111 protein-coding genes (1 of these 111 running past the window's edge) are annotated in these 114,317 nt (G+C 51.3%); 57 read left to right on the plus strand and 54 right to left on the minus strand.

Features of this window, described 5'->3' with window-relative positions:
• From ACO0LH_RS13440 to ACO0LH_RS13480, 9 genes are all read left to right on the plus strand, one after another.
• Positions 1–1,583: beta strand repeat-containing protein (locus ACO0LH_RS13440; protein ID WP_422941609.1), on the plus strand; the 1,583-nt coding region annotated here is incomplete at its 5' end.
• A 195-nt stretch (positions 1,584–1,778) separates the two neighbouring features.
• Complete coding sequence (locus ACO0LH_RS13445; RefSeq protein ID WP_422941610.1) at positions 1,779–3,230, plus strand: tetratricopeptide repeat protein; 1,452 nt, start codon at positions 1,779–1,781, stop codon at positions 3,228–3,230.
• Positions 3,231–3,445: 215 nt separating this feature from the next.
• On the plus strand, positions 3,446–4,150 hold the full coding sequence (locus ACO0LH_RS13450; RefSeq protein WP_422941611.1) for a SapC family protein: 705 nt from the start codon (positions 3,446–3,448) through the stop codon (positions 4,148–4,150).
• 90 nt (positions 4,151–4,240) lie between these two features.
• On the plus strand, positions 4,241–4,834 hold the full coding sequence (locus ACO0LH_RS13455; protein ID WP_422941612.1) for a class I SAM-dependent methyltransferase: 594 nt from the start codon (positions 4,241–4,243) through the stop codon (positions 4,832–4,834).
• 20 nt (positions 4,835–4,854) lie between these two features.
• Positions 4,855–6,477: a tetratricopeptide repeat protein gene (locus ACO0LH_RS13460; RefSeq protein ID WP_422941613.1), complete on the plus strand. Its 1,623-nt coding sequence runs from the start codon at positions 4,855–4,857 to the stop codon at positions 6,475–6,477.
• Positions 6,478–6,609: 132 nt separating this feature from the next.
• Positions 6,610–7,917: a glycosyltransferase family 4 protein gene (locus ACO0LH_RS13465; RefSeq protein ID WP_422941614.1), complete on the plus strand. Its 1,308-nt coding sequence runs from the start codon at positions 6,610–6,612 to the stop codon at positions 7,915–7,917.
• A gap of 534 nt (positions 7,918–8,451) precedes the next feature.
• Complete coding sequence (locus tag ACO0LH_RS13470; protein ID WP_422941615.1) at positions 8,452–10,317, plus strand: type I secretion system permease/ATPase; 1,866 nt, start codon at positions 8,452–8,454, stop codon at positions 10,315–10,317.
• A 2-nt stretch (positions 10,318–10,319) separates the two neighbouring features.
• Positions 10,320–11,675, plus strand: coding sequence for an HlyD family type I secretion periplasmic adaptor subunit (locus tag ACO0LH_RS13475; RefSeq protein WP_422941616.1), 1,356 nt, complete (start codon positions 10,320–10,322; stop codon positions 11,673–11,675).
• 2 nt (positions 11,676–11,677) lie between these two features.
• Positions 11,678–13,048, plus strand: coding sequence for a TolC family outer membrane protein (locus tag ACO0LH_RS13480; RefSeq protein WP_422941617.1), 1,371 nt, complete (start codon positions 11,678–11,680; stop codon positions 13,046–13,048).
• A 108-nt stretch (positions 13,049–13,156) separates the two neighbouring features.
• Here ACO0LH_RS13480 and gatB read toward each other — a convergent pair whose 3' ends face one another.
• From gatB to gatC, 4 genes are read right to left on the minus strand one after another with little or no spacing between them, the layout of a single operon-like run.
• Positions 13,157–14,617 carry an Asp-tRNA(Asn)/Glu-tRNA(Gln) amidotransferase subunit GatB gene (gene gatB / locus ACO0LH_RS13485; protein WP_422941618.1) on the minus strand — a complete coding sequence of 487 codons (1,461 nt, stop codon included), beginning with the start codon at positions 14,615–14,617 and terminating at the stop codon, positions 13,157–13,159.
• Between the two features lie 56 nt (positions 14,618–14,673).
• Positions 14,674–15,153 carry a hypothetical protein gene (locus ACO0LH_RS13490; protein WP_422941619.1) on the minus strand — a complete coding sequence of 160 codons (480 nt, stop codon included), beginning with the start codon at positions 15,151–15,153 and terminating at the stop codon, positions 14,674–14,676.
• Complete coding sequence (gene gatA, locus ACO0LH_RS13495) at positions 15,150–16,604, minus strand: Asp-tRNA(Asn)/Glu-tRNA(Gln) amidotransferase subunit GatA (RefSeq protein ID WP_422941620.1); 1,455 nt, start codon at positions 16,602–16,604, stop codon at positions 15,150–15,152. Before gatA ends, ACO0LH_RS13490 begins: the two co-directional genes overlap by 4 nt.
• A 15-nt stretch (positions 16,605–16,619) precedes the next feature.
• The gene (gene gatC, locus ACO0LH_RS13500) at positions 16,620–16,922 is read right to left on the minus strand and encodes an Asp-tRNA(Asn)/Glu-tRNA(Gln) amidotransferase subunit GatC (protein WP_422941621.1); all 303 of its coding nucleotides are present in this window, start codon (positions 16,920–16,922) and stop codon (positions 16,620–16,622) included.
• 299 nt (positions 16,923–17,221) lie between these two features.
• Between gatC and ACO0LH_RS13505 the strand changes: the two genes are divergently transcribed.
• The 6 genes from ACO0LH_RS13505 (at position 17,222) to ACO0LH_RS13530 (ending at position 24,266) form a co-directional block, all read left to right on the plus strand.
• Positions 17,222–18,265 carry a rod shape-determining protein gene (locus ACO0LH_RS13505; protein WP_110256286.1) on the plus strand — a complete coding sequence of 348 codons (1,044 nt, stop codon included), beginning with the start codon at positions 17,222–17,224 and terminating at the stop codon, positions 18,263–18,265.
• Positions 18,266–18,412: 147 nt separating this feature from the next.
• Positions 18,413–19,462 (plus strand): rod shape-determining protein MreC, encoded by a 1,050-nt coding sequence (gene mreC / locus ACO0LH_RS13510; RefSeq protein WP_422941622.1) that lies wholly within the window; start codon positions 18,413–18,415, stop codon positions 19,460–19,462.
• Positions 19,459–19,977, plus strand: coding sequence for a rod shape-determining protein MreD (mreD, locus tag ACO0LH_RS13515; RefSeq protein WP_422941623.1), 519 nt, complete (start codon positions 19,459–19,461; stop codon positions 19,975–19,977). The genes mreC and mreD overlap by 4 nt, the downstream gene beginning before the upstream one ends.
• Positions 19,978–20,030: 53 nt before the next feature.
• Positions 20,031–22,028, plus strand: a complete 1,998-nt coding sequence (gene mrdA, locus ACO0LH_RS13520; RefSeq protein WP_422941624.1) for a penicillin-binding protein 2 — start codon at positions 20,031–20,033, stop codon at positions 22,026–22,028.
• A 1-nt stretch (position 22,029) separates the two neighbouring features.
• Entirely contained in the window at positions 22,030–23,139 is a 1,110-nt protein-coding gene (gene rodA / locus ACO0LH_RS13525; protein WP_422941625.1) for a rod shape-determining protein RodA, read from the plus strand.
• Positions 23,140–23,189: 50 nt separating this feature from the next.
• On the plus strand, positions 23,190–24,266 hold the full coding sequence (locus ACO0LH_RS13530) for a septal ring lytic transglycosylase RlpA family protein (protein ID WP_422941626.1): 1,077 nt from the start codon (positions 23,190–23,192) through the stop codon (positions 24,264–24,266).
• On the opposite strand, the gene rsmI is transcribed toward ACO0LH_RS13530, so the two are convergent.
• Positions 24,263–25,180 (minus strand): 16S rRNA (cytidine(1402)-2'-O)-methyltransferase, encoded by a 918-nt coding sequence (gene rsmI, locus ACO0LH_RS13535; RefSeq protein ID WP_422941627.1) that lies wholly within the window; start codon positions 25,178–25,180, stop codon positions 24,263–24,265. The genes ACO0LH_RS13530 and rsmI overlap by 4 nt on opposite strands.
• Positions 25,181–25,225: 45 nt before the next feature.
• On the opposite strand from rsmI, the gene ACO0LH_RS13540 reads away from it, so the two are divergent.
• The 5 genes from ACO0LH_RS13540 to ACO0LH_RS13560 all read left to right on the plus strand — a co-directional run bounded on the left by ACO0LH_RS13540 (position 25,226) and on the right by ACO0LH_RS13560 (position 29,734).
• Positions 25,226–25,621, plus strand: a complete 396-nt coding sequence (locus tag ACO0LH_RS13540; protein WP_422941628.1) for a YraN family protein — start codon at positions 25,226–25,228, stop codon at positions 25,619–25,621.
• 113 nt (positions 25,622–25,734) lie between these two features.
• Entirely contained in the window at positions 25,735–26,331 is a 597-nt protein-coding gene (locus ACO0LH_RS13545; protein ID WP_422941629.1) for a phosphoheptose isomerase, read from the plus strand.
• A complete protein-coding gene (locus ACO0LH_RS13550; RefSeq protein ID WP_422941630.1) occupies positions 26,324–26,983 on the plus strand; it encodes a BON domain-containing protein in 660 nt (219 codons plus the stop codon). Before ACO0LH_RS13545 ends, ACO0LH_RS13550 begins: the two co-directional genes overlap by 8 nt.
• Before the next feature lie 115 nt (positions 26,984–27,098).
• Positions 27,099–27,689 (plus strand): LemA family protein, encoded by a 591-nt coding sequence (locus ACO0LH_RS13555; protein ID WP_422941631.1) that lies wholly within the window; start codon positions 27,099–27,101, stop codon positions 27,687–27,689.
• A 38-nt stretch (positions 27,690–27,727) separates the two neighbouring features.
• Positions 27,728–29,734: a M48 family metalloprotease gene (locus ACO0LH_RS13560; RefSeq protein ID WP_422941632.1), complete on the plus strand. Its 2,007-nt coding sequence runs from the start codon at positions 27,728–27,730 to the stop codon at positions 29,732–29,734.
• 14 nt (positions 29,735–29,748) lie between these two features.
• Here ACO0LH_RS13560 and ACO0LH_RS13565 read toward each other — a convergent pair whose 3' ends face one another.
• The 5 genes from ACO0LH_RS13565 to ACO0LH_RS13585 are packed head-to-tail and all read right to left on the minus strand — an operon-like array spanning position 29,749 to position 31,991.
• A complete protein-coding gene (locus ACO0LH_RS13565) occupies positions 29,749–30,174 on the minus strand; it encodes a BLUF domain-containing protein (protein ID WP_422941633.1) in 426 nt (141 codons plus the stop codon).
• Between the two features lie 33 nt (positions 30,175–30,207).
• Positions 30,208–30,915, minus strand: a complete 708-nt coding sequence (gene folE, locus ACO0LH_RS13570) for a GTP cyclohydrolase I (protein WP_422941634.1) — start codon at positions 30,913–30,915, stop codon at positions 30,208–30,210.
• A gap of 24 nt (positions 30,916–30,939) precedes the next feature.
• The gene (locus ACO0LH_RS13575) at positions 30,940–31,161 is read right to left on the minus strand and encodes a cysteine-rich CWC family protein (RefSeq protein ID WP_422941635.1); all 222 of its coding nucleotides are present in this window, start codon (positions 31,159–31,161) and stop codon (positions 30,940–30,942) included.
• Positions 31,158–31,409: a zf-HC2 domain-containing protein gene (locus ACO0LH_RS13580; RefSeq protein ID WP_422941637.1), complete on the minus strand. Its 252-nt coding sequence runs from the start codon at positions 31,407–31,409 to the stop codon at positions 31,158–31,160. Before ACO0LH_RS13580 ends, ACO0LH_RS13575 begins: the two co-directional genes overlap by 4 nt.
• Before the next feature lie 15 nt (positions 31,410–31,424).
• Positions 31,425–31,991, minus strand: a complete 567-nt coding sequence (locus tag ACO0LH_RS13585) for a sigma-70 family RNA polymerase sigma factor (protein WP_422941638.1) — start codon at positions 31,989–31,991, stop codon at positions 31,425–31,427.
• A 220-nt stretch (positions 31,992–32,211) separates the two neighbouring features.
• Here ACO0LH_RS13585 and argB point away from each other — a divergent pair, with 220 nt between their 5' ends.
• From argB to ACO0LH_RS13610, 5 genes are all read left to right on the plus strand, one after another.
• The gene (gene argB / locus ACO0LH_RS13590; RefSeq protein WP_422941639.1) at positions 32,212–33,144 is read left to right on the plus strand and encodes an acetylglutamate kinase; all 933 of its coding nucleotides are present in this window, start codon (positions 32,212–32,214) and stop codon (positions 33,142–33,144) included.
• Between the two features lie 34 nt (positions 33,145–33,178).
• Positions 33,179–33,877 (plus strand): pyrimidine 5'-nucleotidase, encoded by a 699-nt coding sequence (locus ACO0LH_RS13595; RefSeq protein ID WP_422941640.1) that lies wholly within the window; start codon positions 33,179–33,181, stop codon positions 33,875–33,877.
• Positions 33,878–34,014: 137 nt separating this feature from the next.
• Positions 34,015–34,590 (plus strand): nucleoid occlusion factor SlmA, encoded by a 576-nt coding sequence (gene slmA / locus ACO0LH_RS13600; protein ID WP_422941641.1) that lies wholly within the window; start codon positions 34,015–34,017, stop codon positions 34,588–34,590.
• A gap of 39 nt (positions 34,591–34,629) precedes the next feature.
• On the plus strand, positions 34,630–35,406 hold the full coding sequence (locus ACO0LH_RS13605) for a helix-turn-helix transcriptional regulator (protein ID WP_422941642.1): 777 nt from the start codon (positions 34,630–34,632) through the stop codon (positions 35,404–35,406).
• A 40-nt stretch (positions 35,407–35,446) separates the two neighbouring features.
• Positions 35,447–35,899 carry a DUF962 domain-containing protein gene (locus tag ACO0LH_RS13610; RefSeq protein ID WP_422941643.1) on the plus strand — a complete coding sequence of 151 codons (453 nt, stop codon included), beginning with the start codon at positions 35,447–35,449 and terminating at the stop codon, positions 35,897–35,899.
• 63 nt (positions 35,900–35,962) lie between these two features.
• Here the strand turns inward: ACO0LH_RS13610 and ACO0LH_RS13615 are convergent, their stop codons facing one another.
• Positions 35,963–37,240, minus strand: a complete 1,278-nt coding sequence (locus ACO0LH_RS13615; protein WP_422941644.1) for a diguanylate cyclase domain-containing protein — start codon at positions 37,238–37,240, stop codon at positions 35,963–35,965.
• A gap of 244 nt (positions 37,241–37,484) precedes the next feature.
• On the opposite strand from ACO0LH_RS13615, the gene pabB reads away from it, so the two are divergent.
• The 8 genes from pabB (at position 37,485) to ACO0LH_RS13655 (ending at position 45,975) form a co-directional block, all read left to right on the plus strand.
• The gene (pabB, locus tag ACO0LH_RS13620) at positions 37,485–39,368 is read left to right on the plus strand and encodes an aminodeoxychorismate synthase component I (protein ID WP_422941645.1); all 1,884 of its coding nucleotides are present in this window, start codon (positions 37,485–37,487) and stop codon (positions 39,366–39,368) included.
• Between the two features lie 236 nt (positions 39,369–39,604).
• The gene (locus tag ACO0LH_RS13625) at positions 39,605–40,768 is read left to right on the plus strand and encodes an ABC transporter substrate-binding protein (RefSeq protein ID WP_422941646.1); all 1,164 of its coding nucleotides are present in this window, start codon (positions 39,605–39,607) and stop codon (positions 40,766–40,768) included.
• A gap of 88 nt (positions 40,769–40,856) precedes the next feature.
• Entirely contained in the window at positions 40,857–41,918 is a 1,062-nt protein-coding gene (locus ACO0LH_RS13630; RefSeq protein WP_422941647.1) for a branched-chain amino acid ABC transporter permease, read from the plus strand.
• Positions 41,918–43,735, plus strand: coding sequence for an ABC transporter permease subunit (locus ACO0LH_RS13635; RefSeq protein ID WP_422941648.1), 1,818 nt, complete (start codon positions 41,918–41,920; stop codon positions 43,733–43,735). The genes ACO0LH_RS13630 and ACO0LH_RS13635 overlap by 1 nt, the downstream gene beginning before the upstream one ends.
• Complete coding sequence (locus ACO0LH_RS13640) at positions 43,735–44,529, plus strand: ABC transporter ATP-binding protein (protein WP_422941649.1); 795 nt, start codon at positions 43,735–43,737, stop codon at positions 44,527–44,529. The genes ACO0LH_RS13635 and ACO0LH_RS13640 overlap by 1 nt, the downstream gene beginning before the upstream one ends.
• Before the next feature lie 36 nt (positions 44,530–44,565).
• Complete coding sequence (locus ACO0LH_RS13645; protein WP_422941650.1) at positions 44,566–44,919, plus strand: hypothetical protein; 354 nt, start codon at positions 44,566–44,568, stop codon at positions 44,917–44,919.
• A gap of 38 nt (positions 44,920–44,957) precedes the next feature.
• Complete coding sequence (locus ACO0LH_RS13650; protein ID WP_422941651.1) at positions 44,958–45,377, plus strand: VOC family protein; 420 nt, start codon at positions 44,958–44,960, stop codon at positions 45,375–45,377.
• 13 nt (positions 45,378–45,390) lie between these two features.
• On the plus strand, positions 45,391–45,975 hold the full coding sequence (locus ACO0LH_RS13655; RefSeq protein ID WP_422941652.1) for an SHOCT domain-containing protein: 585 nt from the start codon (positions 45,391–45,393) through the stop codon (positions 45,973–45,975).
• A gap of 140 nt (positions 45,976–46,115) precedes the next feature.
• Here the strand turns inward: ACO0LH_RS13655 and ACO0LH_RS13660 are convergent, their stop codons facing one another.
• The 7 genes from ACO0LH_RS13660 to gpmA all read right to left on the minus strand — a co-directional run bounded on the left by ACO0LH_RS13660 (position 46,116) and on the right by gpmA (position 54,407).
• Complete coding sequence (locus ACO0LH_RS13660) at positions 46,116–48,302, minus strand: S41 family peptidase (RefSeq protein WP_422941653.1); 2,187 nt, start codon at positions 48,300–48,302, stop codon at positions 46,116–46,118.
• Positions 48,303–48,493: 191 nt separating this feature from the next.
• Positions 48,494–49,315 carry a spermidine synthase gene (locus ACO0LH_RS13665; protein WP_422941654.1) on the minus strand — a complete coding sequence of 274 codons (822 nt, stop codon included), beginning with the start codon at positions 49,313–49,315 and terminating at the stop codon, positions 48,494–48,496.
• On the minus strand, positions 49,312–49,959 hold the full coding sequence (locus tag ACO0LH_RS13670) for a glutathione S-transferase family protein (protein ID WP_422941655.1): 648 nt from the start codon (positions 49,957–49,959) through the stop codon (positions 49,312–49,314). The genes ACO0LH_RS13665 and ACO0LH_RS13670 overlap by 4 nt, the downstream gene beginning before the upstream one ends.
• Positions 49,960–49,982: 23 nt before the next feature.
• Positions 49,983–50,750, minus strand: coding sequence for a HesA/MoeB/ThiF family protein (locus tag ACO0LH_RS13675; protein WP_422941656.1), 768 nt, complete (start codon positions 50,748–50,750; stop codon positions 49,983–49,985).
• 42 nt (positions 50,751–50,792) lie between these two features.
• A complete protein-coding gene (locus ACO0LH_RS13680) occupies positions 50,793–52,301 on the minus strand; it encodes a S41 family peptidase (protein WP_422941657.1) in 1,509 nt (502 codons plus the stop codon).
• Positions 52,302–52,315: 14 nt separating this feature from the next.
• A complete protein-coding gene (locus ACO0LH_RS13685; RefSeq protein WP_422941658.1) occupies positions 52,316–53,653 on the minus strand; it encodes a murein hydrolase activator EnvC family protein in 1,338 nt (445 codons plus the stop codon).
• A 7-nt stretch (positions 53,654–53,660) separates the two neighbouring features.
• Entirely contained in the window at positions 53,661–54,407 is a 747-nt protein-coding gene (gene gpmA / locus ACO0LH_RS13690; RefSeq protein WP_422941659.1) for a 2,3-diphosphoglycerate-dependent phosphoglycerate mutase, read from the minus strand.
• Between the two features lie 98 nt (positions 54,408–54,505).
• Here gpmA and ACO0LH_RS13695 point away from each other — a divergent pair, with 98 nt between their 5' ends.
• The 5 genes from ACO0LH_RS13695 (at position 54,506) to ACO0LH_RS13715 (ending at position 57,496) form a co-directional block, all read left to right on the plus strand.
• Positions 54,506–54,907, plus strand: a complete 402-nt coding sequence (locus tag ACO0LH_RS13695; protein WP_422941660.1) for a rhodanese-like domain-containing protein — start codon at positions 54,506–54,508, stop codon at positions 54,905–54,907.
• 13 nt (positions 54,908–54,920) lie between these two features.
• Positions 54,921–55,187, plus strand: a complete 267-nt coding sequence (gene grxC / locus ACO0LH_RS13700; RefSeq protein ID WP_422941661.1) for a glutaredoxin 3 — start codon at positions 54,921–54,923, stop codon at positions 55,185–55,187.
• Positions 55,188–55,350: 163 nt separating this feature from the next.
• A complete protein-coding gene (gene secB / locus ACO0LH_RS13705) occupies positions 55,351–55,839 on the plus strand; it encodes a protein-export chaperone SecB (protein WP_422941662.1) in 489 nt (162 codons plus the stop codon).
• Between the two features lie 51 nt (positions 55,840–55,890).
• On the plus strand, positions 55,891–56,334 hold the full coding sequence (locus tag ACO0LH_RS13710) for an SH3 domain-containing protein (RefSeq protein WP_422941663.1): 444 nt from the start codon (positions 55,891–55,893) through the stop codon (positions 56,332–56,334).
• Positions 56,335–56,497: 163 nt separating this feature from the next.
• Positions 56,498–57,496 carry an NAD(P)H-dependent glycerol-3-phosphate dehydrogenase gene (locus ACO0LH_RS13715; protein WP_422941664.1) on the plus strand — a complete coding sequence of 333 codons (999 nt, stop codon included), beginning with the start codon at positions 56,498–56,500 and terminating at the stop codon, positions 57,494–57,496.
• 44 nt (positions 57,497–57,540) lie between these two features.
• On the opposite strand, the gene ACO0LH_RS13720 is transcribed toward ACO0LH_RS13715, so the two are convergent.
• The 10 genes from ACO0LH_RS13720 to ACO0LH_RS13765 form a co-directional block, all read right to left on the minus strand.
• Complete coding sequence (locus tag ACO0LH_RS13720; RefSeq protein WP_422941665.1) at positions 57,541–57,822, minus strand: hypothetical protein; 282 nt, start codon at positions 57,820–57,822, stop codon at positions 57,541–57,543.
• 70 nt (positions 57,823–57,892) lie between these two features.
• The gene (locus tag ACO0LH_RS13725) at positions 57,893–58,081 is read right to left on the minus strand and encodes a hypothetical protein (protein ID WP_422941666.1); all 189 of its coding nucleotides are present in this window, start codon (positions 58,079–58,081) and stop codon (positions 57,893–57,895) included.
• Between the two features lie 30 nt (positions 58,082–58,111).
• Positions 58,112–59,449 carry an ATP-dependent protease ATPase subunit HslU gene (hslU, locus tag ACO0LH_RS13730; protein ID WP_422941667.1) on the minus strand — a complete coding sequence of 446 codons (1,338 nt, stop codon included), beginning with the start codon at positions 59,447–59,449 and terminating at the stop codon, positions 58,112–58,114.
• A gap of 13 nt (positions 59,450–59,462) precedes the next feature.
• The gene (gene hslV / locus ACO0LH_RS13735) at positions 59,463–59,999 is read right to left on the minus strand and encodes an ATP-dependent protease subunit HslV (protein ID WP_422941668.1); all 537 of its coding nucleotides are present in this window, start codon (positions 59,997–59,999) and stop codon (positions 59,463–59,465) included.
• A 146-nt stretch (positions 60,000–60,145) separates the two neighbouring features.
• On the minus strand, positions 60,146–61,537 hold the full coding sequence (locus ACO0LH_RS13740) for a hypothetical protein (protein ID WP_422941669.1): 1,392 nt from the start codon (positions 61,535–61,537) through the stop codon (positions 60,146–60,148).
• Between the two features lie 417 nt (positions 61,538–61,954).
• Positions 61,955–63,964, minus strand: coding sequence for a TonB-dependent receptor (locus ACO0LH_RS13745; RefSeq protein ID WP_422941670.1), 2,010 nt, complete (start codon positions 63,962–63,964; stop codon positions 61,955–61,957).
• Positions 63,965–64,067: 103 nt separating this feature from the next.
• Positions 64,068–64,478, minus strand: coding sequence for a hypothetical protein (locus ACO0LH_RS13750; protein ID WP_422941671.1), 411 nt, complete (start codon positions 64,476–64,478; stop codon positions 64,068–64,070).
• A 297-nt stretch (positions 64,479–64,775) separates the two neighbouring features.
• Positions 64,776–65,180, minus strand: a complete 405-nt coding sequence (gene dksA / locus ACO0LH_RS13755; protein WP_110256573.1) for an RNA polymerase-binding protein DksA — start codon at positions 65,178–65,180, stop codon at positions 64,776–64,778.
• Positions 65,181–65,385: 205 nt separating this feature from the next.
• Complete coding sequence (locus tag ACO0LH_RS13760) at positions 65,386–66,456, minus strand: CobW family GTP-binding protein (protein WP_422941672.1); 1,071 nt, start codon at positions 66,454–66,456, stop codon at positions 65,386–65,388.
• A 28-nt stretch (positions 66,457–66,484) separates the two neighbouring features.
• Positions 66,485–66,988: a Fur family transcriptional regulator gene (locus ACO0LH_RS13765; protein ID WP_422941673.1), complete on the minus strand. Its 504-nt coding sequence runs from the start codon at positions 66,986–66,988 to the stop codon at positions 66,485–66,487.
• Positions 66,989–67,302: 314 nt separating this feature from the next.
• Between ACO0LH_RS13765 and ACO0LH_RS13770 the strand changes: the two genes are divergently transcribed.
• Together ACO0LH_RS13770 and ACO0LH_RS13775 are read left to right on the plus strand one after the other, a co-directional pair.
• Positions 67,303–69,303, plus strand: a complete 2,001-nt coding sequence (locus ACO0LH_RS13770; RefSeq protein WP_422941674.1) for a PhoX family protein — start codon at positions 67,303–67,305, stop codon at positions 69,301–69,303.
• 157 nt (positions 69,304–69,460) lie between these two features.
• Entirely contained in the window at positions 69,461–70,522 is a 1,062-nt protein-coding gene (locus ACO0LH_RS13775; protein WP_422941675.1) for an OmpA family protein, read from the plus strand.
• A gap of 31 nt (positions 70,523–70,553) precedes the next feature.
• Here ACO0LH_RS13775 and xerC read toward each other — a convergent pair whose 3' ends face one another.
• The 4 genes from xerC to ACO0LH_RS13795 are packed head-to-tail and all read right to left on the minus strand — an operon-like array spanning position 70,554 to position 75,451.
• Positions 70,554–71,513: a tyrosine recombinase XerC gene (xerC, locus tag ACO0LH_RS13780; protein WP_422941952.1), complete on the minus strand. Its 960-nt coding sequence runs from the start codon at positions 71,511–71,513 to the stop codon at positions 70,554–70,556.
• A gap of 44 nt (positions 71,514–71,557) precedes the next feature.
• Entirely contained in the window at positions 71,558–72,217 is a 660-nt protein-coding gene (locus ACO0LH_RS13785) for a DUF484 family protein (RefSeq protein ID WP_422941676.1), read from the minus strand.
• The gene (dapF, locus tag ACO0LH_RS13790; protein WP_422941677.1) at positions 72,217–73,077 is read right to left on the minus strand and encodes a diaminopimelate epimerase; all 861 of its coding nucleotides are present in this window, start codon (positions 73,075–73,077) and stop codon (positions 72,217–72,219) included. The genes ACO0LH_RS13785 and dapF overlap by 1 nt, the downstream gene beginning before the upstream one ends.
• A 43-nt stretch (positions 73,078–73,120) precedes the next feature.
• Complete coding sequence (locus ACO0LH_RS13795) at positions 73,121–75,451, minus strand: methyl-accepting chemotaxis protein (RefSeq protein ID WP_422941678.1); 2,331 nt, start codon at positions 75,449–75,451, stop codon at positions 73,121–73,123.
• Between the two features lie 331 nt (positions 75,452–75,782).
• On the opposite strand from ACO0LH_RS13795, the gene ACO0LH_RS13800 reads away from it, so the two are divergent.
• Together ACO0LH_RS13800 and ACO0LH_RS13805 are read left to right on the plus strand one after the other, a co-directional pair.
• Positions 75,783–79,367 carry an indolepyruvate ferredoxin oxidoreductase family protein gene (locus ACO0LH_RS13800; RefSeq protein ID WP_422941679.1) on the plus strand — a complete coding sequence of 1,195 codons (3,585 nt, stop codon included), beginning with the start codon at positions 75,783–75,785 and terminating at the stop codon, positions 79,365–79,367.
• A 135-nt stretch (positions 79,368–79,502) separates the two neighbouring features.
• Positions 79,503–79,874 (plus strand): DUF423 domain-containing protein, encoded by a 372-nt coding sequence (locus tag ACO0LH_RS13805; protein WP_422941680.1) that lies wholly within the window; start codon positions 79,503–79,505, stop codon positions 79,872–79,874.
• Here the strand turns inward: ACO0LH_RS13805 and ACO0LH_RS13810 are convergent.
• Together ACO0LH_RS13810 and ACO0LH_RS13815 are read right to left on the minus strand one after the other, a co-directional pair.
• Positions 79,871–81,214, minus strand: coding sequence for a reverse transcriptase family protein (locus ACO0LH_RS13810; RefSeq protein ID WP_422941681.1), 1,344 nt, complete (start codon positions 81,212–81,214; stop codon positions 79,871–79,873). The two genes, ACO0LH_RS13805 and ACO0LH_RS13810, sit on opposite strands and share 4 nt — an antisense overlap.
• 256 nt (positions 81,215–81,470) lie before the next feature.
• Positions 81,471–82,082: a glutathione S-transferase family protein gene (locus ACO0LH_RS13815; RefSeq protein WP_422941682.1), complete on the minus strand. Its 612-nt coding sequence runs from the start codon at positions 82,080–82,082 to the stop codon at positions 81,471–81,473.
• A 181-nt stretch (positions 82,083–82,263) separates the two neighbouring features.
• On the opposite strand from ACO0LH_RS13815, the gene ACO0LH_RS13820 reads away from it, so the two are divergent.
• Positions 82,264–83,979 carry an alkaline phosphatase D family protein gene (locus tag ACO0LH_RS13820; protein ID WP_422941683.1) on the plus strand — a complete coding sequence of 572 codons (1,716 nt, stop codon included), beginning with the start codon at positions 82,264–82,266 and terminating at the stop codon, positions 83,977–83,979.
• 22 nt (positions 83,980–84,001) lie between these two features.
• Here ACO0LH_RS13820 and ACO0LH_RS13825 read toward each other — a convergent pair whose 3' ends face one another.
• Complete coding sequence (locus ACO0LH_RS13825; RefSeq protein ID WP_422941684.1) at positions 84,002–84,895, minus strand: LysR family transcriptional regulator; 894 nt, start codon at positions 84,893–84,895, stop codon at positions 84,002–84,004.
• A gap of 66 nt (positions 84,896–84,961) precedes the next feature.
• Between ACO0LH_RS13825 and ACO0LH_RS13830 the strand changes: the two genes are divergently transcribed.
• Complete coding sequence (locus ACO0LH_RS13830; RefSeq protein ID WP_422941685.1) at positions 84,962–85,837, plus strand: DMT family transporter; 876 nt, start codon at positions 84,962–84,964, stop codon at positions 85,835–85,837.
• On the opposite strand, the gene ACO0LH_RS13835 is transcribed toward ACO0LH_RS13830, so the two are convergent.
• Positions 85,838–86,302 carry a GNAT family N-acetyltransferase gene (locus tag ACO0LH_RS13835; RefSeq protein WP_422941686.1) on the minus strand — a complete coding sequence of 155 codons (465 nt, stop codon included), beginning with the start codon at positions 86,300–86,302 and terminating at the stop codon, positions 85,838–85,840. It lies immediately after the preceding gene.
• A 183-nt stretch (positions 86,303–86,485) separates the two neighbouring features.
• On the opposite strand from ACO0LH_RS13835, the gene ACO0LH_RS13840 reads away from it, so the two are divergent.
• The gene (locus tag ACO0LH_RS13840; RefSeq protein ID WP_422941687.1) at positions 86,486–87,946 is read left to right on the plus strand and encodes a hypothetical protein; all 1,461 of its coding nucleotides are present in this window, start codon (positions 86,486–86,488) and stop codon (positions 87,944–87,946) included.
• A 32-nt stretch (positions 87,947–87,978) separates the two neighbouring features.
• Complete coding sequence (locus ACO0LH_RS13845; RefSeq protein WP_422941688.1) at positions 87,979–88,830, plus strand: EamA family transporter; 852 nt, start codon at positions 87,979–87,981, stop codon at positions 88,828–88,830.
• A 25-nt stretch (positions 88,831–88,855) separates the two neighbouring features.
• Here ACO0LH_RS13845 and ACO0LH_RS13850 read toward each other — a convergent pair whose 3' ends face one another.
• The 4 genes from ACO0LH_RS13850 to ACO0LH_RS13865 form a co-directional block, all read right to left on the minus strand.
• Complete coding sequence (locus tag ACO0LH_RS13850) at positions 88,856–89,419, minus strand: YceI family protein (protein WP_422941689.1); 564 nt, start codon at positions 89,417–89,419, stop codon at positions 88,856–88,858.
• 88 nt (positions 89,420–89,507) lie between these two features.
• Positions 89,508–90,296 carry a class I SAM-dependent methyltransferase gene (locus ACO0LH_RS13855; protein ID WP_422941690.1) on the minus strand — a complete coding sequence of 263 codons (789 nt, stop codon included), beginning with the start codon at positions 90,294–90,296 and terminating at the stop codon, positions 89,508–89,510.
• A gap of 136 nt (positions 90,297–90,432) precedes the next feature.
• Complete coding sequence (locus ACO0LH_RS13860; protein WP_422941691.1) at positions 90,433–90,672, minus strand: helix-turn-helix domain-containing protein; 240 nt, start codon at positions 90,670–90,672, stop codon at positions 90,433–90,435.
• Positions 90,672–91,208: a DUF2975 domain-containing protein gene (locus tag ACO0LH_RS13865; protein ID WP_422941692.1), complete on the minus strand. Its 537-nt coding sequence runs from the start codon at positions 91,206–91,208 to the stop codon at positions 90,672–90,674. Before ACO0LH_RS13865 ends, ACO0LH_RS13860 begins: the two co-directional genes overlap by 1 nt.
• Positions 91,209–91,344: 136 nt before the next feature.
• Between ACO0LH_RS13865 and ACO0LH_RS13870 the strand changes: the two genes are divergently transcribed.
• Positions 91,345–92,178, plus strand: a complete 834-nt coding sequence (locus ACO0LH_RS13870; protein ID WP_422941693.1) for an alpha/beta hydrolase — start codon at positions 91,345–91,347, stop codon at positions 92,176–92,178.
• A gap of 96 nt (positions 92,179–92,274) precedes the next feature.
• Positions 92,275–92,550 carry a hypothetical protein gene (locus ACO0LH_RS13875; protein WP_422941694.1) on the plus strand — a complete coding sequence of 92 codons (276 nt, stop codon included), beginning with the start codon at positions 92,275–92,277 and terminating at the stop codon, positions 92,548–92,550.
• 15 nt (positions 92,551–92,565) lie between these two features.
• On the opposite strand, the gene ACO0LH_RS13880 is transcribed toward ACO0LH_RS13875, so the two are convergent.
• The 4 genes from ACO0LH_RS13880 to ACO0LH_RS13895 form a co-directional block, all read right to left on the minus strand.
• Positions 92,566–93,276: a YoaK family protein gene (locus ACO0LH_RS13880; protein ID WP_422941695.1), complete on the minus strand. Its 711-nt coding sequence runs from the start codon at positions 93,274–93,276 to the stop codon at positions 92,566–92,568.
• Between the two features lie 49 nt (positions 93,277–93,325).
• A complete protein-coding gene (locus ACO0LH_RS13885) occupies positions 93,326–93,736 on the minus strand; it encodes a hypothetical protein (protein WP_422941696.1) in 411 nt (136 codons plus the stop codon).
• Positions 93,733–95,613: an amidohydrolase gene (locus tag ACO0LH_RS13890; RefSeq protein WP_422941697.1), complete on the minus strand. Its 1,881-nt coding sequence runs from the start codon at positions 95,611–95,613 to the stop codon at positions 93,733–93,735. The genes ACO0LH_RS13885 and ACO0LH_RS13890 overlap by 4 nt, the downstream gene beginning before the upstream one ends.
• Positions 95,614–95,692: 79 nt before the next feature.
• Positions 95,693–96,358 carry a hydrolase gene (locus ACO0LH_RS13895; protein ID WP_422941698.1) on the minus strand — a complete coding sequence of 222 codons (666 nt, stop codon included), beginning with the start codon at positions 96,356–96,358 and terminating at the stop codon, positions 95,693–95,695.
• 140 nt (positions 96,359–96,498) lie between these two features.
• Between ACO0LH_RS13895 and ACO0LH_RS13900 the strand changes: the two genes are divergently transcribed.
• A complete protein-coding gene (locus ACO0LH_RS13900) occupies positions 96,499–97,392 on the plus strand; it encodes a LysR substrate-binding domain-containing protein (protein WP_422941699.1) in 894 nt (297 codons plus the stop codon).
• Between the two features lie 38 nt (positions 97,393–97,430).
• Here the strand turns inward: ACO0LH_RS13900 and ACO0LH_RS13905 are convergent, their stop codons facing one another.
• Positions 97,431–97,862 carry an arginine deiminase-related protein gene (locus ACO0LH_RS13905; RefSeq protein ID WP_422941700.1) on the minus strand — a complete coding sequence of 144 codons (432 nt, stop codon included), beginning with the start codon at positions 97,860–97,862 and terminating at the stop codon, positions 97,431–97,433.
• 230 nt (positions 97,863–98,092) lie between these two features.
• Here ACO0LH_RS13905 and ACO0LH_RS13910 point away from each other — a divergent pair, with 230 nt between their 5' ends.
• A complete protein-coding gene (locus tag ACO0LH_RS13910; protein WP_422941701.1) occupies positions 98,093–98,854 on the plus strand; it encodes a head GIN domain-containing protein in 762 nt (253 codons plus the stop codon).
• 549 nt (positions 98,855–99,403) lie between these two features.
• Here the strand turns inward: ACO0LH_RS13910 and ACO0LH_RS13915 are convergent.
• Positions 99,404–100,267: an AraC family transcriptional regulator gene (locus ACO0LH_RS13915; RefSeq protein ID WP_422941702.1), complete on the minus strand. Its 864-nt coding sequence runs from the start codon at positions 100,265–100,267 to the stop codon at positions 99,404–99,406.
• Between the two features lie 31 nt (positions 100,268–100,298).
• Positions 100,299–100,769: a GyrI-like domain-containing protein gene (locus tag ACO0LH_RS13920; RefSeq protein ID WP_422941703.1), complete on the minus strand. Its 471-nt coding sequence runs from the start codon at positions 100,767–100,769 to the stop codon at positions 100,299–100,301.
• Positions 100,770–100,970: 201 nt separating this feature from the next.
• On the opposite strand from ACO0LH_RS13920, the gene ACO0LH_RS13925 reads away from it, so the two are divergent.
• Together ACO0LH_RS13925 and ACO0LH_RS13930 are read left to right on the plus strand one after the other, a co-directional pair.
• Positions 100,971–101,510, plus strand: a complete 540-nt coding sequence (locus ACO0LH_RS13925) for a GNAT family N-acetyltransferase (RefSeq protein ID WP_422941704.1) — start codon at positions 100,971–100,973, stop codon at positions 101,508–101,510.
• Positions 101,511–101,571: 61 nt separating this feature from the next.
• Positions 101,572–102,537: an alpha/beta fold hydrolase gene (locus ACO0LH_RS13930; protein WP_422941705.1), complete on the plus strand. Its 966-nt coding sequence runs from the start codon at positions 101,572–101,574 to the stop codon at positions 102,535–102,537.
• A gap of 636 nt (positions 102,538–103,173) precedes the next feature.
• Here the strand turns inward: ACO0LH_RS13930 and ACO0LH_RS13935 are convergent.
• A complete protein-coding gene (locus ACO0LH_RS13935; RefSeq protein ID WP_162043691.1) occupies positions 103,174–103,386 on the minus strand; it encodes a cold-shock protein in 213 nt (70 codons plus the stop codon).
• A gap of 344 nt (positions 103,387–103,730) precedes the next feature.
• Between ACO0LH_RS13935 and ACO0LH_RS13940 the strand changes: the two genes are divergently transcribed.
• The 3 genes from ACO0LH_RS13940 to ACO0LH_RS13950 all read left to right on the plus strand — a co-directional run bounded on the left by ACO0LH_RS13940 (position 103,731) and on the right by ACO0LH_RS13950 (position 107,121).
• On the plus strand, positions 103,731–106,121 hold the full coding sequence (locus tag ACO0LH_RS13940) for a TonB-dependent receptor plug domain-containing protein (RefSeq protein WP_422941706.1): 2,391 nt from the start codon (positions 103,731–103,733) through the stop codon (positions 106,119–106,121).
• Between the two features lie 185 nt (positions 106,122–106,306).
• The gene (locus ACO0LH_RS13945) at positions 106,307–106,894 is read left to right on the plus strand and encodes a hypothetical protein (RefSeq protein WP_422941707.1); all 588 of its coding nucleotides are present in this window, start codon (positions 106,307–106,309) and stop codon (positions 106,892–106,894) included.
• 8 nt (positions 106,895–106,902) lie between these two features.
• On the plus strand, positions 106,903–107,121 hold the full coding sequence (locus tag ACO0LH_RS13950) for a helix-turn-helix domain-containing protein (RefSeq protein WP_422941708.1): 219 nt from the start codon (positions 106,903–106,905) through the stop codon (positions 107,119–107,121).
• Positions 107,122–107,145: 24 nt separating this feature from the next.
• Here ACO0LH_RS13950 and ACO0LH_RS13955 read toward each other — a convergent pair whose 3' ends face one another.
• Complete coding sequence (locus ACO0LH_RS13955; protein ID WP_422941709.1) at positions 107,146–108,369, minus strand: citrate/2-methylcitrate synthase; 1,224 nt, start codon at positions 108,367–108,369, stop codon at positions 107,146–107,148.
• A gap of 174 nt (positions 108,370–108,543) precedes the next feature.
• On the opposite strand from ACO0LH_RS13955, the gene ACO0LH_RS13960 reads away from it, so the two are divergent.
• Positions 108,544–109,935, plus strand: a complete 1,392-nt coding sequence (locus ACO0LH_RS13960) for a CoA transferase (protein WP_422941953.1) — start codon at positions 108,544–108,546, stop codon at positions 109,933–109,935.
• A gap of 57 nt (positions 109,936–109,992) precedes the next feature.
• Here the strand turns inward: ACO0LH_RS13960 and ACO0LH_RS13965 are convergent, their stop codons facing one another.
• The 4 genes from ACO0LH_RS13965 to ACO0LH_RS13980 all read right to left on the minus strand — a co-directional run bounded on the left by ACO0LH_RS13965 (position 109,993) and on the right by ACO0LH_RS13980 (position 113,048).
• Positions 109,993–110,712, minus strand: a complete 720-nt coding sequence (locus tag ACO0LH_RS13965) for an alpha/beta fold hydrolase (RefSeq protein ID WP_422941710.1) — start codon at positions 110,710–110,712, stop codon at positions 109,993–109,995.
• A 22-nt stretch (positions 110,713–110,734) separates the two neighbouring features.
• On the minus strand, positions 110,735–111,040 hold the full coding sequence (locus ACO0LH_RS13970; RefSeq protein ID WP_422941711.1) for a hypothetical protein: 306 nt from the start codon (positions 111,038–111,040) through the stop codon (positions 110,735–110,737).
• 87 nt (positions 111,041–111,127) lie between these two features.
• Positions 111,128–112,339 carry an MFS transporter gene (locus tag ACO0LH_RS13975; protein WP_422941712.1) on the minus strand — a complete coding sequence of 404 codons (1,212 nt, stop codon included), beginning with the start codon at positions 112,337–112,339 and terminating at the stop codon, positions 111,128–111,130.
• A 64-nt stretch (positions 112,340–112,403) separates the two neighbouring features.
• Positions 112,404–113,048 (minus strand): NAD(P)-dependent oxidoreductase, encoded by a 645-nt coding sequence (locus ACO0LH_RS13980; protein WP_422941713.1) that lies wholly within the window; start codon positions 113,046–113,048, stop codon positions 112,404–112,406.
• A gap of 112 nt (positions 113,049–113,160) precedes the next feature.
• Between ACO0LH_RS13980 and ACO0LH_RS13985 the strand changes: the two genes are divergently transcribed.
• Complete coding sequence (locus tag ACO0LH_RS13985; RefSeq protein WP_422941714.1) at positions 113,161–114,054, plus strand: LysR family transcriptional regulator; 894 nt, start codon at positions 113,161–113,163, stop codon at positions 114,052–114,054.
• Between the two features lie 54 nt (positions 114,055–114,108).
• On the opposite strand, the gene ACO0LH_RS13990 is transcribed toward ACO0LH_RS13985, so the two are convergent.
• On the minus strand, positions 114,109–114,317 hold the end of the coding sequence (locus tag ACO0LH_RS13990; protein ID WP_422941715.1) for a DUF1045 domain-containing protein. It continues 475 nt past the right edge of the window; the window shows 209 of its 684 coding nt (coding positions 476–684); its start codon lies beyond the right edge, outside the window — the gene reads right to left on this strand; the stop codon is at positions 114,109–114,111.

Consider the following 114,317-nt stretch of genomic DNA (forward strand, 5'->3'; position numbering starts at 1 on the left):
TGATCTCTGTTACAAGCGGTACTTTGGTGATTGACACAGCGTCTTCTTCCAATGCAACTGGTGGCGGCGTGAACAACACAACGACATCCAATGCAGTGACTGTATCTGGTGGCGCAACAGTAACAACTGGTGTTGTTGGTACATCTCCAATCAACGGTGGTGGTTCAGCATTGAGCCCAACAGCCTTCACAGCTGGTGGTACATTCACTAGTGCAGTAGGTGTGAACGACAACTTCACAGGTACTGTTGCTAATCTGAGCGGCACAACGATCAACGGTAATCTTGGCGATCAAGACAGCATCTCTTTGACAGGTTCTTCTACTGTAGCACTGAATAACGGTACTACTGGCGGTACGATCACCAACATCAAATCCCTGATCACTGATAACACTGGTGGCAGCATCACATTCGCCAATGCAACTACAGGTATCACAACCATCACTGGTGGTACAGGTGTTGATAACGTTGATCTGACAAATACAGGCTCTACATTCCTGAATGGTAATGTCAACCTGGGTGCTGGTGCTGGTCAGACTTTGAAATTTGAAGCCAACAAGACTTATGTCGGTACTTACACTGCTGGTGCTGGTACAACAGACACATTGTGGCTGGATGCTGGTGACAACATCGCTGGTGCAAACATTACAGGCTTCGAAAACCTGCAATTGAATGCAACAGGCGTGTACACCATGACTGCAGCGCAATACAATTCCTTCACAGGTACTTTCACTGCTGGTAATACAGAAACTATCGCTTTGACCACAGCCGGTACTATCGTTGCTAACGCAGCGATCGAGCGCTTCTCACTGGCTGCTGGTACTAACACATTCACTGCTGGTACTAACACAGTGAGCGTTGTTGGCGGCACAGGCAACGATACATTCAACTACACAGCGACACAAATCGCCGGCGCAACAGTGCTGGACGGCGGCTTAGGTGCAGATACACTGAACATCGGTGCTATCGGTGCTAACTTGAATATCTCTACTCTTGTAACAGCTGTAGAAACAATCAACGTAACTGGCTCTGCTGCAACTGGCTGGACCTTCACTAACGAAAACGGTGCTGGTGTAGCTCTGAACTATAGTCGCGGCGCAACAGGTGACGTAGTTGTTCTGGGTACAGGCGGCCAAACAGTTACAGTGTTGGGTAACACTGCTACCGCAGTAACAGTAACCGGCGGCACTGGTGCTGATACGATCAACCTGTCTACAACTGGTCTTGGTGCTGAAACTATCACTACTGGTTCTGTGATCTCTTCCATTGACACAGTAGCCAACTTCAAAGTTTCTGGCGCTGACGTGTTCAAAACTGGTACAGCAGCAACAACACTGAACCTGTTGTCTATCGCTACAGCTGATACATCCACGCTGGCAGCAGCAATCGCTACAGCAGCAACTGCAGCTGGCGCGGCTTTGGCAGCCAATACCCAGGCTTACGTGATCACTGTAGCCGCAGGTACAGCAGCTGGTACTTATGCCTTCCAAAACATCGGTGGCACGGTAGGTACTGTTGATGCAACTGACTTTATCGTTAAAATCACTGGCGCAGGTTCTATCGTTGCCGGCGACTTCATCGCTTAATTCAGTAGCAAGTAATGCAAAAATGGGTACCCCGGTACCCATGCAGCAGGGAGAGAACATCCTCCCTGTTGTGCAAAACAAAAACCACCACTGCAAAGCGGTGGTTTTTTTATGGGTGAAAATTTAGGTATGATGAGCATTTTGCCAAACGCTTGATACTTATGCAGCTGGCTTCAGCTTGCCAGTTAAAAATCTATGAAAAAAATCAGTCGTAACGATCCCTGTCCATGCGGCAGTGGCAAGAAGTATAAACAGTGCTGCATGACCAAAGATGAAGCTGCTCACGCGCTCGAAGATGCTAACAAAGCACAAAATCAGGCGCTGGCAAGTCAATATATGGAGCAGGGTCTGGTTTTTCATCGCAACGGTCAGTTGTTGGAAGCGCAGCAAAGCTACCAGCAGGTACTGGCATTGATTCCCGGTCATGCTGACGCCATGCATTTGACAGGTGTGATTGCGCATCAGCAGGGACACTATGCATTGGCGATAGAACGAATTCAGCAATCTTTGCAACACAATGCCAGCAATGCCTATGCCCACAATAATTTAGGTGCGGTACTGCGCGACGCCAGGCAATTTGATGAAGCTTTGCATAGTTTTATGCGTGCGACAGCCTTAAAGCCTGATCATGCAGAGGCACATAATAATATTGCCAATGTTTATAAAGACCTTGGCCGAAATAACGAAGCAATACGCTCATATGAACGGGCGTTAGCGATTAACCCAAGCCTGGCAGAACCCTGGAATAATCTCGCCCTGATACACCAGAAGCAAAAAAATATTTCAGTAGCACTTCAGTGTGCACGACAGGCGGCTGCCTTGCAGCCCGACTCTGCTGAAATCCACAATGCACTTGGCAATATTTATAAAGACGCAGGGCAAATCAAGGAGGCGATTGCCAGCTATCAACGAGCAGTGGAACTTGATCCACACCAAGGCAATGCGCGACATTTCATTGATGTCTTGTCAGGCAATGTCAGTGTGCAAGCACCTCAAGCCTATGTGGCAAAAATTTTTGACGATTATGCTGAGCGCTTTGATGAACATTTACAACAGGTATTGGAATACAACATTCCCGCGGTCATAGGGCGCGAATTAAAGAGTTATCACGCAGGCCGGGATACTGGTTGGCATATCCTGGATCTGGGTTGCGGAACCGGTCTGGTAGCAAAAGAACTGGCACCTATTGCAGCCCATATGGTGGGTGTCGACTTGTCGGAAAAAATGCTGCTTAAGGCACAGGCAAGACAGATCTATCAGCGTCTGGTGCAGTCCGACCTGATTAATATGACACGGCAGGAAGCCAATGCCAGTTACCACGTGGTAACGGCGGCTGACGTCTTTGTTTATCTGGGGCAACTCGACGAAATCGTTACGGATGTTGCGCGCTTGCTGCCGGTTGGCGGCTTGTTCGTCTTTTCTGTAGAGACAGCGGAAGAAACGTATGACCTGTCAGGAAAAGAGAGCGAAGCCCAAAAGGCTTATTCCCTGCGCACAAGTGGCAGGTATGCTCACCGGCCATCGTATTTGCAGCAACTGGCCAGCCAGGTCGGTTTTCATTGTTTGCAGCAATTACCACAAACCATCAGAATGGAAAATCACACGGCTATCCCAGGCTATTTGTATATTTGGCGCAAGGTACGATAGTTGTCGTCTTGTGCAGCCAAAAGTGGAAAAAACTGTCACCTGCCTGGTGTGCTGATACAATATAGGGCTTGATTTTCGCCAGATTGCCTACATTTGTGTTTGACCAATAGGCTTGTTATCAAAAACAATTACTCGCCATTTTGAATATTTTTTAATTGGCGCATCACCCATGCCATCAATGGAAATGGGCTTTTTCTAGTTATCGGAGTTTTACTATGTTTCAAAATGCTCAATCCTTAGATAAGAACAAGCATGGTGCTTTGCGCTTTCAGCCAGCATCCGACTTTGCATTTGCACGTGGCTTGACGACAGCGCCGCTGGCACCAATAGAAATCGCAGAAGCAGCGGAGTTTTATCCTGTTCTTTTTACGCCAAATGGCCTGCTGAATGCAGTAGCAGTTCTTGGTTTGAGAGAGCGTAATGTATTCCTGAATGAAAAAAATCAATGGCTTGATACGTACGTGCCAGTGCATGTACGCCGTTACCCTTTCATTTTGGGGCGTGTAGGCAATACCGACGAGTATCTGCTGGCGGCTGATATGGATGCGCCGCAATTCAATGCAACTGAAGGCGAACAGGTATTTTCAGATAATTCTGAATTGAATCCTTATTTCGATAAAGTAGTTGAGCTGCTAAACACCTATGAAAAAAACCTGCGCGAAGGCCGCGTAGTATTGAACGAACTGGAAACAAGCGGTGTTCTGGTTTCCAAAGACCTGAGTTTCCGCGAAGGCCATGACGTACATCTGATTGGTGGTTTCCGCGTTGTTGAGCGTGAAAAAGTCATGGCATTGGATGATGCAACCCTGGCACGCTGGGTGCGCAATGGTCTGATGGCCCTGCTGGAACTGCACTGGGCTTCTTTCCGTCACCTGGCGAAAGTCGCTTTGGCATCTTCGCGTCCAGACCAGGTTCAATAATAAGCTGTCTGGATTCGTGAATTGGTATGGCAAAATGGGGCAAGTGATTGCCCCATTTTTATTGCCTAAACTCTTTTTCAGGTGAGTATTTTGAAATTATTACACGTAGGCTGCGGCCCGCAAAACAAAGCAGGCACAACACCATTTTTTCAGTCCGATGATTGGCAGGAAATTCGCTTTGATATTGATGCGTCAGTAAAGCCCGATATACAAGGCACACTGACAGATATGAGCGCCGTAGAAAGCGGTTCAATTGATGCCGTCTATTCTTCCCATAATATCGAACATCTGTATCCTCATGAGGTACCGTTTGCGCTGGCAGAGATCATGCGTGTGTTGAAAGACGACGGCATTTTTGTCGTGACTTGCCCTGACCTGCTGTCAGTCTGCAAATTAGTTGCTGAAGACAAGTTGCTGGAGCCGGCCTATATCTCGCCAGCAGGACCGATTTCCCCGCTCGACATCTTGTACGGCCATCGCGCAGCCATGGAGAAAGGCAATCTCTACATGGCCCATCGCTGCGGCTTTACTCAAAAAGTATTGATGAATACCCTGGCTGGAGCAGGTTTCAAGACAGTGGTGGCAGCCTCGCGCCCGTCGGCCTTTGATTTGTGGGCAGTGGGAAGTAAAAGCGCACGCCCGATTCCCGAAGTTGAAACTCTGTTACGTGCGCAACTTCAGTAATCATTCGCATTACGCCAGCCATGCAAAAAAAACAGTTCAAGCCGGGTAATTCGACGGTTCTACTTAAAAAGAACAAAACGGCTACGCTTGCTGAAATAGCGAAATTACTGCAACAGGCAATTGCCCTTCATCAAAATGGGCAATTGGCTGAAGCCGTCCAGCTTTATCAACAGATATTGACGCTGGATACACAGCATTTTGATGCTTTGCATCTGTTCGGGATTGCCTTGAACAAAATGGGCGATTCGCTAAAAGCGCTGGAATTGATTGAGCGTGCCGTTAAGCTCAACCCGGCAAATGCTTCAGTGCATGCAGTGCATGGAAATATTCTGTTAGAACTGATGCGTCATGAAGAAGCGCTGGTCTGCTATGAGCAATTTTTGTTGTTGATGCCTGATTTTCCGGAAGTGCTTAATAATCGTGGCAATGCCTTGGCGGTACTTGGGCGACATCAGGATGCTTTGCTCAGTTACGAGAAAGCATTGGCTTTACAAGCTGATTATATTGATGCGCACTTTAATCGTGGCAACCTCTACATGACAATGCGACATTATGCAGACGCCCTGCGTGACTATGACAAGGTACTCAGTATCAATGGCAGACATCTGCAGGCACTGAATAATCGTGGCAATGTCTTACAAAAACTGGAGCGTATAGAGGATGCTGCGCAAAGCTATCTGACGGGCTTGGCCATTGCGCCCGATAATGCCGATCTACATGCAAGTATCGCCAGCGTGTATAAAAAACAGGTGAGGCTTTCAGAAGCCATTGCGCATTATTCAAAGTCGCTTGAGCTGAACCAGCAAGGGTTTACCGCGCAAAATGCGGCATTACAAATGGCGATACTGCATTTTCTTTATGGAAATGAAAGCAATATTGATCCCCTGCTCAATATTGCCAGGGGCATGCTTGGTGCAGCTTTGCTTACCGACGTTGGCTCACAGATTTATTGTGTGTTCGTGTCGAAAATCCATTACTGGTGGAGCCAGCAACTCGCAGCAAATCGATCAGCGTCGGCGCTCGAAAATCTATATGTGATCGGTGAAAGCCATAGTTTCTCTGCTCATAAAATGAGACTGGAATATCAGGGCCGTCCCTATCAGGGTAAAAGTTTGTGGATAGAAGGCTGCAAGCAATGGCATATCGGGAATACCCAGCAAAATCACTATAAGCAATTATTGTCGACGTTTATAAATGCCATTCCGGCTGGCAGCAAAGTCATGTTGACGATAGGTGAAATTGATTGCCGTATTGATGGTGGCGTCATGAAGGCTTGGAAAAAGTCCCCAACCACAGATATGCAGGCAGTCATCAATTCAACCATTGATTCTTATTTGAATGCCCTTGTCAATTTGACGCAACAAAAAGCATGCAAACTGATTATCAGTGGCGTCCCGGCGCACAATCTTGCCGAAGAGGCTGCAAAGTCTGAGGACATGCCCGTATTTACCAAAGTATTGCGTATGTTTAACGAGTACCTGAAGCAGGCCGCATTGCAAAGAGGAATGGATTTTCTGGATGTGTTTGCGATGACAGATAGCGGCAATTCAAAATCCAACCAGCAATGGCATATTGATGAACACCATTTGCGACCGGATGGCGTCGCACGGGCTTTTTCTCATCATTTGATTTCTGCCACTTAGGACATCACAGGCGTCAATCTGAACGGCTGGCCTGGTTTGTGTTATTTCCAGCCGTATTCTGTAAGCTGTCAGGGTAAATTAACGTTTATACTGTGATAATCAAGTTTATTGGAATTTTTGACTCGCCTCTTTATGAAAATCCTGTTCGTCCACCAAAATTTTCCTGGTCAGTTCACCCATCTGGCACCTGCACTGGCCGCAGACGCATCCAACCAAGTCATTGCTTTGACGATGCAACAAAATGCGCCGGAAAGCTGGAATGGTGTCAGGGTAATTTCTTATCAGGTAGCGCGTGGCGTAACCAAAGATATTCATCCCTGGCTGGCTGATGCTGAACCCAAGGTGATACGTGGTGAAGCCGCCATGCGCATAGCGCTCAAGTTACGTGATGAAGGTTTTGTGCCTGACGCCATCATTGCACACCCTGGCTGGGGTGAAAGTTTATTCCTTAAAGATGTCTGGCCCACGGCGAAGCTCGGCATATATGGCGAGTTTTATTATCACTCCCAAGGCGCCGATGTAGGTTTTGATCCTGAGTTTCCTACCAGCGGCATTGATCAGGCTTGCCGGGTTCAGCTCAAGAACATCAATAATCTCTTGCATATGCAACTTGCTGACGCGGCGATTTCGCCTACGCATTGGCAGGCAAGTACTTTTCCGGGTTCGTTCCGCGAGCGCATTAGCGTTATTCATGATGGTATCAATACGGACTTGATTGCACCAAACCATGCGGTATCACTGACCATAGGTGACGGGTTGGTATTAACGCGTGACGATGAAGTGATTACCTTCGTGAACCGTAATCTGGAGCCTTATCGCGGCTACCATATTTTCATGCGGGCATTGCCGCAGATATTGGCAAACCGTCCAAATGCCCATGTACTGTTGGTCGGTGGTGATGACGTCAGTTATGGCGCCAAATCTGCCAGTGGCCAGTCATGGAAAGATATTTTCTTTAATGAAGTAAGGCCGCATTTGCCTGAAACCGCCTTGCGACGCATACATTTTCTCGGCAATATCCCTTATCAATATTTTATTCCCCTGCTACAGCTGTCGCGTGTTCACGTTTATCTGACTTATCCCTTCGTACTGTCGTGGAGTTTGCTGGAAGCCATGAGTGCTGGTTGCGCTATTGTTGCATCCGATACCCAGCCTCTGCGTGAAGCCATACGTCACAATGAAACAGGCCGCCTGGTCAATTTTTTCGATGTAGATGCCCTTGCCAATGAGGTCAGTCAATTACTGGAACAGCCGGACGAAAGGCAAAGACTGGGTGAAAATGCGCGGCGGTTTGCCTGTGAATTTTATGATTTGCAGCGCGTTTGCTTGCCAGCGCAGCTGGAATGGGTGCAATCACTGGCAACAGTAACGGAAAACCACAAGGAATGTGATATATCGTCACAAGCGCTTGTAAACACTGTCCTGATTGAGTTAAAATAATTCTACGGCTAGCAGTACCATTAAGAACTCGGCGCCCCACAACGGATATTGTGGGGCGTTTTTTTTCATCCTTTATCCGCTTCTCTGCTCAAAATTTGTGCATTTTCACAAGAAAATACCTGATTTCTGTGACTGACATCACAAAAAAATAGTAATTTTCGTTCGAAATTACCTAAAATAATTATTTATTTGATAATTTTTTCTAACTTTCCCCAAAAATTTTTAAATCGGAAATGCAGGGAGTATAGGCAAGATAATTTCCATTTCAGGAAGAAAATAATTTCAGGAATTTATATACACAGGGGGGGTATGCATAAAGAAGCGCGCAGTTAACACAAAACTCGTTTTAAATGTAATTTACTTGTGTTACGCTTTCGAAAAATGTGATGTAGGTCACATTTAATTGAGTTATGAACGGGGATAATGCCGCCTTGGTTTGGAATTGAGATTAAAGCTGTCTCATTTCATCACCTTGCTGGCGGTGCCCTCATTAAATTGCGCTGTTTTTAGCACTTGAATGTGCAAAGAATACAAATGATCTCGAAACTTAAACAACCACAAACTGAAATTGCACAAGTCTTGATGACATTCAGAAGTGCATTCAGAACCGTTGGCATTTTCAGTGCCATCATTAACCTGCTGATGCTGGCACCGTCTCTGTACATGCTACAGGTATATGACCGCGTTTTGCAAAGCCGCAATGAAATTACCTTGCTGATGCTGACCATGCTGATGCTGGGTGCCTACGCCTTGATGAGCGCGTTGGAATACATTCGTAGCTTTGTCGTCATACGTCTGGGTGCCAAGCTCGATATGCAAATGAACAAGCGTATCTACACTGCGGCATTTGAACAAAATCTGAAACGTGGCGGCGGTAATGCTGGCCAGGCACTGCAAGATCTGACGCAAATCCGCCAGTTCCTGACAGGCAGTGGTTTGTTTGCCTTCTTTGATGCGCCATGGTTTCCATTCTATCTGGCCGTGATTTTCATGTTTGACGTCTATCTGGGCTTGTTTGCGTTGGGTGCGGTCATCATCATGGTTATTCTGGCGTATGCCAATGAAGTGGTATCGAAAAAACCACTGGCTGAAGCAAACGCCATGGCGATTGCTTCCAGCAACCTGGCAACCAATAATCTGCGTAATGCAGAAGTCATTGAAGCCATGGGCATGTTGCCAAACCTGATGTCACGCTGGTTCAAATTGCATGGCCGTTTCCTGCAATTGCAGGCAGAAGCCAGTGAAAAGTCAGGAATTATCACTGCTGCCAGTAAATTCGTACGCGTCTCTGTACAGTCATTGGTACTGGGCTTTGGTGCTTTGCTGGTTATTGAAGGCAAAATGTCGCCAGGTATGATGATTGCCGGTTCCATTCTGCTGGGTAAGGCAACGGGTCCTATCGATCAATTGATCGGCGTATGGAAACAATGGAGCAGTGTCAAGAGTGCGTACGACCGTTTGAATGAATTGCTGGGTGCCAATCCACCACGTAAAGCCGGCATGGATTTGCCAAAACCACTGGGTGCATTGACTGTTGAAGGCGTGACAGCTGCGCCTCCGGGCTCCACTGTGGTTGTGTTGAAAGGTCTGGGTCTGTCTTTGCAGCCTGGTGATGTATTGGGCGTGATTGGCCCTTCAGGTTCAGGCAAATCAACTTTGGCGCGTTTGCTGGTTGGTGTATGGCCAGCAGCGGTAGGTAAAGTACGTCTGGATGGCGCAGATATCTACCAGTGGAACAAAGACCAGCTCGGACCAAATATCGGTTACCTGCCGCAAGATATTGAATTGTTTGCCGGTAGCGTTGCAGAGAATATCGCCCGCTTCGGTGATGTTGATTCTGAAAAAGTGATCCTGGCAGCCAAGCGCGCTGGTGTTCATGACCTGATTTTGCATTTCCCACAAGGTTACGACACACGTCTGGGTGACGGCGGTGCTGGTTTGTCTGGTGGTCAGAAACAACGTATCGGCCTGGCTCGCGCTATGTATGACGATCCTTCATTGCTGGTGTTGGATGAACCCAATTCCAATCTGGATGACATCGGTGAACAGGCTTTGGTCGTGGCAATTAATGACCTGCGTCAACGTGGCAAAACTATCGTTTTGATTACCCATCGCACCACCATTCTGGGCGCAACCACCAAACTCTTGTTGTTGCGTGATGGCGTAGCGCAGGCTTTCGGTCCACGTGATCAAGTTTTGGCTGCACTGAACCAGGCTAATCAGCAAGCTCAACAACAGGCTCAGCAAGCCCAGCAACAAGCGGCTGCCCAGCAAGCAGCACAGCAGGCGCAAATGCCAGCTGGTTTGCAGACAGCAGCATCTGAACCGCCAGCCGATACGCAGGCAAGAGTAGAAGCCAGCGCCAAAGAACAGGCTGATGCAACCGCAGAACAGGAATAATCATGAAAAACGCATTGGTTAAAAGAAATATTGTCACCGACGTGGCATCGCAGAACGTCGAAGTGCTGGATGTCAATACAGATGCCCGCAGCTACTCCCGTCTGGGCTGGATCATCATCCTGGTCGGCGTTGTCGGCTTCCTGTTATGGGCATCCATAGCGCCACTGGATAAAGGCGTACCCATGAGTGGCAACGTCGCTGTTGCTTCCAGTCGCAAGGCCATACAACATCTGACCGGTGGTACGGTCGATGAAATATTGGTAAAAGATGGCGATGTCGTTGAGGCTGGTCAACCGCTGGTCAGAATGAATAACGTCAATGCCAAGTCGGCAGCTGAAATTGCCCGTGTCCAGTTGTTTACTGCCCAGGCAATCGAGGCACGTCTGATGGCGGAACGCGAAGGCGCAAAATCCATCAACTTCCCTAAAGAGCTTGATGCAGCCAAGAATGATCCGCGTGTTGCCAGCAATATCCTCTTGCAACAACAATTATTCACTTCACGCCAGATTTCCATACAAAGTGAAATCGGTGCGCTGGATGAAAATATCGCTGGTCTGAGATCTCAGTCCAAGGGTTTGGAAGAATCCATGGTCAGCAAAAAGCAGCAACAACAATTCCTGAAAGAACAGCTCGATGGCATGCGTGACCTGGCTAAAGATGGTTACATCGCCAGAAACCGCCTGCTGGACCTGGAACGTACTTATGCACAGGTAAATGGCAGTATCTCTGAAGACATCGGCAATATGGGTCGTGTATCCCGTCAGGTCAGTGAGTTGACGCTGCGTAAATTGCAACGTCAGCAAGACTATCAAAAAGAAATTCGTACACAGTTGTCTGACGTCCAGAAAGAAGTTGAATCCCTGCAAAACCGTTTGACTGCGCTCGATTTTGATCTGGGCAATGTACTGATCAAGGCACCTGTTGCCGGCACTATTGTCAGTCTGAATGTCTTTACCAAAGGTGCGGTTGTTCCTGGTGGCTTTAAACTGATGGAACTGGTTCCTAAGGATGACAAGCTCATCGTTGAAGCCATGTTGCCAGTCAATCTGGTTGATAAAGTGCATAAGGGTCTGAAAACGGAATTGATTTTCTCCGCGTTCAACACCAATACCACGCCGCATATTCCTGGCGTCATTACCCAGATATCTGCTGACCGCACTGTTGATGAAAGAACCGGTCAGGCTTTCTATAAAGTGCGTGCGGAAGTGGCACCAGAAGGCTTGAAAATGATTGCCAATCTGAATATCCGTCCAGGTATGCCAGTTGAATTATTCGTCAGCACCGGTGGTCGCACCATGATGAACTACTTGCTGAAACCAGTGCTTGACCGCGCTAAATCTGCAATGACTGAGGAATAATCATGAAAAAAACATGGAAGCGCCTTAATCTGATTGCTGCTGCCTGTGGCATCCTCGTGATGTCCGCAGGCCAGGCTCAGGCGATGGGGCTGTTGCAGGCCTACGAGGCGGCATTGATCAACGATCCGACTTACCGCGCTGCGGTCTCTGAAAATACTGCGGGCAAAGAATTTCGGAATATCGGTCGCTCTGGTCTGCTGCCAACGCTGCAATATGTCTACGGCTCAGGTAAAAACCGTGCAGAAATTACACAACCAGCGACAAATTTTCTGGGGCAACCAACCGGTGGTTTCGCTGTCAGTAATTACGATTACACCAGCATCACCAATTCGCTTTCACTGCGCCAGGTACTGTTTAGCCTGGACGCAACGGCACGTTACAAGCAAGGCATAGCGCAGACCAACTATAGTGATGCCATTTTTTCTGCGCGCAGCAAGGACCTGGTCATTCGTCTGACGACCGCTTACGCCGACGTCAAATTTGCCGAAGATCAGCTGGATTTGTACCACGCCCAGAGAGATGCCCTTGATGAACAGCGGCGTATCAATGCGCGCATGTTTGAAAAAGGCGAGGGTACCAAGACCGACATGCTCGAAACTCAGGCCAAGCTTGACGTCGCTGAAGCGCAGGTCATTGAGGCGCAAGACAATCTGCTGAATGCCCGGAATGCTTTCTCCGCTATCGTTGGCTCGGAAGTAACGCAACTTGATGGTTTGCGTGCCGAGTTCACCGTCATGCCAGCCAAGCAAACAAGTTTTGAAGAATGGATGACGGTTGCGACAGAAAATAATCCTGAGATAGCTGCCGCCAAATATTCACTGGAAGCAGCCGAGCTCGAAATCAGCAAAGCCAAGGCGGGTCATACACCAAGGCTGGATCTCAACGCTGGTTATAACCGCGGTTTATCCGACAGTATTACCACGCGTACTCAGGATCAGACCATCAAAAGTATAGGTGTGCAATTAGTCATACCTATCTATGCAGGTGGTTACGTCAATGCGATCAGCGCGCAGGCTGTTGCCAACCGTGACAAGGCCAGGGCTGACCTCGACTCAACACGCAATCGTATCGCGATAGAATTGCGCAGGCAATTTAATGCGCTGCAAACCAGTTTGACTAAAATCAGTGCTTTGCAAAAATCGGTCAACTCGTCGACCTTGCTGGTGGAAGCAACCAAACAGAGCGTCAAGGGCGGTGTTCGTATTAACCTTGATGTGCTTAGCTCCGAACAGCAATTGGTGGCTGCCAAGCGCGACCTGGCGCAAGCCAAATACAATTATCTGATCAGCTTCCTGAAACTGCGTGTGGCAGCTGGAACGATCAGCATAGATGATATACAGACTGTTGCAGCTTATTTCTCTCCCATGAGCTAAGCAATCCCTGATATGGTTTTTGGCTATGACTTGTCATAGCTTTCTCAGGTAAATAAAAACGGCGCAGACCTTTACAGTCTGCGCCGTTTTTGTCTCTACGCCTGGATTTTAGCCAGCCAGTTTTTTCTTCAGCAATTCATTGACCTGTGCAGGGTTGCCCTTACCCTTGGTAGCCTTCATTGCCTGGCCTACCAGTGAGTTGAACGCTTTTTCTTTACCTGCGCGGTATTCATCAACGGACTGCTGATTGGCAGCCATGACTTCATCAATGATTTTTTCCAGCGCGCCGACATCTGAAATCTGTTTTAATCCTTTGGCTTCAATGACCTGGTCTGCCAGATGGATGTCAGCAGATGGCGCCTGCCACATACCGGCAAATACTTCTTTGGCAATCTTGTTGGAGATCGTGCCATCTGTAATGCGTTGCAATAATACTGCCAGTTGTGCTGCACTGACTGGTATGGCGCTGATATCCAGACCTTCGCGGTTCAACGTCGCCGCCACATCACCCATCATCATGTTGGCAGCCGGTTTTGCCTGCGCCGCGCCAGCCGCAGTGACGATTGCTTCAAAATAAGTGGCCATGCCTTTGGATTGCGTCAAAATGGTCGCGTCATATTCAGTCAACCCAAATTGCTCTATGAAACGCTGACGCATGGCCGATGGCAATTCCGGCATGGTGGCTCGCACCTGTTCTACCCATTCACGGCTGATTTTCAATGGTGGCAGGTCAGGATCAGGGAAGTAACGATAATCCATCGAATCTTCCTTGCTGCGCATCGAGCGTGTTTCCTTTTTGTCCGGATCGTACAGACGCGTTTCCTGGATGACCTTGCCGCCGTCTTCTATCAACTCGATCTGACGACGTACCTCGATATTGATGGCTTCTTCCAGAAAACGGAAAGAGTTAAGGTTCTTGATTTCACAGCGTGTGCCAAATTCTTTCTGTCCTACCGGACGTACTGAGACGTTGGCATCGCAGCGGAAAGAGCCTTCCTGCATATTGCCATCGCAAATATCCAGCCAGGTTACCAGCGAGTGCAATGCCTTGGCATAGCCTACCGCTTCAGCAGCACTGCGCATGACAGGTTCGGTGACGATTTCCAGCAAAGGCGTGCCCGCACGGTTCAGGTCTATGCCTGTCATGCCCTGAGCGGCGCCATGCATGGATTTACCCGCATCTTCTTCCAGATGGGCGCGTGTCAGTTCTATGTTTCTGAATTCAGTCTTGCCATCTTTTTCAAACACGCAAGGGACAAAACCGCCTTGCACGACCGGAATTTCAAACTGGCTGATCTGATAGCCTTTGGGCAGGTCAGGGTAGAAATAATTTTTACGGGCAAAGATGGATTCTGGCGCGACAACAGCACCAACGGCCAGGCCAAACTGTATGGCTTTTTCTACCGCACCTTTGTTCATCACTGGCAATACACCAGGTAAAGCCAAGTCTACCGGGCTGGCTTGCGTATTCGGTTCTGCACCAAATTGTATCGATGAGCCACTAAATATTTTTGAATTGGTTTTAAGTTGCGCATGCGTCTCAAAACCGATAACGACTTCCCATTGCATAGTAATTCCTTGTCTTGCCGTACCGCCTAGAAAGGCCGCCGGCACATCAGTCAATGTTATTGATCATACTGGCAACTGCCGGTTTTGACATCCACCGTCAGTGCTGAAAAATTCCGGCGTGAACCGCACATGGTCGGGCAGCTGGGCTTGATATGCAAGGCATCACCTTCGCGTTCCAGGCGTATGCTGCATTGCAGGCCGCGGTCAAAATCATAGCCGCGTTTTGTCCTGGCTTCGATGGCATCTTTCAGCTTGATACGCCAGCCCTTTTCGGTCAGCTCGGCTTCCAGGCCATCATCCATATCCACGCTGCATTCATGCCCGCGGTTGCTGCGAAATACCGAGGACTCCCACTGGAAGTTAATGATGTTGGTACCATCCAGTTGTATGCGTGCTTGGTCATTGAGGATCAGGCGCTCACCGTCACCATCTTCCAGTTGGGTCAGTGCGCAGGCGACACGCGTATCCAGTGTCTGAGCGGACAAGACATTCGTGATTACCAACATGGTCCCCAGCAGGAAGAATTTCAAGTTCATAGCGGTGCGCGGGTATGCCAGTCAGTTGCTTGCTGGAATTGATGCGCGATATTCAACAGTCGCGCCTCATCGAAGTAATTGCCTATCAATTGCAAACCTACCGGACGTTTCGCATTCTTTTCGCCCTGACCAAAACCGCAAGGGATAGACATGCCTGGCAAGCCAGCCAGGCTGGTCGACAGTGTGAAAATATCGGCCAGATAATTGGCAACCGGGTCATCTGCTTTTGAACCCAGATCCCATGCCACAGTGGGTGCTACCGGCCCCATGATGACATCGCATTTTTCAAATGCAGCAGCGAAGTCTTGTGCAATCAGGCGGCGAATTCTTTGTGCCTGCAAGTAATAGGCATCATAGTAGCCATGTGACAGCACATAGGCGCCAACCAGAATGCGGCGTTTAACTTCAGCACCAAAACCTTCGGCGCGAGATTTTTTATACATCTCATTGAGATCTTTGTAATTCGCTGCACGATGACCATAACGCACGCCATCAAAACGACTTAGATTTGAAGATGCCTCTGCCGGTGCAATCACATAATACACAGGGATCGATAATTCCGTTTTTGGCAAAGAAATTTCTACCAGGGTAGCACCCAGTTTTTCATATTCTGCCAGAGCCGCACGCACTGCCTGTTCAACATCGGCTGCCAGACCTTCTGAGAAAAATTCTTTCGGCACACCGATACGCAAGCCTTGCAGGGATTTATTCAGATCGCGGTTGAAATCTTCTTTCTTGCGTTCCAGCGAGGTTGAGTCACGTCCATCGAAACCTGTCATCGCATTGAGCAGGATGCCGCAGTCTTCTGCCGTCTGGGCGATAGGGCCGCCCTGATCCAGAGAAGAAGCAAACGCAATCATGCCATAGCGGGATACGCTGCCATACGTTGGTTTGATACCTGTGACACCGCAAAACGATGCAGGCTGGCGAATTGATCCACCAGTGTCCGTCGCAGTGACAGCTGGTGCCAGGCGCGCAGCAATGGCTGCGGCAGACCCGCCAGACGAGCCGCCAGGCACGGCAGTTTTATCCCAGGGGTTTTTCACCGGACCAAAATACGAATTTTCATTCGATGAGCCCATGGCAAATTCGTCGCAATTCAACTTGCCCAGGGTGACCGTGCCAGCCTTGTTAAACAGTTCAACCACAGCCGCATCAAAGGGGCTGACATAGTTTTCCAGCATGCGTGAGCCCGCAGTGGAGCGCCAGTCGCGCGTCACGAAAATATCTTTGTGGGCGATAGGTACACCTGTCAATACACCCGCATCGCCACTGGCCAGACGCGCATCAGCCGTGGCGGCTTGTTGCAAGGTCAGGGCTGGGTCCACATGCAGGAAGGCATTGAGGTCACTGGCAGCAATGCGGTTCAGATAATGCTGGGCTAATTCGGTAGCGGATACCTGCTTGCTTTGCAGCAGGGCGGATAATTGCGAAATTGTTTTGGTATGCATAAGAGTTTTTGTTGCTTATTCAATAACCTGAGGTACGAGATACAAGCCATCCTGGGTGGAAGGCGCTGGCTTTTGATAGTCTTCACGGTGATTGCTTTCACTGACTACGTCTTCACGCAGGCGCAAAGCCAGTTCTGGCAGCAAGGCGGCGATAGGGTGGCTTAAGGGGGCAACACCAGTGGTGTCGACCGCCTTTAATTGTTCAACCAGGGAAAAAATGCCATTCAACTTCTCCAGCGTAGAAATTTCCTCTGCTGCCGAAGTTTCTATTTTTGCCAAATTGGCAATTCTTTTCACATCTTCAAGTGTCAGTGACATAATTCATGGGCGCAAGTATGCGCAAAAAGATTGTCAGAAAATACAAAATTCGATTTCAAACTAAAGCTTACTTTTAGGTGTTGGTATCGAATAAATTTATACAGATTATAAGGTAGAATGGCGGGTTAATGCCCTAAATGGCTTGCTAAATCCCCTAACTCGCGTAGATCACCTAGATATTCGTCTGGTGACGGGATAAGCGTCCAAATTTCCGGTTAGACAGGACGGGGTTCAAAATTCGGTTGTGCAGCCCTTAAACCGGGGGATGTGCCCACAATAAGTTAAACACAGGACAATTCATGTTTGGTTTTTTACGTAGTTATTTTTCAAACGATCTGGCGATCGATCTGGGTACAGCAAACACGCTGATTTATGTCCGCAGTCAGGGCATCGTTCTTGATGAGCCATCGGTCGTTGCAATCCGCCAGGAAGGCGGCCCTAACGGCAAGAAAACAATTCAGGCAGTCGGTAAAGAAGCCAAGCAGATGCTGGGCAAGGTACCAGGCAATATTGAAGCCATCCGCCCGATGAAAGACGGTGTGATTGCTGATTTTACCGTCACCGAGCAAATGCTCAAGCAATTCATCCGCATGGTGCATGACACCAAATTCTTCAAGCCTTCTCCACGTATCATCATTTGCGTGCCTTGCGGCTCTACCCAGGTAGAGCGCCGTGCGATTCGCGAGTCTGCCTTGGGTGCCGGAGCATCACAGGTGTACCTGATCGAAGAGCCAATGGCAGCAGCGATTGGTGCTGGCTTGCCAGTGTCTGAAGCGACTGGTTCCATGGTCGTCGATATTGGTGGTGGTACTACTGAAGTCGGCATCATTTCCCTGGGTGGCATGGTCTACAAAGGGTCTGTCCGTGTCGGTGGTGACAAGTTTGACGAAGCGATTGTCAATTACATCCGTCGCAACTATGGCATGTTGATTGGTGAGCAGACTGCCGAAGCCATCAAGAAAGCCATCGGTTCTGCTTTCCCGGGTTCTGAAGTCAAGGAAATGGAAGTCAAGGGACGCAATCTGTCAGAAGGCATCCCACGTTCTTTCACCATTTCCAGTAATGAAATTCTGGAAGCGCTGACTGATCCCCTCAACAACATCGTTTCTGCCGTCAAAAATGCACTCGAACAAACCCCGCCGGAACTGGGTGCCGATATTGCAGAAAAAGGCATGATGCTGACCGGTGGTGGCGCCTTGCTGCGTGACCTGGACAGACTGCTGATGGAAGAAACCGGTTTGCCCGTCATCGTTGCCGAAGACCCGCTGACTTGCGTGGTCCGTGGCTCTGGCATGGCGCTGGAACGCATGGATAAGCTGGGTTCGATTTTTTCTTACGAATAAACCCTGAGGGAGAGCACGGACAAAATCCTTGTTTTCCCGACAATGCATGGCTGGCGTCAAGGCTGTCAGCTTTTGTTAATTGAAGAAACGCGCAATCAGGCATATTTCTGCTTGTAATAGCTGGTCATTGAAACTCACCGGTAAAGTATGGATTACAGCCCACCACCACTCTTCAAGCAAGGCGCTTCTGCCCGTGCCAGAGTGGTTTTCTTTGCCGTTCTGGCGATTTTTCTTCTGGTTGTCGATTCCCGTCTTAAATCGCTGACGCTGGCACGCCAGGTACTAGGTACTGTCTTGTATCCGGTGCAGATGGTGGCTGTCATGCCGCGTGACACCATCAAACGGGTGTCGGATTATTTTGTTTCTGTCACCGCACTGGAAAAGGAAAATATCCAGCTCAAGCGCCAGCAGACACAAAATGCCGATAGCCTGCAACAGGCCGGGCAGTTAATGGCAGAAAACACGCATCTGCGCAAATTGCTGGATGCACGCGAGCGCATGCCAGTCAAATCTGTCATGGCTGAAATTATCTATGATGCGCGTGACCCATCGACCCGCAAAGTGATCATTGATCGCGGCATCAAGCACGGCGTGGCCCTGAGCCAGCCGGTGATTGATGACCAGGGCGTGGTTGGTCAGGTTACCCGGGTTTTCCCGCTGACGGCGGAAGTGACTCTGCTGACTGATAAAAATCAGGCTATCCCAGTGCAGATAGTGCGCAATGGCCTGCGCAGTGTGGCTTATGGACGTGGGCAGTCTAGCTATCTCGATATGCGCCTGACCGCCAATGCGGATATACAAAACGGTGATCAACTGGTGACCTCCGGTATTGATGGTGTCTACCCCGCTGGTCTGGCCGTTGCCAAGGTCGTGCAAGTTGAAAACAAGGCGACTACCACCTTTGAAAATATACTCTGTGTACCGGCAGCCGGCATAGACCGCAACAAGCAATTACTGGTTTTATTGGTCTCTACCGATAATCTGTCGCGGCCTGATACAGAAGACGTGCGCGCCAAAAAAGAAAAATTAAACCGCAAGGTCACGCGTGATGCGGCTGCACCGTCGTCAGATATCAAGCCTGTCGACCAGCCCATGAAAGATTTGCCAGGCAAGGATTCAGCGGCGAAAGACGTTCCTGCCAAAGAATCGCCCGCCAAAGAAAGTCCACCAGTAGTCAGTAAGGAGCCGGCACAATGAACAGCCCACATTACATTTTGCTGCCAGTCAATCCGGTATTTATTACTGTCAGCTTTGCGATTGCCTTCTTTCTCAATTTCCTGCCCTGGGGTAACTGGATAGGTGTACCTGATTTTGTCGCCCTGGTACTGGTATTCTGGACTATCCACCAGCCGCGCAAGGTGGGTATAGGTGTAGCGTTTGCCATGGGCTTGCTGATGGATGTGCATGATTCTGTCAACCTGGGCGAAAACGCCCTGGCATACACCCTGTTGTCTTACTTTGCGATCATGATACACCGCCGCGTATTATGGTTTCATCCATTGACGCAGTCATTGCATGTTTTCCCGCTGTTCCTGTTTTCGCAAGTCGTGCAAATTGCAGTGCGCCTGCTGGTGGCGCCAGATGCACATTTCCCTGGCTGGATGTACTTCGCCGTCAGCGTGGTGACGACTTTGCTGTGGCCCGTGGCGACCCTGTTATTGCTGGCACCGCAAAGACGCGCAGTTGATAAAGACCATACGCGTCCAATCTGACGATACGCCATCCTGCTTGCATTTGTTAAGCTGTTTGCTCCACCTTTTCTATTATGACCGAACTCAAGAACACGGAACGCGAACTACATTACTTCCGCCTGCGACTGCTGTTTATCGGCGCATTCGTGTTCCTGTGTTTTGCTGCGCTGATTTCCCGTTTTGTCTGGCTGCAGATCATCAAGCATGATGACTATGCCCTGCTGGCAGATGAAAACCGTATCGATATCGTTCCTGTTGTACCTAACCGCGGCTTGATTACTGATCGCAATGGTGTTGTGCTGGCACGTAATTATTCGGCCTATACGCTGGAAATCACCCCATCCAAAATTCATAAAGACATGGATGTGCTGATTGACGAGCTTGCCATGCTGGTCGATATCCAGACCAAGCATCGCAAGCGCTTTCGAAAATTGCTGGAAGATTCAAAAAGCTTCGAGAGCATACCCATACGCACGCGCCTGACCGATGAAGAAGTAGCGCGCTTTACTGCCCAGCGTTTCCGCTATCCCGGTGTCGATATCCAGGCACGCCTGTTCCGCCAATATCCTCAGGGAGATGTGGCATCGCATGTGATAGGCTACATAGGCCGTATCAGCCCCAAAGATGCCGAGATCATTGATGAAATGGAAGATGCCGCCAATTACAACGGCACTGACTACATCGGCAAGGAAGGCCTGGAAAAAAGCTACGAGAAAATCCTGCACGGCAATACCGGTTTTGAAGAGGTCGAAGTATCAGCTGGCGGACGGGCTGTCAGGGTGCTTTCACGTTCAGCACCTACCTCAGGTAAAAACCTGATTTTATCGGTAGATATAGAGTTGCAAAAAGTCATAGAAGAAGCTTTCGGTGATCGTCGTGGCGCACTGGTGGCGATAGAACCGGCGACCGGTGATGTATTGGCCTTTGTCTCAAAACCGACTTATGACCCTAATCTGTTTGTCGAAGGCATAGACCAGCAAAGCTGGAATGAGTTGAACACATCGGAAGAAAAGCCTCTGCTCAACCGGCCACTGACAGGTGCCTACCCGCCGGGATCCACCTACAAGCCCTTCATGGCACTGGCTGCGCTGGAACTGGGTAAACGTACGACAACGCAGGCAATCGCCGACCCGGGATATTTCACTTTCGGTAACCATACCTTCAAAGATGATAAAGCGGGCGGGCATGGCATGGTCGATATGTACCGTTCCATCGTGATGTCCTGCGATACCTATTATTACATGCTGGCAAATGACCTGACTGTCGATGTCATGCATGATTTCATGGCACCATTTGGTTTCGGGCAAAAAACCGGTATCGATCTTGAACATGAACGTACTGGCTTGTTGCCGTCAACTGCATGGAAGCGGGCAGCGTTCAAAAAGCCCGAGCAAAAGCGCTGGGTGCTGGGTGATACGATTTCACTTGGTATCGGACAGGGGCAAAACACCTTTACACCTTTGCAAATGGCGCATGCGGTAGCGACCCTGGCGAACAATGGCATTGTCATGAAGCCGCATCTGGTGAAGATGACAGAAGACCCGCAAACCAGGCAAAAGACCCTGACAGTGCCCAAGGAAAGTTATCGTATTCCCCTGAAGCAGGAAAACATCGATTTCATCAAAAATGCCATGGTAGGGGTGACCAAAGAAGGTACGTCGGCAAAAGTGTTCCTCAATGCCGAATATGTCTCTGGCGGTAAAACTGGTACAGCCCAGGTGGTCGGCATCAAAAAGGGTGAAAGCTATAACGCCAAGCGCATCGCTGCGCGCCATGTCGATCATTCTCTGTATATTGCATTTGCACCGGCTGACAAGCCAAAAATAGCGATTGCCATCATTGTCGAAAACGGTGGTTTTGGTTCTGACGCAGCAGCACCGATAGTGCGCAAGGGTCTTGATTATTACCTGACCGGAAAGCGTCCGCAGGATAAAGACAAAGACCATGCGCCACCCGCCCCCAAGTCACAAAGTGACATGGCCTTGTATCGTTCTGACGCCGAAATCAAGGCTCCCGCCGAACCTGACCCTGGCCCGAAACCTGGCGGTGAAACCAGCGGCAATAAGGATTGATATGCAAAAACGTGGCATTAACTGGCATTTTATCCGCTCGCATATCCTGGTATTTGATGCGACGCTGGCGATACTGATCTTCCTGATCATGTCTATTGGCGTCGTGACGCTGTACTCTGCCGGTATTGATTTCCCTGGGCGGGTAGAAGACCACATCAGAAACATCCTGGTCTCATTTTTCATCATGTGGATCATGGCCAATATCCCGCCGCAAACATTGATGCGCTTTGCCATACCCATTTATAGCTTTGGTTTGGCCTTGCTGATTGCCGTTGCGCTGTTTGGCCTGGTCAAAAAAGGCTCGCGCCGCTGGCTGCATATCGGCCATGATATCCAGCCTTCAGAAATGATGAAGATCGTTACACCGCTCATGCTGGCATGGTATTTCCAGAAGCGTGAAGGCACCTTGCGCTGGCGTGATTTTGTGGTTGCTGCCTTCATCCTTGGCGTGCCTGTGGCACTGATCGCCAAGCAACCAGATCTGGGGACGGCCATGCTGGTCGTCGCCGCCGGTTTTACCGTGGTGTTTCTGGCGGGTCTGTCGTGGAAGTTTCTGGCCTCGCTGATCATTTCTGCGGCAATCATCATCCCTACCGTGGTATGGCCGATGATGCATGATTACCAACGTGACCGCGTACTGACCATGCTGGACCCGAATCGTGATCCGCTGGGCAAGGGTTTCCACATCATACAGTCCACCATTGCGGTTGGTTCAGGCGGCATGCATGGCAAGGGTTTTTTGAAAGGTACGCAGGCGCATCTGGAATTTATTCCTGAACATACGACGGATTTTATCTTTGCCGTCTATTCAGAAGAATTCGGTTTTGTCGGTAACCTGATACTGGTGACCCTGTATTTCCTGCTCATCATACGTTGCCTGATGATCGCCGCGAATGCACCGACCATGTTTGCCCGTTTGATGGCCGGTGCCGTGACCATGATATTCTTCACCTACGCCTTCGTGAACATGGGCATGGTCAGCGGTATCGTACCCGTAGTCGGTGTACCTCTGCCCTTCATGAGTTATGGCGGGACTGCGCTGGTCACCCTGGGCATGGGCCTGGGTTTCATGATGAGTGTGCAGCGTAACCGCAAGCTGGTGCAGACATGAAAATTGAGTGGAAAAGCTGTTTATCAAAGAAGGGCTGGCAAACTGCATCATTGTCAGCGCTTACTGTCTTGCTGGCGGCTTGCGGCAGTGCGCCCAAGCAGCACACTGTCATTGCCGATAGCCAGCGCCCTGCGAGCACTTCCAGACAAGCATCGAATACAGCAACACCTACATCTCCCTCGTCAACCAAGTCCAGCACTGGTCGCGGTGCCTACTATAAAGACGATGGCCCGGGCGATAACCCGCCAGACGGCCTGGAAAATACCGTTGACCCCATACCTACGCTTGAAGATTATTCTCGCTCAGGCAATAAACCTTATGTTGTGTTTGGCAAGACCTATACGCCACTGGCTGACAGCACGACCCCGTTTGTGCAGCGTGGTGTAGGCAGCTGGTATGGCAAGAAATTCCACGGACAAAAAACTTCATCAGGCGAGCTGTATGATATGTACAAGATCACCGCTGCCCATCCGACCTTGCCTATTCCTTCTTATGCCCGCGTGACCAATTTAAGCAATGGCAAACAAATTATCGTGCGCATCAATGACCGTGGCCCTTTCCATGCCAGCCGCATTATTGATTTGTCGTACACGGCGGCGTTGAAACTTGATGTAGTGGGTAAGGGCAGCAGCCAGATTGAAGTCGAACGCCTGTTGCCTGCCGACATAGAAAAAATGGCTGAAAACCGCAAGAACCAGCCGACTACCTCACCTACAGTGATGGTCGCGAACAATACCAATACCCAAGCCGTTGTCAGGGAGTTGCCGCCAGCACGTCAACCAGAAAAAGCCCTTGCCACCATGAGCATGGAAGAATTACTGGCAGCGCAGGAAAACAAACCGGTAGAAAAACTGCCACCACCTGCGAATGCAACGACAACGACCGCAACCACAGGTACTGCCTATTACATACAGTTTGGTGCTTATGCGATACGGGCAAATGCCGAATCCATCATGAACCACCTGAAAGGCCGCGCCACCAGTCAGCTGCCGGGCTTTGATATCGTCCAGCAAGGCAGCCTGTATCGTCTGGTCAGTGGCCCCTTTGCCAATCGCTCGGAAGCCAATGCAGCCATTTCACAGGCAGGTGATCTGGGTGTAGGTCGGCCCATGGTAGTGCAGCGTTAAGCGTCGCCTTCATCCTGCTTCATTTCCAGAGCTAGTTGATACAGGGCGTTCTTTTTTAATCCTGTCAGCTTTGCCGCCAGCGATGCTGCCTGCTTGACCGAACATTCTTCCAGCAAGATGCTGAGCACCCGTCGGGCTTCAAGTTGCTCGTCGTCTTCTATGGTTGCCGCAGCTTCGATGAGGATGACATATTCACCCTTTTCCCGGTGCGCGTCGGCAGCAAGCCAGTGGGCTGCTTCGCTGAGCGGGCAGCGATGAATTTCTTCAAACAGTTTGCTTACTTCGCGCGCCAGTACGATACGGCGGCTATCGCCAAAAACTTCACGCATGGCCTGTACCGATTCGATGATACGGTGTGGTGCTTCATAAAAAATCAGGCTGGCTGCGGTGTTTTGTACTTCTCTTAATATGCTTTCACGTTGCCCCGATTTACTCGGTAAAAAGCCGACAAAATAAAAGCGGTCATGGATCAGGCCACTGGCCGACAAGGCGCTGATAGCAGCTGATGCACCAGGCAAAGGCGTTACCGGCAGACCTGCCAGTTTGATGGCATCGACGATTTTGGCCCCTGGGTCAGATACGCCAGGTGTACCCGCATCAGATACCAGGGCAATGCGTTCACCTGCCTGCAAGCGCGACAGGATTTTTTCAGCGACCTCGCGCTCATTATGCTGATGGGCAGCAATCAGAGGTTTGCTGATGCCATAGCGTGACAGCAACTGGGCGGTATTGCGGGTATCCTCGCAGGCAATGGCATCGGCCAACGATAGCAGATGCAGGGCGCGCAGGGAAATATCTGCCACATTTCCAATTGGCGTGGCGACTACATATAATGTGCCTGCCGGATAGTTTTGCCGTGTAACGGTTTCCATGATGCTGGCACTTGTGAACAGTGCGTTATCTGTCGTGCTCATGCCTGTCCTTATTTAAAACAATGAATTAGCCGAGATTGTACGCCAATGAGACCTGTCAACAACCCGCAAGAACAGGCGGGCAACACTGATGACCATCGCACCAGCCGCCGCCGCAGCGGTGATCAGGGCGAGGCGGATGCGCTGGCCTATCTGGTAAAAGCCGGTTTAAAACTGGTGCAGCAGAATTTCCTGTGCAAGGGCGGCGAAATTGACCTCGTCATGCAAGATGGCAAAGTGCTGGTCTTTGTCGAAGTCAGGAAACGCACTTCCATGCAGTTTGGTGGTGCCGTTGCCAGCGTGACCCCGGCCAAACAAAGACGTATGGTGCATGCGGCGCAGGTGTATCTGATGTCTCAGAAAGTACAGACGGCCTGTCGATTTGACCTGATCGCCATAGACGGCGACAACATCAATTGGTTGAAAAATATCATTGTGGCCTGATGTATCAGCTTGAAAAGAGACTGATATCGGCCAGATCATGACTGACCAGGGGTCATCGGGATCAGATTAATTTTGCAACAGTCTCATAAGCCTGCCGTATAATCTGACGCACTATGACAAACCAACGCATACTGGCGCACTTCCAAGAAAGTGCCGAACTTAAAATGCGGGCCGCTGCCGAGCTGGCCCAACCTATTTCTCAAGCTGTGGAACTGATGTTCGCAGCGCTGTCTAATGGTAACAAGATACTTGCCTGCGGGAATGGCGGTTCTGCTGCCGATTGTCAGCATTTCGCCGCCGAACTGGTTGGCCGCTTCGAGCGTGAAAGACTGCCTTTGCCAGCAATGGCGTTGACGACAGACACCTCGATATTGACGGCAATAGCGAACGATTACAGTTTTAATGAAGTGTTTTCCAAGCAGGTGCAGGCATTTGGTCAGTCTGGCGATATTTTGCTGGCCTTATCAACATCTGGCAATTCAGCCAGTGTGGTGAATGCCATTAACGCGGCTCTGGAACGTGACATGCGTGTCGTTGCGCTGACTGGCAAAGGTGGCGGTGAAGTTACCAATATCCTGACCGAAGCGGATGTGCATATTTGTGTGCCGCATGAGCGTACTGCACGGATACAAGAAGTGCATTTATTAACCATACATTGTTTGTGTGACGGCATTGATGCCGCATTATTCGGAGGTGATGCAGATGAGTAGAAAAATCTGGAACAAGCTGGCCAGGCCAGTGGCAGTAGTCAGCCTGTGCTGTGCGGCTGCCGTAAGCTTGCAGGGTTGTGTGGAACTGATGGTAGGCAGTGCCGTCATCGGCACTTTTGCAGCGACCGACCGGCGTACCTTGGGTGCGCAGACCGAGGACAAATCCATCGTCATCAAAGGCGAATCACGTATCTCTCGCCTGCTCGGTAAGAACGGCCATGTCGATGTGAATTCATTTAACCGTCGCGTGCTGCTGACCGGTGAAGTCGTGGATGAAAACGCCAAGGCAGGTGCCGAACGTGAAATGCGTGCCGTAGAGGGAGTGACTTCTGTAGTCAATGAAATCGAAATCACCAGTTTGTCGAAATACACTGCACGTTCTAACGATGCGCTGATCACGACCAAGGTCAAAGCGACGTTTGTCGATACCAAGGATTTGCAGGCGACAGCCTTCAAGGTGGTGACTGAAGCCGGTGTGGTGTTTCTGATGGGGCGTGTAACCCAGCGTGAAGGCAACCTGGCTGCCGATGTCGCCAGCAGCATCAGCGGGGTGCGCAAAGTCGTGAAGGTATTCGAATACATCAGCGATGCTGAATTGAATGAATTGCAGGCTACGCCGGGCAAGTCAGAAAAGACAGAAACAAACAACTAGGCAGGTAAAACCGACATATTTGTCGGTTTTCTTTTTTAAAACCCGGACAGCCCGGTTTTCCCTGTGAAGACTGCTGCAAGAATCTGGCCGGGTTTTATTTTCCAAAGGAGAAATCATGATTGCATTGATCGTATTGTTAGTCATCATTGCTGTGCTGGTATTTTGGGTTATCGGCGTTTATAACCGTCTGGTGACTTCACGCAATCGCTTCAAAAATGCATTTTCCCAAATTGATATTCAATTGAAACGACGCTATGACCTGATCCCGAATCTGGTGGAAATCGCCAAAGGGTATATGAAGCATGAGCGGGAAACTCTGGAAGCCGTCATTGCCGCCCGTAACCAGGCAGTGACTGCCAATACCAAGGCCAGCGTTGATCCTTCCGATGCCGGAGCTGTCCAGCAACTGGCCGCGGCGGAAGGTACGCTGACTGCATCGCTGGGTAAAATGTTTGCCCTGTCAGAGTCTTATCCTGACCTGAAGGCAAATCAAAACATGATGCAATTGACTGAAGAACTGACCGGCACTGAAAACAAGATCGCGTTTTCACGTCAGGCGTACAACGACAGCGTCATGCAATACAACATAGGCATAGAACAATTCCCGGGGTCTGTGATTGCCAATATGTTTGGTTTCCGTTCGGGTGAATTATTGCAGGCCACCGAATCGGCAGAAGAACGCAAAGCCATCAAGGTTTCATTCTGAAATAATTTTCAAATCAGACCAGGCATTGAGAAATCCCCATGGATTTTTTCGAACAGCAAGACCAGGCACATCGCCAAAGCAGGAAATTATTATTCCTGTTTTTCCTGGCGGTAGTCGCCATTATCGTTACGGTTAATTTTGCCCTGGCGATGATCTGGATCTGGACGTCCAGCAAGCATTTTGCCGGTGCGCATAGTTATCCACGTGGATTCTTTTTCATCAATACGGTAGTCACGCTCCTGTTCATCGGCGGTGGCACGCTGGTGGAAATGTACCGCTTGCGAGATGGTGGCGATGCGGTAGCGCAGATGGCAGGCGGCCGCCTGGTCATGCCATCGTCGCAGGATACGCAGGAAAGACGCTTGCTTAACATTGTCGAAGAGATGGCGCTGGCAGCTGGCATTGCCTGCCCGCGTGTGTATATTCTCGATAGCGAAGATGCCATCAATGCCTTTGCTGCTGGCTATCATCAAAATGAAGCCGTGGTCGCGGTCACTCGCGGCACCCTGACGCGTCTGACGCGTGACGAATTGCAGGGCGTCATCGGTCATGAATTCAGTCATATTCTCAACGGGGATATGCGCATGAATATCAAACTCATCGGTGTCTTGTTTGGCATCCAGATGATAGCCGGGTTTGGTCAGGAATTATTGTATTGGGGATCACGCTTTGGCAGCTCACGCAGCAGTGATGAAAAGGGCCCTTCATTCCAACTGATCATGCTGGCATTTGGTGCGGCCCTGTTTGTGATTGGCTATGTAGGTATATTTTTTGGCCGCCTGATTAAATCCGCGGTTTCACGCCAGCGCGAATTTCTGGCCGATGCCAGCGCCGTGCAATTTACCCGCAACCCCGATGGCATAGGTGGCGCCTTGCGCAAGATTGGTGGCCTGACCCGTGTCAATGATTGCGGTTCACGTATTAATCATCCAAAGGCAGAACAGTTTTCGCATATGTTTCTGGGGGCAGCAAAGCCGCATCTTTTATCCGGTCTGTTTGCCACGCACCCACCATTGCAGGAGAGATTGCGCCGCGTATACGGCAAAAGTGTGGAATTTACCGATGCCAGCGTAGTTGCCGAAGCCGCTGCCCCAGTTGAAATGCCAGCAGGCGTATCTGGTTTTAATGCGCGGGATGCCTATGCCGGGCAGCAGGGACTGGCGCAACCAGCAAGAACCACCGGGCGTGCTGTGCAGGCCAGCGCACCTGACGTCATATCAGGCGCGGGCTTTGGTCTGCAAACGAATCAGTTCAGCAAGCAGGCAGCAGGCGATACCAATAATGCCTTCTCCCTCAACGCACTGATTGTGCAAGCAGCGCGTGATACCTCAGGTGCCTGCGCTTTGCTGTACGCCTTGCTGCTTGATCGCAGTCAGGCTGATGCCTACGCCTTGCAATTGCAAATCTTGCAGCAAGCTGCTGCTGGTCAAGCTGAACTTGCCGAGAAATTGTTGGCAGAAATTGAAACCATGTCACGCGGTACGCGCCTGCCCATGCTTGACCTTGCCATGCCAGCCTTAAGGCTCTTGTCAACCGAACAAAAAAACCATTTATTGTCAGTGGTTAACCGTCTTATTGCTGCGGACCAGCGCATAACACAGGCAGAGTTCGTGTTGCAAACCGTGCTCGAGCGCCGTTTGGGTAACAAGGCGGGCAGATCAGTTGCCGTTCGCTATTCGGGTTTGTCTGAGCTCAAGAATGAAACCCGGCTTTTGCTGTCACTGGTCGCGCACGGACAGCCAAATGACAGCCTGGCCTTGCCAGCATTCCGGCGTGCGGCGGTCGCCTTACCGGATTTGAAATTCAGTGATGCAGATATGCGCAGCGCAGCAAGCCTGGATTTTTTTGAAATCAGTCAGGCGCTGGAGAAATTGAATCAGCTCGCGCCATTGGCCAAACCTTTCCTGATACGCGGCATGCTGGCAGCCGCAATTGTGGAGGAAAAGATATCGGATGACATGGCAGACCTGTTGCGTGGTGTCTGCGCGGCGCTGGATGCACCTGTGCCAGATCAGGTTTCAGCCGTCTATGCAAGCGTACACTGACCCGCGCTGGCTTTTCAGGTACGGCCAACGATAGACGCTGTCGCCATCAGTTCATCAATCAATGCCAGCAGAATTTTGCCTGACATGCGATGTGGGTCCAGTACCGGCAAGGGTGAGTATTTCAATAAAATCGAAGGATTGATTTTGCCCATATTCGCCTGGCCCATGGTCCAGCCAGCATAGCGACGCTCAATGATTTCTTCATAGTCAAGCAGCATCACATCAGTATGACGGGCATCACGCAAGATGTGGCCATACAGGGCGTTGACGGCTTCCCGCCCACCTTCAAGCACCTGCATGAATACCTGATCACTATGGCACAGCACGCCGGTGATGCCGAATTGCGGATTGTGCTGGCGTGACTGGGCGACTATGGATTGCACCATATCGCAAATTTTTTCGTCAACAGCGCGGCTTGCATAAAGTAGGCGTACTAGCATGGCAAATTCCGGTTAGCGTTCAATTATCTTTTATTATCTTTTGATCAGGGACAAAAATTCACGACGCAGATTCGCATCTTTCAGGAAAGACCCGTGCATGACACTGTTGATCATCGCGGTTTCCATATCTTTCACCCCGCGCCAGTGCATGCAAAAATGATCGGCTTCCATGACGACGGCTAGGCCATCCGGCTGCATTTTTTCTTGCAGGGTGTCAGCCAGTTGTACCACGGCCTCTTCCTGGATTTGTGGCCGGCTCATGACCCATTCAGCAATGCGGGCATATTTGGACAGGCCAATCAGGTTGGAATGCTCATTCGGCATCACGCCTATCCAGACCTTGCCGATGATAGGGCACAAGTGATGCGAACAGGCACTGCGTACCGTGATCGGCCCGATGATCATCAATTCATTGAGGTGAGATGCGTTTGGAAATTCGGTAACCGGTGGCATGGGCACATAGCGTCCCTTGAACACTTCCTGAAGAAACATCTTGGCGACGCGGCGCCCGGTATCCTGGGTATTGTGATCACTTTCAGTATCGATCACCAGGCTTTCGAGCACGGCACGCAACTTTTCTTCGACTTCTGCTTGCAATTCATCCATTTCGCCAGCTTCGATGAAGCGGGCAATATTGTCATTGGCATGAAAGCGCGTCTTGCTGGCCGTGATGCGTTCACGAATGCGCTGCGAGACAGGGATGTTGACTGCTTTATAAGCGAGAGGCGTTTCGTTAGACATGCTGAAAACCGGGATGTAAAAGTCTTATGGTAACTGAATTGCCAGATTGGCGTCGTGCTGCGCTTCCTGATCGGCCTTCCATATCGGCAGGCATTGCGGGCAAAAGCAACTGGCATCTGCCTTTAGACCACCATCCTGCAATTTGCGGAAGGCAATTGGCGGCAGTGCCGTACACCAGCATGTTTCACCAGTATTGTCTGCCATCGCGCAGGTAAACTGGCTGGCGCAGCGCGGGCAGACGCTCATGGCCCACCTTCTTTTTTGCCCGTATCGTTATTGCTGTTATTGCCATTTGTTTCATACGCAGGCAGGCCATTCACTGCTACGCGATGCATGGCTTTGCGTAAAAACGACATTTGTCCATCAAAGCTGGTGCAGGAACGACAGATGGCCAGATGCATTTTGAGTTGCGTGCGCTCAGTGACACTGAGTGGCCTGTCCAGCCCTTCAGAAATTAATTGGTGCGCTTGTTTGCAAGCGATAAATATTTGCATGTGTTTTCTCCCGTACTACTGTAGTCCGAACCAGTTCAAGTCCAGGCATTCGCGCAGGCGCAGGCGGGCGCGATACAGCACTACCCAAAGATTAGACGTAGTCAGCTCCAATTCCTTACAAATTTCTTCTGTTTCCAGTTCCAGCCATTCACGCATCATGAAAACCCGGGCGGTTTTTGCCGGCAGGTTTTCCAGGCATATTTCCAGCACGCGGAAGAAATCTTTTTGTTGCAAAGTTGCCTCAGGCGCGCCCCAGGCAGTTGGCGCTGTCAAAACATGGCCGTTAGCATTAAATAAACTGTCAATCAGATCACTTTCAGATTCATCATCCTTGATTTCCAGCGGCTTCTCGCGCTTTTGCGCGCGCAAATGGTCAATGATCTTGAATTTAAGGATACCCGTCACATAGGTGCGCAAGGAAGAATTGCCAGCGAAACTGTCCGGTTTTTCCAGTACGGCAAGCAGGGTTTCCTGCACCGCATCTTCGGCAGCGCAATCATTACGTAGCTGCAATTGCGCAAAACGTATTAAACCGGGGCGTAAAATTTCCAGTTGCTGATGCAGGTCTGTTATAGATGTCATAAGTCTCGTGACTGAATTGAAAAAGCTTTCGCTGCAAATCCTGTAAAATTCGGCTTGGAAACGTAATGTATAACGTAATTTATTTTTTCAGGACTTTCACAACATTGTCCCGCCGGGAAGCAGCGACGCAGACAGTACCATTGTACGGGCTGGCGTTGCAACTCAGTCGAGGGGGATTTTATGAAAGCCTTGCCAATCATACCTTCAGGATACCGTCATAATGAGCGATTTGAACGCAAACACGACAGAACTACAGGCGCCGGAAGACCGGTTAGCCGGTGTGGAACCCGCCATCAAAGCCGAAATCCTGGCGGAAGCCCTGCCGTATATCCGAAAATTCCACGGCAAAACCATCGTCGTCAAATACGGCGGCAACGCCATGACAGAAGAACGCCTGAAACATGGCTTTGCCCGTGATGTCATTTTGCTCAAACTGGTGGGCATGAACCCGGTCGTGGTACACGGTGGTGGCCCGCAGATTGACAATGCGCTCAAGAAAATGGGCAAGCAGGGTACATTTATCCAGGGCATGCGCATCACCGATGAAGAAACCATGGAAGTGGTTGAATGGGTGCTTGGCGGTGAAGTGCAGCAGGATATCGTCATGCTCATCAATCACTACGGCGGTCAGGCTGTGGGCCTGACAGGCAAAGACGGTGGCCTGATCCGCGCGCGCAAGATGATGATGCCAGACCGCGAAAATCCGGGTGCCATGCTTGACATCGGTTATGTGGGAGAGATTGATGCCATCAATCCTGCTGTCGTCAAAGCCTTGCAGGATGATGCCTTTATCCCCATCATTTCCCCTATCGGTTTTGGTTCTGATGGCCAGGCATACAATATCAATGCTGATCTGGTCGCGGGCAAGATTGCTGAAATCCTGAAAGCTGAAAAGCTCATCATGATGACCAATATTCCAGGTGTGCTCGATAAGCAGGGCAATCTGGTGACGGATTTGTCTGCGCGTGAAATTGATGAAATGTTTGCCGATGGCACGATTTCCGGTGGCATGTTGCCAAAAATTTCATCTGCACTGGATGCGGCAAAATCCGGTGTCAATACCGTTCACATCATTGATGGCCGTATTGAACATTCGCTGTTGCTTGAAGTGCTGACCGAGCAAGCTTTCGGTACCATGATACGCAGCCATTGATGCCTGATCTGTATCCAAGCGGAGTGTCTGCCTGATGCGAAGACGCTCTGCGCCCTTGTGGTTGTTTGACCTGGACAATACCCTGCATAATGCTTCGCATGAAATTTTCCCGGCCATCAATATCAATATGAATGCTTTCCTGGCCAGAGTGCTGGGAGATGGCATTACACCGGCAGACGCCGAACGCGTTAATGCCATACGGCAGGAATATTATGCCCGCTATGGCGTGACGATGCTGGGCATGGTCAGGCACCACAATGTCAGGGCCGACGAATTTTTGCATGAAGTACATCATTTTGATGACCTCAGCAGCATGATACGTTTTGAACGTGGCCTGAAAAAACTGTTGCGCCGCCTGCCGGGCAAAAAAATCCTGCTGACCAATGCCCCGCGTATTTATTCTGGCCGTGTGCTCAGACACATGGGTTTGCACAGACATTTTGATGCACACATACCGGTAGAGGCCATGCGCGTCCACGGTCAACTGCAACCCAAGCCTTCGCGCCCTTATCTGCGCAAACTGATGGCAGCCTATGGCAAGCAGGCGCGCGATTGTATTCTGGTGGAAGACAGCCTGGACAATCTGCGTGCGGCAAAGCAGGAGGGCCTGCGCACGGTCTGGGTAACCGGCTATACGCCAGCCCATCAGCTAAAAAAATCTGCTGCTTGTGCCGATGTGAAAGTAAAATCAGTCAGGCAGCTGGCTAAAAATATCCATCGTTTGTCATCCTGAGGCAGTCTGTCATCCGTGTAAGCCCCTGTATTTATGGATAGGGGGATTGCATGTGTGTCTTGCTGTCTTTAGAATGCCCCCCGTGCCTGGGCCGGATGGCCTGAGTCTGCTTATTAATATCCACTACCTGAAAAATCATGGCCAGCTCCAAACCCGGCGAACGTAAATTACAAATCCTCCAGACGCTGGCAGTGATGTTAGAACATCCCAAGGGTGAAAAAGTCACTACCGCTGCACTGGCTGCCAGGGTGGAGGTATCTGAAGCTGCCCTGTATCGCCACTTTGCCAGCAAGGCACAGATGTTCGAGGGGCTGATTGAATTCATAGAAGCGTCAATTTTCGGCCTGATCAATCAGATCAGTGAAAGCCAGGATGACGGCATGCAGCAAACCCAGTCCATCTGCAACATGCTATTGAATTTTGCCGAGCGCAATCCCGGCATGACGCGCGTCCTGATTGGCGATGCGCTGGTCAATGAAGACGAGCGCCTGCAAACACGCATGAACCAACTGGCAGACAGACTGGAAATGGCTTTCCGGCAATCTCTGCGCCTGGCAGCCAGTCAGGGACGGGTGCCGGAAGAAGAAGTCTCTGCACGTGCCAGCCTGTGGTGCAGTTTTGTCATGGGGCGCTGGCTGCGTTTTGCCAAGACTGGTTTCAAACTTTTGCCTACGGACCAGGCCGCATTGCAAATCGCCCTCTTGTCACATTAGGGATTTTCCAGGTGCGGTAATTCATAACGCGGGTTGGCAATGAAAATATCGCAGCGATCAGGACGTTTGTATTTATGGCCCGGCGCTGCGCTGGTATTAAGTCCTGGCATTGACTCCAGCCTGCATAGTCATTTCGCCTTGCAGCTCAGCTACGGCCTCGAACAGCCTTTCCGTGCCAGACTGTCGTCAGACCAGGGCTGGACAGAAACCCGCAGCGCCATCTTCGCGCCGCATAGTGCCCACCAGATTGATAGCGATGGTGGCTTGCTGGCGCATTTGTTTATCGAATTGCCACGCAACCTGCAAACGGATGTCACGGATTTGCAAGCCACCTTCGGGCATGATGCTGTCTTTCTGGCACTTGCTGCGACGCTTCTGGCTGGACTGGCAGTTGCGCCAGACCTGGCGGCGGCTTTGTCCCTGCGACAGGCGTGGCAAGCCTGTGCCCTGCCGCAAAGCCTGTCAGCCGCAGCCTATGACAACCGGGTTACTGTAGCACTTGCGCATATCGCAAATGCAGGTGGATTTGATTGCGGCGGCGCCAGCCTGGCAAAGCACGTGCATTTATCTCAAAGCCGTTTTACCCATTTGTTCCGTCAGCAGACAGGTATGTCGCTGTCACGCTATCTGCTGTGGTCACGCATGCTGTCAGCTGTGGCTGCGGTGGCGGAAGGCAATAACATCACCACTGCCGCGCACCAGGCCGGGTTTGCCGACCTGGCGCACATGAGCCGCACATTCCGCACCATGATGGGCGTGCCACCTTCAGAACTGCACAAGATGGCGATTGCGTTCAAGCAGGATGTGACAGGATGACCTATTCTGGAAGTTCATAAAAACAGCGGGAGACACCTCTATGGAACAAGTACAGCAAAGTGAGCAAAGGCAGATTCATCAACTGCTGGGTAAATACAGCGAAAGTCATTTGAATCATACCAATGAACTCATCCATTTTATTTGCGTACCGGCGATTGTCTTGTCTTTCCTGGGATTGATCTGGGCCGTGCACCCGCTGGCGGCGCTGGCAACGGCAGTGCTGTCACTGATTTATTACCTGAGTCTGTCTGTGCCGTTTGCAGTAGGCATGCTGGCCATGTCAGCCTGCATGTTGTGGATATTGTCGCAATTGCCGCAACAATTTATCTGGCAAATTTCGGTGGCTATTTTTGTGGTGGCCTGGATAGGTCAGTTCATAGGCCACAAGATAGAAGGCAAGAAGCCTTCCTTCTTTGATGACCTGCGTTTTTTACTGATAGGCCCACTGTTTGTGCTTGGCTTTTTGTACCGACGCCTGAAAATTACTTATTAAGAGACTGTTTAAGAGACTGTTTAAGAGACTGTTTAAGAGACTGTTTAAGAGACTGTTGCGATGTCACAGTTGCACTGCATGCGAAGTCTTTGGCAAGTCATTGCTGTATAACCGCCAGGTATTGCGGCCAGCTGTCTTGGCGGCTTTCAGGGCAATATCTGCATTATGCAAAAACAGTCGCTGCTCTTTCGCATGCAAGGGGCAGCAGGCAATACCGACACTGGCACTGATGACCAGTTGCTGACCGCGCAAAGTCATGGGCTGATTGATGGCTTGCACCAGTCTTTCTGCCAGATTCTTTACGACATCCAGGCTGCCAACTTGCGGCATGATGGCGGCAAATTCATCACCATCGACACGACACAGCGTATCGGTACTGCGCAACACGGTACACAGGCGATTGGCCATGGTTGCCAATATCAGGTCGCCGGCATCATAGCCAAAGCTTTCGCTGAGGCGCTTGAAATGATCAAGGTCGATAAACATCAGGGCCGACATTTCATCATTGGCTACAGCATCTTCCAGGCAATTGCTAAGCAGCCGGTGAAAATAATGGCGGTTTGGTAATTTTGTCAGACTGTCATGGTTGTTCAGTACGGCCAGGCGACTGTCGGCTTCACGCCGTTCGCGGGCTTCGCTTTGCATATCATTTTCCCAGGCTTCCATCCGTGCAAGCATCAGGTTGAAATGCATGTTCAGGCTACCCAGTTCATGTTCAGGGTCTTGCGGTGCACGCAGGCTGTAATCACCCAGCGTCGCCACTTTTTCGGCAATGACGCTTAGCCCCAGTATCGGATTCATGGCCTGTAATTGTCGTTGTGTCAGCCAGTAAGCGCTCAGCACGGCCAGTATTGCAGAGCTCAGCAGCCCAAAAAGCAGTAGCAATAACACCTGTTGGTAAAGTGTGGAACTGCTGCTTAGCAGTTGTATCTGGCCGATGACTGTGGTGCCATTGAAAATAGGGGCTATTGCAACAAAATGACCAGCATGATATTCGGTCTGGTGGCGCCTGACCAGGGGGGCATTATCTATCCCGGCCGGTTTGATCAATTGCCCCTGTGCAGTCCACGCCAGGATGGCCAGGCCATTTTTGTCATAGACCGTCGCACTTTGCATGTCTGGTGTGTTGGTGGCATTGAGCAACATGCTCTGCAATTGCCTTGTATCGTTGGCAATCAGCGCATCGGCGACATTACTGGCCAGGGTATCGGCCTTGTACAGGGTTTCGCTACGCAAACTTCTTTGCATCAGGAAAATCGACAGCAACAGGCTCAACAACAGGGCTAGCAGCAGGGCCAGCGCGATGCTGATCAGATTCTGGCGAAAGATTCTTTTTGCCAAGGGTAACCTGAAAAAAGTATTTTGCATGTGCGAAAAGAAATTGTTCATTGGAAATCGTTAATGAGCGACTATACCTTTGTGCCACAGTGATGTCATATAAAAAATAGAGACGCGCTGCTTATGTTCGCTGACGCTCATATTTGTACAGGCAGGCATGCAGAACCTTGCATCTGCGGGTAAACTGCGGCACACCGTCAGGTTTGCAAAGACGGCAAATAATTTCCCTCATTTTTTCTATACCAGCGTGTCAGATTTTTCCAACACTACAATGCCGGGTTTTGCCAGTGCAGTATCTGTGAAGACCGGGGAAGCCTATGCTTTGCTGGATGATGCCCATGCAGAAGGCGCGCAGTCGCGTTTGTACACCGAGCTGCATGCAACACTGACTTGCAGTTCAGCACAGGAATGGCCGCAATTCTGGACGGATACCCAGGCTGCTTTGCAACAAGGCTGGTTTGCCCTGGCCATGCTGTCTTATGAAAGCGGCGCGCAATTGCAGGGCATTGCAGCGCATGCGCAAACAGCGCAGTCGCGCATACTGCTGTTTCGCCAATGTCAGCACCTGACCTCACAACAGGTAAGCGACTTTCTGGCAGCGCAGGCCGATGCCGGCCTGGCTGACATTGCCGGAATTGCCAACGTCAGCGCGAATGTGAATGCCACGCAGTTTGATGAAGGCATTGCCAAAGTCAGGGCCTATATTGCTGCTGGCGATACCTATCAGGTGAATTACACTTACCGGCTGCATTTTGATGCCTATGGCGCACCTGCGATGTTGTATCAACGGCTGCGGCAACGCCAGCCTGTGCCCTATGGTGCGCTGATCTGCCTGCCAGGCGGCGAGGCTGTGTTATCGCTATCGCCGGAATTATTCATACGCCATCAGCAGGGTCAGTTGCTGGCACGTCCCATGAAAGGCACTGCTGCTGCGACTGGCGACGTTTTACAAGACCAGCGCCTCGCCGCAGAACTGGCAGCGGATCCCAAAAACCGTGCAGAAAACCTGATGATCGTTGATCTGCTGCGCAATGATCTGGGGCGTATCGCCAAAACCGGGACAGTCAAAGTACCGCGCTTGTTTGAGGTAAACCGTTTTTCCAGTGTCCTGCAAATGACGTCTACCGTGGAAGCACAATTGCAGGCCGATCTGGATTTGCCGGAAATCCTGACCGCCCTGTTCCCCTGCGGCTCCATCACTGGCGCACCTAAGCGCCGCACCATGCAGATCATCCGTGAATTGGAAACAGAGCCACGCGGTTTATATACCGGCGCTATAGGCTGGTTTGACCCGCCATCACAGGGCTTACTGGGTGATTTTTGTTTATCCGTCCCTATCCGCACCCTGCAATTGCAGGCACCTGTTGATGACCTTGGCTTGCGTCGCGGTGTGCTGGGTGTCGGGGCTGGTATTGTGCATGACAGTGTGGCCGCAGAAGAATTTGCCGAGTGCCATTTGAAAGCCAGGTTTTTGACCGGCCTGCTGCCGCAATTCGAATTATTTGAAACCATGTATGCGACCCGTGAACACGGTTGCCGTCATCTGGAAAGGCATTTACAACGTTTGCAGCATTCCGCCCGCTATTTTGGTTTTGTCTGCAATGAAGAGAAAATCAGACAGGCCTTGCAAGTATGTTGTCAGCAGTTGCCACCAATGACAGCTTGCCGCGTGCGCCTGGCAATTGATGCCAGTGGCGGTATCAGCGTCAGTAATGCGGTCTTGCCCGCCTTGCCACCTCGCCCCAAAATCTTGCTGGCACCTGTGCCAACAAATAGCAGTAGCCTGTTTCTCCAGCACAAAACCAGTGTACGTCAACAATATGACCAGGCCTGGCAGGCGGCCGAAAAACAGGGTGCTTTTGATATGTTGTTCATGAATGAGCAAGGCCATCTGACCGAAGGCGGACGCAGCACACTGTTGCTTAAAAAGAACAATGTCTGGCTGACGCCTCACTTGGCTGATGGTGTCTTGCCGGGGGTAATGCGCGCAGTATTGATGGATGACCCGCAATTCGCGCTGACAGAGCAAACGCTGGGCTTGGATGAACTTCGCAGTGCTGAAAAAATCATGCTTTGCAATGCTTTGCGTGGTGCTTTTGAAGTTGAACTGGTCGAGGCGGCAATGGCCTGAGTGCTTGACGACTGTCTTATCCATGCCTGAAACATAAGAAAAAAATGCCAGACTGGTCTTATCTGAAGTATAAAGAACGATTATCCCTGTGGAGGGCGCAGCCTGCGCGTCAAAAAACGCGGACTGGTTGTGTCACCGCGAAGGAAAGGTTACACTGGAAAAAAATTAACCGACCGATCGGTCGGCAAATGGGATTTCACCATTAATTTCAATAATTGCAAGACAGGAGACTATTCATGAAGAAACGATTCGTACTGGCAATCTTGCCAGCCATGTTGTCGCTGGTATTGGCAAGCAGTGCAAATGCGCAAATCAAGGTCGGCGTGAATGTCTCCGCCACCGGTCCGGCCGCTTCTCTGGGTATTCCTGAAAAAAACACTTTTGCCTTGTTGCCGAAAGAAATTGGTGGCAAAAAAATTGAATACATCGTGCTTGATGATGCTTCCGATACAACCACCGCCGTTAAAAATGCGCGCAAGCTGATTGCTGAAGATAAGGTTGATGTACTCATCGGTTCCACCATTACACCGAATTCGCTGGCCATGATAGACGTAGCGGCGGAAAGCGAAACGCCAATGATTTCCATGGCAGCTTCTTCAGCCATTATTTCGCCTATTGATTCCAAGCGCTTCTGGGTCTTCAAAACACCGCAGAATGATTCGCATATGTCCACCGCGATTACTGGTCACATGAATGATAGCGGCGTCAAGACGGTAGCCTTTATCGGCTTTGCTGATGCGTATGGTGAAGGCTGGTACAAGGAATTTTCCAAGATTGCCGAATTGCGCAAATTGAAAATTGTTGCCAATGAACGCTTTGCCCGCAGCGACACATCAGTGACTGGACAAATCCTGAAAATCCTGGCGACCAATCCTGATGCGGTGTTGATTGCTGGTGCCGGTACACCGGCCGCTTTGCCACAGAAAACCCTGAAAGAACGCGGCTACAAGGGCAAGATCTATCAGACGCATGGTGTGGCCAATAATGATTTCCTGCGTGTCTGTGGCAAGGATTGCGAAGGCACCTGGTTGCCAGCAGGACCATTGCTGGTGGCAGAACAATTGCCGAATGATAATCCGGTCAAGAAATCTGCCATGCGCTATGTAAAAGCCTATGAAAAAGAATATGGCGTCGGTTCGGTTTCCACTTTCGGTGGACACGCCTGGGATTCCAGCCTGTTGCTGGAATCTGCCATCCCGGTCGCGTTGAAAAAAGCCCAGCCAGGTACCAAAGAGTTCCGTGCGGCGTTGCGCCTGGCATTGGAAAATGTCGCCAACCTGCCGGTCTCGCACGGTATCGTCAACATGAGCGACACCGATCATCTGGGTATGGATCAGCGTTCACGGGTGATGGTGCAAATCGTCAACGGTAAATGGAAGTTGATTGGTCAGGCTAACTGATGTAGTGATGAATGGAAGAAGGGAGCTGCGGCTCCCTTTTTGTTCGGCTTTGCGGATGAATACGGACTTGCGAGAAAGTTAGGTTTTCATGGATTTTTCAATTGCAGCCATCCTTGCCCAGGATGGTATTACCAGTGGTGCCATCTATGCCTTGCTGGCCTTGGCGCTGGTGCTGGTGTTTTCGGTCACGCGGGTGATTTTCATACCACAAGGTGAATTTGTTGCTTTCGGCGCACTCAGCCTGGCGGCGATACAGTCGGGCAAGTTCCCGCAATCAGCCAGTCTGCTGTTGGCCTTTGGCTTGCTGTGCATGGCGAAAGAAGTGGTCGCCGTACTGCGCGCAAGTACCAGGCAAACCAATACCGGTAACGGCAAGGCGCTGGCCTACGCTGCCGGCAAACTGGTGGTGGCACCTTTGGCAATCTGGCTGCTGGCACGCAATGTCACTGCACAGGACTGGCCTTTGTTTGCCCAGGTCTTGCTGGCACTGGTCATCGTCATACCGATGGGGCCGATGATTTATCGCCTGGCTTATCAACCGCTGGCTGAAGCCAGTACCCTGGTTTTGCTGATTGTCTCGGTGGGTGTGCATTTTGCACTGACGGGTCTGGGGTTGGTCATGTTTGGTGCCGAAGGTTCACGTACGACGGCATTCAGCGATGCACGTTTTGAAATTGGTGCCATGCAGATTTCCGGCCAGAGCCTGGTGGTGATCGCCGTATCGGCACTGCTGATTGCAGCGCTGTATTTTTATTTTGAGCGCAGCCTGTCTGGCAAGGCTTTGCGGGCAACAGCGGTGAACCGCCTGGGCGCGCAACTGGTGGGTATCGGTACCACACAGGCTGGCAGGCTGGCCTTTACCCTGGCGGCGGCTATGGGTGCATTATGTGGTGTACTGATCGCCCCGATGACGACGGTGTATTACGATGGCGGCTTTCTGATTGGCCTGAAAGGCTTTGTCGGTGCGATTGTCGGCGGCCTGGTCAGCTACCCGGTGGCGGCTGCCGGTGCCTTGCTGGTGGGTTTGCTGGAGTCCTATTCATCCTACTGGGCCAGTGCCTACAAGGAGGTGATTGTATTTACCCTGATTATCCCGGTATTGCTATGGCGTTCGCTCAGCAGCAAACACAGCGATGAGGACGAAGAATAATGAAAGCACTCATCCAACATGGTAAATGGGTATTGCTGGCACTGGTGCTGTTATTCCCTCTGGTGCCGGTACCCGAGTTCTGGGTCACGCTGGGTAATTACATCGGTTTGTATGCCATCGTCGCGCTTGGCCTGGTCTTGCTGACCGGCGTGGGTGGCATGACGTCATTTGGCCAGGCGGCTTTTGTCGGGCTGGGGGCCTATTCGACGGCTTATCTGACGACCGCGCTGGGTTATTCCCCCTGGCTGGGTTTGCTGGCAGGCCTGGTATTGACAGCCGCGGCGGCTTTTACCATAGGCCTGATCACCATGCGCCTGTCGGGCCACTACCTGCCTTTGGGCACGATAGCCTGGGGCTTGTCCCTGTTCTTCCTGTTCGGTAACCTGGAATTTTTGGGCAAATATGATGGCCTCAATGGTATCCCCCCAATAGAAATCATCGGCTTCAAGCTCGATACCGGGCGCAGCATGTTTACGCTTATCTGGGTGATTCTGCTGCTGGCGATCGTGGCTATCCAGAATCTGCTGCAATCCCGCCCGGGCCGTGCCATTCGTGCACTGAAGGGTGGTGGCGTCATGGCTGAAGCCATGGGTGTCAATACGGCCAGGATGAAAGTCATCATTTTTGTAATTGCTGCCATGCTAGCCAGCATTTCCGGCTGGTTGTATGCGCATTTGCAACGTGCCGTGAATCCTACCCCATTTGGCCTGAATGCTGGTATCGAATATTTGTTCATGGCGGTGGTTGGTGGTGCCGGTCATGTCTGGGGTGCTTTGCTGGGTTCTGCCCTGCTGACACTGCTGAAAGACAAGCTGCAAAGCATACTACCAGTCTTGCTGGGAGCGAATGGCAATTTCGAAGTCATCGTTTTCGGTGTCTTGCTGATCCTGTTATTGCAAAGAGCACGTGACGGCGTCTGGCCCTATGTGGCACGCTGGAGCAGGCAGGCTTTCGCCAAATGGTTGCCGGCCCAGCAAGGCATACAGGTCAAGGCCAATGCAGCGCCTCTGGCGACCCGGGCCAAACCTGTTGTCAATACCGTAATTCTTGAAATTGACAAGGCACGCAAGCAGTTTGGCGGCTTGCTTGCGGTCAACGACATGCAATTTACCGTCAGTGCCGGGCAGATCGTTGGCCTGATAGGCCCGAATGGTGCAGGCAAATCCACCATGTTCAATCTGGTGACCGGCGTGCTGCCGCTGACCAGCGGTGCCATACGTTTTTATCGTGATGGTCAGCTGCAAAATATCAGCAACCTGCCTTCACGTGAAATCGTCAAACTGGGTATAGGCCGCAGCTTCCAGCATGTGCGCCTGATGGCCAGCATGACCGTATTGGAAAACGTCGCCATCGGCGCGCATTTGCGTGCCAAAGGTGGGGATGTCATGGAAGTCATTGCCAGCATCTTGCGTCGCGACGGCAAAATAGAAAATTCGCTGCTGGCTGAAGCGCAGCGCCAGCTTGAACGCGTAGGCCTCGCGCATCTCATGCATGAAGAAGCGGGCAGTCTGGCTCTGGGCCAGCAACGCATTCTGGAAATTGCCCGTGCCCTGTGCTGCGACCCCAGTTTGCTATTGCTTGATGAACCCGCCGCCGGTTTGCGCTATAAGGAAAAACAGGAACTGGCAGAACTGCTGCGCAAGCTCAAGGCTGAAGGCATGAGTGTGCTGCTGGTAGAGCATGATATGGATTTTGTGATGAACCTGACTGACCATCTTGTGGTCATGGAATTCGGCACCAAGATTGCTGAAGGCTTGCCGCAAGAAGTACAACAGCATCCGGCTGTGCTGGAAGCGTATTTGGGTGGGATAGATTGATGACGACCGAAATTGATATAAACGCCCCACTGCCAGTGATTTCTACCAGCGAAGCACCCCTGTTGCAGACCAGGGATTTGCAGGCTTTTTATGGCAAGGTTGAAGCCTTGCAGCCTGCAAATATCCAGGTAGGGGCAGGGCAGATTGTGACCGTCATCGGGCCGAACGGTGCTGGCAAATCCACCATGCTCAATGCCATCGCCGGTGCCTTGCCAGCCAATGGCAGCCTGCGCGGACAGATATTGCTGGCTGGTCATGACCTGGCTGGTGTTGCGATTGAAAAACGTGTCGCACAAGGCATGTCACTGGTACCGGAAAAACGCGAATTATTCGCCAGCATGAAAGTGGAAGACAATCTTTTGCTGGGCAGCTACCGGCGTTACCAGGCTGGTGAAAAAAATTATGCCGATCAGTTGCAGGTCGTATTTGATCTGTTTCCACGCCTGAAAGAAAGACGTAATCAGGAAGCGGGCACCTTGTCAGGCGGTGAGCGGCAAATGCTGGCACTCGGGCGTGCCCTGATGGCCAAGCCACAGATATTGATGCTCGACGAACCCAGCCTGGGCCTGGCACCTTTGATCGTCAAGGAAATTTTCCATATCATCCAGAGACTCAAACAAACTGGCGTGGCAATTTTGCTGGTAGAGCAAAACGCCCGTGCAGCCTTGCAGGTGGCAGATTATGCCTATGTGCTCGAAACCGGGCAGATAGCACTGGAAGGCATTGCCGCAGAACTGGTCAATGACCAGCGTGTCATTGATACCTATCTGGGCCTCGCCAAGAAAAACCACTAGAACACCTGTGCTAAACTTTTGAGTATGAGAGTCTTGGTGACAGGTGCAACGAGTTGGGACAGTCCGTCGGCAATCCGCCGTGAATTTGCTCATCTGCCACCAGCCTCTATCATCGTGACCGGTGATACACCCGGTATCGATGCGCATGCCAAAGCAGTCGCCGTGGAATTTGGCTTCACAGTTTCAGCGATGAAGAAAACCAATGCGGACTACCGCGCTTTTCCAGGTGAAGGCTGGAAAGGCTTGAATGTCAGAATGCTGGCGACAGGCATAGACCTGGTGCTGGGGTTTCATGCTGACTATGGCAAACCCGGCTGTGCCCGCGGAACCCAGCACGCAGTTGAACTTGCCCGGCAAGCAGATATTGAGGTCAAAATTTTTACTGAATAATTGTGCTGTTCCCCATAACAGCCTTTAAGGACGCAGTCATGATTTCCCATGTATTCATAGGTATCCGCGACTTCAGCAAATCTTATGCATTTTATTCCACCCTGATGGAAGCGCTGGGTCTGACTTTGAAATTTCAGGATGCAGACAAATCCTGGGCAGGCTGGATGAAGCCCGAGCAGCCACGGCCTTTGTTTGTCATTGGCTTGCCCTTCAACGGTGAAACCGCCAGTCCTGGCAACGGCCAGATGGTCGCCTTGCAGGCAGCATCGCGTGCGGCGGTGAGGCATGGCTACAATACTGCAATCGCCAATGGGGCAGTCTGTGAAGGGCCACCAGGTTTGCGTCCCCATTATCATCCCGATTATTACGGCGCCTATTTCCGTGATCCTGATGGTAACAAGTTATGCATCTGCTGCCATCAGGCGCAGGTCAGTGAAATTTGGGATACCAGGGCGTGAACATATATTGTTTATGCATGCAGACAAAGCAATAAAGCTGTCGGTTGATTTTAAAATTTTACGTATAATTCCTAGATTATATTTTTCCCAAGGAAGCGACATGAAGGTACTACTTTGTTTGCCGGTTTTGCTTATCGCAGGTTGCGCTTCCAATTCCAGTGTGCTGTCGATAGGTAAAGACACCTATATGGTGTCACGTCAGGCCGCCACCGGCTTTTCTGGTTCCGGTACATTGAAGGCAGAGGCATTTCAGGAAGCTACGCAGTACTGCGAAAAATTGGGCAAATCATTTCAGGTGGTCAGCACGCATGAAGCCAGCCCGCCCTATATATTTGGTAATTTCCCCAAGGCAGAAGTGCAGTTCATGTGCTTGAATGCCAATGATGCTGAATTAAACCGGCCGAAGCTGAAGAAAGAAGCCAATACTGTTGTAGAAATAAAGAACAGCACTCCGGCTAGAACGGAGCCAGCCCAGCCATCAGCGCAATCAAAAGATGTTTATAACGAATTGATTAAACTGGACAATCTGCGCAAACAGGGAATTATTACCCAAGCAGAATTCGACGCACAAAAAGCGAAAATATTGAATTCGAATTAAGTCACTTGAATTAAGTCACTTGAATTAAGTCACTCGTATAAGTCAATTGTATATCAGCTGTGCAGCAGGCACTGTGGTCAGGCACAGTGCCTGCTGCATTGAAGGCCAGAACGCATTCTTGTTGATGAAATGGGTTCTCGTTATTGCCCAGTCTCCAGAAAAACCATCGCTCTGTCGAGTACCTCATCCTTCCCTGCCCGTATGCCCACCAGGCTGGGAGCGATCTTTATATCCGGTTGCAGGCCTGTGCGTTGCAACTGACGACCATCGGCATGTCTGACATCATGACCGGAAAATGCAAAATATAGGGCACCAGGCAAATAGGCACCGGTAATATCGCCATTCGCTCCGGCACTATGCGTACCGATATAAGTAAGCGGTGCAACAGATTCAATAATTAAACCAGTATGTTCTGCGGCACTCTGGGTTTCTTCATTGATCAACATCACCAGTTTGCCCCGGTACAGATCTTTTGATTGCGTGTGAATGGTCTGTTCAAAATTATAGTAGCCGCCGCCCTGATCACCCTCAAAGCCTGAAACCAGCGGGCGGCGGAACTGGGCTACCACTTTTGCCTGTTTCACGTTCAGTCTGGCTGCCAGATCCCAGACTGTTTCGCGAGGATATCCACGCATATCAAGTATCAAGGCCTTGCTGTCTTTGATCGTCTCAAACATGGCATTGATATCTGTTTTCTCTAGCCTGTCCAGATTCACATAGGCGATGTCCTTGCTGATCATTTTAAACACGGGAGTTGCATCGGGTGCCGGTACAGTATCCATGTTACGGGGTACTTTTATCTCGCGCTGTTTGCCCGCATGGTCAGCAATTAGCAAACTCGCCACGCTTTTTTCCGGGCCTGCCAATAAACCGTAAAGTGCGTCCCTTATTTTCGTTTCGGGATTCGATGCAGAGATGGTCTTTGCGATCTGTTCCAGTTTTTCTGACGTCTCGACACCATCCACTTTGACAATGATGTCACCTACATGCAAGTCAGGGTTTTGTTGCAGGCGACTATCAGCAATTTTGCTGATGACCACCTGTTTGTCGATCATGACGAGTGTCATCGCCAGCCAGGCTTTGCCTGCATATTCGCTGCTGATGCGGTTTCTGACATACACATGGCTGTCTTGCAGATTGCTGGCCATTTCTGCCATGGTCAAGGCATATTCCTGGGCATTGTTGACGTTTTCAATACGCTTGAGGTAAACGGAAAGAAAGTCAGACCAGGGTTTATCCATCAGGTGCTTGTAGGGGAAAAAGGTATCCGCAATTGCCCATAATTTGATGACAGCCAACTGCCGCCAAGCCAGTTCGGGGTAACGCATATCCCGGTAAGGAGGCTCCAGTGTTCTCACGGCAACTCCGGGGCTGGCCTGGTATTTTATTGTTGAGCCGGGTTTGCGTTTGCCATTTAACAGGGCGATAGCCTTGCCAATAGTTGTATTGGTTTTGGCTGTGGATGGTTCTGGGGCTATATCGGCATCTGCCGCAAAGCCGGTGGTGCCATCCGCATAAATCAGTTCAGCATTGCTGTATTCGACCACGACCTCTCCAGCGATGACCTGGCGTTTGGTCGGAATAAACCAGGTGGGTGTTGACTTGCCTTGTGCCAGTATCCAGGCCTTACCGGTTTTTTGCAGAGCCAATATGGCATTGGGAATCACAGTTGCCTGGTTGATGATGAAAACCATGGGAATGGCTTTGGCCTTCACATCGGGGTTGATGCTGACTGCTTCCATCGTCTGCATCGCAGAAAAATAACCGCCGCTATTGAAGCCCTTTTGCGGAGTGAAACCTGAATGCATGCGGATTCGTTCGGTCGGTAATATCAGTGGCACAGTAATCCAGTGCGCCAGCAGGGCATCCAGATTGGCCGTGTCATACCATCCGTATTTAGCTGGTCGCAAGTCGATGATCAGACCCTTTGCCCTGCTCTGTATCATGTCCTTTGCCTGCATCAATTTCGCGTATTCAGCGTTGCTGCTGTCAGTGATGTCTGGTCGGTGCAGGTGCAAAAGGGCAATGTCACCCTTCAGCCATTCGAGCAAGTCCTGATCACCTGGCACGATGATTTTATTTAATTCATTGGATTGCGCGGCATCGACAACGCTGATATCCAGTGCAGGATCATGTAAAACCGCCATCATGCCTGCCACTGCATCGCGCAATTCTTGCCGGGATTGTGCTGCCTGCACTTTGGGTAGCGTGCTTACTAAAGCCTTGTCCCAGTCCACCGTGCCATTGATGAGCGCCGGATGATGCCATTTCACATCGCGCCATAGCTGGGCCAGATCACGCAGTTGCCGTTCTTTCTGATTCTGCACCTGGGCGTAGACTGGTGGACAAAAATGAAATGTGCAGGCAAGGAAGGCAAAAAGAGCAGCAACGCCCTTCATAGTGGCGGTTAAGCGCATAAGTAAAGATAAGTGACGATATTGAGGGGATAGACAGATGGAGAATTGTAAGGCGGAGAGGCGATTAATCCAGGCGCATGCTCATCTGAATTTATTGTACATTAAACATGGTCAATCATCCACTCCTTCAAACCATTTACCCATTTGGCTGCTGGCAATTTGGTGCTTGACCTGATCTCGTTTGCACGTTGATACAGCACGTCGAAATCAATCGACGGCGCTTCCTTGAAAGCAATGGCAACGGTGTTGGCATCATGCACCAGCGGTAGCCAGACGACTGCGTCAAAAGCGGCTTCCAGTGCTTCGATATTGGCATTGCAACTGGCTTCATAGGTATCTGGCGTGCCAAACAAATTCACGGTCAGCATGCCGTTTTCGTTCAGACAATTTGCGCAGGCCTGATAAAAGGTCTTGCTGCCCAGTGCAGGGGCTTCGGCTGCGGCATCATATAAATCGATTTGCATCACGTCAGCCTGACCATGATTGCTGCTGTCGCAGACATAGTCCATGGCATCCATCTGCAACACTTGCAGGCGCTTGTCATTGGCGGGCAATTTGAAATCGCTGTGACAGGCTTTGATGACATGCGGGTTCAGCTCGATAGCTGTGACGTGCGCCTGTACGAATTGCCGGTAACAGAATTTCGTCAGCGAAGCCGCACCCAGGCCCAGTTGCACGATATGCTGCGGCGCTGATTTGAACAGCATCCACATCATCATTTGCTGTACATATTCAAGTTCTATCTGATCCGGCATGGCGAGGCGCATTGCCCCCTGAATGGCGTCAGAGGACAGATGCAAATTGCGTACACCACGAAATTCGGTAATGCTGACCTCGGGGTGGACGCTGGTCGTATCTGTCGTCTTGGTAATCGCAGTCATGGCGGCCTGGTTGGCCGCGTATAAATCACTGACTTTGTTCACTTCACTGTCGCCTTGGGCCAGACATCAATGCCTTCGATTTCCACCATTTTTTGCCAGCTTGGACGGGCAATGATGCGGTGTGCATAATCATTCAGCGCAGGCCAGTTGGTGGCTGGCTGCGGCATATTGCGTGACCAGCGCATCAGCATGGTCAGGTAGAGATCGGCACCGGAAAAAGTTTCGCCAAGCAGGTAAGGGCCGTTCTGGCTAAGGTGCAGCTCCAGCTTGTCCCAGATCGCGGCAATACGTCTTTGCAAGGCTTGACGCGTGACTTCGGTATGCTCTTCATAGCCCAGTTCAGCCGGATAAAACCAGGCACGGAAAGTCGCTTGCAGGCTGTGGCTCAGGTACATGATCCATTGTCGCCACTGATCGCGCTCTACACTGCCAGCGGCTGGTACCAAGCCGGCTTGCGGATGGCGTTCTGCCAGCAACATCAGCAATGCAGCAGATTCCAGATAGGGCTTATTGTCTATCAGCAGCGTTGGTAGGACGCCATTGGGATTGAGTTGCAGATATTGCGGATCCTTTTGCTGGTTTTTTTCAACATCAACCAGTTTCAATTCATAGTCAGCACCAATTTCCAGCAAGGCCAAATGAACAATCATGCTGGCAGTGCCGGGACAATAGTAAAGCGTGTACATGGGGTTTCCTTGAGGTGAATAATTCAGGGCTGTGGTATGGCATGGTCGTGGCTGCATACCGGGCATAGCGGGTTTTTGCTGATACCTATGGTGGTCCAGTCCATGTGCAGGGCGTCAAGCAATTGCAGGCGCCCTTGCAGCGCCTGGCCTATGCCCATGATGACCTTCAGCGCTTCCGCTGCCTGCATGGTACCGATGATGCCGACCAAGGGGGCAAACACCCCCATGGCAGAACACAATACTTCTTCAAATTGCTGATCTGGCGGAAACAGGCAGGCATAGCACGGTGATTGTGCGTCACGGCTGTCAAATACGCTGATTTGCCCGTCGAAGCCTATTGCCGCGCCTGATATCAGCGGTACCTGGTATTTGACACAGGCGGCATTCACAGCGTGGCGGGTGGCAAAATTGTCGCAGCAATCAAGTACGATGCTGGCCTGGCTGACCAGTTCTTCCAGTCTCTGCTCTTGCGCTCTTTCTTGCAGGGCGATGATCTCGATTTCAGGGTTGATGGCTTGCAGGCTCTGTTTGCCTGAAGCCGCTTTGGCCATGCCCACCCGCTCTGTTGTATGCAAAATCTGGCGTTGCAAATTGGTCAGGTCAACACTGTCATTGTCGACCAGCGTGATATGGCCGACCCCGGCACTGGCCAGGTATAAGGCTGCCGGTGAACCCAGGCCACCAGCACCGATGATCAGCGCATGTGCCGCCCCGATTTTTTGCTGGCCTTCTATGCCGATTTGTTCAAGCAGGATGTGGCGCGAATAACGCAAGAGTTGCTGATCGTTCATTGTTGTAAAAAAGGCCGCTGAGGGCGGCCTTTCTGTGAGGGATTATTTTTTCTTGCTATCGGTTTTATGATCAGCCTTCACTGGCTTTTCAGCGTCTTTACCTTCTTTGCCATCTTTTGTATCTTTACTGTCCTTGGCATCGGCGGCTTTGACTTCTGTTACTTTGACTGGCAAACCTTTTAAATGATTCAGTGCCTGCGCCAGCTGAAAGTCATCCTGGCCGCCATATTCAAGAGGCTTGCTTTTCTTGGCCAGGGCGATCAGTCTTTGTTCTTCTTCCACCTCGTCGATTTTAGGACGGGCCTGCTCTTTTTCTTTCTCGTTCGTCAAATGCTTTTGCAAGTCTGCTTCGCGGGCGCGCAGGCTGTTGAAGCCGTCACCGTCTGCGGTTTCTTCCACATTCAGGTCAGGTACGATGCCTTTAGCCTGGATCGAGCGACCATTCGGTGTGTAATAACGCGCCGTGGTCAGCTTGATGGCGAAGTCAGGGTTGTTACTATTGAACGGGAAACGGATAATCGACTGGACAGAACCCTTGCCAAAACTCTGGGTGCCAATAATGGTGGCACGTTTATAGTCTTGCAGTGCGCCAGCCACAATTTCAGATGCCGAAGCCGAACCGGTATTGATCAAGACGACCATGGGCACAGTTTTGGCTGCTTCAGGCAATTTTGACAGCGGGTCACCCAGTACGCGGCCAGCATAATCATCGCGGCGGGCCATGTAGGTGATTTTATTTTCCGGCAATTGCCCATTGGTAGAGACGACAGGCACGTTTCTTGGCAGGAAGGCTGCCGAAACACCGACCGCACCTTGTAATACCCCACCCGGATCATTACGCAAATCCAGCACCAGGCCCTTGATGGACGGGTCTTGTGCATACAGGGCCTGTATCTTCTTGGCCATGTCTTCTACAGTCGGCTCCTGGAACTGTGCAATGCGTATCCATGCATAGCCAGGCTCCACCATTTTGGCTTTGACACTTTGCTGTTTGATCAGCTCGCGCACGATGGTCGCAATAATAGGCTTGTCTTCACTCTTGCGTGCGATGGTCAGCGTGATCTTGGTATTTGGCTCGCCGCGCATTTTCTTGACGGCTTCGTCCAGCGTCAGGCCTTTGACTGGCACTGAATCAAGACGAGTGATCAGGTCACCAGGCTTCAAACCAGCGCGGTAAGCCGGCGAATCTTCAATCGGCGAAATGATTTTGACGTAACCGTCTTCCATGCCGACTTCTATACCCAGGCCCACGAATTTACCCTGGGTACTCTCGTTTAATTCTTTAAACGCCTTTTTATCAAGATAGGCAGAATGCGGGTCCAGTGATGTCACCATCCCTGAAATTGCATCAGACAATAACTTGCTGTCTTCGACAGGTTCGACGTAGGCTGACTTGATCAGCGCGAAGACATTGGTCAGATTGCGCATTTCATCAAAGGGTAGCGGGCTGCCAGTATCCTTTTGAGCCAGCGCAGAAAACTGCATGGAAACCGCTACACCGGCAACCATACCGAGGCCAATTAAACCGAAATTCTTGAATTTGCTACCCATGATTCACCTAAAGCCTATTTAACGACGATCCAACTGAGTGGATCAAATGCACGTCCCTGATGACGTACTTCAAAGTATAAACCTGATTCTTCATTCCCGCCGCTGTTTCCGGCACTGGCAATCACATCGCCAGCTTTTACTGCATCACCCACATGCTTCAATACTGCCTGATTATTGCTATATAAGCTCCAGTACTGGCTGCCATGATCCACAATGATCATATTGCCATAGCCTTTCCACCAGTCGGCAAAAATCACCTTGCCAGGGGCGATGGACTTGATTTCCGCACCTTCACTGGCCTTGATGAACATGCCTTTCCAGCTGGGGCCATCAGCGCGTTTGCTGCCAAAACGGGCCAGAATCTCACCTTTTACCGGCAAACGTAATTGACCTTTTAATTTATCAAATTCACCTGCGCCCGGGGTTTCTACCCTGGCCTGCTTCGGTGGTTCATCGTCATCGATGGCATTGGGGTTGGTAATTTTTGCCGGTTTCTTGCCTTGCGCTGCCTGTCTGGCGCGTTCTTTTTGTGCTGCAGCGATTCTTTCCTGGCGTTGTTTTTCTTCCAGCGCAGCCCTGGCTGCATCGGCTTTGGCCTGCTCTTCTATCAGTCTATTTAATTGTGAGACCAGATTGCTCAGTCTTTGTTCATCTTTTTCCAGGCTATCGGCCTGTTTTTTTTGCGCATACAGTTTTTCTGATAACTGACTTAGCAATGTGCCATGACGACGTTTTTCTTTTTCCAGGGCGGCTTTGTGGCTTTTTTCTTCATCGGCGATATCGTCGAGTTCGGCTTTGGCCTCTTTGGCATCTTCCGTATTTTTTTCTACGGCTTGCAGGCTGACGCGCAGGGCATCAATCATTTTGGCCTGGGTTTGCGATACATAACCCATGTATTGCAATTCGCGGTTGATGCGGTTGGGGTTGTCGCCGGACAGCAGTAATTTGATGCGGTCACTGTCGCCGCGCATGTATTGGCGGCGCAAAAAATTCGATAACTGGGTTTTTTGTTTTTCCACCTTGGCAGTCAGGCCTTGTTGCTCTTCTGCCAGTTGCTTGATTTTTGCTTCAGTTTGCGTCTGCTCAGCCTGCAAATCACGTAAAGAGCGGTTGGCTTCAGAAATCGATTTTTCAGATTCAGCCAGCGAGTCACTGGCCTGATCTTTGGCCGTTTCTGTTTTATTGATATCGTTTTTCAGCGATTTCAGCTTGTTTTGCAAATCGGCACGGTCTGCTTCGGCCTTGTTTTTTTGCAGCGCCCGCGCATTGCTGGCAGCCATGGCCATGCCTGCTGTACCTGTCAGCGACAGGCACAGCAGTGCAGCAAGCAAAGACCTGAATTTAAATTGCATCAATACCTTATTTGGATTTGCCCTGGCTGGCGACAGCCTGCAAGGCGGCAGCGATGGCTGCCTGATCACCCAGATAATAATGCCTGATTGGCTTCAGGTCAGCATCAAGTTCATACACCAGTGGCTGGCCATTCGGAATATTGAGGTTGACGATATCGTCGTCGCTGATACCATCGAGCATCTTGATGAGGGCGCGTAAACTATTGCCATGCGCAGAAACCAGGATACGTTTGCCTGCGCGTATGGCGGGCGCAATACTGTCATCCCAGGCTGGCATGACGCGGGCAACCGTGTCTTTCAGGCATTCCGTCAGCGGGATCTGGCTGCGATCCAGGCCGGCATAACGCGGGTCATTGAAAGACGTGCGGTCATCGTTTTCATCAAGTGGCAGCGGAGGTGTGTCGTAGCTGCGACGCCATACCAAGACCTGCTCATCGCCATATTTGGCGGCAGTTTCCGCCTTGTTCAAGCCTTGCAGTGCGCCATAGTGACGTTCGTTCAGACGCCAGTCATGTACCACAGGCAACCACATCAGATCCATCTCATCGAGGGTGCCCCACAGGGTGCGTACAGCACGTTTCAGGACAGAGGTGTATGCTAAATCAAAAGTCAGGCCAGCTTCCTTGAGCAGCTTGCCAGCCTGGGTCGCTTCAGCCACGCCCTTCGGTGTCAGATCAACATCAGTCCAGCCGGTAAAACGGTTGTCCAGATTCCAGGTAGATTCGCCGTGGCGCATTAAAACGATTTTGTACATAGTTCGCGAGAGGATGAGTAAAGTGAAGTTAGTATGCGGTTGCGGCATCTATTTTATAATGACGCGCTTCTGATAACCATTTTTACTACTGGAAACCTGTGAAATTCATTATTGATAATATCGTCTGGCTAAGTGTCGCCATCGTTTCCGGCGCTGCATTATTGTTCCCTGCCCTGCAAAGACGTGGTGCCAAAGTATCACATTTGCAAGCGACACAATACATGAACCAGCCCAAAACCCTGGTTCTGGACGTGCGTAATGCTGATGAATTTGCCGCCGGACACCTGCAAAATGCCAAGAACATTCCGGTTGCAGAATTGAATACGCGTTTGAAAGAAATAGAAAAGTCAAAAAATAATGTTGTTCTGACAGTGTGCGCAACAGGCGTGCGTTCCGCCAGTGCTGCCGCGCTGTTAAGTAAGGCAGGTTTTGAGCAGGTTTTCAGTCTCGAAGGCGGTCTGGAATCCTGGAAGTCGCAAGGCTTGCCAACAGTAAAGTAAGCAGGAGAGAATCATGAAAGCCCATGTTGTGATGTATAGCACCGCTTCTTGCCCGTATTGCACGATGGCAGAACGTCTTTTGAAATCCAAGGGGATCGATGAGATCGAGAAGATCAGGGTCGATCTGGATCCGTCGATACGCGAAGCCATGATGCAAAAGACCGGTCGCCGTACCGTACCGCAGATTTACATAGACGATACCCATGTCGGGGGCTTTGATGACCTGTCGGCGCTTGATAGAGCTGGAAAACTGGAAACTTTGCTGAATCCACTGGCATAAAATTGGGGATTTGCCAGATTTTCTACGGGTTTTGCAGCAAAATTGCTGTTTTTGCAGACTACTTGCTACAATAGTGTGCTGCGATCTTGAAATGGCCGGAAACGGCCCTATCTGCCAGTCTCGCTGTTCATTATTAATCTTTTAGAATTTTAGAAAGTTTCACATGTCTGACGAAAATCTGCAGCCCGTATTCCAAATTCAACGCGTTTATCTGAAAGATTTGTCGCTTGAACAGCCTAATTCTCCAGCTATTTTTCTGGAACAAGAAGCGCCAGGTATCGAAGTTTCCGTTGATGTTGGCTCTGAAAAGCTGGCTGATGGCATTTTCGAATCCACAGTGACAGTGACTGTGACAGCAAAAATTGGCGAAAAGGTCGCTTTCCTGGTTGAAGGCAAGCAAGCCGGTATTTTCGAAGCGCGCAATATTCCTGAAGATCAGCTTGATCCTCTGCTGGGTATCGGTTGCCCGAATATCGTCTATCCTTACCTGCGTTCCAACGTTGCTGATGCAATTACACGTGCCGGTTTCCCACCGATCCACCTGTCAGAAATCAACTTCGAAGCGTTTTATGCGCAACGTCTGGCGATTGCTGCTGAGCAAGCGCAAGTATCTGATAGCGCTACAGCTGAAGCACCAGCAACCATACAGTAATTGAAGATACTTGATCCGGCTTTGGCCGGATCTGGTTCGTAAAGGAAACACATGCGACACCTGCTGACTGCCATGGGCTTGTTTGCACTACTTTCCAGTAGTGCGGCGCAAGCATTGGAATTTCGTTCAGTAGGTGCCACACCGGTCATCATGTACGATGCGCCATCTGCTAAAGGCGGTAAATTGTATGTGGCGCCGCGTGGCATGCCGGTGGAAGTAGTCTTTACGTCGGGTGCCTGGAGCAAGGTGCGGGATATGTCCGGCGATATGAGCTGGGTTGAATCCAAGGATTTGGTAAGCCGCCGCAGCCTGATTGTACGTGCGGCCAATGCCAAGGTCAGGACAGCAGCAGATGATGCTGCCGCGCTGGTTTTTAGCGCAGACAAGCATGTATTGCTGGAAATGGCAGAGCCTGCTGCTGCTGGCTGGGTCAAGGTAAAACACCGTGACGGTCAGGTCGGTTTTGTCAAGATCACCGAAGTCTGGGGATTGTGATACCTGGCACACGATGCTTGGCAGACACGTATGGAAATTGAGGACAGCCTGCTGTCCTTTTTTTATATCTTCAATTTGTCACCGTGGTTTTGCAGTGAAACCATGGTAACAGCTTCGCATTATTAGCAGTATTGTCTATACCGACTCTGAATCAGGGAATAGCATGAACATTAGCGTATTGGGGGCGGGTGCCTGGGGTACGGCCATGGCCATCGCCTTTGCAGCGAAAAATCAGGTCTTGCTGTGGGGTCGCAATCAGCCAGCCATGTCTGCCATGCAGGTACAAAGGCAAAATAGTGACTACCTGCCAGGCTTTGCTTTCCCCCCGGGTTTGCAGGTCAGCGCTGATGTTTCTGCTGCCATGGCGCATGTCGCGGGACTGGACAGTTTGCTGATCATCGCTACCTCGGTCTCCGGTTTGCGTCCCACCTTGCAGTCATGTTTGCCGTATCAGCCTAAAAACATTGTCTGGCTATGCAAGGGCTTTGAAGAAACCACGCAATTATTACCCCACCAGGTAGCGCTGGATGTACTGGGCGGGGAAACTGCTTTTGGCGCATTGTCCGGTCCCTCGTTTGCACAGGAAGTCGCCAAGGGCTTGCCTTGTGCCCTGACAATCGCTTCAGCCTCCGGTGCGCTGAGCCAGCGGGTGGTACAAGCCCTGCACGGCAATGCCATGCGCGTGTATTCAAGCGACGATGTCGTTGGGGTTGAAGTCGGTGGTGCAGTTAAAAACATCATGGCCATTGCAACCGGCGTTGCCGACGGCATGGGCCTCGGTTTGAATGCACGGGCTGCCTTGATGACGCGCGGCCTGGCTGAAATCAGCCGCCTCGGTGTGGCGCTGGGCGGGCGGGCAGAAACCCTGATGGGCCTGACTGGCGTTGGCGACCTGATACTGACCTGTACCGGTGATCTGTCACGCAACCGCAAGGTGGGGCTGGCTCTGGCCCAGGGTAAATCGCTGGATGTCATCGTGCAGGAGCTGGGTCATGTTGCTGAAGGTGTACGCTGCGCGCAAGCCGTGCGCGCTCTGGCACAGCGTCTGGGGGTGGATATGCCGATTACCGATGCCGTGGCTGGCGTGCTGTTTGATGGTATTTCATCACAACAGATGATCAGCCGTTTGCTGGCACGTGATGCCAAGCAGGAAAATCACTGATAGAAGCTGGCCCAGAAGCGGGCAAGAATGCCGCCAGATATGACCTAGTAGCGGCGCCGGTATTCAGGGAAACGCAATACGCGCGTGATAACGGGGTCTGGGACATGATGCCTGCGCAAAAAGCTGATGGCTTTATCGAGGCCCAGAATCTCCATGTAATGTATGCCCAGGTCGACCATGAAGCGTGTCAATACATCGCGCCTGCGTAAAAGCAGGTTTTGTTTGCGCTGCATTTTGCGGCGGCGACACCCAGCCATGATGCGTTCTCCATGTAGCGAATGCTTCAGTGTAGAACGCCAGGCCAGCCTGAATCCGGTTTTTGACATAGCTTAACAAAAATCGGGTTTCCGATTCCGTAGTTTGTCTGCCTTGTGCGACAGAAACTGCAAGCTGCGTTTACTTTTTGTCTTTATGTAAGGTGGTTTTGCCTGGCACAGACAGGCCAGAATTTTTTATGGCAAAACCCGTATTTGTTTTTCCTGCTGCGATTGTTCGCGCAACGCCACCCTTTTTAGCGACAAAGGCTTGCGAGGGTTCAACCCGGAATTGCATGCGTTGTCGTGTTGCCAGCGCCTTGTTTGCCATGTTGAACCCCACTTCAGATAATGAGCAGCCTTACAATACGTAACGCGACAAATCTTCGTTCACCGACAGCGCTTCCAGGCGTTCATTGACGTAGGCCGCATCAATGGTGACAGTTTTGCCGGTATTTTGATGCGCATCGAAAGAAATCTCTTCCAGCAGTTTTTCCATCACCGTGTACAAACGACGGGCACCGATATTTTCTGTCGTTTCGTTGACGGAATAAGCAATGCCTGCCAGTCTTTCCACCCCTTCGGGGGTAAAGTCTATCTGCACTTCTTCCGTCGCCAGCAGGGCTTGATACTGACGTGTCAGGCAGGCATCGGTACCGGTCAGGATGCGTTCAAAATCAGCAATGGACAAAGATTCGAGTTCCACGCGGATAGGGAAGCGGCCTTGCAATTCAGGGATCAGATCTGAGGGTTTCGCCAGATGGAAAGCGCCGGACGCAATAAACAGGATATGGTCAGTCTTGATCATGCCATATTTGGTGTTGACGGTCGTGCCCTCCACCAATGGCAGCAAATCACGTTGTACACCGGCGCGTGACACTTCTGCACCACCGGTTTCAGAACGCGAGGCGATCTTGTCGATCTCATCGAGAAAAACGATGCCATTCTGTTCTACATTGCGTATCGCTTCCTGCTTCAGTTCTTCTTCATTGACCAGCTTGCCTGCTTCTTCTTCAATCAGCAATTTCATTGCTTCCTTGATTTTCAGCTTGCGTGATTTTTTGCGGCCATTACCCATGCCGGAAAACATGGTCTTGATCTGCTCGGTCATTTCTTCCATGCCCGGTGGCGCCATGATTTCCATATGCGGGCCGTTGTCGGCCACTTCGATCTCGATTTCCTTGTCATCCATCGCACCTTCACGCAAGCGCTTGCGGAAAGTCTGGCGTGTCGTGTTGTCAGGTGTTGCCGTTTCGGTTTCATGCGGCTGGAAGCCGAAATCACGCGCCGGTGGTAGCAAGATGTCGAGCACGCGGTCTTCTGCCGCATCTTCGGCACGGGCGCGCACTTTACGGGTGGCCGCTTCACGGGTTTGCTTGATGCCGATGTCGATCAGGTCGCGGATGATGGTATCCACATCGCGGCCCACATAACCGACTTCAGTAAATTTGGTGGCTTCAATCTTGATGAAGGGCGCGTCAGCCAGTTTGGCCAGGCGACGGGCAATTTCGGTTTTACCGACACCGGTCGGGCCTATCATCAAAATATTTTTTGGCGTGATTTCATGGCGCAGCGGTTCCTGCACCTGCTGGCGACGCCAGCGGTTGCGCAAGGCAATCGCGACGGCGCGTTTGGCCTTGGTCTGGCCAACGACGTGTTTGTCGAGTTCAGAGACGATCTCTTGTGGGGTCATGTTCATTGCTTATTCCAATTCATTCCAGTGTTTCTATCGTATGTGACAAGTTGGTATAAATGCACAACTCACCAGCGATAGTCAGGGATTTCTTGACGATGTCGACGGGCGACAGGTCCGTGTTTTCAAACAGGGCGATCGCTGCCGACTGGGCAAACGTGCCACCAGAGCCGATCGCGCCTATACCCTGGTTAGGTTCCAGCACATCACCATTACCGGTAATCACCAGCGTGCTGTCTTTATCAGCCACCAGCAACATCGCTTCCAAACGACGCAACATGCGGTCAGTGCGCCAGTCCTTGGCCAGTTCAACTGAAGCGCGCATCAAATGACCCTGGTGTTTTTCCAGCTTGGATTCAAAACGTTCTATTAATGTGAATGCATCCGCCGTACCGCCAGCAAAACCGGCCAGCACCTTGTTGTGATACAGCTTGCGTACTTTGCGCGCCGTGCCCTTCATGACGATATTGCCCAGCGTGACCTGACCATCACCTCCAAGAGCAACCAGATTGCCGCGTCGCACCGTCAAAATGGTGGTGCCGTGAAATTGTTCCATATGAACCTCAAAATGTATTGCTGTGCGTACCTATATTCAGACCAAAATCTGGCGATAAGGGTACGCAGGCTGGATTGCCTGTTTTTTGAAAGTGGGGGTGCCTGCTTAGAATTGCAAGCAGGAGATTACAAGTAGAACAGGGCGGATTAGTGCTTGCGGGGAATAATGCTGGCGATATTCTTGAGGCCCATGGCATGAAATAACATCATGACCAGATAATTGACGCCTTCAAAACGTATGCTCATGCCATTTTTGCTGGCGATTGGTGCCAAACCATTCAATAGTTGCGCCGAAGCGCCAAATTCAACGCGTTCCAGTCTGGAACAATCAAGAATCAGGGGATTATGGTTTTCAGCCTGTACCGCAATGCCCGAGATCAGGAACTCGGTCTTGCCTTCCACCACTTTCGGCATCATGAAACGGTCGGAGACATCTTCCTCTGTCGCAATTTCCGGGAAGGCGCTGGTGATATTGTTCTTAGGCGCTTCAAAAGAAGGTGGTGACACTTCGAAAGTGATGCAGTAATCCATGCTAACTTCTTCGAAAGCCTGTTCAAAGTGTAGCAATTGCAATATTTCAAGCAAGAGCAACCACGGTGCTTCGGTTTCGTCACGACGGCCAACCAGCAAAATACCGCGGATTTTATCAGCCAGATCTTTTGCACCAACCAGCATCAGGTCATGGCCGGACTTTTTCAAATTCTTCAGCGCGCGCAATAACAAGCCACAACCGATAGGGTCGACTTCCTTGACGCGGGTGAAGTCCAGGCGCAGGCTTTTGCTTTTTGCGCTGGCCTGCTGCATTTTCTCAAGAACTTTGACAATACCGCTATCAAGCTTCGCAGGGAAACTGATATTGGCCATGGTCGTATCGGTTTCCGATTCTGTTTCGTTGTCACGATTGTCCAGCTTTTCTGGCCACAATGGTGGCGAAGTTTCAAACTTGTTCGCATAATCAAGCGACAGGCTTTCAAACTTGTGCTGGTCATTCGTGATACGGTACAGATCAAACAACATTTGCCAGCCGATTTGCGTGGCCCCACCCAATTCCTGATGATGGACTGCGGCTACCAACATTTGTTCGGCGACTTCATTCTGGCCGCTGGCGAACAGGATAGCTGCTTCTTCCAGCACCGGAACGGATTCGCTTTGTGCAAGTGCTGATGCCGACATTTCCGAATTCTGCCCGAGCAGATAGTCGGTCGGCAGCATCATGGGCAAGGTGGTTTGAAACTCTATTGGAGGTACTTTCTTTTCAGAAGATTCAATAGGCGTCGATGTATCTGTTTTGGTGATGGTCGGCGGACGGGTCTTGACGATGTCACGCGACATTTCAAATTCTATGGCGTCAATTTTTCTTTCGGTAGCGCGGGCGATATGGCGCTGGGCAATAATGGAATTGCTAAAGATCTCACTATCCTGGAAACCGCCAATGACGGTATTACCATTCTTGGAGCGTGTCTTTCTCGTAGAAGATTTCTCGGTGGAGCGATCTTCTTGCTTGACACCTTTTTTACCGAAAAGAGAAAAAATCCCCACTTTGTTCCCAAATAAGAATAGAAGCGCTGACCACCCGGTAGCGAATTTGACGAGTGCTTAGTATATTCTGATTTGCGCATGAATGGTTGACCAGCCTCAATCACGACCATCAGTTTTTTACGAAATGTTCTTTTAATTACTATGCAAGATCGTTGAAAACCCTTCAATTAAACCGCTTTTTTGCTGAAAATGGTGGTGGTTAACAGCTGCTATGCATTCAGGTTATGTTTCCATAACAAAATTGTTAATTACATCTGCTTACATTTTTCTTGTAATTGTAAGCAGATTTTTTGTCAATTTCCGCTCAAAACGACAGCACTAATGGGGCTAGTTAGCTATTTTGATGTTGTTTTTACTACGCCCGGCTTTATGTTACCGGGCTACATTTGCCGTGTTTTAGCCAGTTGCCTAGCATGTTCAGAAACTGACCCTGACTCCACCCATGACATTTCTGCCTGGTTGTGGCACGCTTTCTTTCAGCACCGATGTTGACAGGCGGATGTCCTGATTCAAAAGGTTTTTCGCCATCAGAAACCAGGTCAGTTGCGCACGTTCATACGGGTGAGTGTAAGTCAGGCTGGCATCGAGTTTGGTGTATGCCGGCGTGACAAAGCTTTCAAAACTGGCCAGTCTGTCCTGACGTTGAGCGCGCAAGACATCGATACCCGCACGCCATGCACCTTCTTTATAGCCGATATCAAAACCGGTACGTGTGGCGGGTTGCAAAGGCAGGCTGCCCTGATTATCAATGGTGCCGCGCGAGGTGTCGGCAAAGGCACGCAGGGACAAGCCTTCCCCCAGCAGGTTATAACTGATTTCTGCTTCCCCACCGCGTATGCTTGCCGCTGCCTGCGACCAGTTGCGCCGTGTGAATTCAGCGTCGGGGCTGGCAATACCTTCTTCATCGACCTTGGTGCCATCGCTATGGCCATACACATAATTATTGACCTTGTTCAGGAAAGCATTGATTTTCCAGCGCAACAGGCCATGGGTTTTTTGCAGGCTCAATTCGATATTGCGTGATGCCTCTTTTTTCATATTGACATTGCCGATGTCAAATGTAGCTGTTGATTCATGCGGGCCAGCGGAATACAGTTCTTCCGTGGCAGGTGCGCGTTGCGCCCATGACAGGCTCAGGCCTGCACCATAGCCTTTATTGAATTCCCACAGGCCGCCTAGCGAAGCTGAAAACAAATTGAATTCACGGGCAATCAGCCCGGTGCTGGCATCAGGTGTGCGATTGACGTTTTCAATACGCACGCCGCTACTGGCCAAGACATCCCCAAATTGTTTTTGCTCAACTACAAACGCTGCCAGTGAAGTGGACTTGGTGGGAGGGACAGTGTCAGCCCGTCCGGTACTGGCCGACAGGGCAGAGAATTTAACCTGTTCGCTCTGCAGGCCCCAGCTACCTTGCCAGCCAGCCCACGCAGGGTGCGACAGCAGGATGCGGCTTTCCAGCATCTGATTTTTGAAATTGGTAATGGCGGTGCCGTTTTCAGCTTTTTCACTATGCTGGTAATCGGTGGCGCTGAGTTTATATTTCAGACTGTCAAAGCCGGTGATGGGTGAATTCAGCAAACCATCGAGATCAAGGCGGTTCTGTTTCAGATCAATAAATGAACGTTCAGCTGTAGGGATACCGTAATGATCATTCAGGGTTTGCAGCCCAACACCAAAATAACCCCAGGACTGGATGACTGAAGCACCCACGGCCAGCGTTGATTCACGTGTAAAACTGGTAGGCAGGCGTCCGCTGGCTGAAGCGGGGTTATTCAATTCTGTGTTGCCAGGAATTTTGTAGTCTATCGTACTGCGGCTGCTGCCATCGACATGCAGACCTACGACACCACTGGAACCATCAATCGAAAATGAGGCGCTCTTTTCCTGGTTGACGGCACCAAAGCGGATCTCTGCTTCACCGGTAATCTGCTTGTTCAGTATGTTGGGAATACGGTTATCGATCACGTTCACCAGGCCACCGATTGCACCACTGCCGTATAACAAGGCAGCCGGGCCACGCAAAATTTCAATTTGCTGGGCAGTTGCGCTTTCGCTAGCGACCGCATGATCATTCGACAGGCTCGATACGTCAGCGACGCCCATGCCGTTTTGCAGGATTTTGACACGCGGGCCTTCCAGGCCGCGAATAATGGGGCGTGATGCACCCGCACCGAAGCCGGATGCAGACACGCCCAGCTCACCGCTGAGTGTGTCGCCTAAAGAAGTCCCCACCTTGGCTTTTAGTTCCGGCCCCGACAGTACTTTAGCGGGAGTAAGCACCTGCATGCTTTCATCATTACTGATGGGATTGGAAGTAACCGTAACGGTATTGATAGGCGGTGCGCTTTCAGCGTGTGCCGTAGTATTGAATTGAGCGAAGACAGCCAGTATTGCACTGGTCATCAGTGTGCGTTGAAAAGCCATGAGTTTTCCTGTTTGCGAAAAAATGCAATTCCAGATCGCAGCGACGCTGGTCTGAAAAATGTTATGCCAGGCTCACCTTAAAAAGAGGGGAGCGTATAGAGGGTCAGGCAGACAGGGAAGGTGGGGCGCGTGAAGAAAAAGGGAGTAGCAGCAAGGCCAGCCAGCTCACACTGGCTTTGCTTTTTGAAATAATTGCTACACCCGTCAGCAGGATGGCCGCATCGGGGACGTGGTAAAGGTATTCTGCCGTACTGGCAGCATCGTATAAGGCGCAGGAATGCAGCGCGCCGCCATCATCTTTAGTACCTGAAAAGAACTGGGCATCAAAGAGTGAAGTTGACGAGGCATGTATCTGTTGCGCTGTCAGGCTGACTGGTGCGATGCCACCGGCCCAGCCTGCATGTGACATGCGATGCGACAGACCCATCCATTGCGCAAATAAAAGCGCAGGCAGCAAGACACATAGCAGCCATCGCTTGCTATGTTTTTTGCTGATTGAGAAGGGTTGGTGCATGTCAGGGAGCTTAAAATTTGTTAACTAAAACACAAAATCAAATATGTAGTAAAAACCCGACATTTTGCTGCTTATTATTAGAAGGGATCAACAAGAATCAACAAGAATCAACAAGCATTCATAAGGAATGTCAGAAAAAAGCCAGAAAAACAAAATTCAAACAGCGTCTTGGAGTAAGACAATTCGGAAAAAGTTCCGGCGATTGCAACAATGTTGCATATAAAAAGCTTTAAAAAGCGCGCAGTGGTTAGCTGCACGCTTATGACACTCAGAAGCGTTGCCGAAGAACGAAAAAACTCAGTCGCCGTACAGCTTTTGCTTCATTTCACGTCTTTGCTGTGCTTCCAGTGACAGGGTCGCTGTTGGTCGCGCCAGCAGACGCGGTACGCCTATGGGTTCACCGGTTTCCTCGCACCAACCGTAATCGCCTTCATCAATACTATTGATGGATTGCTGTACTTTCTTCAGCAATTTGCGTTCACGATCGCGGGTGCGCAATTCCAGCGCATGTTCTTCCTCAATCGTGGCACGGTCTGCCGGGTCTGGTACCAATACGGTTTCACGAAGATGCTCGGTGGTTTCGTCGGCGTTCTTCAATAAATCCTTCTCAAGCTGCTGCAAACGGGCCTTGAAAAATGCCAGTTGTGCAGCGTTCATATAGTCCTTCTCGCCCATCTTGAGGATTTCTTCCTCTGTGAGCAGAGCTTCGGGTGCGCTGACTGTAGCAGTCGATTTAGGTGATTTAGTTGCCACTTCGCTTACTTTCGATACGACGGGTTAATACATAGAACAAATCTGAAACACATTTGTCCCAGACAATTATCCTCCCCTTATTGATAAAGTAAATGACATTTGCATGAACGCCACTTGCACGACAGGCAACACCTGTCTTCAATAGCCCGCTAGTTTATACCAAACAATGCTCCAAACCTTCAATAAATATGTCTTTTGGTAGATTTTTGCCAATAAATACCATCTTGCTTTCGCGCAATTCGTTTTCTCCCCACTTCGCGCCAACATCGGTGCCCATGATCTGGTGCACCCCCTGAAAGATGACTTTACGGTCTGCGCCTTCCATCAGTAATACCCCCTTATAGCGCAGCATGCGCGGGCCGAATACCTGTACCAGCCCAGCCAGAAATTCATCCAGCTGGCCGGTATTGAAAGGGCGCGTACTTTTAAAAACGAAGGCCGCGATATCGTCCGAATGATGGGCATGGTGGTGGTTGTGCTCATGGGTCTCAACGTCAGCATGATGTGCATGCTCATGTCCGCAATGTTCATCTTCACAATGCTCGTCATGCTGGTGCGCATGTTCTTCCGTGAGCAGGAAGTCAGGGTCCAGGTCCAGTTTTGCGTTCAGGTTAAAGCCTTTCAGATCCAGCACTTCAGCAATCGCCACCTTACCAAAATCCACCGCCGTCATCGGCGCGCGTGGATTCATGTGCATCAGGCGGTTGCGCAATGTACTCACTTGCGTGGCATCGACCAGATCCGTTTTCGATAGCAATATCTTGTCAGCAAAACCTACCTGGCGTTGTGCCTCTTCATGCTCATCGAGTTGCTGCATGCCGTGCCGCGCATCGACCACGGTCACTACCGCATCAAGCATGTAATAAGTGCCGACTTCTTCATCAACAAAGAAAGTTTGCGCTACCGGACCGGGGTTGGCCAGGCCGGTGGTTTCTATGATCACGCGGTCAAAATGCAGCTTGCCCTCATTTTTTTGCTGTATCAGCTTGCTTAACGCAACGATGAGATCGCCACGCACAGTACAGCAGATGCAGCCATTGTTCATCTCGACGATTTGCTCATTGCTGTCTTGCACCAGGATTTCATTGTCGATATTTTCCTGGCCAAATTCATTTTCAATGACGGCAATTTTATGACCGTGGTCTTCCTGCAAGATACGGTTGAGCAAGGTGGTTTTGCCTGCACCCAGAAAGCCGGTGAGGATGGTAGTAGGGATCAATGCCATGGTTTTCTTTAAAACAAGGTTAGACAATTTATCTCGAACAGTCGGCGCACAAGCCCTTGATCGTAAGCTCGATATCGTGGCTTTGAAATCCGCGTCCCAGCGTGCTGCTCAAGGTGGCTTGTAATTGCTCACGCAGTGAGGCGGGCTGCTGTGCATCATCAAGGCAAAATACCCTGGTGCAAAGCGTACATTTGAAGTGACCGTGCTGATGCTGGACATTGCGCTCATTATTGGCCGGATAAGTGGTTTCACTGCCCGTGCTATAGCGAAATACCCGGTCATCACCGGCAATTTTATGCGCCAGTCCTGCATCAGTCAGGCAATCCAGCGCCCGGTATAAAGTCACTCTGTCCATGTCTGGCAAGGCATCCTGCACTTCCAGATGGGAAAGCGCCCGCTGGCTTAGCAGCAACTCTGTCAGCACATGCAGACGTGCGTCGGTCACCCGTACACCTGCCTGACGCAACAGGGACGAAGCACTGGTCTGATGTATGGTCGCAGGCGATGTCGCCGGATTGCGTGCAGATTTCATTTCGTCGTTTTGGCTATGGTGACCGTTATGTTCATTCAGGCGATTTGGCTATGTTGACTTGTGCTGCTATTGCGTACTTCAGTATAGACATTATGCCTCAAAATGCAATTCAGTTGCAAAAAGCCATAACTATATCCATTCACATACTTTCATATCAGAAATATTTCCTGATTCACTAGCTTGTCATATTCGCTACTTATACTCCTGCCCGAACTAGCCCTTACTTAGCGCAGGGTCTTACATCCCCTAATTCTTCGTGCGACTGGTCTTTAGTTCGCACGGTTTTGACGCAATCAACTATTGGAATTCGAATCATGTCAGATCAACCTCAATTTGGCCGTCGTCAGGCTCTTAAATTTCTTGCTGGTGCCCCATTGCTGCCTTTGGGCGCCATGTCAACGGCGTCCTTGCTGTCGGCTTGTGGCGGTAGCTCCACTACTGCTGCGACCCCGGTGGTAACACCCGTTGCTGCGAATTTTACCGGCGCTGAATTTACTGCCATGCCCGCACCTTCGCTGGCAAACGCGGCAGCCATGGCAACGACGACGGTCGGTTCGACATTGAGCGTGAATTTCAGTGATAGCAGTTCACAGACTTACAAGTTGGCTTATCAGCCTTTCTTCCTGACCGGTGACATGGTACCTAACGGCAATGGCGGTACTATCCTGGCAGGTGGCTATGTGGATATCAATAACAAGCCCATCATTGACAAAACAGTAGCAGGCAAGGAGCGTCAGTTTTTCTCTGATTCCCCTGATGGCACTTCTTTGCTGTCGGTTGCCAATCCTACTGTGACAGGTATCAAGGGCAAGGCAGTGTTTGCTGTCGTGCAGTTTGAATACACGACCTGGGCGCAGGATGGCACGACCGATATGTATGGCAAATTGCCTTCTCCTATCGCTATTTTGACGCTGGATCAGGATCAGGCGACAGGTAAGCTGAGCCTGGTCAAGTACTTCAATGTTGACACTTCCAAGGTCAATGGCCTGTGGATTACCTGTGGTGCCAGCCTGTCACCATGGGGCACGCATTTGTCCAGCGAAGAATATGAGCCAGACGGATATACCTTGTCCACCAACACTCAGTTCAAGGCTTACAGCGCCAATCTGTTTGGCGATGAAACCAAGGCCAATCCTTACCACTATGGCCACTTGCCTGAAGTGACGGTCAACCCTGATGGCACTGGTACCATTAAAAAACACTATTGCCTGGGCCGTATTTCGCACGAACTGATACAGGTCATGCCAGACAATCGCACTGCCCTGATGGGAGATGATGCGACTAATGGCGGTATCTTTGTTTTTGTCGCGGACAAAGAAAAAGATCTGTCTTCCGGTTCCTTGTATGTCGCAAAAATCGGTGCTGGATTTTCCATTGATCCTGCTGCAGCGGGTGCGCCACTGACATGGATCAAGATAGGTTCTGCAACCAGTGCAGAAATCGAAAACCTGGCCAATACCTTAAAGCCTGCCGACATCATGGACGTGGCAACAACTGATCCAAAAGATGCCAGCTATACCAAGATTTATTACAGCGGCAAACCACAGTGGATCAAGATCAAGCCGGGTATGGAAAAAGCCGCTGCCTTTCTGGAAACGCACCGTTATGCATCCATGGTCGGCGGTAGCATGGCGTTGACCAAACTGGAAGGTACAACAGTCAATATCAAAGACAAAGTTGCTTACTCTGCCCTGCAAAACATGCAGGCTTCCATGGTGCGTGGCAATGCCGGCTGGAACGAAGCGTATGGTGTTACCCTGGAAAAAGTGGTGACAGCAGGTGCGGTTCTGGCACACACCATGACAGGTGGGCAGAAAGATACTGCCGGTACAGCTATCAATAGTGACTGGGTACCAACACAGACCAAAGCCTTGCTGGTCGGTGAAGATTATCTGGATGCGTCAGGCAAGCTCGCGCCAGATGCACTGGGCAACACCGCTAATCCAGATAAAATCGCGAACCCGGATAACCTGAAGTTCTCTGAAAAACTGCGTACCCTGTTCATTGGCGAAGACAGCAGTCAGCACGTGAATAACTTCTTGTGGGCCTACAACGTTGATACCAAGAAATTGTCCCGTCTGGCATCCATGCCTTCCGGTGCTGAATCCACAGGCCTGTCTGTTGTGGATGAGTTGAATGGCTGGACCTACATCACCAGCAATTTCCAGCATGCAGGTGACTGGTTGTCGCCATTGCACAGCAATGTACAGGCTACACTTGATCCTTTGGTACGTGCCAATTACAAAAACCGCTTCAGTGCAGCAGTGGGTTACCTGACTGCTGACGTCAGCAGCCTGAAACTTGCTAAAGCATAATTGGCAAGCGTAGTGGTATGAATGAAAAAGCAGCGGTAACGCTGCTTTTTCATTTGGGAAATTGCACATTTTGAAGGCAGGGAAAAGACTTGTGCTACATTAGCAAGCTGTTGCAAAATCTCTATCTTCTCCCTTCACAACAGGAGTCTTGTACATCATGCGCAAAATGCTGAAACCACTTTTATTTGGACTGGTGTTGGCCGCCAGTCAATTTGTCCATGCTGCCAGCAATCCGGCCTATGAAAAAATATTAAACAGCGATGCGCCCAATGCCAAGGATCATCCACTGACAGGACGCTACCAGGGGTCTTTCATCCTGTTGCAGACGCAAAAAGCCTTTGATGAAATTTCCTTCCCTGCAGGGCCGGCACAAGAGCCTGATTACAGCAGCAACAAGAAATTTTCCAAAGTACAGCGCGCCGAAGGTACTTTGACACGCACGGTCTATATGGTGCCGAAAGGCCGCTCTTCGCTGGAAGTATTTCGCAACTTTACTGACAGTCTCAACAGCAAGGGCTTTAAGCCGGCTTTTCAATGTGATAACGACAGTTGCGGCCCTTCATTCAAGAGCCTGAAATATAACTGGAATGACAAGCGTACCCATGTGCAGGGCGAGGGCTATGATGTCAACCGCAACCGTTTTGTGCAGGCGGTGTTTGATGGTGCCAAGGATTTGCGTTACGCCTTGCTGCAAAAAGGCACGGGCGCAGCGACGACTTATGTCGGCGTTTATGCGGCATTGAATTCTGGTGGCACCATGGGTGACATCACCGACAGCATGAACGACCATGTCGCCGTGCTGGTAGAAGTGCTGGAACCAAAAGCGATGGAACAAAACATCGTGACCGTCGATGCCGACGCCATCAGCAAAGAGTTGGCCGCGAACGGTGCTGTCAGTTTCTACGGCCTGTATTTTGATACCGACAAAGCTGTCATCAAACCAGAGTCAAAGCCGCAGCTTGATGAAATGGCGAAATACCTGAAAGCAAATTCTGCTGCCGTGTATATCGTTGGGCATACGGATACCCAGGGTGTGCTTGATTACAATATGACTTTGTCAGGCAAGCGTGCGCAGGCTGTCGTCGATGCACTGAAAGGCTATGGCATTGCCGATGCGCGTCTGATTGCCCGTGGCGTTGGGCCTCTGGCTCCAAGGGCATCGAATGCCGCAGAAGCGGGACGATCCAAAAACCGTCGTGTGGAAATGGTATTACGCTAGACGGGATGCCCTGGCAGACCATGCCGGGGCCTTATTTTTTAGCCCGTGGATGAGTCTGGTCATAGACTTTGGCCAGATGCTGAAAATCCAGCGAGGTGTACACCTGGGTTGCCGCAATCGAGCTGTGGCCCAGCATTTCTTGTACAGCACGTAAATCCCCTGATGACTGCAATACATGCGAAGCAAAAGAATGACGCAGCATGTGCGGGTGGACATTCGCCGGAATATCCAGGCTCTGTGCATGGGCCTTCAGGCGTAGTTGTATCAGGCGGGCAGAAATGCGCGTACCGCGTTCGGTCAAAAACAAGGGGTGCGGGTCTGTCTTGACCAGCGTTGTCCTGATGGCCAGCCAGTCTGCCAGTGCCGCCAGTGCGGGTTTGCCAACGGGCACGATACGCGGTTTGCCGCCTTTGCCAGTGACATGCACTTCCGCCTCTGTCATATCGACCCAGCCTGGCGAGCTGTAGCCTGCTTCGCTGACTGCGGCCACGTCCAGGTTCACCAGTTCGGATACGCGCAAACCGCTCGAATACAATAATTCAAACATGGCGCGATTGGCCAGAGGTGTTGCCTGATCGCTGCCTCTATGCGCCACCAGGCGTACGGCATCGTCAGCCCCCAGGGCTTTGGGCAAGGGTTTGTTTTTCTTCGGTGCACGCACGCCTTCCACCGGGTTGGCAGCCAGTTCATGGGTTTCCGAAAGCCAGCGGTAATAGCCGCGCCAGCTCGACAGCTTGCGGGCAATGCTGCGCGCATTTTGGCCGCGGGCATGCATTTGCGCCGCAAAACGGCGTATATGATGGGTGCTGAGAGTGAGGAGTTCAGTCTGTCCTGCTTCTGCTGCCAGTTTCATCAACTCGCGCAGATCCAGCAAATAACTGTCCAGCGTATGCTGTGACAGTTGCCGCTGGCTGCGCAAGACTTCCAGATAAGCCGCCAGATGGTTTTCCTGGGGGATTTCCCGTGTTATTTCCTCACTTTGCGCAGGCATACTCATGATGTGCTCAGATTTGCCTTTTTACCTGATGGGCGTGTTTACAGGTCCACCAGGCAACTCAAGGCGGCACTGCTGGTGTCGGCGATTTTTGAGAGGAAATCCGTCGCCATGTCCTTGGTATAACGGGCAGGATCGGGTGAGCCCAGTACCAGCAAACCAAAAGTGGGGGCTTTCGGTGACAGGCGCAAAGGCAGCATGGCCAGTGATGCTACCGGTTCAGGTGTATCTATCCAGGCAGCGGCTTCAAAATCCTGGTTCTTGCCGCAGAAAGGCGTGTTCAAGCCCTTGGCAAACAAACGTGCATCATCCGTGGCGGGGACGGCAAACCAGGTATGCGCATAATCTTCAGCGACATTCCACAGGCGCAGGGTTGCATGAGGTAAATCAAAAATATCCTGCAAGCCCTGGGTCAGCACGTGCGGCAGATCGACATCATTGCGGGCCAGCAGCAGTGAGCGTGTCCAGTTCTGGAATTTTTTGGTGATGTCGTGATTTTCTTCGGCAATCCTTAACAGGTCTGCCATACGCAATTCCAAACCACGGTATTTTTCACGAACAACTTCCATCTGCCGTTCTTGCAGGGAAATAGCGCGCCCCATGACAGGGCTGGTAAGTTTGATGGTACCCAGCAACTCGGCATGTTCTTCAAAAAAATGCGGATGCTGGATCAGGTAAGTCGCGATGTCGTTGGAATTCATTATGGTTCGATAAGGTTAATTTCGCCTTCAAAAACGGTCACAGCCGGGCCACTGAGGAAAACCGGACTGCCTTCGCCGTCCCAGGCAATGGAAAGCTCGCCGCCTCGCATGCTGACCTGTACCGGGCTGTCCAGCAGGCCACGGCGTATGCCAGTGACGGCGGCAGCGCAGGCACCGGTACCACAGGCCAGGGTTTCACCAGCACCGCGTTCAAACACGCGCAGGCGGATATGGCTGCGGTCAATGATCTGCATGAAACCAGCATTGACGCGTTTTGGAAAACGGGGATGATTCTCTATCAGCGGGCCATCGACCTGCACCGGGAAGTCGTCAGCATTGGCAACAAGCTGCACGGCATGCGGATTACCCATCGATACAGCCGACACCCAGATGGCCTTGCCATTGATTTCCAGTGGCCACAAATTATCGTCGCCCTGCTGCAAAGCCTTCAGGTCTTCTGCCAGAAATGGTACTTGTACGGCATCCAGCACCGGTGCGCCCATATTGACAGTGATGCTGCCATCGGCCTCCATACGCGGCTCTATGATGCCGGACATGGTTTCGACACGTATGCTGGATTTGTTGCTCAGGCCCTTTTCGATGACAAAACGGACAAAAGCACGCGAACCATTGCCACATTGCTCTACCTCGCCACCGTCGGCGTTATAGATGCGGTAGCGGAAATCGACAGCAGGGTTGGCAGAACGTTCGACCACCAGTATCTGGTCGGCACCGATGCCAAAACGGCGGTCAGCAATCTGGCGCCATTGCGCCGTGTTGAAATTGATTTGCTGGTGAATGGCATCAATGACGACAAAATCATTACCCGCACCATGCATTTTGGTGAATTTGAGTTTCATAGCATGATTATAGCCTTTAGCAGCACCAAAGCGCGTTTTGGCCTTATTCGACTTTATAGACGCCGCAACCCAGTACCAGATTGTCAGCAACACGTTCTATGTAGGAAGTCTTGGCTTCCACTTTTTTTGACAGCGGATTGACGATCGTATAATTGATCCAGCCCCCTGTTTCCGGCAGAGCAAACGCATCGGCAACCAGCTTTCGCCCATCAAGGCCATCAACCTGGAAGAGATTGACTTTCAGCTTGGCGGCATTACCGGCAAAGGCGATATATTGTCCTTTGTGGTCAAAAGCAAACACATACATATCGCGGTCAGCATACAGTTTGTCAGCATTGGCGGTAATGATTTGCAGCGCATTTCGACCATGTTTCTGGTAAGTTGTGATTGCCTTTTTCACGAGGGCGTGCGCCTCATCGGCAGTACCTTGCAGCAATTTGAAGGTGGATGCTGCCCTGGTCAGTGCGCGTGCCCGTTCTTCCAGGCTCAGCGACACATGCTTGGCCTGTTCAGCCATCTGGCCGTTGCTTTGTGTGATGCTGTCGAGGTGGCGCAATGCTTCGGATATTTGTGACAGGCCATTGCTTTGTTCCGTCGATGCGGTTGAAATCGAATTGATATTGCCCGCCAGGTCACGGATGCCGGAAACAATGTCATTGAGCGTGTCGTTGACATTGCTGATTTGCGTGACACCGTCGTCAACCCGGCTGACAGCATCATCGATCAGGCGGCGTATCTGGCGTGCCGAATCGGCACTGCGTTGCGCCAGGCCGCGTACCTCGCTGGCTACAACGGCAAAACCGCGTCCATGTTCCCCCGCACGGGATGCCTCGACGGCGGCATTCAGTGCCAGGATATCGGTCTGGAAAGAAATACCATCGATCAGGCTGACAATTTCCTGCACCTTGCGGGCGCTTTGATGGATGCCATTCATGGAATCTACTGCTGAGCGCATAGCGTCACCCGTTGATTCAGCAATGATGCGTAGGTTGGCGGCCAGGTTATCAACGGCCCTGGCGCTATCGGCATTCTTTTTTACAGTATCGGCCAGATCATCGACACTGGCTGAGGTTTCTTCGAGGCTGGATGCCTGCTGTTCGGTACGGGTGGATAAATCACTGATGTCGCCCGCCAGGCTTTCGCCCAATTGGGCAACCAGGCTGGCATTGGTGCGCACGTTGGCAACCAGTCTGGATAAATTGCCATTCATTGCCTCCAGTAAATGGCCGGTACGTGCCAGTTCGTCCTTACCGGAGATCTGAATATGATTGGTCAGGTCGCCTGCTGCCACCGCTTTAGCAGAATGGCCTACTTCATTGAGCGCAGACATGAAACTATGATAAAAGCCCAATGCGAGGTAGCAACTTAACAGTACTATCAAGGCGATGCCTGCAATGATCATGTTCTGATACAAACCAAGCGCAGATGCACGTTGTATGAGCAAGTCATTGAGTCTGCCATGCATCTGTTTTTGCAGGGCCACGGCTTTTTCTATTGCAAGGGTTCCCTGGGCAAAAAATTCATTGGCATCACCACTGATGGCTTCACCCAACAGGTTTTTATTTGCCAGTGCTGCAAATGCCAGACTGGCGTCCAACGCTTCTTTTTGCGTGGCAGACGGAGTTTCGCCAGCCCGCTTCAGTGCTTCATCCATGTCACTGATGGCCGTCATGGCGGCCTGTAAGGCATCGAGTCGTGAGACGATGCCGGCTTTTTCGGCAAATTCCATCGTGCCCGACTTGATATAGGTAGCGCCAAGACCGCGCAACAAGGCCAGATGCTCTATCCAGCCAGGTGTTTTACGCATGGCCACATCCATCAATAAAAAGCTGGCTGGCTCAGGGTCAATCAATAGTCCGCTTTTCTCATCGACCAATGCAGAAAACTGTAATGCCTGTCTGATTAGGCGACTGTGCTGGGCGACATTGTCCTTGACCGTTGTGGCATTCTGGCCAGCCGCTAACTGGCGTAATTCATCCGCAGTAGATTTCCACTGGCCATACAAAGGCAAGTCTGGCATACCGAGGAAAAACTGCTCAAGCTGATCCAGATTGTTTTTTAATTCATTTCTGGTCTTGGTCAAGTCGTCGTCCAGATTCTGGCCAGAAAGTTTGAGGTTGACTTGCCCCCGGTGCTTCTGGGTCTGGATAATGACTTTCATGATGAAGCCGTTTGCCTGTACGCCCAGCAGTTCGCTATGGGCAATGGCAGCTTCAGTATGCACTTTCTGTATCAGAAAAATGCTCAACAGCAATAAGGGAAGCAGCAGAGTAGCAAAAATGCCCAGGAGCTTGATACGCAAACTGAGTTTGCTCATCAGGTATGTGCCTGGAAGCATGACTTTTTTGATCAGCGTGGCTTTCGGTTGCGACATGGTGACCCTTGCTAATGAAAAGCGCGTCATTCCATTTTCCCAGATTCTTGCTCTTGATAGTGGGGAAATTGGATAAAAACCAATATATTGACTGATGGCAAAAAATAATGAAAAACCAGTACACTTTTATAAAGTGTCAGTCATACTGTACTGGTCTTATTGTGCTGTACTGTCCATTGGGACTGGCAATACAGCATGTTAATGTGCCAGATGTGGCAGAACGCATGTCATTTCTATAGATGCAATGCGTTCTCATATATGATTCACTCACAAGGTGATTCTGTTTTGTTGCGCACACCATTGCCAAACGATAAAAAAGCACGGAGACCCCATGAACGCACCCCTCAAAGCCGAGCAGCAGGCGCTGATCGACAATAATATTTCCTTAGACGACAAATTCACGCTGGAGCGCGGCCGCGCTTTCATGACAGGCACCCAGGCCTTGATACGCCTGATGATGTTGCAACGTCAGGCCGATGAAAAAGCTGGCCTCAATACTGCTGGTTATATCAGTGGTTATCGCGGCTCACCGTTGGGCAATGTCGATCTGACCGCAGCCAAGGCAAGAAAGCATCTGGAAAAGCATCATGTGAAGTTTCATCCAGGTGTCAATGAAGATCTGGCAGCCACGACTGTGTGGGGAACGCAACAGGTGAATATGTTTCCTGGCGCGAAATATGAGGGTGTGTTTGCCATGTGGTACGGCAAGGGCCCGGGTGTCGATCGTTGTGGCGACGTGTTCAAACATGCGAATCTGGCAGGGACGTCCAAACATGGTGGTGTCCTCGTTGTTGCAGGCGATGACCATGCGGCAAAATCGTCGACCGCTGCGCATCAGAGCGAACATATCCTGAAAGCCTGCGGTATCCCGGTTTTGTACCCATCTACCGTGCAAGAATATCTGGATTACGGCCTGCATGGTATTGCCATGTCGCGTTATACCGGCCTGTGGGTGTCGATGAAATGCGTGACTGATGTCGTGGAATCCGGCGCTGTCGTTGATATCGACCCGGACCGCGTGCAGCCAATTATTCCGGCAGATTTTGTCTTGCCCGCCGATGGTGTGAATATCCGCACACCAGACCCGGTGCTGGCGCAAGAAATCCGCATGAATAACTACAAATGGTATGCGGCGCTCGCTTATGCGCGCGCCAACAAGCTCAATAAAATTATCTGGGACAGCCCGGTTGCCAAGATCGGTATCATCACCGCCGGTAAATCCTACCTCGATACCCGTCAGGCACTGGCCGACCTGGGCATCGATGAGCAAGTCGCCAAAGATATAGGCATACGCCTGTATAAGATAGGCCTGACCTGGCCGCTGGAATCTGAAGGCGTGCGTGAATTTGCCACTGGCCTCGAAGAAATTTTGGTGGTTGAAGAAAAACGCCAGATCCTCGAGTACGCTCTGAAAGAAGAACTGTATAACTGGGAAGACAAAGTCCGCCCGCGCGTGGTCGGTAAGTTCGATGACAGCGGTGAATGGAGCAACCTGCATGGTTCTGGCCATGGTGAATGGCTGCTGCCCGCGACTTATGAACTGAACCCGGCACAGATTGCCCGCGCAATTGCATCGCGCATCAGCCGTTATTTTGCCGGCCACCCGGTAGAGCAACTCGTCAAGGAGCGTGTTGCTTATCTGGAAGCGAAGGAGGCCATGCTCAACGTGGTTTCGAAGCCAGATGCCAATAAAGACCGCGTGCCGCATTTCTGTTCCGGTTGCCCGCACAATACATCGACCAAAGTGCCAGAAGGCAGCCGTGCCCTGGCCGGTATCGGTTGCCATTACATGGTGACCTGGATGGATCGCGAAACGTCTACCTTCACCCACATGGGCGCAGAAGGCGTGACCTGGGTAGGCCAGGCACCATTCACTACCGAGAACCATGTGTTCTGTAATCTGGGTGATGGCACCTACTATCACTCGGGTTTGCTGGCGATACGCGCTGCGGTATCTGGCGAAGTCAATATCACCTACAAAATCCTGTTCAATGACGCTGTCGCCATGACAGGCGGGCAGGAATTCGATGGCCCGCTGGACCCTGGCATGATTTCGCGCCAGATCGCCGCTGAGGGCGTCAGCCCCATTATCGTCGTCACTGACGAGCCAGAAAAATATGGGGCAGGCTATCCATGGGCTGCTGGTGTCACCGTGCGCCATCGCAGTGAGCTTGATGCCGTGCAACGCGAACTGCGCGTTGCCAAGGGCGTCTCTGCGATGATTTATGACCAGACCTGTGCTTCTGAAAAACGCCGCCGCAGGAAAAAAATCGACAAGGATGGCAAACCTGGCTTCCCTGACCCTGCCAAACGTGCAGTCATCAATGAAGCCGTCTGTGAAGGCTGTGGTGATTGCTCAGTGCAATCGAACTGCCTGTCAGTCGAGCCGCTGGAAACCGAATTCGGTCGCAAGCGCCAGATCAACCAGTCGTCCTGCAACAAGGATTTCTCCTGCGTCACAGGTTTCTGCCCCAGCTTTGTCACCGTAGAAGGTGGCAAGCTGAAAAAACCGAAAAAGACCAAGATAGAACCAGGCAATGCACTCGATGTGAATGCACTGCCTTACCCAGCCCTGCCTGATACCAAGACACCGTTCGGTGTACTGGTCACTGGCGTTGGTGGTACTGGCGTCATCACTATCGGCCAGATCATGGCGATGGCTGCGCATTTGCAGGGTAAAGCCTGTTCCGTGCTGGACATGACAGGCCTGGCACAAAAGGGTGGCGCGGTGATGTCACACGTGCGCCTGGCTGACAAGGCAGAAGACATACAATCGACACGCGTAGGCACAGGCATGGCCGATCTGGTCATAGGCTGTGATCTGATCGTGACGGCAGGCAAGGATGCGCTGTCACGCATGGGTGAAGGCCGCACGCATGCCGCCATCAATGCCAATGGCACGCCAACCTCGACTTTCATCAAGAACCCGAATTGGCAGTTCCCTGGTGATTCGGCAGAAAACGATATCCGCAAGGCCTGCGGTGCTGACCGTGTCGATCTGATCGATGCCGCTTCGATTGCCACTGCCCTGATGGGTGACAATATTGCGACGAATATGTTTATCCTTGGTTATTCCTGGCAAAAGGGCTGGGTACCACTGGAAGAAGTTGCCTTGATGCGTGCGATTGAACTCAATGGCGTATCTATCGACTTCAACAAGCAGGCATTCAACTGGGGTCGCCTGGCTGCGCATGACCTGGCAGCCGTACAGCGTCTGGTCACGCCATCACAGGTCATAGAACTGAAACGTGCACCGACACTGGATGACACCATCAACAAGCGTGTGGCTTTCCTGACGGATTACCAGGATGCGGCTTACGCCAGCCAGTACAGCGACTTTGTGGCGCAGGTCAAAGCTGCAGAAAGCAAACTCGTCGATGGCAACAAGCCTTTGCGCCTGACAGAAGCAGTAGCGAAATACCTGTTCAAGCTGATGGCGTACAAAGACGAATATGAAGTCGCGCGTCTGTACACTGATGGCAAATTCCAAAAGAAAATTGCCGATATGTTTGAAGGTGACTACGCCATCAACTTCCACCTCGCTCCACCTTTGCTGGCCAAGCGTGATGACAAGGGGCACCTGATCAAGCAACAGTTTGGCCCGTGGATGATGAAGGCGTTCGGCTTGCTGGCCAAGTTCAAGTCTCTGCGCGGCGGTACCTTTGATATCTTCGGTTATACAGAAGAGCGCAAGATGGAACGCGCCTTGCCAGTGGAATACAAACAGACCCTGAACAAATTACTGCCTTTGCTGAATGCAGATAATTTGTCGAAGGCCGTCGCCATTGCCAGCATCCCTGAAGATATCCGTGGTTATGGTCATGTCAAGGAAAAGCATTTCAAAGCCGCCAAGGCCAAGGAAGCCAGCCTGATTGCTGAATTCAATACGGCACAGGCTGCGCAAAAAGCTGCGTAATTGAGTCCTTAAGTAAATTTTAAATCCTGAAACCGCCATGTATTGCATGGCGGTTTTTTTATGCCTGGCTTTCTGTTCGGCCAGCAAAGCTGCAAGGCTTTAAAATAGCGTTTCTCTGACACTTTGGAATCCATCATGCAAGCACGTTCTTTCATTGCTATCGCTGCCATCCTCATGTTCACAGGCGTTGCTGCCGGTGCCTTTGGTGCGCATGGCTTGAAGCAAATGCTGAGTGCCGACATGCTGGCTATCTGGCAAACGGCAGTGACTTACCAGATGGTGCATGGCCTGGGCATGCTGGCGCTGGGCATCATGTTGCAACAACAAGATAATGCCTTGTTGCGTAAGGCAGCCTGGGCCATGCTGACAGGTGTAGTGATTTTCAGTGGCAGCCTGTATGCACTGGCGCTGACGGGTGCGCGCATACTGGGTGCGATTACGCCTATAGGTGGCGTGGCCTTCCTGGCCGGTTGGGCAATGCTGGCCTGGGCGGCAATCCGTCGTTAAGCCTTAGCTGTTGAGTCTGACCAGCTGATCTGCTCAAACAAGGTTTGTAGTTTGGCCGTGCGGGCAGGATTGATCATGCGCATATAGGCGAGCTTGCCAGCCAGGTGGGCGCGAAAATTGGCATGTCCTTCGCGGTTTTGTGATGCCGGGTTGTGGCGCAGGCAGTTCGTCAATATCGCTTTCAGGGTATCGTAATCAGCGCGCTTGATATTGCAATGGCTGTTGACGACAATGCCGGTGACTTGTTGTCTGGTCGAGGCGCGCATGATGCGGGTCTTTTTGTAGTTCAATACAAAACCTTCTTCCAGCACGATGGCCGTTACCCGCGGGATAAAGCGTTGCAGGCTTTGCTCAAATTCGTCATCACCAGAAAATGTCAGGTCATCTGCATAGCGGCTATAACGGGCCTGCATGCTGCCTGCCAAGGCCTGCAGACGCATATCGAGGCGATAAGCACTGAGATTGGCGAGAGCAGGAGAGGTCGGTGCACCTTGCGGCAAATGCGGGCTGCGCAATAGATGTGCCGCGCTGATAGAGGCCTGCGGCTTGTCCGTTTTATTTCTGAAGATAGCGCCAGGTGTGCGGTTGCTGCATAGCCGTGCCAGCGTACCCGCCACGTTTTCTGGATAGCCCAGTTTGGCGAACAGGGCATGCAGGCGTGAACCTGGAATGCTCGTAAAAAAATCTTTCAAATCCAGCCTGACTACGACACGCTTCCCTGTGTGTTGTGCCGCATGGCTGATGCTCGAAAGGCCTTGCTGAAATGCCTGTGCCGCTGCATGCGGCGGTACGCGGTTCAAGAGCTGTTGCAGGATTTTGCTTTGTATATTGCGCAGACGTGACTTGGGTATTTCCAGCAAGCGCCAGCCGCCCTTTGCCTTTTCCAGCCAGCGATAATGATAGTGTCCCAGTTGTGGTACTGCCTGCGCATCCTGCCGCCATTGATCAGCAAACCAGGCGAGTTCACTGACAGTCAGGTTAAGGTGTCTGGCCAGATCAGCGGAGTTATTAAATTCAGGCAAAGCCAGGGCTTGCAGCCATGCCGGTTTTTCAGGGGTGATGGCGGGCAGCAGGCAATACTGTTTGATTTGCGGTTTGTCTTCGCCCCGCCAGGCATCGTAGTAGCCATGGTCGTCCAGTATCAATGCGGCTATTTCATGGCGGCTGTAATGATAAAAATGCCGGCCGGCATGCCGGTAAATTTTTTGACACAACGCAGGTATCCAAGGCCATTTCCTGCCTAATACCCAACTCACGTTTTTCATCAGGGCGATATGGCTGCACTCACCTGCCAGTAAGGCATCGGCGATGGCGAAGGCGACCTGCTTGGGAGTGTCCATGAGTGAAGGCAGTAGCGTATGATCGTCGGCAGCGGGGGCGGCGGAGAGCCTGCAACCAGTCTCGTGTAGTGTGAGCTGTCCTGCATGGAATGCAGGCAGGCTCACGCGATGAAATACCAGGTAAATTTATCCCGCGGGGTAACCCCACAGAGGCACTGTGGACTTTCGTCTGAGCGCCAGCTTGCAGGGTCCGCCGCAATGCGACGATAGAGTATGCAATCGAGGCTGTCAATCTTCGTATTTCAAACGGCAGGTATTACTCGCTGTATTTCTCTACCGCTCTTTGATAAGCAGGACGCGCCGCTACCATGTCAACAAAGCGTGTCAGGTTAGGAAAGGCTTCACGGCCAGCGCCGCGTACGGCAGACTGTACGGCGAAAGACAATTGTATGTCCGCGCCAGTCAGGCTGTCGCCAACGAAGTAATTACGGCCTTCCAGTTCCAGGTTCAGGTAGCTGAAATGGTTTGCCACTTCGCTGCTGATACGCGGATGCAGTGGCGCGCCAGCGTCACCCAGGCGGCCTACATACAGCTTGAGCAGCAGCGGTAACATGGCTGAACCTTCAGCATAGTGCAGGAACTGCACATAGCGGTTGTAGTCAGTCGTGCCCACAGCAGGCGCAAGGCGGCCATTGCCATACGTGCGTATCAAATAATCGATGATGGCACCGGACTCTATCAGGGTCTGGTCTTTGTCACGGATGACAGGGGCCTTGCCCAGTGGGTGTATTTTTTGCAGTTCTGGCGGTGCCAGGCGGGTCTTGGGGTCACGGTCGTAAGAGATGACGGTGTAATCGAGCCCCAGTTCTTCCAGCAACCAGGTGATACGGCGTGAGCGTGATTCTTTTAAGTGGTGGACTTCTATCATGGGAGCCTCGCGGTGTAGGAAATTGGGAAAACCCATTATGCCCAGTTTTTACTAATCGTGCGGGGTGCCTGCTTTATACGCTAGAGTATTCGTTCTAGACTTTCCTTCCAGAATCGTCGCTGGCGTCATATGCCTGACATAAGCTCACTCTACTATCTCTCATTTTCCAGGGAGTAGTCAGATGCAAAACGATCAGAAAAAAGACCAGCATTTACCCACGAATATTGCCCGACGCGGCTTTGTCATCAAAATGTCTTCCGTCGCGGCGGTCATGGCATCGGGTGGTGTGCTGACCGCCTGCGGCGGTTCTTCTCCAGAGTTGAATGGCGAGATGGCAGCTTTTAATTATGGTGTCGCCAGCGGCGATCCTTTATCTGATCGCGTCATCTTGTGGACACACGCCAAGATATCGACAGATGCCAGTGTCGACCTGACCTGGCAAATGGCGGCAGATGCGAGTTTTGCTACGGTGCTGTTTTCAGGCAAGGTCACGACAAGTCCTGCCAGCGGTTTTACCGCCAAGGTGGACGCCACAGGTTTGGCTGCCAACACTGAATATTATTATCGTTTTGTCGCACCGAACAATAGCATTTCTGCCGTGGGCCGCACCCGCACACTGCCTGTTGGCAATGTGGATCAGGTCAAGCTGGCCGTATTTTCTTGCAGTGATTATCCTGCCGGTTATTTCAATGCCTATGACAATGCCATCTCTTCCGGTGCGCAGTTTGCCTTGCATCTGGGGGACTATATTTATGAGTATAAGGACGGCGTATTCCCACCGGCAGCGTCACAGGTTGCAGGGCGTATTTCCGCACCTGCCAATGAGATCGTGACTGTCGCCGATTACCGCGCCCGTCATGCCCTGCATAAAGCAGATCCATACCTGAAAGCCCTGCATGCACGCATGCCCATGATCGCCATCTGGGATGATCATGAGTTCGCCAACAACGCCTGGATGGACGGTGCAGAAAATCATAATCCTGCAACCCAGGGCACGTGGGCGGCACGCAAGGCGGCGGCCAGCCAGGTCTATCATGAATGGATGCCGATACGTTCGCCAGATACCAGCAACCTGCTGAAGATTTACCGCTCTTTCGATTTCGGCAACCTGTTGTCATTGCATATGCTAGACACGCGCATGATAGGCCGTGAACAGGCACCAGACCGTATGCTTGATGCACAGGGGCGTGATGTGGCTGATCCCAAATTCCTGCCGTATGCCTTCAACAAGAACAAGCAATTGCTGGGCACGACCCAGCAAGCCTGGCTCGATACGCAAATGACGTCGTCGAAAGCGACCTGGCAGGTATTGGGTAACCAGACTGTCATGGGCCGTGTGCAATTACCAGCTTCGGTGCTGTCGACCAATCTGAGTGCAGATTCTGTCACCGCTTATCTGACAGCAAAAGGTACGCCTGTTGCGGCGCAAACGCAGACGCAAAAAGATTTGCTTGATCCGCTGAAAAATCCCAAAATCTCGTATAACTTCGATAACTGGGAAGGTTATCCAAATGCCCGTGATACCGTCTTTAACTCGGCAGCGAAACTGAAGACAGCGGGCAAGAAATTCCTGGTTCTGTCTGGCGACAGCCACAATGCCTGGTTCAATAAACTGACACTGACTGATGGTACACAAGTCGGCGCTGAGTTTGCGGGCATGTCGGTGACTTCAGGTGGTTTTGAAAGCGTGTTCCCGCCAGCCGTGGTGCCACCGGCAACGCTGGCAGCTACTATCAAGGCACTGGTGGATGACATCAATTATATCGATACCTATCGCCGCGGCTATATGCTGATCACAGTCACGCCTGCCCAGGCCAAGGGTGAGTATGTGTATGTCAGTACCGTCAGCAGTTCCAGTTATACCACCAGCATCGATGCATTTACTTACGCTGGTTGAGCGCGTGCAGGATGACCCTGATTTATTTCAGGTAATCCTGTACGCAATCGCTTAGAAAATCCTTCATTGCCAGCACGCGTGTGCTGGCTTTCAAGTCGCGGTGATACACCAGCCAGATATTGCGTGACAATTCTGTCTTGCAGATGCTGACTTCCATCAGGTCAGGGTCTGCATCACCGATGAAACGTGGCAACACTGCCAGGCCAACACCTGCCCTGGCTGCCTGCAACTGCACATTGGCGTTATTGCTTAGCAGCCTGGGTTCCTGGGTTTTGAAATGCTGCTTCAGCCATTGCGCCATGGGCAAATGTTCCCAATCCTTGCCCCAGCTGACATACTGTTTTGTGTCTTCATGTCGTCTGCTGCGATAGGCGGCAAAAGTCATCTTGCCGATGGCGTGGGCGATGTAATCCTGCTCACCGGGTTTTTCACCTGGGTTGGCCAGGCGCAAGGCCACATCTGCCTCGCGCCGGTTCAGGTCAACCAGTTTGATATCCACCGCCAGATCCACTTGCAGTTGTGGATGCAGTTCAAAGAGTTTTGGCAGGTGAGGCGTGACCAGGTGCACTGCCATCATCTCCGCGCAAGCAAGGCGCACATAGCCGCTGACCTGGCGACAACTGCCTGAACCGGCATCGCGCCGCTCCAGTGCCAGCAAGGCGTCTTCGACATTGATGATCAGCTCCAGCACTTCCTTGCCTTCGTCGGTCAGCAGGTAGCCGGTTTGCTGGCGCAGAAAAAGGGTATGCCCCAGTGCCGCCTCCAGTTGCTGGATATGCCGCGCAACAGTAGAGGCACTGCTGCCCAGGATCTTGGCTGCCTGACTCAGCCCGCCGTGCCGGGCTACGGCAAGCGCGTACTTGAGGTCATTCCAGTCAAAATCACGACTTTCTATTTCTGGAAAATGCTTTGCCATTTTTTGCTATATGTTTTTCAAAATTGGATGACTATAGTATCGCAATCAAAAGCTTTGGAGTAAATGATGAATATGATGACCGCCCGCTTGTTTGGTGCCACCTTTTTATGGGCCACGGTGTTTCATGTCGGCAAATTTGCCTTGCAACAGTTTTCACCTTTGACGGTAGTGAGCTGGCGTAACGGTATCGCCGCATTGGTGCTCACGGGTTTGACCCTGCCAGCCCTGCGCACGCAGTGGCTGGCCATACGTGCGCATATCGGCATCTTGCTGGTGCTGGCGCTGTTTGGTGTGCTGGGTTTCAGCCTGTTCATGTTTTACGGCCTGCGCTCTACCAGTTCAGTCAATGCTGCCCTGATCATGGCTTTTAACCCAGCGCTGATTGTTTTGTTGAATGCCTTGTTGAACCGTGAAAAAATACGCGGTTTTCAAGCGGCAGGCCTGGTGCTGGGTCTGCTGGGTGTGTTGATCGTGGTGGCGCATGGTTCCCTGCAGGCGGTGCTGAACCTGCATATTTCACATGGCGATATGCTGGTCAGCCTTTCCAGCCTGTGCTGGGCTGTGTATTGCGTGTTGCCCAGGCGCTATGCCAGCCAGGTACCGAGTGCCTTGCTGAGTAGCCTGACGGTCAGTATGGCCGCCGTCATGTTGATGCTGCTGGCTTTTGCCGAAGCGCCAGATATCTTCGTCATGCCCCACGCGCAAACTTTGCTGGCAATTGTCTTTCTGGGTCTGTTCGGCACGGTATTGCCTTATCTGTGGTGGAACCGCAGCGTACAAGAGATGGGGCCAGCCAAAGCTGGCGTGTATATGAATCTGGTACCGGTATTTGCCAGTCTGGTGGGTGTCATTCTTGGGCAACAGATGGAGGGCAGTCAGTTAGTTGGTGCTGTCTTTGTGGTCGTTGGTGTGTTGTTGACAAACAAACGGCCTGCGGCCTGATTATTCACAGCGATATTCCATCGCCAGCACCTCTGCATTTGAATCGCTTTCTATCGCTGCAAAGCCTAGCTGATGGTACAAATGCAGCGCCCCCGCATTATCACGATAAACACGCAGGCTGATGACCGGCGCGCCGGTTGTCCTGATAGCCTGTTGCATCAGTTGTTCACACAATATCCTGCCATAGCCCAGCCCGCGTACTGATGGTGAAACGATGATACGCCCCAGGTGGACACGTCGTGCGTCACGCCGCCAGAACTGGGCAAATCCAGCTACTTCCCCATTCTTGGCGACCAATACAAATGCCTGCGCTTCCGGCTTCGCCAGCAGGGCCGGCAAATCTGTACTGACGAATGGGAAGGGCAGTTGTGGCCCGGCCCAGCGGGCGCAAGCTTCGGTATTATTGATCCATTGAGCGATGACAGCATAATCGCGCAACAGGGCGGGGCGTAAGCTTGGCGGCATTTTTTAGGGTTTATCAATGAGAATTTTAAAAAGTGGCTGAATGCCACAAATTGGTGAAACCGGTATTTATTTTACAATTTAACCGTGGACTGAGCGTGTCGACTTACAGATAATTCGCACGTAGTTCTGCGTGGTTTGCAGGCCAGGTCGCTATCTCTTGATAAATCCACTTGAAAATCATCCATGTCAAACGCACTCACTGACCATGCCGGGAAAATCAGGCCGGGCTATCGCTCCAGGTTGAAAACACTGGGTCGCTGGAGCCTGAGAATCATCATGGTCATTATAGGGATCGTGCTGTCGCTGCTGGTGGTCTTCATTGTCATTAACTGGAAAGATGAAGCGTTGACGCCCGAGGCGCAAGTCTTGTTACGCGATCAGCAATTCCACGTACCTGATGCACAAAATGGTTTCTATATATTGACGATGATGAATGCAGGGCAGGACACTGACCTGTTGAAAAGAGGCATTGATAAAATAAATGCCCAGGAAGCGCTATATCAAAAAGATAAAGTTTATTATGAAAGCCACGCTCATCCTGAGCCTGATGAGGCCTACCTGAGCTTCCACTGGGACCATCATCGTTGCAAACAAACGCTACAAAATTGTGTGCAGATGGATCTGGCAAAACGCGCCGAATTGTCGCTACAGATGGCCAGCAACCAGGTGCTGACACGGCGTTACGCACTGATGCGCCAAATGGGTGACTATGAAGAACACCTGATACCCGCCATCAATGCAGGCTTGCCACAATACAGCAGCTTAAGCCGGGCAATGGATTTATTGCTGACACAGGTCGTTTTTGATATCGCTGACGGCAAACTGGATACGGGTTTGCAACTGCTGGAAAGTAATGACCGTTATCTCAGAGTGGCATTGAAAAACAGTTCCAGCCTCATTTCCAAAATGGTGATGCAGACTGCGCTGCGCAAGCAGGCGCGGACGGTCAGCGAACTGCTGGTTTTATATCCGGCACTGACCGAGCGATATGCAGAGCGTATCAGCGTGCTGGTACGTCCCATGACCCAGTCTGAAAAAAGTCTGGAGCGGCCATTTTTATATGAGGCAAGTGCGCAGGCAAATTTCTTCCACAATCTGCGCGCCAACCTGGCGATGACGCAAGACCAATCAGAAATTGCGCCGTGGCCATTGAATGTGCTCAATAATTTTTCTTTCCAGCCTAATGCAAGCACCAATATGGTCGCCAGTAACTGGAATATCGTTATCGATGCGGCCCGAAATATAGCACAAGATTATAGTGCCTTAAAAGAAAACCTGAAAAAAATGCGTGATCCCTTGAACACCAGCGGTATTTCTTTTTACCTTGGCCATGCCTACAACCCGGTCGGAAAAATCCTCATGCAGGTAAGCATGCCAGATTATGTTTTCACTTATATTGGCAAGAGCCTTGATACCGATGGCTATCTGCGCCTGATCAGTCTGCAGGCAGAAATCCTGCGCAAGAAAATCCCGGATGCGGACATACCTGCTTATCTTGAACATGCGCCAGCGGCGTTGCGCAGCCCCTATGACGGCTCGGCAATGCTATGGGATGGCAAGGCCGCGCAACTGAAATTTATCGGGCATGAAAAAGCCAGCAGCAATCCAGATGCGGGTAATATTAATATCGTCGTTTTGCATTAGCCCCGATCTTGGCGCAGTGACGCCATCAATGTATGTCAACAATCGTTGTCGCAATTGTCTTGTTCGCTGCCTTCCTGCATGCTGTCTGGAACGCCGTTATCAAGGTTGGTGAAAGCAAGTATTTCAACACCGTACTGGTCACCAGCGGCGCAGGTCTTGTCTGCGCACTGATTCTGCCTTTTGTCACACCACCCGCTATCGCCAGTTGGGCTTACATACTTGCCTCGGTCGTTTTGCAGCTTATTTATTTTTATCTGCTGGCAGCTGCCTACCGGGTTGGCGACATGAGTCAGGCTTATCCACTCATGCGCGGTACCGCTCCTCTGCTGGTCGCTGTTGCCAGCGGCAGCATCATCGGTGAAGCTGTTCCACCCATGCGCTGGTTGGGACTGGGTATGCTGGTTCTGGGCATCATGGGATTATCGCTGCTGGATCAGGGGGCACAAAAAAAGCAGACCAGTGGTTTTTCTGCCCGTGGCTTTGCGCTATTGAATGCGGTTTTTATTGCGGGCTATACGATAGTGGATGGTATCGGCGTACGCAAGTCGGCTGCGCCTGCGGCTTATACCTTGTGGATATTTTTGCTGACAGCATTATTATTGTTAACCCATATCTTGCTGAGAGACAGGCATGCGTTTTTCAATTACGGCAAAGGTAAATATTTGCTGGGTATAGCGGGGGGCAGTTGTTCAGTCGCTTCTTATGGCCTTGCGCTGTGGGCGATGACGCTGGCACCCGTGGCCACCATTGCTGCCTTGCGTGAAACTTCCATTTTATTTGCCACCGCGATTGCCGCCTGGATTTTGCATGAGAAAATTTCTGCAAAGCGGCTGGCCGCTATCTTGCTGGCGGTAGCTGGGGCAATTGTTATTCGCTACACTTGATCAGGGCTTGAGCAAGTAGGGCGGATTAATCCTTGATCGCTTCCACACTGAATGACAAGGTCACTTCATCGCTGACAAAGGGCACGTAGCGACCAACACCAAAATCGCTGCGCAGTATTTTTGTGCTGCCATTTGCCCCGCACGCACGCTTCAGGTACAGGATCATGAAGCGGCATTCAAATTGTGTGATATCGACGGTGACCTTGCGTGTGACATCCTTGATCGTCAAGTCACCTTCGACCTGTACCAGCCGGTCTTCATTGAAGACCATCCTGTTCGACTGAAAAGAGATTTTCGGATACTTTTCTGCGTTGAAAAAACTCTCTGAACGCAAGATTTTATTGAACGTTTCTGTGCCAGTGTTAATGGAGTCAGCATCTATGGCAATTTGCAAGCTACCCGTTTTGCTGGCCGTATCGATTTCTATGCTGCCGCTGTTTTTATCAAAACGCCCGCGCTGTACGGATAAGCCCCAATGCTGGTATTCAAAGTAACTGAACGTATGTTCCGGGTCGACCTGGTATTTATCTGCGGCGATTGCCGTCATGCTCAAGCCGGACAATAGCAGTAACAGGCATTTCTTGAACATGGTCGTTCCAAAATAAAAAGGCAGTAGCAGCCATCATAAGCTGTTACTGCCTGTCTTGCCAGTGTCGTGCCGTTTGGGCACTAAAACCTTATGGTTTGACGAACTTCAACGTCATTCTGTCGCTTTCACCGATGGCTTCATATTTGGCTTTGTCTTTATCCTTGTTGGCAAAGGTTGGCGGCAAAGCCCAGACGCCATTTTCATGATCGGCATTGTCTTTCGGGTTGGCATTGACTTCAGATTTCCCGGCCAGCTTGAAGCCTACGCTTTCAGCCAGTTTGATGACATAGCTTTCATGTACATAACCTGTGCTGGCTTTTTCATCCTGGGTTTTGCTGGCTGGCAGGCGATGTTCAACCACGCCAAAGACCCCACCTGGTTTTAAGGTGTCATAGGCACTCTGGAAGAGGGTCTTCATGGCAGGTTCACCACTTTCTATCCAGTTATGGATATTCCTGAAAGTCAGCACCATATCAGCGCTGCCCTTGGCCGCATAATCAAGTTTGGCTGGCGGTGAAAAGACCCCCATTTGTACCTTGCCATAGACGGCTGGCGTAGCGTCCAGTTTTTGTTTGAAGTTGGCGGCTCCCTTGCTGACAGCGGGGTCGCCCAGAGCAGCAATCATCTTGCCATTGTCACGCAGATATGGCGCCAGTATTTCTGTATACCAGCCACCGCCTGGTGCCAGTTCTACCACTGTCATGTTGGGTTTGATGCCAAAAAAAGTCAGGGTTTCATAAGGGTGTCGTGCACTGTCGCGTACTGCGTTGGCAGGTGTACGCTGTTGACCGGCGATGGCTGCTTTCAAGGCATCATCGGCCAGGGCGATATTGCTGACACCCAGTATCAGGCTCATGGCGAGCAAAAACTGTTTCATTCGGAGTCTCCTTTATAAAGATACTATGACTGGCAAGTGACTTAAAACGTTCCATGTCGGCTACAAGTATTCGATGTGCAGCGCATCATAAGTCAATCAGACCGATTGATGAAAATACCTTATCCGTCGTAAGGGTTTATGTGGTTTCTTCGTCATCGCTGAAGTCTTTGCCATCATCCACCCATTCCATGATGTCCCCGGGTTGGCAAGCCAGTCTTTGACAAATTTTTTCCAGCGTGGAAAAGCGTACGCCTTTTACTTTGCCAGACTTCAGCAGGGACAGGTTTTGTTCCGTGATGCCGACGTATTGTGCCAGTTCCTTGGATTTGACCTTGCGCCTGGCCAGCATGACATCGAGGTTAATGATGATGCTCATCAGATGAAAGCCTCGTTTTCTTCGGCCAGCCTGCGTCCTTCGTGCATGATGCCGATGACCAGGTAAAACACCGTGCAGACCAGTAACAGGACCAGTTCTTCGGTACTGACCGAGACAGAAAATTTGCCAGTATGTTCCCCCGGCAATAACAGGTAGGCTGCGGTACGTACCGGTGGTTCGATGATGGAAAGCACGGTAGACAAGCTGATTGCCCCGGCAAACGTGCGCAGGCGGCCTATGCTTTGCAGCGAAAACATGGTGGCTTGATTGAGCCTGGCCAGCAATCGATCCAGATTCCATAAGCCGATTGCCATGCTGATGATGACAGGCAAACCTGTTAACACCCCCAGCCAGCGTTCAGCGCTGCTCAAATTCTGCATTTCTTGCTGGCTGAGTCCTTTGGCAACGACCCGCATCAGCCAGGTGCCCAGACTGGGCAAGGTACTCGTCCACGCCAGGATAAAGAAAAGCACTTGCGTCAAAAAGCATAGCAAAAGCAGTATGCGAATCAGGCGGCATTGTGTAGGCGTCGTCATAAATAAATGTTTTATAATTATAAATTATCGTTTTACAGTAATTAATTTCTGTTATATTTGGATTGTAATTGAAAACAACCGCCTTTTGGCAGGAGATATGATGCGAAGAATAGGGATATGGATTTGTGCAGCCGTGATGTCATTGAGTTTGTCGGCCTGCATGACGGTACACGTCAGTGAAAACAATTTCATTCATCCCGACAGCAGGTCAGGTGTGACAATAAATGAAAAATTTGATGACGCCGAGTTGCAGCGGGCCTTGCCGGGTGCCAGCCTGCAAAAGCTGACACTGGATACGACAGAAGCGCAGGTATTACAGGGCGTGGATGTACGCCAGGCTGCTGCCAGGGCCACAGTTTTATATTTTGGCGGCAATATGTTCCATATCGACAATTCCGCCAGGCATGTGGTGTCTGCGCTGGGCCAGTGCAAAGTCAATGTGGTGATGTTTGATTACCGCGGCTATGGTCGCAGCAGTGGAGAACCTGGTGTGATCAACATGCAGTCTGACGCCCTGCGCATTTATGATCTTGTCAGGGCACAAACCAGCGGCAAGCTGATTGTACATGGGCAGTCGCTGGGCAGTTTTATCGCGGGCCATGTGGCAAAAAACCGGCCTGTCGATGGCTTGATACTGGAATCAACCGCAACCAACGCGCATGACTGGGCGATGGCGACTGCCCCCTGGTTTGCCAGACCCTTTATCAACATTGAATTGAGCCCGGCAGTGCAGGGCATAGATAACGCAGCAGCAGTCTCTTCCTATCACGGGCCAGCGCTGGTTTTGGTTGGGGATAAGGACAATGTCACGCCACAGCACCTGGGACGCAAGGTGTTCGAGGCCTTGCCAGGTGCATCCAGGCGTTTTGTCATCAGCCCGGGCGGTGGACACAATGGCTTGTTACAGCGCGCCGATATCATGGATGCGTATTGCGGTTTCATTGATACCGTGAAGAACACATTGCCGTAAAGAATGCTGCGCAGGCAAATAAGAATTTTGTGAATAAAAATAAATCAGCCAGCAATATATTTATAATGAGACTCGTATTTTTGGTAAACAAGTTCCATGAAGAAATTATGCCTGTTGCTGGCGCTTATTTTCCCCATCACTTGTCTGGCGCAGACAGCGGTATTTCGTTGTGAGGTCGATGGCAAGGTCGTGTGGTCTGATCAACCTTGTAAAAGCAAAGGCAAAGCCGTAGTCGTCAAACGTTTGCAGTCTGGCAGGATCAATGCATCCAATCGTTATGGGGATGCAGATGACAGGACTGCGGCCACCCCGTCCAATTCTGTTAAATCATCAAGCACACCCGAACCTGCCAAACCCGCACCAGGCAAATAAATTCTTTGCGGCATTTCACTGACGCTGATCTGCAATGCGTATCAGGATCAGCAAGACAGCAATCACCGGCAGGACAGCAACAAAACCCATGGCCACATAGGCCAGCGCGCCACCCACTGCACCAACAACAAAACCTGCTACCGCCGGTATGAAACGCCGTATGCGTTCACGCGCGACAGCATTGCCGGACAGGGCATCTACCAGGTCGATGATAATTTGCGTGACATTGCCGGTCATGACCGTCGTCGGTACCAGGCTGGCCAGGCTCAGGCGGCTCGTGCCGTTTTGCAGGCCCATTGCCAGCGCACCTGTCATGCCCGTGATGATGGCTGTCAAGCCATGATCTGAGCCAAGGTCAGGCCGGAAAATCATTCCCGCCAGGGCAAAGGCCAGAAGCAATACGGCTTCCAGCGCCAGCAAGATTTTTACAATGTTGTTGCTGCCGCGGGCTGACAGATAGCCGTGTGTCCATTTGGCCATCAAGACCCCGATGACAAAGGCCGGAAAGGCCAGAAACTTTAAAGTCATGCCGCTGCCGCCATGCACAAAGGCCGCACCGATCAATACAAAGTTACCTGTCACGTGAGCCGTAAATAAACCAAACAAGGCAATAAAACCCAGGGTATCGATATATGCGGCAACCAGCGCCAGCAGGGGAGCCATCCATGGGTGAAATGCAGGAGCAGCATTGGTGCCGGGTGTTGCTGAAGCGGTGTTGGCTTGCATGAGAAATTCCAGTTTTTTTGTATGCTTGTTTGACTCAAGTTGCTAGCAATCAAGTCACCAATAAAGCCGTGGCTGCCATTAACAGGCCACCGACAAGTGCAATATGCTCGAGAAATACCGTCAGCATGCGCCGTACATCCCTGCTACTGGCTTCCCGCCAGAAAGCATGGAACAAGACAGTTGCCATGGAGGTAAAACCGGCAAGTGCAAGCGCTGACCAGCCGCCGAAGTGACGCGCTGCCGGGTAAGCCGGAAAGAAAGCTGCCCCCAGCAAACCGGCGGCACCAAGTGCCTGCAATAGTACCGTGCCGCTCAACAAAAGCACGGGAAAAAATCGCAATTGTTCGCGTACCTCGGCAAGACCTTCCTGCCAGTGCAGCAGCTTGTCAAGCGCGCTCCAGACAAACACCAGCGCCAGCAGCGACAAAGCCAGCCCTTGTGCTGATAGTGGTAATGTCATAGCCAGCATGCGCAGCCAAGCGCACCCCAAAAACTTTTCTCATCCGATACCGGCACAGGATTGAGCCAGCTCGATGTATGCCCATGGCCATGTACCTGACATGGCTTGGCACAACAATCGCCATGCATGACTTGTTTTTTTATATGGCCAGCCTGGCCAGGCTTTTGTTTGACAGGTTCACGCCAGTAACCGCCAAAGGCATTGGTGGGTGCCCAGTCATTCGCGGCGCGTGGCGTTGGTGGCGCAAGTTTGGAAAATTCATCATCACCATGCACGACCTTGCCACCGACGACAGTCAGGTGCGATACCAGGCTGGCAATATCCATTTCGGGGATGGCAAAAAGATCTGCCGAAGGCACGATGAAGTCGGCCAGCTGGCCGGCCTTGATCTGTCCCTGTTTGCCATCGGCATTGGCAAACCATGCACTGCCTGTGGTCCACAGGCGCAATGCAGTTTCCCTGTCCAGCAGGTTATCTGACTGATACAAGCTGGTGCCACCCACGGTTCTGCCAGTGATCATCCATGACAGGCTGACCCAGGGGTTATAACTGGCAACACGTGTGGCGTCGGTACCACCGCCAACGGGGATGCCGGCATCAAGCATGCGTCTGACCGGTGGAGAATGCGCGGCTTTCTGGCTGCCATAGCGTTCGATGAAATATTCGCCCTGATAGGCCATGCGGTGCTGGATGGCGATACCACCGCCCAATGCCCTGACGCGATCTATATTTTGCGGGCTGATGGTTTCTGCATGATCAAAGAACCAGTGCAGGTTATTGAACGGAATATCACGGTTAACACGTTCAAAAGTATCCAGTGCGCGGCTGATGGTTTCATCGTAGGTGGCATGCAGACGGAAGGGCCAGCGTTTTTCCACCAGCAGGCGCACCACGTGCTCCAGTTCATCTTCCATGCTGTCAGCCAGGTTTGGCCGTGGTTCGCGGAAATCTTCAAAATCGGCGGCAGAAAACACCAGCATTTCACCTGCACCATTGTGGCGATACATGGTGTTGCCTGATAGCGGTGGCAGCATATCGCTCCAGGTCTGGAAATCTTCAACTTCCTGCTTCGGCCTCTGGGTAAACAGGTTATAGGCAATGCGCACCGTCAGCTCGCCATCGTTTTGCAACTTCTCGATGATACGATAGTCATCGGGGTAATTCTGGAAACCGCCGCCTGCATCAATGACCGAGGTAATGCCCAGACGATTCAGTTCGCGCATGAAGAGCCGGGTTGAAATCTCTTGTGCATCGGGGTCCAGTTTTGGTCCCTTGGCCAGCGTCGCATACAGGATCATGGCATTCGGTTTTGCCAGCAAGAGGCCGCTAGGGTTGCCATGACTGTCGCGTTCTATCTCGCCGCCTGGCGGGCTGGGCGTATCTTTGGTGTAACCGACAGCGCTCAAGGCGGCGCCATTCAATAATGCGCGGTCATACAGGTGCAAAATAAATACCGGTGTATCTGGCGCGGCAGCATTGATTTCTGCCAAAGTCGGCAAGCGTTTTTCGGCAAACTGGTGCTCGGTAAAACCACCCACCACGCGCACCCATTGTGGTGCTGGCGTACGGGCGACCTGTTCCTTCAGCATGCGCATTGCGTCTGCCAGTGATGGCACACCGTCCCAGCGCAATTCCATCGTGTAGTTCAGCCCGGCGCGTACCAGATGGGTATGGCTGTCATGCAGCCCCGGAATTGCCGACCGGCCTTTCAGGTCAATGACCGTGGTGCTGTCACCAAGGTGACGGAGCACTTCATCCGCATCACCCACGGCGATGAACTTGCCATCGGCAATCGCTACCGCACTTGCCTGCGGATTTTGCTTGTCGAGCGTGGTGAAGCGGCCATTCAGGTAAATCGTATCGGCGAGTGTGATCATGATGTCAGATGTCAGTAAGATTGATCAGATGCTGCCATGCCCCTGGACTGAATATTCCCGGGACATGACCTGCTTCACTTCATTGTCGCTCAAACGCGACTTTGCGTGCGGCCATTTTGTGTACATGCGTGATCGCATAATCTATTCCAGAACCATATGCACCGCTGTGATCAAGCACGACACCGGTTGTGCCTTCGTACGTATCTTTCTTCGCCCAGTCACGTTGCAACTCCAGCAGATATTGCTGCCAGGTCAGAGGCACAGCACCTGCCTGTATCATGCGCTGCAAGGCCATGTTATGTGCCGCCGCCGATGTGCCACCCGACGCGTCTTCGACAAAATACACTTCATAGCCGTCACGCATGGCTTCGAGCACGGGGAAGGTCAGGCAGACCTCTGTCCACAGCGCGGCAAACACCAGTTTTTTGCGGCCAAAGTTTTTCAATTCAGTTTTGACGGCTTCATCATCCCAGGTATTCATCGATGTGCGCTCGAAGATTTTATTGTCTGGCAGCACAGCCAGCAATTCAGGCCAGATTTCGCCAGAAAAACCGGCAGTCTCCACTGAAGTCAGTACGGTCGGCACTTGAAATACCCTGGCAGACCTGGCCAGAGCCACGACATTGTTTTTCAATAGCTGGCGGTCTATGCCACTGGCAACGCCGAACGTCATTTGTGGCTGATGATCGATCAGGATCAGGCTGTGGTTGGCGGGGGTCAGTAAATCCAGTTTTGGGCTAGTCATGATCTTGGTTCTCCGAAAAATTCAAGTTTGGTTTTGTACTAAAGTCTTTGTTTGCAGACATGAGTAAGCTTAGTTTGTTTCCAGATTGAACACTAGATAGTAGAATAGAGGCATTGCGTATCTAAATTGGAAACATTGTCATGGACAGACTCGATGCTTTCCGTGCTTTTGCTCTCTCGTGGCAACATGGCAGCTTTGCCGCTGCCGCGCGAGAAATGGCGGTCACGCGTTCACAGGTCAGCAAACTGGTGGCGTCACTGGAAGAGACCTACAACGTCAAGCTGTTCAACCGCAGCAGCCGTGCTCTGTCACTGACCAGCGCAGGCGTTGAGCTGCATGAATATGCGCGCTCTATCCTGGCGCTGTCGGATGAAGTGGCGCTGGCCCTGACCGAAAGGCGCACGCAGGCAGTAGGCAAACTGGTCGTGAACGCACCCATGAGTTTTGGCACCCTCATGCTGGCACCACGCATGACCAGTTTCTTGAAACTGCATCCGCGTGTTGAATTGCGCATGGACTTGAATGACCGCATGCTCAACCCGATAGAAATGGGTTTTGACCTCAGTCTGCGTATTGCCCACATGAGCGATTCCAATCTGGCAGCGCGCCGTATTTGTGCCGTGAAACGCTCGCTGTATGCCAGCCCCGACTATCTGGCCCAGCACGGTCAGCCAGAAGAACCGGCGCAACTTGCCCAGCATCGCTGCCTCAATTATGGCCACAACCTGGCCGGTGCAGAATGGCAATTGACGGATGGCCGCAATGAAAAGCGCGTGCGGGTTGGCGGTGCCTTGTGTTCCAATAATGGCGAAATGCTGGCCCAGGCTGCTGCCGATGGCCTGGGCATCATTATGGAGCCGGAATTCATCGCGCAAAAATTTGTGGCGCAGGGCAAACTGGTACAGATACTGAAAGACTGGCAGGAAGCGCCGCAGATCAGTCTGTATGCACTGTACGTACCTTCGAACAGATTACCTATGGCAGCACGGGCTTTCATCGATTTCCTTGTCAGGGAATTCAATGATGAATGCTGATAAAAAATTATCTGCGATGACTTACCCATTTCCCTTTTTCAGAGGCGCCTGAAGCATGAATGATACTGGCCGCCAGTTACTATCTTTGTTGAGGGCCAATGCCCATCCACTTCAAAATAGCCGAAATCGATGACTTCGCGTACATGGAACGCCTGTCTGATTTTATCAAGTACAGCGGCGCGTCTTTCCTGTCGCCGGTTTGGTGCTTCCATGGGATAAAGAAATACCCGCCCGTCAGCGTGGCAACTGATCCAGTTATTCGGGAAGATGGAATCCGGTGTGTGTGGCAGCGGGGTATCGTCAATAACAGTGACACCCACACCGGCGTCGCGTAGAGCATCGACATAGGCATCAAATTCCTGCAAGGCATGGGCTTGCGCTTGCGCCTGCACGGTATCAGCCTCTTCGTTTTGGAAAGCATTGCTGCCTGCGGTCTGCGGGTTGGATATGAATCTAGCCGGACATATCATCATGACCTGATCGTGGTTTGCATTGAATTTGTCTCCATTGATTGTGTGATGGAGAGAGTATGCAGATCAGCATTGTTGATAAATAGCTGGGAAATTTGATCAATTTATGCAATAAATAATCAAAATGATGTAATTTATTGATCATATTGTGCCTATGTGAAAGTCATGTGATTTTGGAACTTGCTTCTTGCTTAACTGTCAGAGAGTTCATACTCAACAAAGGAGACAAAATGAAAAACTTGATATCTCGCCGCAATCTGCTGGGTGCATTACTGGTGATGGCCAGCGTGCCCGCGTCGGCAGGCTTGTTTGATGGCTGGTCCAACGGCAACGCAGTGAATGGTTCTGGCACTATCCAGAAGCAAGACCGCGCATTGAGTAATTTCAAGGGAGTTGACCTGGCTTTACCAGCAAAACTGGAGTTGCGTCAGGGCGACAAGGAAGCGGTACAGGTGGAGACAGACGATAACTTGCAGGCACTGATTGAAACGGTTGTCGAGAGTGGCGTGTTAAAAATCCGTAGTGCGGACAAGAAGCGCTACCCAGCTACAAAAGTGCTCAACATCGTGGTGTATCTGAAAAACCTGGATCATGTGGCCGTCAGTGGTTCCGGCAAGATCACAACAGATAAACTCGCTACCAGGGATTTCCAGGCCGTGATTGGTGGCTCAGGCGATATACAAATCAAAACCCTGCAAGCAGACGAAGTGAAAGTCTCGATTGGGGGCAGCGGTAATTTTGTGGCAGGTGGCAGCGCCTCGCAACTCAATGGAAAAATCGGTGGTTCGGGTAGTATCAGCACAGGCAGGCTCGAAACCAAAAATGTCAGCATCAAAATTGGCGGTTCTGGTGAAGCAGAAGTCTGGGCCAAAGAAACGCTGGATGTCAGTATAGGTGGTTCCGGCGATATTACTTATTACGGTGACCCCAAGGTCACGAAATCCATCGGCGGTTCTGGCAAGATCACACGTAAAGCTGCTGCACCGGTATAAACTTCGAAGGAAGGCTACGGACAATACAAGAAATGCGGGATGGGTGCCTGGAATCTCATCACCTTCCCGCAAGCTGATCTGGCCGGCGCTTGAATATGGGTGTGCTGTATGAATGTCCTGACAAGCGCAAATGCCTTACCGGTATTTGCAATGCGTGCTGGAGGTCTTTATCAAACCAGAATCTGGAAAAACTGTATCTGTCGAGAAGCGGCGTTCTACGATGGCCGCCATATCACGCATGTATTGCCTGCTTGCCTCAGGCGTGTTGCCTCTGGCTTTTCTTGTTAGCAAATATATGGGGCGGAGCAGGAGTACCGTTTGCCGGATTATTGATCCGGGTCTTTTTCATCGCCACACCCATAGTGTTTATTGTGGGCCTGACAGGCCTCTTCAGGTCCAGACATCGTCAGGATAAACTTTGGTGTGCGGTGGCAATGCTAGTGAGCGTCCTTTTCATTATTGCTGTCATTTCTTACCTTAACGCAGTGGGCGCACACTAATCAGATAATCTCTTGGATGCCAGGGTCTGATAACTATTTGACAGAGTCCTTAGCGCAAGGGCATGTAAATTTTTGTCAGCAATTCTGTCGGTGCTGTATCCCTGGGATTGTTCAGGTAATCTTCAAACGGTGGTGCATCATCAACTTCTTCGCCGGAAGCGGGTAACCAGACCCCAAAAAACCAGCGGTACACGGGCTGCATGTCTGAATATGGGCCTTTATAAGTCAGCACCGCATATTTGCCCGCACGTATTTCAGTCAGCGCCAGCGGTGCCTGCAAAGCCTGTTCAGGTAAGGGCACTGGCGCGCTGATACAGGCTTTTGACCTGAGCCGGGCTTCATCTACCGTCATTGCATCATCATAATAAATACCTATCCAGCGCGTATCTTGCCGGAATAACTGGCGTGAGGCTGCACAGCCGTTCAGGATATCAAAAGCTTTGCTGATGCCCATATAGCTGCCGGTGTGATCTATGCAAAGCAATTGCTGGGCTGCCACATCGTTGACGACTTCGACGGGGAACATCAGGTCAGCGCGTAATTCATCCGGTAAAGGAAATTGCACATGACTGCCTTCTTTGCGATAACGTGCGGGTGGCATGCCATAGACGGATGAAAAAATCCGTGTGAAAGATTGCAGATTCGGATAGCCCGAAAACTCTGCAATCTGTTCTATCGCCATGGCACTGCGCGCCAGCAACGTGGCCGCCCTTTGCATGCGCAGGCGCTTGACAGTCGCGACCACGCTTTCGCCATGTATTGCCTGGTAAATCCTGTGCCAGTGATAAGGTGACATGCAGGCAATTTCAGCGAGCCGGTTCAAATCCAGATCTTCATCCAGATGTTCATGCAGATAATTGGTGACGCGACTGAGGCGGCGTTCATAACTGACCTGGTTCGCTGACAATGGCACGGCTGCATCCTTTCAATATCTGGCAAAAGACTTATTCTATACCGATGTATATCGCGACCTGTTGAGGCCCGCGATATTCTTCAAAATCAGTCTTGAAGCGGCGACGCTGAGCGGGATTTTTTTCGAAATAAGACCAGACATCTGCCCAGCCATCAATGACAGCTTTCGGCAATTCACCTTCACATTCAAATACCAGGTAAGAACCAGGTTCGATCACAACGTTGCTGTAGTCGCTGGAAGCCTTATCAGCAGCTTGATTGACAGCCATGCCTGCCGTGACATCAAACGCACCGCTGGCATCGAATTCATAATTTGAATATACGCCATAGACTTTGGAATCTGCTGTCTTGCCAGGCATTTTTTCATTGAGTTGCTGCGCAAAAAACAGCCCCCACAATGGACCGATTTTTGCTGTGGCATTGCCGGTTTCATCGGCGTTACGGGTACGCACTTTCAAGCCGCTGACCTGGAAGCGGCCCACTTCAAGAATACGGGTTTTCATGATGAGATCCTTTAAATGAACAGAGAGCCCGTACCTTAGCATAGGGTCATTTGACAAATCTTGCGGACTTTTCAGTTAGACTTGAAGGCAGTCGCGAAATTGACCTTGCCAATCCTCCAATCAGGCGTGGTCAGCAAGCTAGCGCAACAATGCCAGCATGATTTTGCATCAGCACCAGCTATCTGACTTTGAGGAAATGCCATGCCTACCCTACGTCTAGCGACGATTGCAGATATCCCGGCCATGCAGGCACTGATCGCCAGTTCGGCAATTGATTTGAGTGTGTCGTTTTATACGCCATCACAAGCGCAGGCCATGCTGCAATATGTATTTGGCGTGGACACGCAGTTACTGGCAGACCAGACTTATTTTTTGATTGAAGAAAACGAAAAAATGCTGGCCTGCGGTGGCTGGAGCCGTCGTAAAACCCTGTTTGGCGGTGACCAGGCCAAACACGGCGAAGACAGCCTGCTGGACCCGGCGACAGACGCGGCACGGATACGGGCGTTTTTTGTGGCCCCATTTGCTGCCCGGCTTGGCCTGGGCAGTATGTTACTGAAGCATTGCACAGAACAGGCGCAGGCTGCCGGATTTCATACCCTGGAACTGGTTGCCACCATGCCGGGCATACCGCTGTACCGTGCGCGTGGCTTTATCGAGCTTGAGCAGTTTGACCTGCATCTGCCCGATGGGATTGATGCACCCGTCTGCCGCATGCAAAAAAAGTTGATGGTGGCATGAGATAAAAGCGTGAGGTATATTGTTTTTTCGTTTGGATCCGGCTTATTTATTTGAGGTAACCATGCAAAAACTCCTGAGCTTGCGCGCACGGATTCTACTCATCATTCTTGCCACCGTTATGTTATTGATCAGCCTGACCTGCTTTGCTATCGTGCTGACCTGGGCTCCGGACAAACCGCTGGCAGAGTTGATACCGATATGGGCACCTGCCCCCTCGCAGTTTATTGCAGTCAAAGGTTTGCCCGTGCATATGCGTGATGAAGGCCCGCGTGATGACCCTTCTCCGCTGGTCTTGATACATGGCACCTCGGCCAGCCTGCATACCTGGGAGGGCTGGGTAGGCGCACTAAAAAACCAGCACCGCGTGATTACCATGGATATTCCCGCTTTTGGCTTGACAGGCCCCAATTTTGAAGCGGATTACCATAGCCCCACCTATGCAAAATTCATCCTGGATTTGCTGGACCGCATGCAGGTGCAACATTTCATTATTGGTGGTAACTCATTGGGTGGCGAGATCGCCTGGCAGGTCGCTGTTGCGGCCCCGCAACGGGTTGAGCGACTTATTCTTGTTGATGCCGGTGGTTATGCATTTACGCCCGCCTCGATACCCCTGGGTTTTCGTATTGCCCGCATGTCGCAGACAGAATGGGTGATGGAACATACCTTGCCGCGTCACATGATGGTTGCTAGTGTCAAAAACGTCTATGGCGACCCTGACAAGGTTACCGATGCCCTGGTTGACCGTTATCAGGCCATGACCTTGCGTGCTGGTAACCGGCATGCTTTAAGGCAGCGGTTTGCCCAGCTTGATTCAGGGGCGCAGGCACAATCAATCAAAAGCATACGCATACCGACATTGATCATCTGGGGTGGCAAGGACAGGTTGATACCGCCAGAAAATGCACAGAAATTTCACAAGGATATTCCCGGTAGCAAGCTCGTCATGTTTGACCAGCTTGGCCATGTGCCTCATGAAGAAGATCCGGTAGCAACGGTGGCAGCAGTCAAAGAATTCTTGAAATAAAGGCAGCAGGCCAGGCTTGCCCGTAAACGCAAAAAGCCCACCAAAGGTGGGCATTCCATTCATTCCGGCAACTCTTCAACAACCCATGCTATCTGCGTGGTGCCATTGAATCGGGATCGCCCGTGCTATCTGCGCGGTGCAATTTTGTTTGAGTTGCCTGTTCCTGTCAGCCTGATCTAGATTCAGGCACAGGCAGGATTTGCTACGAATGAGAACCTTCAACACTTCATTACACCATTTCCCGGTTTGCACTAAAGCGCAAGACCAGCCGGTGAGAATGAAGGCGCGATGGAGTCAGCTAATGCCGGCTCTGCGGTGAAATTCACTAAATGACTAAACCATTTCCCAATAACCCATGCTATCTGCGTGGTGCCACTGACCGGTAAGAATCATTCTGCGCATCAAGTGATTCGCCTAATTGAAACTAAGCGAAAAACTGACAGGTGAAGGGTTGTCGCGGTTCCTGATGACTGTTTCCCAGCAACCCTTGCTATCTGCAAGGTGCCACTGGCCGGTAATACTAAAACAGTCAAAAAGAGGTGCGACTGAACAAACTTGATGTTTGCTTTTTGCAGGTTTTTAAGCCTGCGCTCAGACTGAGAAGTAATGACCTGGCGTGTGCCTGGTCAATATTTCTTAGGACAGAACTTGAATATTGCTTGCCTTGTCGCCTTTAGGGCCGGCTGTGCGTTCGAAAGACACGCGCTGGTTTTCGCTCAAGCTTTTGAAGCCGCTTGATTGTATGTCCTGGAAGTGGGCGAACAAATCAGCACCACCTGCATCAGGAGCGATAAAGCCAAAACCTTTAGCATCGTTGAACCATTTAACTATACCTGTTTGAGTACTCATGTTTTTTCCTTCAATTGATTATTTGATTACATGGGCAACATTGCCCGAGGGCACTTGTAAGCAAGAGATAAAACCGGAGGAAAGAAAACAGAACAGCCAGAGGAGAAAGCTATGCGGAATTGGGACCAACAAATTAACGACTTGATGCAAGTACAAGACGGAATATACACGCTTAATTCAGATTTACCTAATTTTATTTTGAAAAGCATTTATTTGCTCAAAAAATGCATATAAGATTTATGCATGGTTTTAGCTGAAAACAATCGTTTGCCGTCTATCAGGGACAAAGTAATATCGGTTCAGATTAATTGACTAAACAGTTCCAGCATATAGAAAGAACCTGCATGAATACCGTAACGTTTACTTCCTTACCTTTCCCGAGGCAGCGTACTGCCTTACTCGTTGCTGCCGTATTTTCTGCCTTTACTGCGCAGGCACAAGCACAACAAACTGATGCAACCCAGGCCGAAAGTGTGATCGTCACCGGGACGCGCAGCATCAAGCGCACAGTCTCTGATTCTGAAGCGCCTATTGATATCCTGACTGCCAAAGATTTGCAGTCAACCGGTTCAGGTGAACTCGCCACTGTGTTGAGTCGCCTTCTGCCATCCCTGAATTTCCCGCGTCCGGCTGTTGCAGATGGCACTTCCGCCAGTCGCCCGGCGCAATTGCGTGGCCTGTCGCCTGATCAGACCCTGATCCTGGTGAATGGCAAACGCTGGCATACCAGTGCCGTGGTCAATGTGAATGGTACTGCCGGACGTGGTTCTTCACCGGCAGATCTGAACACCATTCCCATCAGTTCCATAGAAAAGATAGAAGTCTTGCGTGATGGCGCTGCAGCACAATACGGCTCTGATGCGATTGCCGGTGTCATCAACATTATCCTTAAAAAAGGTGCGGATGGCGGTGAAGTCCAGGCGGGTATAGGTCAATACAGCAAGCGCGATGGTACACAAGCCAGCCTGAGTGCAAACTTTGGCACGACGCTGGGTGAAAAAGGCTGGTTGCGTGTAACAGCAGAACAACGCAATCAAAAAGAAACCAATCGCGCCGGCGCTGACTTCCGCAATCCGCTGGAGCCTTTATATGGCAAGGTGAACCAGGTACAGGGTGACCCGAAATTGCAACAAACCAATCTGGGTGTGAATGCTTCGCTGCCTCTGGCAGCTGATCTGGAAGTTTATGGGTTTGCCAATTACAGCCGTCGCAATACAGATGCATCAGCCACCTGGCGCACTGCTTACACCACGGGCACGACGCTACGCACATCATTGTATCCTAATGGCTTTTTGCCAAATGAAGCCGCCACCAATACCGATGCGTCTGTGGTTGCCGGCATCAAGGGGCGCGCTGATGGCTGGCGCTGGGATGCCAGCCTGAACTACGGTTCCAGCGAATTCAGTCTCGATGTGAACAATAGCGTCAACTTGAGCCTGGGTGCCATCAGCCCGACCAGTTTTTACGCCGGCAAGCTGAAAAATACCCAGACCCTGGCCAATTTTGATGCGGCCAAGGAGTTTGAATTTGCGGGCCTGCCCAATCCTTTGACACTGGCGGTCGGTGCAGAATACCGGCGAGACCAGTATGAAATCGGTGCCGGTGAACCAAACTCGTATTTTGGTAGCGGCGCACAGGGTTTTTCGGGTTTCCAGCCTTCGAATACAGGCAGTTTCAACCGTCACAGTGCTTCCATCTATGCCAATATTGAAGCAGAATTGACGAAGCAATTGAGTGCATCGTTTGCCCTGCGCCATGAAAATTACAGCGATTTTGGCAGCGTCACTTCAGGCAAGTTATCTGGCCGTTTTGAATTCACCAAAGAATTTGCCTTGCGCGCAGCCGCATCGAATGGTTTCCGTGCACCATCACTGGCACAGCAAAATTACACGATTTCCACCACCAACCTGATCACTATCAACGGTACTTCGCAACTGGTTGATACAGGTACCTTTGGTGTCGCCACTGCCGCTGCCAAAGCCCTGGGTGCAGTCCCACTGGAGGCAGAGAAATCACGTAACTACAGCCTGGGTGCAGTCATACAACCGGTCAAAAATGCTTCCCTGAGTATTGACACCTATCAGATCGATAGCGATAACCGGATTTTGTATTCAGGCAATCTGGTGTTGCCAGCTGCGCTGCAAAGCGTACTCGCAAAACAGGGTGTACTGGTAGGCGCAGCGCGTTATTTCACCAATGCGCTTGATACCCAGACCCGTGGCGTTGATGTGGTCGGTACTTATCAATTGCCTTTGTCCGGCACCGATAAGCTGGGCTTTACTGTTGGTTATAACCGCAACGATACCTCGGTCAAACGGGTAGGGGCCAATCCTGCCGTGCTGACACAAAATAATCTATTGCTCATCGACAGGCAAACCATCAGCCGCGCGATAGATGCCACACCCAAGGATAAATTCAGCTTTGGAGTCGATTATGGTTTCAGCGGCTGGAACCTGCATGCGCTGGCCACACGCTACGGCAGTTTTGTCTCGCCGCAAAACAATGCTACACTGGACCAGACTTATAGCGCCAATACCGTGCTTGATATTGCAGGCAGCTACAAAATCGGTAAATGGACCATCAGCGCCGGCGTTGATAACCTGACCGATAAATATCCTGATCAGGTTACTTCAGCCGGAAACCTGAACACCGGCGGCACGCTGCCGTACAGCACGTTTTCACCTTACGGTTTCAATGGTCGTTACTACTATGCGAAAGTGGGCTACGCTTGGTAATGATCTGATATAAGCTGGAAATTTCAAGCAAAAGGGCTGCGTCATGCAGCCCTTTTTGTATCTGCTGTGTATATGTTGATTGAATTATAAGCGGTATTTATTTATCGATAAACGATAAAAAACTATTGCATTTCGAATTTTATGGTTTTAAAATTCATACACTTTAATTCAACCGGGAACCACAAATGCAAGTACAGAAACATGCCAGGATTGCCAATATCCGTAAGCTAAGCAGGTATTTCTTGTTTTTGAGTGTTTTTGCCATGGCAGGGGTCGCGATCGGGGGTGTGGCCTTTCCTTTCATCTTGGCGATGGCCCCTTCCGGGAATTTGAATTTGATTGCCTATCTGGCGAAAGCAGTGACAGTCAACGATGGCTTTTATTCCCTGTTGCAAAGTGGGATAACGACTGATCTGAAAATCATTGCTTCAGTGACAGCCATCGTCTTCTGTGTATTGATAGAATTTGTCCTCATTCATATCAATAAATTGCTGAGCTGCTTTTACCAAGGTGAAATTTTCAATAGAAATGCCGTTTTCCATGCGAGACGGGCATTTAATCTGAACCTGATACTGGTCATCGGGACACTGGTGGTAGAAATTATCGCCATCATTCTCAGTTATATCCAGCCTGGTGCTGGCAGTTCAGGCAGCATAGGGCTTTTACTGGGCAGTGTGTTTGATCAACTGACGTGGATAGGATTTTTCCTGTTACTGCTGTGGTCGCTGGAAATCGGTGTTGACCTCAATGAAGAAGTTGAACTGACCATCTGAGGACACATATGCCAATTACAGTCAATCTCGATGTCGTGCTGGCGCAGCGCAAGATGCGTTTGAATACGCTGGCGGAATTGGTCGATATCACGCCACAAAATCTGTCGGTGTTAAAAACCGGCAAGGCCAAGGCAATACGTTTCGATACGCTGGAAAGGATTTGCCAGGTACTGGAATGCCAGCCTGGTGATATCCTGGCCTATACGCCAGATGCGAGCGATGCCTGAGCCGGTACTGGTCAGATGGTAGACTCAGGGCGGGGTCTCCGGTGCGGCATATTTGCCGACGTATCTCGCTCTTGGCCGTATCAACTGACCTTCTTCCACCTGTTCCAGCGCATGGGCTATCCAGCCAGCAGTGCGGCCCAGCGCAAACAAGACCTGTGCCGCACCTTGTGGCAATCCATAGGCGATTTCCAATGCCACCACGCCAAAATCCACATTCAGGATTTGCCCCGTCATTGCCTGTGCAGTTGCAGCCAGTTCAAGCAGGGCGGCATGCTTTTTTGTATTGAGCAATTGCATCAGCAAGGCACCACGTGGATCACCATTCGGGTATAGCGGATGACCAAAGCCTGGTAAACGGGGAGAGAAATGATGGCGTGCGTCATGGGTGCGCAATCTCCGTTGCAGATAGTGTTGCAGTTCACCCGGTTTGCAGGCCAGCCCGCCCCGGACAAAGGCACTGACGCGCAGGCTTTCACCGCCATGTTTGGGGCCCGATAATGCTGCCAGTCCCGCACACAGCGCCATGCCCAGCTGGGCACCGGTCGATGCCACGCAGCGCACGGTAAATGCCGAAACATTGAGTTCATGATCGGCGCAGACGATCATGGCGGCACGCAGGATATCGGCAACGCTCTCGTCGACTTTCCAGGTCGTGGCTACCTGCTGGTGAAATGCATCTTTGCCCGGTGTGGTGGCCAGCAGTACGGCGGCTGTCAAACGCATCCAGATAGCCGCATTCGTGTGCTTCGCAGTTGACGTTGCTTGATCTGCCATGCCCGCCAATGCAGGCAGGATAGTCATCGCTCTCGGAATCGCTGGCATGTGCATGGTGTTTGCCATCAGTTGTGACCATACAGGATCAAGCTCAGGCATCACCAGATTGTCGAACAAGTCCACGTCATGGCTATCCCATAAAATCAGGGCGACTTGCTCCAGGCTACGCCTGTCTGCCAAATCGTTGATGGCATGACCGCGATAAAATAACTGACCATTGGTAACCTGGGTAATACGTGATTCAAGCACCGGCACGCCCCAGTCTATGGCTGACTCCGCTGCCCCGCCAGCGCGCCGGCTATCGGTATTGCGTGCCAGCAGGCGCAGCACATCTTCCCTGACATAGCGTTTTGCTTTTTGGCCCTCCTGTAATTGTGAATGCAGCAGGCCGCGACTTACATACGAATACAGGGTGGGCAGGCTGATACCCAGCAACTGGGCAGCTTCTCGCGCAGAAATGGTGATGGAATCCACAATAATTTTTTATGTTGATTGGCTTAATCGAGATTGACCAGGCTTGCCCGCAGATCCTAGACTGCCTGCATGGATATCAATCCTGTGCATGGTAGAGCGTTCTCATTTCCATTCAAGAAATGAAGTCCAGTTATTGTGCGCTATTTCCGGATCAGAAACATGGGAGAAAAAATAATGTCTGCTGAAGCGATACTGGCTAACCTATGGCATATGGCAGGTGGCCATAGCGATGCATTGGAACAATTGCATTTTGCCGGCGATACGGCGCAACTGCCTTCCACTTTCCAGGTAGGCGATATCGCCTCGGCAACGATAGCTGCACAAGCCCTGATGGCGGCACAGTTGTGGCAAATGCGTGGTGGCGAAAAACAGGAAATCAGTATTGACCGCCGTCATGCCTTGGCCATGTTCAAAAGTGACCGTTACCTGAAAATTAATGGCAAACCCGCAGACGACCCGTGGAGCAAGATTGCCGGTTATTACCAGGCCGGCGATGGGCGCTGGTTACAGTTGCATACCAATTTCCCGCATCACCGTGATGGCGTGCTGGCTATCTTGCAATGTACGCAAAACCGTGCAGAAGTCGCCACTGCCATACAGAAGTGGTCAGCCGCTGAACTGGACCAGGCATTGGCACAGGCTGGCATGTGCGCGGCCCTGGTGCGCACACCGCAAGAATGGCAGGCTCACCCGCAGGCTCAGGCAATCGCCAGCTTGCCGCTGTTGGAAGTGGAACGTGTTGCCGATGGCCCGCCCATGCCACTGAAAGATCATGTTGGTTCACGTCCTCTTGACGGTGTGCGTGTACTGGATCTGTCGCGTGTTATTGCTGCACCGGTAGGCGCCCGTACACTGGCACAGCACGGCGCGGATGTACTGGCTATCAATGCTGCACATTTGCCAAATATCGCACCGCTGGTGATGGATACAGGGCGTGGCAAGCGTTCAGCGCAGCTTGATCTGCGTCAGCGTGAAGATCAACATATTTTGCAACAACTGATCAGCGGGGCGGATGTTTTTTTACAGGCTTATCGCCCCGGGGCGCTGGCACAGCATGGTTTTTCTGCCGAAGAATTATGCACGCAGCGACCAGGCCTGATTTATGTCAGCCTGTCCGCATATGGGCATGTAGGGCCCTGGGCGCAGCGACGTGGTTTTGACAGTCTCGTGCAATCTGCCAGCGGTATCGCTTATGAAGAAGGCATCGCCGCAGGCGGCGCTGCACCCGGCAAATTACCTTTCCAGGCACTCGATCATGCAACGGGATATCTGGTCGCTTTTGCGACCATGCTGGCTTTACAGAAGAGAGCAGTCGAAGGGGGCAGCTGGCAAGTCCGCGTGTCGCTGGCACAAACCGGACAATGGCTGCAAGGCATGCCGCGCCGAGGTTTGCACGAACATGCAGCAGAATTGCGTCCTGAAGAAATTTCACGCTTCATACAAAATTCGACGACTTCTTACGGCGAAATGCAGGCAATCGCACCAGTGGAAAAGATGATGCTGACACCAGCGCGTTTCGCTTTACCTGCTTCACAATTGGGTAGCAGCAAGCCTGAGTGGCAATAAAAGACTATAGTGGGGCGTGTGATGTTATCGTAATTTTCATTCTACTCCGTTTGCTTTTTAAAGCCCCGTTTTGTGCAGCCAGCACTGCAGGACTTGAATGAGCTCTGCTGGTTTTTCCAGCGGTGACATATGGCCGCAATCTTCGATAATGTGCAGTTCTGCATCTGGCAAGGCAGCGACGAGTTTTTCTGATTCATCGAGACTGCGCATCTGGTCATTCCTGCTGGCGACGACCAGAGCAGGGCAGGCAATGTCTGCCAGTTCATGATGTCCGTCCTGGCGCTTGATGGCCAGTTGACGTATAAAGACTTCTTTACCCAAGGCGAGCGACATGGCTTGCAAATGTGTGAGCAAGACAGGGTTATCCTGTCTTTGCGGATGCAGTGCATGCTGTAATGCCCTGACAGTTTGTCCTTTGTAGGGATACGTCGCCAGCATCTTTATCTGTTGCTGGTTTCTTGCCAGTTCCAGTTCTGTGCTGGCGCGTGCCGAGGTGTTCAGCAAGACCAGTCCAGCTATCCGGTCTTGTGCCAGCCAGGCAAGATGACGGGCGACATAGCCACCGAGGGAAAAACCGATCAGCACGCAAGCTGATGGCAGATTGGGCAGCAGGTGCTCTGCCATGGCCTCTATGCTGTCGTCCTGGTTCAGGCCTGCAAAGTGCGTTTGCCCCAGTTCTTCGAGCCCCGCCCGTACAGAGTCCCATAGACTGGTGTCGCACATGAAGCCGGGTATCAGCATGAGCTGACGCTGGCGAGGATGGCTAATTACGTTCACACTTTTATTCTCATCTCGCGTTTCATGTTTTTCGTTTGATATTCTGTAGCAAGCCACTGACCTGCGTGCTCAATGGAATATCATGCTGGCGCAACAGCTGTACATGCAACACCAGGTTCTCAAGCACCAGCTTGGCGGCAACCGCCAGCAAGGTGACCTGACGGTCTTCCTGGCTGAAATTTTCCATCGCGTCTGCCATATCGCATAGGTGATTGGCAGTAATGGCGCGTAATTGATCTTCTTCAAAAGGCAGGTCGGCAAAATCGATGGGGTCTTCGCGTTCTACTTCCTTCATCAGTTCCTGCAATTGCTCTGGCGTGATGGACATATGCATCCTCCGTGAAAATAGCGAGCCGGACTTTCATCCATGTCTCTGTTCTCATTTTAGACTGCTTTCGTGATGAGCGAGCGCCCGTCAGTGCATGGCAGCTTGCGTATGTTCTGATTTGACAGAGAAGATGAAGATGATCAGGCCCGCAACCGCCAGTGTCGCGCCCAGCCAGCCGGTTGATGTCCAGCCTAAGCCCATTGTCACGGCTGCGCCACCCAGCCACGCACCTAGTGCATTGGCAACATTGAAAGAGGAATGATTCAATGCCGCAGCCAGCGTCTGCGCCTTACCTGCCACATCCATTAGCCGTATCTGCAAGGCTGGCCCGATGGCGACCAGGGTGCCAAGCAAAAATACCCAGATGATTGCTGATAAGGGGTGTTCCATCGCCAAGGCAACACCACTCAATACCAGTGCATTCCATACTAGTAATCCGGCGATGGATCGCAGCAGGTTTTTATCTGCCAGGCGCGCGCCCAGCATGCTGCCAACTACCATGCCGACACCAAACAGTGACAAAATCAGCGGCACCATAGCCAAAGACAGCCTGCTCACCTCAGTCAGGATGGGTTTGATATAACTGAATACCGCAAACATTCCGCCAAATCCGACTGCACTGACAGCAAGCGTGAGCCAGACTTGCGGGCGTGCCAGTGCGCCCAGTTCGCTTCTGGGGCTGGCCCCCGCGCTCGCTGGTGAATTTGGCACGATGACATATATCCACACACTAGCCAGTACCGCCAGTCCGGCGACAAACGTATAAGCCGACCGCCAGCCCCAGCTTTGCCCCAGCCAGGCTGCGACGGGCACGCCAATCAGCGTGGAACTGGTCAGACCCAGTATCACCAGGCCAACTGCGCTGGCGCGTCGTTGTGGCGCTACCATGCTGGCGGCAACCAGGGTCGCGACGCCAAAATAGGCACCATGCGGCAGACCAGCGATAAACCGCAGGCTATTCAACGACAAAAAATCTGTCGTCAGTGCACTGGCCACGTTGGCTGCTACGAAAAACAGCATGAGCGCAACCAGCAGGGTTCGCCTTGGCCATTTTGCAGTCAGTACGGCAAACACCGGTGCGCCGATGACCACACCCAGGGCATAGGCGCTGATGACGTGACCAGCCATGGGTATGCTGACCGCCAGATCCTGCGCTATTTCGGGTAGCAAACCCATCATGGCAAACTCGCCGGTACCGATTGCAAATGCACCCAGACCCAATGCTGCTACGGCATGCAAGAATCCAGGCTGCCTGTTCAATGCTGCAGTGACGGGAATTGTCGAAATTGTGTCGGCCATGATGAAGGGTGCTCAAAAAATGAAAGTAAAGGTGTGGAACGTGTCGCTTTTTTCAGGCTCCATTTCAATTGGCAACGGTAAATCGCTTCTGGATATGCTGTGGATTTTCCAGCTCATCCACGATGGCGACGGCCAGGTCCTGTACAGAAATACCGGCTGGCGCATCTGCAACGCCAGGCAGCAGCGTATCGGCTCCGACGCGATAAGAACCGCTACGCTGACCCGGTGCCAGACCTATCGGTGGCGACAGGAAGGTCCAGTCCAGTGTGCTTTCTTTCTGTATCAGCTTCAGCGCTTCGCGGGCCGCCAGCGCGCCTTGCTTGTATTCAACGGGGAAACCTGGTGTATCGACTAACTGCACGCCAGGCGCGACGAACAGGCTGCCTGCACCACCTACCACCAGCAGGCGTTTCACGCCCGCTTGTTTGACACCAGCAAAAATGGCTTGCGTACCTTGCACAAACATATCGTGAATGCGTGCTTCGCCCCAGCCGGGGTTGAAGGCGCTGACCACGGCATCCTGTCCTGCTATGGCTTTTTCGACTTGTGCTACATCCATGACATCTGCCTGCACGACCGTAACGCTGGGCTGGGCTGGTACTTTGGATGGCGTGCGCGCCAGTACTGTTACTTCGTGTCCGCGGCTGAGCAACTCTGCCAGTGTGGGTGTGCCTACGAAACCGGTGCCGCCAATCAATGCAATTTTCATTTTGAAACTCCTTGGTTAATTCAGGTTTTTAGTTTGCCTGCTTAATTATTTCTTGAATAGATAGAGAAAATCGCTAACACTGTGAAGCTGTACTAACAAATAGCCTGAGCATATGGATCAATACAAACGCATGGCCTTGTTTGCCGAAGTGGTGACAGCAGGCTCGCTGACCGTGGCTGCCCGCAAACTGGAAATGACGCCTTCTGCCGTGAGCCAGCATTTACGTGCACTGGAAAGTTCCCTGGGTCTGTCGCTGTTGCATCGCTCTACACGCAAGCTGACATTGACCGAGGCGGGCGCGCGTTATTTTGAAGGTTGTGCTGCCATGGTGGCGGCTGCCCGTTCAGCTGAGCAGGCACTGGCGCGCCACAGGGATGAGCCACAGGGGGAATTGCGTATTGCCGCCCCCATCGGCTTTGGCGGGATGCTGGCAAGGGCGCTGGCTCCATTACGCAAATACCCCAAGCTGAGTTTATGCTTGCTCGTGGATGATGCCGTGGTTGACCTGATAGAAGAGCGGGTGGATATAGCGCTACGGGTAGGCAGCCTGCCAGATTCCAGCCTGGTTGCGCGCAGGCTCGGTGTCATGCCTTCGCAGATCTGTGCCTCTCCGGCTTATCTTGCCGAGAATGGCTGGCCACAGCATCCGCTAGACCTGGAACAACATGCCTGGTTGGGTGGCATGCATATGGGTACGGGCACACGCAGCCTGCAATTATCCGGACCAGACAAGACCATGGTGGATGTGAAGGTGACGGTCAAGGTAAGGGCGTCGCAGGTAACAGCCTTGCATGCGCTGTGCGTGGCAGGATGGGGTATCAGTCTCGCCGTGAGTGAGGAAGACCACAAGGCCCTGGCCAATGGCAGCCTGGTGCCGGTGTTGCCTGACTGGAAACTGCCAGAACTGGTGTTGCATGCCATTACGCCGCGTCGTGGCGAACAGCCTGCAAAAGTGCGCCATGCGCTGGCCTTGCTGGCCGATCATGTCGCTAACTATGTTGTCTGAAATTTTTTTTAATTTTTTTTTTAAATTTTGTTTAAAAATTTTTTGAAGGGCGGCTTAGGAAAAGGCAAAGCGTGCCAGCAACTGAAAATCTGCGCCTGCCTGATTTTCGGCGAACAAGGCGATTCCTTGTATGCGCAGCGGTGCTGTGAGGGTAAAGTAAGCGACAGCCGCATCATGCATGCGCTGTGCAGCCAGGCTCTGGTCGAGGGTGTCGCTCAAGGTCAGGTGAAAGCGGAATTCTTCATCCACATACGGATAGCCCC

It is taken from the genome of Undibacterium sp. TJN19, from assembly GCF_049339485.1.
Classification (GTDB): domain Bacteria; phylum Pseudomonadota; class Gammaproteobacteria; order Burkholderiales; family Burkholderiaceae_D; genus Undibacterium.

Excerpts from the sequence above, each read along its gene's own strand:
- gpmA (WP_422941659.1), bottom strand. The coding sequence starts at position 54,407 with ATGTACAAAATCGTTTTAATGCGCCACGGCGAATCTACCTGGAATCTG.
- ACO0LH_RS13875 (WP_422941694.1), top strand. The coding sequence starts at position 92,275 with ATGAAGAAATTATGCCTGTTGCTGGCGCTTATTTTCCCCATCACTTGT.
- ACO0LH_RS13770 (WP_422941674.1), top strand. The coding sequence starts at position 67,303 with ATGTCAGATCAACCTCAATTTGGCCGTCGTCAGGCTCTTAAATTTCTT.
- ACO0LH_RS13765 (WP_422941673.1), bottom strand. The coding sequence starts at position 66,988 with ATGAAATCTGCACGCAATCCGGCGACATCGCCTGCGACCATACATCAG.
- ACO0LH_RS13540 (WP_422941628.1), top strand. The coding sequence starts at position 25,226 with ATGAGACCTGTCAACAACCCGCAAGAACAGGCGGGCAACACTGATGAC.
- ACO0LH_RS13885 (WP_422941696.1), bottom strand. The coding sequence starts at position 93,736 with ATGACATTACCACTATCAGCACAAGGGCTGGCTTTGTCGCTGCTGGCG.
- ACO0LH_RS13865 (WP_422941692.1), bottom strand. The coding sequence starts at position 91,208 with ATGACGACGCCTACACAATGCCGCCTGATTCGCATACTGCTTTTGCTA.
- ACO0LH_RS13650 (WP_422941651.1), top strand. The coding sequence starts at position 44,958 with ATGATTTCCCATGTATTCATAGGTATCCGCGACTTCAGCAAATCTTAT.
- ACO0LH_RS13680 (WP_422941657.1), bottom strand. The coding sequence starts at position 52,301 with ATGGGTAGCAAATTCAAGAATTTCGGTTTAATTGGCCTCGGTATGGTT.
- ACO0LH_RS13920 (WP_422941703.1), bottom strand. The coding sequence starts at position 100,769 with ATGAAAACCCGTATTCTTGAAGTGGGCCGCTTCCAGGTCAGCGGCTTG.
- ACO0LH_RS13850 (WP_422941689.1), bottom strand. The coding sequence starts at position 89,419 with ATGTTCAAGAAATGCCTGTTACTGCTATTGTCCGGCTTGAGCATGACG.
- ACO0LH_RS13935 (WP_162043691.1), bottom strand. The coding sequence starts at position 103,386 with ATGAGTACTCAAACAGGTATAGTTAAATGGTTCAACGATGCTAAAGGT.
- rsmI (WP_422941627.1), bottom strand. The coding sequence starts at position 25,180 with ATGAGCACGACAGATAACGCACTGTTCACAAGTGCCAGCATCATGGAA.
- ACO0LH_RS13970 (WP_422941711.1), bottom strand. The coding sequence starts at position 111,040 with ATGTCCATCACGCCAGAGCAATTGCAGGAACTGATGAAGGAAGTAGAA.
- ACO0LH_RS13960 (WP_422941953.1), top strand. The coding sequence starts at position 108,544 with ATGTCTGCTGAAGCGATACTGGCTAACCTATGGCATATGGCAGGTGGC.
- ACO0LH_RS13560 (WP_422941632.1), top strand. The coding sequence starts at position 27,728 with ATGGATTTTTTCGAACAGCAAGACCAGGCACATCGCCAAAGCAGGAAA.
- grxC (WP_422941661.1), top strand. The coding sequence starts at position 54,921 with ATGAAAGCCCATGTTGTGATGTATAGCACCGCTTCTTGCCCGTATTGC.
- gatB (WP_422941618.1), bottom strand. The coding sequence starts at position 14,617 with ATGCAATGGGAAGTCGTTATCGGTTTTGAGACGCATGCGCAACTTAAA.
- ACO0LH_RS13855 (WP_422941690.1), bottom strand. The coding sequence starts at position 90,296 with ATGAAACAGTTTTTGCTCGCCATGAGCCTGATACTGGGTGTCAGCAAT.
- ACO0LH_RS13985 (WP_422941714.1), top strand. The coding sequence starts at position 113,161 with ATGGATCAATACAAACGCATGGCCTTGTTTGCCGAAGTGGTGACAGCA.
- ACO0LH_RS13845 (WP_422941688.1), top strand. The coding sequence starts at position 87,979 with ATGTCAACAATCGTTGTCGCAATTGTCTTGTTCGCTGCCTTCCTGCAT.
- ACO0LH_RS13800 (WP_422941679.1), top strand. The coding sequence starts at position 75,783 with ATGAACGCACCCCTCAAAGCCGAGCAGCAGGCGCTGATCGACAATAAT.
- ACO0LH_RS13630 (WP_422941647.1), top strand. The coding sequence starts at position 40,857 with ATGGATTTTTCAATTGCAGCCATCCTTGCCCAGGATGGTATTACCAGT.
- ACO0LH_RS13715 (WP_422941664.1), top strand. The coding sequence starts at position 56,498 with ATGAACATTAGCGTATTGGGGGCGGGTGCCTGGGGTACGGCCATGGCC.
- ACO0LH_RS13975 (WP_422941712.1), bottom strand. The coding sequence starts at position 112,339 with ATGGCCGACACAATTTCGACAATTCCCGTCACTGCAGCATTGAACAGG.
- ACO0LH_RS13945 (WP_422941707.1), top strand. The coding sequence starts at position 106,307 with ATGCAAGTACAGAAACATGCCAGGATTGCCAATATCCGTAAGCTAAGC.
- ACO0LH_RS13795 (WP_422941678.1), bottom strand. The coding sequence starts at position 75,451 with ATGTCGCAACCGAAAGCCACGCTGATCAAAAAAGTCATGCTTCCAGGC.
- ACO0LH_RS13550 (WP_422941630.1), top strand. The coding sequence starts at position 26,324 with ATGAGTAGAAAAATCTGGAACAAGCTGGCCAGGCCAGTGGCAGTAGTC.
- ACO0LH_RS13760 (WP_422941672.1), bottom strand. The coding sequence starts at position 66,456 with ATGGCATTGATCCCTACTACCATCCTCACCGGCTTTCTGGGTGCAGGC.
- ACO0LH_RS13725 (WP_422941666.1), bottom strand. The coding sequence starts at position 58,081 with ATGGCAAACAAGGCGCTGGCAACACGACAACGCATGCAATTCCGGGTT.
- slmA (WP_422941641.1), top strand. The coding sequence starts at position 34,015 with ATGGCCAGCTCCAAACCCGGCGAACGTAAATTACAAATCCTCCAGACG.
- ACO0LH_RS13445 (WP_422941610.1), top strand. The coding sequence starts at position 1,779 with ATGAAAAAAATCAGTCGTAACGATCCCTGTCCATGCGGCAGTGGCAAG.
- gatA (WP_422941620.1), bottom strand. The coding sequence starts at position 16,604 with ATGCATACCAAAACAATTTCGCAATTATCCGCCCTGCTGCAAAGCAAG.
- ACO0LH_RS13585 (WP_422941638.1), bottom strand. The coding sequence starts at position 31,991 with ATGACATCTATAACAGACCTGCATCAGCAACTGGAAATTTTACGCCCC.
- ACO0LH_RS13815 (WP_422941682.1), bottom strand. The coding sequence starts at position 82,082 with ATGATAGAAGTCCACCACTTAAAAGAATCACGCTCACGCCGTATCACC.
- ACO0LH_RS13490 (WP_422941619.1), bottom strand. The coding sequence starts at position 15,153 with ATGAACTTGAAATTCTTCCTGCTGGGGACCATGTTGGTAATCACGAAT.
- ACO0LH_RS13565 (WP_422941633.1), bottom strand. The coding sequence starts at position 30,174 with ATGCTAGTACGCCTACTTTATGCAAGCCGCGCTGTTGACGAAAAAATT.
- ACO0LH_RS13595 (WP_422941640.1), top strand. The coding sequence starts at position 33,179 with ATGCGAAGACGCTCTGCGCCCTTGTGGTTGTTTGACCTGGACAATACC.
- xerC (WP_422941952.1), bottom strand. The coding sequence starts at position 71,513 with ATGCCTGCGCAAAGTGAGGAAATAACACGGGAAATCCCCCAGGAAAAC.
- ACO0LH_RS13840 (WP_422941687.1), top strand. The coding sequence starts at position 86,486 with ATGTCAAACGCACTCACTGACCATGCCGGGAAAATCAGGCCGGGCTAT.
- ACO0LH_RS13870 (WP_422941693.1), top strand. The coding sequence starts at position 91,345 with ATGTCATTGAGTTTGTCGGCCTGCATGACGGTACACGTCAGTGAAAAC.
- ACO0LH_RS13940 (WP_422941706.1), top strand. The coding sequence starts at position 103,731 with ATGAATACCGTAACGTTTACTTCCTTACCTTTCCCGAGGCAGCGTACT.
- ACO0LH_RS13555 (WP_422941631.1), top strand. The coding sequence starts at position 27,099 with ATGATTGCATTGATCGTATTGTTAGTCATCATTGCTGTGCTGGTATTT.
- ACO0LH_RS13745 (WP_422941670.1), bottom strand. The coding sequence starts at position 63,964 with ATGGCTTTTCAACGCACACTGATGACCAGTGCAATACTGGCTGTCTTC.
- ACO0LH_RS13670 (WP_422941655.1), bottom strand. The coding sequence starts at position 49,959 with ATGTACACGCTTTACTATTGTCCCGGCACTGCCAGCATGATTGTTCAT.
- hslU (WP_422941667.1), bottom strand. The coding sequence starts at position 59,449 with ATGAACATGACCCCACAAGAGATCGTCTCTGAACTCGACAAACACGTC.
- gatC (WP_422941621.1), bottom strand. The coding sequence starts at position 16,922 with ATGTCACTGACACTTGAAGATGTGAAAAGAATTGCCAATTTGGCAAAA.
- ACO0LH_RS13605 (WP_422941642.1), top strand. The coding sequence starts at position 34,630 with ATGAAAATATCGCAGCGATCAGGACGTTTGTATTTATGGCCCGGCGCT.
- ACO0LH_RS13910 (WP_422941701.1), top strand. The coding sequence starts at position 98,093 with ATGAAAAACTTGATATCTCGCCGCAATCTGCTGGGTGCATTACTGGTG.
- ACO0LH_RS13860 (WP_422941691.1), bottom strand. The coding sequence starts at position 90,672 with ATGAGCATCATCATTAACCTCGATGTCATGCTGGCCAGGCGCAAGGTC.
- ACO0LH_RS13685 (WP_422941658.1), bottom strand. The coding sequence starts at position 53,653 with ATGCAATTTAAATTCAGGTCTTTGCTTGCTGCACTGCTGTGCCTGTCG.
- ACO0LH_RS13895 (WP_422941698.1), bottom strand. The coding sequence starts at position 96,358 with ATGACTAGCCCAAAACTGGATTTACTGACCCCCGCCAACCACAGCCTG.
- argB (WP_422941639.1), top strand. The coding sequence starts at position 32,212 with ATGAGCGATTTGAACGCAAACACGACAGAACTACAGGCGCCGGAAGAC.
- ACO0LH_RS13775 (WP_422941675.1), top strand. The coding sequence starts at position 69,461 with ATGCGCAAAATGCTGAAACCACTTTTATTTGGACTGGTGTTGGCCGCC.
- mrdA (WP_422941624.1), top strand. The coding sequence starts at position 20,031 with ATGACCGAACTCAAGAACACGGAACGCGAACTACATTACTTCCGCCTG.
- ACO0LH_RS13785 (WP_422941676.1), bottom strand. The coding sequence starts at position 72,217 with ATGAATTCCAACGACATCGCGACTTACCTGATCCAGCATCCGCATTTT.
- mreC (WP_422941622.1), top strand. The coding sequence starts at position 18,413 with ATGGATTACAGCCCACCACCACTCTTCAAGCAAGGCGCTTCTGCCCGT.
- dapF (WP_422941677.1), bottom strand. The coding sequence starts at position 73,077 with ATGAAACTCAAATTCACCAAAATGCATGGTGCGGGTAATGATTTTGTC.
- folE (WP_422941634.1), bottom strand. The coding sequence starts at position 30,915 with ATGTCTAACGAAACGCCTCTCGCTTATAAAGCAGTCAACATCCCTGTC.
- hslV (WP_422941668.1), bottom strand. The coding sequence starts at position 59,999 with ATGGAACAATTTCACGGCACCACCATTTTGACGGTGCGACGCGGCAAT.
- ACO0LH_RS13465 (WP_422941614.1), top strand. The coding sequence starts at position 6,610 with ATGAAAATCCTGTTCGTCCACCAAAATTTTCCTGGTCAGTTCACCCAT.
- ACO0LH_RS13470 (WP_422941615.1), top strand. The coding sequence starts at position 8,452 with ATGATCTCGAAACTTAAACAACCACAAACTGAAATTGCACAAGTCTTG.
- ACO0LH_RS13450 (WP_422941611.1), top strand. The coding sequence starts at position 3,446 with ATGTTTCAAAATGCTCAATCCTTAGATAAGAACAAGCATGGTGCTTTG.
- ACO0LH_RS13580 (WP_422941637.1), bottom strand. The coding sequence starts at position 31,409 with ATGCAAATATTTATCGCTTGCAAACAAGCGCACCAATTAATTTCTGAA.
- ACO0LH_RS13635 (WP_422941648.1), top strand. The coding sequence starts at position 41,918 with ATGAAAGCACTCATCCAACATGGTAAATGGGTATTGCTGGCACTGGTG.
- ACO0LH_RS13835 (WP_422941686.1), bottom strand. The coding sequence starts at position 86,302 with ATGCCGCCAAGCTTACGCCCCGCCCTGTTGCGCGATTATGCTGTCATC.
- ACO0LH_RS13480 (WP_422941617.1), top strand. The coding sequence starts at position 11,678 with ATGAAAAAAACATGGAAGCGCCTTAATCTGATTGCTGCTGCCTGTGGC.
- ACO0LH_RS13900 (WP_422941699.1), top strand. The coding sequence starts at position 96,499 with ATGGACAGACTCGATGCTTTCCGTGCTTTTGCTCTCTCGTGGCAACAT.
- ACO0LH_RS13460 (WP_422941613.1), top strand. The coding sequence starts at position 4,855 with ATGCAAAAAAAACAGTTCAAGCCGGGTAATTCGACGGTTCTACTTAAA.
- ACO0LH_RS13640 (WP_422941649.1), top strand. The coding sequence starts at position 43,735 with ATGACGACCGAAATTGATATAAACGCCCCACTGCCAGTGATTTCTACC.
- rodA (WP_422941625.1), top strand. The coding sequence starts at position 22,030 with ATGCAAAAACGTGGCATTAACTGGCATTTTATCCGCTCGCATATCCTG.
- ACO0LH_RS13655 (WP_422941652.1), top strand. The coding sequence starts at position 45,391 with ATGCATGCAGACAAAGCAATAAAGCTGTCGGTTGATTTTAAAATTTTA.
- ACO0LH_RS13675 (WP_422941656.1), bottom strand. The coding sequence starts at position 50,750 with ATGAACGATCAGCAACTCTTGCGTTATTCGCGCCACATCCTGCTTGAA.
- ACO0LH_RS13750 (WP_422941671.1), bottom strand. The coding sequence starts at position 64,478 with ATGCACCAACCCTTCTCAATCAGCAAAAAACATAGCAAGCGATGGCTG.
- ACO0LH_RS13545 (WP_422941629.1), top strand. The coding sequence starts at position 25,735 with ATGACAAACCAACGCATACTGGCGCACTTCCAAGAAAGTGCCGAACTT.
- mreD (WP_422941623.1), top strand. The coding sequence starts at position 19,459 with ATGAACAGCCCACATTACATTTTGCTGCCAGTCAATCCGGTATTTATT.
- ACO0LH_RS13475 (WP_422941616.1), top strand. The coding sequence starts at position 10,320 with ATGAAAAACGCATTGGTTAAAAGAAATATTGTCACCGACGTGGCATCG.
- ACO0LH_RS13980 (WP_422941713.1), bottom strand. The coding sequence starts at position 113,048 with ATGAAAATTGCATTGATTGGCGGCACCGGTTTCGTAGGCACACCCACA.
- ACO0LH_RS13820 (WP_422941683.1), top strand. The coding sequence starts at position 82,264 with ATGCAAAACGATCAGAAAAAAGACCAGCATTTACCCACGAATATTGCC.
- ACO0LH_RS13950 (WP_422941708.1), top strand. The coding sequence starts at position 106,903 with ATGCCAATTACAGTCAATCTCGATGTCGTGCTGGCGCAGCGCAAGATG.
- ACO0LH_RS13890 (WP_422941697.1), bottom strand. The coding sequence starts at position 95,613 with ATGATCACACTCGCCGATACGATTTACCTGAATGGCCGCTTCACCACG.
- ACO0LH_RS13505 (WP_110256286.1), top strand. The coding sequence starts at position 17,222 with ATGTTTGGTTTTTTACGTAGTTATTTTTCAAACGATCTGGCGATCGAT.
- ACO0LH_RS13825 (WP_422941684.1), bottom strand. The coding sequence starts at position 84,895 with ATGGCAAAGCATTTTCCAGAAATAGAAAGTCGTGATTTTGACTGGAAT.
- ACO0LH_RS13720 (WP_422941665.1), bottom strand. The coding sequence starts at position 57,822 with ATGTCAAAAACCGGATTCAGGCTGGCCTGGCGTTCTACACTGAAGCAT.
- ACO0LH_RS13625 (WP_422941646.1), top strand. The coding sequence starts at position 39,605 with ATGAAGAAACGATTCGTACTGGCAATCTTGCCAGCCATGTTGTCGCTG.
- ACO0LH_RS13610 (WP_422941643.1), top strand. The coding sequence starts at position 35,447 with ATGGAACAAGTACAGCAAAGTGAGCAAAGGCAGATTCATCAACTGCTG.
- ACO0LH_RS13830 (WP_422941685.1), top strand. The coding sequence starts at position 84,962 with ATGAATATGATGACCGCCCGCTTGTTTGGTGCCACCTTTTTATGGGCC.
- ACO0LH_RS13880 (WP_422941695.1), bottom strand. The coding sequence starts at position 93,276 with ATGCAAGCCAACACCGCTTCAGCAACACCCGGCACCAATGCTGCTCCT.
- ACO0LH_RS13930 (WP_422941705.1), top strand. The coding sequence starts at position 101,572 with ATGCAAAAACTCCTGAGCTTGCGCGCACGGATTCTACTCATCATTCTT.
- ACO0LH_RS13905 (WP_422941700.1), bottom strand. The coding sequence starts at position 97,862 with ATGATATGTCCGGCTAGATTCATATCCAACCCGCAGACCGCAGGCAGC.
- ACO0LH_RS13925 (WP_422941704.1), top strand. The coding sequence starts at position 100,971 with ATGCCTACCCTACGTCTAGCGACGATTGCAGATATCCCGGCCATGCAG.
- secB (WP_422941662.1), top strand. The coding sequence starts at position 55,351 with ATGTCTGACGAAAATCTGCAGCCCGTATTCCAAATTCAACGCGTTTAT.
- ACO0LH_RS13575 (WP_422941635.1), bottom strand. The coding sequence starts at position 31,161 with ATGAGCGTCTGCCCGCGCTGCGCCAGCCAGTTTACCTGCGCGATGGCA.
- ACO0LH_RS13805 (WP_422941680.1), top strand. The coding sequence starts at position 79,503 with ATGCAAGCACGTTCTTTCATTGCTATCGCTGCCATCCTCATGTTCACA.
- ACO0LH_RS13810 (WP_422941681.1), bottom strand. The coding sequence starts at position 81,214 with ATGGACACTCCCAAGCAGGTCGCCTTCGCCATCGCCGATGCCTTACTG.
- ACO0LH_RS13710 (WP_422941663.1), top strand. The coding sequence starts at position 55,891 with ATGCGACACCTGCTGACTGCCATGGGCTTGTTTGCACTACTTTCCAGT.